This is a genomic window from Streptomyces sp. NPDC055025 (genome assembly GCF_053608565.1).
The window spans coordinates 1-115,343 of record NZ_JBSGVS010000015.1; the positions used below are offsets into that span (position 1 = coordinate 1).

Below are 115,343 nucleotides of genomic sequence, written 5' to 3' on the forward strand. Positions count from 1 at the left end.
ACCGCAGCCAGCTCCCCACCCATCACAACAGGTCAACGGAGCAAGCAATCAAACGGACACGCCACCGGCGAGTGAACCTGACCAGGCACTACTAGGCGCTACCAGCCCGAGACGGACCGCGCAAGCCGGACGCCGCAAGATCGCCCCGCGCAGTAACAAGAGTTTTTAAGTGACTCCATGGCCACTATCCCCGACCTTGCTCCCCCGTCCGCCCAGTCTCCGTCTCCCTCCACGGAGGCACCATCGCGGCGCTCAAGGCACGCACTGGCAAGCGCGGCATGTCCGCCTACGTCGAAGCCCTCATCCGGCGCCAACTGGAGCGCGACCGGCTGCGCGAACTCATCGAGGACGCCGAAGCCGAGCACGGCCCGGTCGACCGGGCTGCGGTCGACGCCAAGCGAGCGCTCCTGCGCGAAGACACGGCCAACTCGGCGGACGCCGCGTGAGCGGCACCCTCGTCCTGGACTGCGAAGGCCGGTTCAAGCTCGTACGACGCACACCCGAACTCACCGAGTGGCTCGCCGCGGCCAAGGCCGAGGACATTCGCGTCATCACCAGTTCCGTTACCCTCGTCCAAGCCCGCGAGCCCGTAACCAACCAGGCCCGCTTCGACTACGCCGTCTCGCGCGTCAAAATCGTCCCGCCCACCGAAGCCATCGCCCGCCATGCATGCGAGCAAGCCGCTCGCATGCATGGCTATAAATACGCCCTCGACACCGTCGTGGCCGCCACCGCACTCGCCTCACCCGTCCCCGTAACTGTCCTGACGTCAGCCCCTCAAAACCTCCACATGCCGCGCGGCCCCCGCATCGGTGTGATCAAAGTCTGATTGTCTCCACCCCACTTCCGCAAAAAAAGGGGGGGTCTGCGACACGACTTACGACTGCTTGTCTCAGAGTCCACGTACCTCTTGAGGGATCAATCCAGATGATCCGTTTCATCCCGGAGGGTCGCGATCATGTAGTAGGTTCCTTCTCCTGGTTCGGGTGCTGCTGACGGGCAAGAAGGTACTCGTCGGCCTCAATGGCTGAGGGGGAGCCGGTGGCATTATCCGTTACTGCGCTGGCGGGATGTTGTCCGACGCTCGGCGTGGCGGCTGTGCGGTGACCTTCTACGGTGACGACGAGCAGCATGCGGCGACGCTGCCCGATGACGGATTGGTGCGCCGGGTCAAAGCACTCGCGTGCACAGCACCGTTGCAGGCGCTCGATGTCTACAAGCACAAGGTGGAGTGGGCTGATGTCCGCGGCTACCAGATGGCTGAGATAGCACTGCACGTCATCGACCAGGTGACGATCGCCATGGACTTCGATTCCGGAGCGGATCCGGTGAGCGTGGTGAGTCAGGTCGCCGGGTTCGCCGCGGTCCAGCAGCCGCAGCGAAGTGCGGACGAACATCTGGCGGTGGCCGAGTGGGTTCTCCACAAGCTGATCAACGTCGGAACGGTGGATCGCGGCTTCAGCTGGACATACGGCCGAATTGACGACGACGGAGCCTACGGGCGCCATGAGTTCGACTTCAAACTGATCGTCGAGCGTGCGACCGAGGGCAAGATCCGCTTGCGGACCACGGACGAGGCCATCAACGTACTCGTCGGCGCGCTCGACACCGACGTGGAGTCGGCTCAGGTGGCTGCGGAACACAAGCTGCGGAACCTGATCGAGCGAGGGCGCCTGGATGATGCCAAGGTCGCCGCAGAGCAGGCCCGGCACCGGACGGTGCAGTACGGGGAGTCGCTGCGCCAGCAGTTGGACGCCACGCGCCGCGATGTGCGGACGGTGGACTGGGAGCACGAAGTGCCCAATCTTCTGAACGCCGCGCTCTCCCACATCGAGAACCGGTACGAGATGGAGAACCAGATCCTCTCGCACATCACCGAAAAGCGTGACGAAGCAGATAACCCGCGCCACAAGCAACGTGCGGCGGAGCTGGTCTTCATTGTCCGGGACTGCATCAGCCGCCACATGCAGTTGCAGCAGCGACTTCAAACCGCGGGTGACCTCTTCCGGAGCGAGCAGGACCGCCAAGAGTTCTCCGGACCGCCACAGCGCGCGGCTCTGGATCTCTTCGGCCAACTGCTCCTTCCAGCACTCGGTTTGACGGTCGCCGAAGCACTGCCCACTCTCATGGACTACTTCCGTGCGGCCGTGGCCCCCGCTGCACCGGACGCCGTGTGGATGCCGTCGATCGTCTCGCGGCTCTTCGAGTCTGGGCCGCAACCGGAAGCGTACGGCGCGGAGGTACCCGATCTGGAACTGGGCGCCCCGACTGACGTGCTCGTTTTCACCGAGGAGCACCAGCGGATAGCTGACGGGCTCCTCGATATCCGTGACCGGCCCGAGTTGTTGAGCCTGCTGCTGGCGCGGGCGCGCCGATCCGCAGGCCCAGAAGTCGCTCGGCTCGTCCTGCACAGGGCCGGCCACGCATTCAGTCCTCCGGTTGGTGACGCCGTACGCGCCTTTGCACAGCGCGTACTTGTCGCCGTACCCACCGGTGAGGAACTGGACGACGAGGATTTCGGCGGCGACGACCTTCTACTGGCATCGCTGCCCATCGACCACGCCCACGAACCGGGCGGACAACGGAACTCGGACCGCCCCCTTTCCTCGTCGCGGACGCCAGAGCAGGAGCTTTTCGCATGACCCACGGATACACCTCTGACGACGCCGAGGCCGCCGCACGGCTCGTTGCCTTCGCCCTACGTCCACGAGTGCTCCCCTCACGCGACGGCGACTACCTTGACTTGGCCCAGCGATATCGTCGGGACGACGCTTTCCGGACGCTGACCGACCGCATCGGCCGGGGGCTGGGGCTGAAGGCTCTGGGCAGCGACAGGGACACCGAGGCCGTGGTGCTCGCCGCACTCGACGGTTCCGTCTTCGAGACCAAGATGGATGACTACGCGAAGCGCGCGAAGTACCGGGGGGAGCGAGGCGACACCGAGAAGGTCCTGCATGGGATCATCCACCTCGCCATCGCCGCCCTGGCGTTCCCACGCCCCGACGACCTTGCACAGGACGGATACATTGGCCGAATTAGCGTCAACCTCGTCGACGCCACAGTCCGGGACACCTGCCGCAAGTTACAGAAGAGCGCTTTCGAGGGTGGAGAGGAGACGGACACCCCCACCGAGACGCCCGAGCTGGAGAAGGTATGGCACGCGTACTCCCGCCGTCCTGAGGCGTCTCGAACGAAGGACGAGCGCGCGGCTCCGAATTCCACCAAGGCGATGGTTGGCCGAGCCCTCAACTTCCTCACCGACAGTGGGTTCCTCACCGTTGTCGGCGATCCGCGAGAAGGTAACTACCGTACGACCCCCCGCTACCAACTCCAGGTACGGGAACTGGCAGCGACCAACGCCTTCAACGAACTGCTCAAGCTCAATGTGGTGCCCTTGACGGATTCATCCGGCACCCTGCGGGTCGTGGTCCCAACGCTGCGGGATACGCAGGAGGAACAGGGTGTATGAGCTCGCCCGCGTACTGTTGCGTGCGGTGGGGCCGGAGGCCGCCCGCTATGAAGACGTACTGCTGGACTTCAGCGGTGCGGGGGCCACAGTATCCGCGCAGCCCACTCTGTTGTTCGGCGAAGAGGAGCGAGTGCAGCGACCGTCTCCAGCCAGCGTGCTGCATCTGGAGAACGGCGGTGGGAAATCCGTTCTCATCAAGCTGATCTTCTCCGTCATCCTGCCGGGACGGCGGGAGGTCGTCGGCACGACCAGCACGCACGCACTGGACAGCTTCGTTCTCGAAAACGACGTGTCCCACGTCGTATTGGAGTGGGTCCACGCGAAGAGTGGCCGGCACCTGGTGACCGGCAAGGTGTCCGCTTGGCGCAACGGCCGGCCGTCCCGCGACCGGCAGCAGCTGGTGGAGCGCTGGTATCACTTCCGGCCGACGGAGACCGTCGGATTGCGGAACCTGCCGTTCGTCAGCGAGGGCCGGTACCGCCCACTGCCGGAGTTCTGCGATGCGATGCTCGCCACCGCGGAAGCGGATCCAGCGATGGAGTACGCCTGCCTGCGGGTTCACAGGCAGTGGACCGACCGGCTGACCGACCTCGGCCTCGATCCCGAACTCTTCCGGTACCAGCGGGCCATGAACGCAGACGAGGGAGAGGCCGCCGATGTGTTCTCCTTCGCCAGCGACAGCGCGTTCGTCAACTTCCTGCTCGGTGTGGTGCTGCCTCCCGAGCCGCCGAAGGATCTTGCGGATGTCCTCAATACATACGCCGACAAACTCTCGGTGCGCGGCGATCTCGAACTGGAGAAGGAATTTGTCCAAGGCGCCCTGAAATCTCTGGGGCCCCTTGTGCAGGCTCGTCACATCGGATTGGCAGCGATCGCGCGCAGGAACGAGGCGCACGAACGGCTCGACGAGATCCTGCGACTGATCCGCATCCGGTCCCTACGCGAAAACGAACGCGCCGATCGCAATCAGACAGAGAGCCAGCGACTGAGAGACGACCTACGTCGGGAAGAGGACCGGTACCAGCACATCATCGAGGTCATCACCGAACTGCGGCGACTGGTCGCCCATATGCGGTTCGACGAGGCATTGGCGGAGGAGGAGCATCACCGGCGTCAGTTCCGGCGGGCGCAGCTAGTCGAGAAGGCGTGGGGAGTCGTCCCTACAGTTTTGCGGCATCAGGACGCCGTCACAGAGGAGCTGCGGCTCAGCAAGGTGATCGCGGCCACGCACGAAGCGGCTCGTCCGGCACTCGAAGCCCGTGACTCGGCGGCTGGGGCGTTGCGGCAGTCCCTGATCCAACTGCGTGACCGAGCCAGGCAGGAGGCGACCGACGCCGAAACGGCCGGCTCGGCACAGGACATCGAAGCGGGGCTGGCCCAGGCCGAACACAATGCCGCCATCACCCAGGCCGCCGTCCACTCGGCCGATGCCGGAGTCCACAAGAGCAACGTCGAGGGCGTCAGGAAGGAAATCGAGACTGCGGTCAGGGAAGGCCGCGTCCCCGACGGCATGCGGGTTCACGAAGCCGCCGACACCACCAGGAGGGGTGCCGAAGAGGCGGCAGCCAGGATCGGCGAGCTGGAAGCCGCGTTGACCCGGTTGGACGAGGAACACGAACTGGCCCAAGGCGCCTGCCGCCGCGCCCAACAGGCGCTGGCTACCGTCGGCGAATCTCACAGCCTGGCCGAACGCGACTACCGCGAGGCGCGTGCTCGTACCGACGCGCTGGCCGCCGAACCCGGGTTCGTCGGGCTGATCGGTACCGATCCGGTGGACCTGGAGGCGGACTCCACCGCTCTGCTGAGCCGGCTGGCCGAGGCCCGTCGGGACGCGGAAAGCGCCGTCGCGACGTTGCAGGTGAAGATCGCCGGCGATGAACGTGCCAGGACAGCACTGGAAACCACCGAACTTTTGCCGCCGTCAGTAGAAGCGGTCCAGGTGTGCCAGGCGCTGGAGAAGGCCGGAATCAAGGCTTGGACCGGTTGGGAGTACGTGGCCGCCATCAGCAGCGCGGACCGCCGCCGACAGATCGTGCATCAGGCGCCGAGTCTGGTCACCGGCATCGTGGTGAACGAGGCCGAACGCTTCGACGCGGCGTGCGAAGTACTGACCGCGAGCCAGCTGTGGCCCACCGAACACCTTGCCCTCGGCACCAAAAATCATCTGCTCTCAGCACCGCCTGAACGGGACAACGCAGAATACGTGGTGCCCATGCATCCCGCGCTGTACGACGAGCGGGCAGCGGCCGACGAACTGGCCCGGCTCAACCATCGCCACAGCCTTCATGGGCACGAACTCGCTTCCTTGCAAGAGCGGTTGAATCTCTACATCACGTTGTCCGCCCGCCTTTCGGACTGGCGCCGGGAGTTCCCTGCGGGACGACTCGACGCCCTACTCGGCAAAGTGAATCAGAAGAGCACGGAACTAGAAGCCGCGAGGGAACTGGTCGAAGCGCAGGATGCCGTACGCGAACGGCTTGCCTCTGAACGGCTGACCGTCAAGGACGCCATTCCCCCCGAGCGAGACATCCACCGCAAGCTCGAACGAGCCGCGGACGCACTCGCTGAGCTGGCCACTCGGGAAGCCCGCATGCCCGGCTGGCTGGAGGCGGAGCGCACCGCTCATGAGGCCGCCACCGAGCAACGGGAGACGGCCAGGAATGCAGCGGTACGCAGCGAACAGTGCCGTTCCCAGGCAGCTGAGCATCGACGAGCCGCAGACGCGCTGAAAGGGACCGCGCAGCGCCTGATCGACGAGCTGGCGCAGCTACCCGCAACCGATGCCGTACCGGATCAAGACACCGGCCCCGGACAGCCGCTGGAGATCCTCCGCCGCGCCTACGTCTCCGCCTCCGACGAGTACCAACGAGTCAAGGTCGGCGACGACCTACAGGCGAAGGCCACGCTGGCTCGTGACCGGGTCGACGCGGCCGAGAAAGAGATCAAAGATATCGACGAGCCGGTGCGGCAACGCGCCGTGGAACTACTGGGCGGGCCGGACGCTGCTGACCACGCCTCCCGGGCGCTGGCGCGTGAGATGGCCGAGCGTGCCGTCGTCGCCATGGAGGACAGACTCGCGGAACTGACCGCTGTAACCACTGCCCGGAAGGCGGATGCGCATGCATTCGTCGAGCCGGAGGAGGACATCGACCTGGCGCCGTACGCCCGTCCCAGGCATCTCGGCGAGGGGTTGAAGTCCATCGCAGAGGCCGAGCGGAGCCGTGAGATGACCGACCGCATTCGGCAGGAGTTGCGCTTCCACAGCGAACGTGCCGACCGGGAAGCCACCGAGGCCAAACGCCAGGCGGACATCTTTCGGGATCTGACAGACGTTCTCGGACCGGGATCGGGCTCCGAGCCCCACCCTGACGACAAGGGGTTCGAGGGTGACATCACGACGGCACGACACCGGCACGACAGTCTCAAGTCCGTATACGACGAGACCAGTAAGGCCGCGGATACCGCCCAGCGAGACGAGCGCAAGCAGGCCGACCGGCTGGCGGGCCACGCGGCCGACAACCGCTTCGCCGCTCTGAACCTTCCTAGCCGCAGCATCATCCTGAGCACGGAACGTGCGGAGCTGCCCCTCATGGCCGAGCAGTGGGAGAAGGCGCTGCGCCAGAGATTGCGCTCGCTCGACGTCGACTTGGACTCGATCGACCGGCATCGCAAACAGATCGTCCGGCAGATGAAGCAGCAAGTGGAGGAAGCGCTGCGCACCCTTCAACGAGCCGAGCGTTTCTCCCGGTTGCCCGAGGGGCTGGCGGACTGGTCGGGAGAGCCCTTCCTTCGTATCGGATTCACCGCGGCGAAGGATGACGCCTTGACCGACCGGCTCGCCGCCGTGGTCGATGAGGCATCCGCGGATGTGGTGACCGGCCGGGCGATCAAGCGGGACGGGATGTCGCTGCTGCTGCGGGGTGTGGCGTCAGCAGTGGGGAGCAAGGGCTTCAGAGTCAGGATCCTGAAGCCGGATGCCGTGCTGCGCAAACACCGGGTGCCGGTGTCCGAACTCAAGGACGTGTTCTCCGGCGGACAGGTGCTGACCGCGGCGATCATTCTCTACTGCACCATGGCCGCACTGCGTTCGAACGAGCGGGGCCGAACAGGGCGCCGTCACTCCGGTGTCCTCTTTCTGGACAACCCGATTGGCCGGGCATCGGCCACCTACCTGCTGCGTCTCCAGCAAGCAGTGGCGGCTGCCCTGGGGGTGCAGCTCATCTACACCACCGGCATCTTCGACCTCACTGTCCTGGACAACTTCCCCTTGGTTATCCGTATGCGCAATGACGCCGACCTTCGGACTCACCGCAAATATCTGAGCGTACAAGGGGAAATGGGAACCCTGCTGGACGGTTCACTGCCCGGAAGCCGAAACTCGGAGATCTCCACGGCTCGCTATTACAAGCGCCACACGGAAAACGATAATGAAGACTGAAGCACCGGCACTCAACCGCCTGGAACAGGAAATGCTGGAAGCCCTAAGAGCCAGAGCGTCGGCAGGCAAGAGGAGTTCCTCTCAGAGACACAAGCTGGCCATGTCAGACTTTAAGGAGATCTATAGGGAGGTGTATCGAACATCCCCAGTCGACGCATTCGAACCTAGGGGAATCATTAATTGTCTTGAAAAACTTGAAAATCAAGGCGGAATCCAACAGATGGGGAGAACCGACAAAGAGCGACTCGAACTCCCCATCAATATCTGGGTGTACTCACCTCCACCTCCGAAGGAACCCGAGGTAATCATGCCGCCACTCCACCAGAAGATGAGTCGGGTGGCGAACGAGTGGAACCGGAAAGCCAAACAACTAACCGCTTATGTAGCAGTCAATGAATGGTTGATGAGCGACCCGAACCGAACTCCCGTACCCCTGTGCGAGCGCGCACTGGAGATCTTCGGAAAACGAAAATTCCTTACCTACTTTCCAGAACCAGAGAAGGCTTTCCGGGACGTTTCCTTCGGGTGGCTTTTCTCCGATCGGCAATATATGCGCGATTTCTTGGACGTCTTGAAATCCGAGCCGCCATTGCTAACCGAGGTGTACCTCGCCAAGGCAGGTAAACGTGGATACGCCTCGATGGACCGCGGCGACATCCTTTTCGTAGTAGAGAACTACACCACGTGCTGGTCCATGGCTGAGGCCCTGAAGACATTGGATCACGGCCTCGGCCACTTGGCCTGGGGGATTGGCAAGTCGTTCGTCTCCTCGGTTCGCAGTATCCGCCCCGACCACGGGGTGGAGGCCATTCGCTATTTCGGCGACCTCGACGCCAGCGGACTTGCAATTCCCATACGCGCCGACGCTGAGGCACGGGCAGCAGGCCTGCCACCGGTCGTCCCCGCGGCGAACTTGTACGACGCCCTGTTCGAACTCGGCACCCCCCTTCCTGGCAAGGAGAAACCCGTAACCCGGGCCCGGGCGGAGGAACTGGCTGCCTGGCTTTGCGAACGACACCGCGAGCAAGCTGTCGAACTGCTGATCAAGGGCGAGCGCTTGGCTCAGGAATGGGTCGGCCTGCGTCACCTCCGCACAGCCGACGCCTGGCACGCGGACGTGCGGTGAGAACCCCGGGCCGGCTCGTTCGTTGCTCAGTTTCAAGGCGTCTGTACGGCGCGCCAAACCGCGACACATGTCTACGGACAGGGTCATGAGGGGGCTGTTCAGATGCACGGCGCGGCACTACCTAGTCGTCCTCAGGACTTCGTCGGCCGGGACTGTCTGTTGGATGAGGACATCCCTCGTGCATTGAACGCACTCGGCGGCCGCCCAGTTGTACTGCGCAGCATCCTCGGCTCAGGAGCAACAGCAACTGCCGTCGAGTACCTGCATCGGGTGCAACGGCGCTACGCGGACATCGAATGGATCGAATTCACCGACCCCGACACCGCCTCTCGTCTGATCGCCCGCGCCCTACACCGGTTCAGGAGCGTCGGAGGCCGCGCCCTTCTGGCAATTGATGGAGTGAGCCATCCGCCCGATGTCGCCGGACTCCTGCCCGTCGACGGCCCGGACACCCTACTGACGTCGGCTGCCGCCCCGCATCTCTGGCTCGGTGTGGCCGAGGTACTGGAAGTTGCCGCACTGAGCCAGGATGATGCGGTTCGACTTCTACGCCGATACCAGCCGGGGCTGTCGCGGGATTCCGCCGGCCGTCTGGCCGACCGGTTGGACTACTGGCCCCCGGTGTTGGCATACGTGGGGTCGCAACTGACCGAGGGGATGTCAGCTGAAAGCGTCTTGGCGATGCCTCACAGCACTCTGCTCCACCTGCTTGCCGAGAAAGGTGGCAGTTCTCCAGCAGGACGGATCAGCGTGGCATTCCAGAGCCTGGCGCCAACGTTCCGGTTCGCTCAGGATCTGTTGAGTGCCTTCGCGGTCATCGGGGCAAGTGTCTTCCCAACTCGGTGCCTGGGCCACTCCCTCTGGTACTCCGTCGACGATGTCCCCGGCCGCGGGGACGAGGTGCCTCACCGGGCCGTGTACGAGGCATTGGAGGAACTGGTCTTACGGGGCTTGGTCACTCTCGATGCCAATGGCGGTGTCGCGACGAAGAGCCTCGTACGCCTCGTCGCCATGCATTCACTGGACGACCAGGACCGACAGCGGGTCGATCGCCTCGTGGAGGCACTGCTGGTCTCCTTCGAAGCAGGACTTCGGGACACCAATGGGCGGACGCTGAGTGCGCCATCTCAAGAAGCAGCTGAGTGCTTCCGGAACCTTGATCCCGCGCTGATCCGGACTGCACAGGGGCGCTGCGCGATGCTTGGCCTCGTGGACGTCATACTGCTTCGTCGACAGTTCGATGATGCCCACCACAATCTCACCAGATTCCGGGATGCATGGGAACGACAGCTGGACGACACAGACCCGAGTCTGGTCCAAGCGGACCGGTTACTGGCACGCGCTCACCATGGGAACGGTAACCACTGGGCGGCATTGCGAAGCAGTATCAGGGCATTGGGAACACCGAGCCAGCGAGGTCTTCGCGAGCGACAAGTGCTGGCCGACTGCTTCGCGGTGGCTCGGTATCTCAAAAAATGTGACGCAAAGGCCGCGTATCTCGTGGCAGCGAATGTCGCGGAACACCAAGAGAGATGGCTTGGCGAGGCAGATCCCGATACCCTGCGTACCACCTCATTCATTGCATGGATACTGCTCTCACTCGGCTACTGCGTCGAGAGCGCTAAGCTTGGGAAGAAGACTTGGCAGATCCAGATCGAGGTGCTAGGAGAGGAACACAGAGAAACCCTCGTGACGCTGCATCACCTGGTGTTGGCACTAGCTGAAAGCGGTGTAGCAGCGCAACGAACGCTGGAGTACTCCGAAACAGCGATGACGCTCCGGCGCAAGACTCTTGGGAACGACCACTTCGAGACTGTGTCGTCGGTGCAGGCATACATCGCTCAATGGCGCAGGCTACACGACGAACCACCAGGCGTGTAACCCCGGCAGACATTGCATTGACCTTACCCAAGCAGGCGACGCCTTCCCCTGGAGCATCTCCTTTGCTAGGACTACTCTGCACTTCCGCCCAGTTGGCCGGAATGCACACGCAGAAGAATGACATGGCAGTACCGCTCAGGTTATAGAAGGGTGCAAGCGATGAGCCGGACGGTCACGATCTCCACTGTTGACTACGGCGAGGTCACCATCCCCGAACCGTCATGGTGCGCAGGAGAGCACCCCAGCGACGGCTACCGGATCGACATCTGCCACTACGGGCCCGATGTGCCGCTAACCATCGAGACGAGCCGCGGACGCGTCACAGCCATGACCACGGCTCTCGAGCAGCGTCCCTTCACCGAACGGCATCCGGGACGAGGCCTATTCAGCAATGTCGAGATCGATGGTGACCACTACCCGCACGATCCTGACGAACTGCACCGACTCGCAACTGCCCTCAACCACCACGCACAGCAACTCCGCATCCTAGGCAATGAGCTTGCCACGCTCGCCCAGGAGCGCCAGGAGTGAAGGTCAGGGGGCGCCTTACGCATCCTGGCCAAGCCTGCGCACGGTACGCGGCGGCGCTCACTAGGTAAGGCAACCGGCTCTCCAGACGCCCCGCGCTCGAGGCTAGAACCACAATCGTGGCCAAAGCTCCACAAGGAACCACCCGTTCAGGAGCGTTCGAAAGTCCTCAATTTGCATCGCCTCGCGGATAACGGTCTCGTAGAACTCGCGGAGGTCGGCATCATATGTCAATTCATACGCCCTTCGAACGACCTGTTCGAGTAGCCATAAGCACGGAGTCACCAATCGCGCACAAGCCCTGCTTCCTCCAGACCAACTCTGCACCGATGCGCTCTCGTTGCGCACCCCGACCCGCTCGAAGCAGATCCGGGCGCTCGCCCGCCTCAAGGAAACTCCAGTTCAAAGGCTGCTCGTGGGCTAGAGTTCCGCCAGTCATTCCGGGAGGGGAATCACCGACCTACGCATTCCGATACGCAGGTCGGCAGTCGTATTCTCAACGGACTAAGCGTCACGAACAGCAAGAAGCTGCAGGTCAGAGGTCCGACTTGCAGCCTCCCTCGGAGCCGCCTTCTGGATTCGAACCAAGACCTACGCATTCCGAGTACGAGGGCTCGCCGACACCATCGGATGCCACCCGAGGATCGGCGACCCCACCTCGCAGCCGTCTCACGCAGCAACGGATACGTTGCAATCAGCTCTCACCAAGAAGTCCCCGAAAAGTCCCTGGCCTGAATCAAAGCGAGCCCGGACATGCCAAAACGGCAGGTCAACATCACGATCAACAGCCGCTCACGTGTCCGTCAAGTACAAGGAGACGGCAGGCGGCGGCCTCGCGGTGAACATCATCGAGTGCTGAGGAAGCCCACTCCGCCCAGCGGTTTCCCGACCTTCAGCTCTGTCACGGACTTTCGCGTACGCACAGCGACTCCTCCCTGGAAAGTCCCTCCGCCAGAGCTGAAAGTCCCTGAAAGTCCCTGGGAGAACGATCACCAGCAGGGTCTGCCGCTTGGAACCCATCTGATGGGGCATCGGGAAGAGCGGCAGTGTGGCCGACGGGCCACTGGAGGTAGGCGAGCCATGGCAGATGTGCGGTCAGGGACGGTGAAGAAGATTCACCCCGACGCCTACGGTGCATTGATGAAAATCTACGCCGACGCCTGCGTTAACACTCCGAGTTGCTGGTGGTTCTCGGAGTTGCTGGTGGTTCTCGATTTTCACCACGACGAAGCGGCAGACCTCCGCTCAGCTTGTCAAAGCGGTAGCCGACTTGAGCAAGTGGGTGGGCCGCCGCGCCGCCCCGACCGAGGAGCGGGAACAATCTCCATCGTTCAGGCCAAGCGGCTGGGTGGGCACAGTCGAGGCGGAGCAGAACCGCCCCGCTTACGCCATCAACCCCCAACAGGACACCACGAGAGAATCATTGCAGTTCCTTCTTGCGCAGACTATTCAGCCAAATTTTGACCACGCATCCATTCAATGTCACTCATATATTTTGAGAAATTCCTGGAAGCCTTCGGGGCAATTCCCACCAAGGTGTCAAATGGAGTTTCATCAAATCTACTTACCCAAATTCCGGCATATGCAGGGAAATCTTCACGTGGCACGTTCTTGACCTTTTCGCGGCTCAAGAGAACTTGCGTCTCAGGGTCACGGTGAATCAAATGACCCGGCACGTAATAGAAGTCAGCATCTGAGAATATGGCCTCCGAGATATCGAGGGCCCATTCCACGTCGCGATACTTTTCAATCATCCCTGCGATATAACGCTCGCGCCCCGCAAGACCAGCATGTGGCCCCATCGCCATGATCGGTCCAATTTTCCCTCGAAGAACCACCCGACGGAAGACGCATCCGTAGAGACGATGCAACTGCTTTACCGCAAGCCCGTCAATCGTCACGCCATCAAAGAGGACCCCTTGGACCGAACAACGGTCGACTCGACACCCTTGCAGGGATGAGTCCCTGACAACAAGGCTGAACTCGGGATCATCAAACTGCGCCAAACTACAAGCACTCAGGGTGCACTTGACCAGTCGAACACCTTCGTATGTCCTGTCCGACCCGATGAGCTTGGCACCTCGAACTGCCTGGCCTTCAACGTGTACCACCACGGTTGGCCACCTCCTTACCCCGAGGCGCCCTACCGGATTCCTGTAGGTGTTGTGGACGAGGACCGGCGTGGCGCCAGCGAGCACATAGTACGTGTGGAGTTTGGCGACGCTGAAGTTGTAGGTGCGGACGTGGTCCGTGTAGGCGCGGTTGGCGGCGATCTTGGCTGTGGTGCCGTCGGGGGTGCTGAGGGTTGTGCCGGGTTTGAGGTCGGCCCTCCACCGTCCGCCTCCTCCTCGGCACCCCCGACGCCAACGGCGACACCATCCCCGACATCTGGGCCGTACGCGCCGACGGAGCCGTACGCTTCCACCCCGGCAGCAGAACCGCCCTCACCGGCACCGGAACCGAAATCATCGGAGCATCCACCTGGTGGCGAACCCGACAGACCATCGGCTGACCCGGCTTGCCTCGCGAGAGGCAAGGACCATCTGCCACACGCGGTCGCCCCGACACGGCCCGGCGCACCATGCGCCGGGCCGCCGAACACACCGCTCACGCGAACGGCCCCGACGCACAACGCCCCCCGGTCAGGTCGACGGGCAGAGCGTCGTCGGCTACGCCGCCCGGCGCCCCGCCGAGGTGAAGAGCCATCCCACCGGCGGTCTGGTGAGCGGCTGGACCAGACGTCGTACGGGCCGGGAACCCAGGACGGCGGTCAGGGTCAGGGCGCACAGCACGAGCCCGGCCAGTTCGACGGGGGTGTTCGCACGGGCGATCCAGCCCGTCTCGCGTACCGGGAGAATGACCAGGGGGTGCAGCAGATAGATGGTGAACCCTCCCGCGCCCAGCGCCGAGACGAAGGGAATCCGGCGCCGGGGCACCACCCGCAGCAGGCACAGCACGAGAGCGACCGCGCCGGCGAGCACGAACAGCCGGATCACCCAGGCCCCGTACAGGCCCAGTGTGTCGGCCGAGGTGTACGGGTGCCGCATGGACGTCCAGGTGCCCTTGACGTGGTCGTGCCAGAGCCACCCGACCAGGATCCCCCCCGCCAGAGCGGCGACGGCCACCGGCAGGGTCCAGCGGGCCGTGAACCAGCCCCGCAGGGAACCCTGTCCGATCCGCCACCCGATGAGGAAGAGCGGCAGGTAGACGACCGTACGGCTGGCGGAGAAGGCCAACCCCAGCTCGTCGACATAGCCGGCGGCCAGGGCGACCACCGAGGTGACCGCCAGCGGGTGGCGCAGCAGGACGACGACCGGGAGCAGCAGACGCCAGCAGATCAGCGACATCAAGAACCAGAGAGTCCACGGCAGTTGCGTCACATGGAGCTTGAATTCGCTCCCCAGCGCCACCATTTCGAGCGAGTACAGCAGGCTGAACAGGGCCGCCGGCAGTGCGATGCTCCGTACGATCCCGCGCAACCGGTGTGCGTCCAGCGGGGCGGCGGCGCTGAACACCCCGGCCAGCACGACGAAGAGAGGTACCCGCAGCGCCCAGGTCGCCACATGGAACGCCTGTAGCGACTCGTGCCGCTCCATGACACTGCCTATGGTGTGCAGGACGACGATCAGCGTCGCGGAGACGTAACGCGCGTTGTCCCACCAGGGATCCCTGGTGGGACCGGCGCCTCCGGTGCGGGCGGACGGCTCCCCCGGCGGCTCGGCGGACGCGGGTGGTTCCGTCCGCGACGGCGCCAACGGCGCATCCGGGAAGGGGTGTTCGGCGCGTTGTGGCGGTGCCGTGGTACGCGCCGTGGAGATGGTGGGCGGTGTCTGCTGCATCGTTGTATCGGAACTTCCGTACGGAGTGGGAGACATGGGCTCGGCGGGCGCGGTGGACCGGGCGCCCGTCCGGCGGTGTCACGGGCCCGCCCGCGCGGGCGCCCGTGCCGTACCGGCGAACGGGGCCGCGCGCGGGCGCGGGTGAGGCGGGTGGGGCGGTCCTCGGCGGAGCGGTTCAGGACATGGGCGGGCGGAGCATGGCGAGGACCGTGGCACCGGAGGTCATGTCGTGCGGCGGAATCACGCGGAGGGCCAGGAGCGCGCGGTGGCGCGGTTGAACGAAGCGGACACGGAGAGCCCCCCAGCTGGTGATCACGCAGACACTCGGGAATCGAGACCCGGCGCCTGTGCTCTCACACCCCCCGCCGGGCTCACCCCATAGTGGTGTTTACGATAAGCCCATAGTTTGTACAAATTATCCACCGATGCGGGATCGTGACCGCACACCCCCCGGCCCACGAGAAAGGTCCGTGGGCGGTGTGCTGGGTCCTCGGTCGAGTGTCCGGACGATGGCCGTCCCGGGGACAAAACACGGTCTTACGGGGTGTGCGGGGCAGGCCCTGGCTCCGCGACGGGACGCGCCGGCCGGAACCGCCCGTCCTGCTGGTTTGCCGTCGGCGTGCCTCGGGGAGCGTTCTCCCGCCGCGGGACACCGCGAGCGTCATGACCCCGGCCGTCGCCTATGCTGCCCGCTGGAACGGGGCCGAGTGGTCGGTACCGCCGGTGAGGGGGAAGCATGGCCGACTTGCCCGTCAGTACCTCGTCGCGTCCCGCGCGAAGTGATGACCACGCCGGTACCGCGTCCCCGCTCGCACCACTGGGGGAGGTGCCGCCCCAGAATGCCGCGGCGGTTTCCCGTGGCTCCCTGTGGTCCGTCGACGGGGTGATCGACGGGGTGATCCTGCTGGTCGAGGACGACGCGGGGGACGCGCTGCTCGTGGAGGAGATGCTCGCCGACAGCGATCTGGACTCCTCGCTCACCCGGTGCCGGTCGTTGGCCGAGGGACAGCGATTCCTCGCCGGCCGCACCACCCCGGTCTGTGTGCTCCTCGATCTCCACCTCCCGGATGCCCGGGGCGTCGACGCGGTCACCCGGATCCTCGCGACAGCGCCGGACGCCGCCATCGTCGTCCTCACCGGTCTGGCCGAGGGCGAGGCGGGGCTCGCGGCCGTGGCGACCGGTGCGCAGGACTATCTGGTCAAGGGACGGATCGACCCGGAGTCGCTCGGCAGAGCGGTCCGCTACGCCCTCCAGCGCAAGCAGGTCGAGCGGACGGCGGCGGCGCTCCGCGCGAACGAGCTGATGGCCAAGGAGAACGCCCGGCTCGAACGCGGTCTGCTGCCGGTCCCGCTGCTGCGCGGCGACGATTTCGAGGCGACCGCGCGATACGAACCGGGCCGCGCCCACGGTCTGCTGAGCGGCGACTTCTACGATGTCGTCCAGACCACGGACGGCACGGTCCACGCGGTCATAGGGGATGTCTCGGGCCACGGGGCGGCGGAGGCCGCTCTCGGCGTCTGCCTGCGGGTCGCCTGGCGCACGGCCGTGCTCTGCGGGACGGCGCCGGTGGACCTGGTCCCCCTCCTGGAGGAGATCCTGGTCGCGGAACGCTTCGACCAGCATGTCTTCGCCACGGTCAGTTCCCTGGCCTTCCCGCCCGGGGGCCAGGAGGTCCGGGTCGTACGCGCGGGCCACCCGGGACTGCTCATACGCGACCAGGCCGAAGTCCGCTGGGAGGAGCCGGAGGCGGGCATGGCCCTGGGGCTGCTGCCGGACACGGGCCGGTGGACCGAGACGACGCTGCCGCTGCCGCCGGGAGGGCATGTGGTGGTCTTCACCGACGGCCTCTTCGAAGGGCGCACGGGCCCGTCGGCCCGGCTCGGTGAAGAGGGACTGCTCGAACTGGCCGGTGAGCACAGCGCGCTCGCGCCGCAGGCCTTCGTCGACGCGCTGGTCGACGGGGCGGCGGAGGGAGCGGCTCCGTACGGCGGACTCGCGGACGATGTCGCGGTGCTGCACCTCGGCTGGGCCGCTCCGTGAAGCGGCACGCAGAAAACGGGACGCCGGCGTACGGACCGGTGAGCGGGACACCGCGCCCTCCCACGGCCTGGCACACCACGGCGGCCCGGCTCTCGGTGCAGGGCTGGGTTCAGCTGATCCTCGGGGCCCTGGTACTGGTGGTGTGCGGCTGCACCGTCGTCGGCGGTGTGCTGCTGTCGCGGACCAACGACCGGACCAATGAGCTGGTCGATCACATCCAGCCCGCCCGTTCCACGGTGTTCCAGTTCCAGAAGTCCCTGCTCGACCAGGAGACCGGTGTGCGGGGCTTCGCGCTGACCGCGGACGACTCGTTCCTCACGCCGTACACCCGTGGCCGCGAGGACGAGCGCAGACTCGCCGCCCGCGTGGGCGCCATCGTGGCATCCAGCCCTCAGTTCACCAGGGACCTCGACCGCATCACCCGCGCGGCACGGACATGGCGGAGCGAGGAGGCGGAGCCGCTGATCGCGTCCGTACGCACCGGAGCCCCCGAGGCGGCCTCCGCGGCGCGGATGGCGGGCAGCAAGGAGAGCTTCGACGAGCTGCGCCGTCTCTTCGCCGTACAGCAGGAGCACCTCGACACGGCCAGGGACCGGGCACGGGGGGAGCTGAACGACGCGCGGTCGCTCCGCGACACCGTGCTCATCCTGATCCTGGTCGTCTTCGTCCTCGCCGTGGCGGGCCTGGCCCTGCTGCTGCGGCAGATGGTGGGCCGTCCGCTCAACGCGCTGCGGGCCGCGTCCGACGGCGTACGCGCCGGGGCGTTCGACCGGCGCATCGAGGTCGGCGGGCCCGCCGACCTCCGGGCCGTGGCCGCGGCGGTCGAGGACATGCGCGGACGCCTCGCCGACGAGATCGCCGCGGGACGCTCACGAGAGGCCGTGCTCGCGGAACAGACCGAGGAACTGCGGCGTTCGAACTCGGAACTGGAGCAGTTCGCCTATGTCGCCTCGCACGACCTCCAGGAACCGCTGCGCAAGATCGCCTCGTTCTGCCAGCTTCTGGAGAAGCGGTACGGCACGGTGCTGGACGAACGCGGCAAGCAGTACATCGACTTCGCGGTCGACGGCGCCAAGCGCATGCAGACCCTGATCAACGACCTGCTCACCTTCTCCCGGGTGGGGCGGGTGCACGACACCCGGCAGACCGTACGGCTGGACAAGGTCCTGGACCGGGCGCTGGGCAATCTGGGTCTGGTGATCCAGGAAGCGGGGGCCACGGTCGTACGGGCGGACCCGCTCCCCGGGGTGAACGGTGATCCGACCACGCTGACCATGCTCTGGCAGAACCTCATCGGCAACGCCGTCAAGTTCCGCAGGCCCGACGTCCCCAGCCGGATCACCGTCGGCTGCTCGCGCCAGGGCGACGAGTGGCGGCTGACCGTCGTGGACAACGGCATCGGCGTCGCGCCCGAGTTCGCCGAGAAGGTCTTCGTCATCTTCCAGCGGCTGCATGGCAGGGACGAGTACGAGGGAACCGGGATCGGTCTCGCGCTGTCGCGGAAGATCGTGGAGTTCCACGGTGGCCGGATCCGGCTGGAGCCGGGCCCGGAGGGCGGCACCAGCATTGTCTTCACCCTGCCCGTCGCCGCCGGCGGACCGGAAGCCCCCGAAGCGGCCCGGCCGTCCGGAGCGGCCCGGCCCCCCGCGTCCGAAACGCCCGAACCGCCTCGTACACCGGCCCCACCCGGAGACCACGCGCCGCCGTACGCGGCCGGGGGGACCGGCGAGGGCGACGCGCCGTCCACCACCCCACCGGGAGCCCTCTCATGAATTCCTCGACCGCCCCGAACAGCTCCTCCGGCGCCCAGGTCTCCATGCAGCCGATCGAGGTCCTTCTCGTCGAGGACGACGCGGGCGACGAACTGATGACACGCGAGGCATTCGAGGACAACAAGATCCGCAACACCCTCCGTGTGGTGCGCGACGGCGAGGAAGCCCTCGACTACCTGTACCGGCGGGGCGCCCACCAGGAGGCGCCCCGGCCGGATCTCATCCTGCTGGATCTCAATCTGCCGAAGTACGACGGACGCCAGGTGCTCGAACGGATCAAGACCGATCCCGATCTCGCGCCGATCCCCGTCGTCGTACTGACCACGTCCTCGGCGGAGGAGGACATTCTGCGCAGCTACAAGCTGCACGCCAACGCGTATGTGACCAAGCCCGTCGACCTGGAGCAGTTCATCTCGGCGGTCCGCCAGATCGACGAGTTCTTCGTCACCGTCGTCCGGCTTCCCGGGCGGGTGTGACCGTCTCGCCAGCGTGGTGACCGGCCGGCTCGGCAGGCCCTGACGGCCGAACACACCACGGACCTGTGGCGGACGCGGAGTTGGCGTGGTGGCGTCGAAGGTGCTGACCGTGCCCCCGCAGGCCGCTCCGAACGGCCCTGCCGGAAAGGGCCGGTTGACCGTGTGCGGAGCGCGATGCCCACCCGCGAGGCCGAGTGGGTGAGCGCGGGGAGTACGGGCGCGGGGAGTACGGGCGCGGGGAGTACGGGCGCGGGGAGTACGGGCGCGGGGAGTACGGGCGCGGGGAGTACGGGCGCGGTCGCCGAATCGACCACGGCACGGCCCCCGCCTCTTGCCCCGGCCCGTGTGACGACCGGCCCGTGCGTGTCATGGCGGGACTGGGCGGCGGGGCGTTGTCTGATAGCTGGTGTGGCGCGTACCGGGAAGAAACGACGGCTGTCCGTGACTGTTCTTCGCATCCTCGGCGTCGCCGTCGCCTACTACGCGGGCACGCGCGTCGGCACGCTGAAGGGGGTGACCAGGCTCGACGGCGTGAATGTCTCCCCCCTCTGGCCCGCCACGGGCATCGCCTTGGCGGCCCTGTTGCTCCTCGGGACCGGGGTCTGGCCGGGAATCACCCTGGGCACCTTCGGCAGTGTGGCCACGCTCGGCCCGTTCGGCGCGTCCAACGTCGCGATCCTGGCGGGCAACACCGTCGCTCCCCTCTGTTCCTGGCTGCTGCTGCGCCACGTGGGCTTCCGCGTACAGCTTGACCGGCTGCGGGACGGGATGGCCCTGGTCTTCCTGGGCGCCCTGACGGGGATACTGATCAGCGCCACGGTGGGCACGGGGGCGCTGGCGCTCAGCGGAACGCTGCCGCTGGGTTTCTGGCCGACCTGGCTGGCGTGGTGGACGGGCGATGCCATGGGTGTCCTGCTCGTCACGCCCTTCCTGCTGGTCCTCTGCCGTATCCGGCTGCCCCTGCCGACCCACCGATGGGCCGAGTCGGCCGCCATTGTCGTCGCCGCCGTCGTCATCACACCGCTCGCCGTCACGAGGTCCCTCACCCTGGTCTTCCTCTTCTTCCCCGTACTCATCTGGGCGGCCCTGCGCTTCGAACTCGCCGCGAGCGCCCCGTACGCGCTGTTCGTCTCGGTCGTGGCGATCCTCGAAGCGGCCAAGGACATCGGCGCCTTCGCCCACTACAGCCTCATGGAACGGCTGTTCAGTCTCCAGGTGCTCAATGGATCCGTGGCACTGACCTCGCTTCTCCTGGCCGCGACCATCACCGAGCAGAACAAGCTCAGGCAGGGCATCGAGGAGGCGTGCGAGGCACTGGCGAAGGTGGTGAAGGAGATCGCACCGGAGAAGACGCGGCTGTGGCCCCCGGACCGGACACAACAGCCCTGACGAGTGATCGGGCGACCGGGTGGGTGATCGGGTGGGTGATCGGGTGATCACCGGCTCCGAGAAGCAGGGCACCACCGCGACAGGGAAGAGGATCGGCGCCGGCGGAGCCGAGACTTTGGTCGCGGCTCGGTATCCCCTCGGCCAGTACCGGCTCCGACCGGCGTTTTCTACGCTCGGGGGATGAAGGCCTTCCTCGGATTCGTCAGCTTCATGTTCATCTCCTTCGGCGTCAGCGGTCTGCTGCACCAGTGGATCGACTGGTTCCCGACGTTCTTCGGCTTCTTCCGCTTTCTCGTCCCCGACGGCTACGAGATCTACGGCTACCTCGTGCTGACCGTGCTGGGTGTCGGCGTGGCCGCCGCGAGCGACGCCGTGGGGAAGAGGAAGAGCTGACGCGCCGCGGGCGGCGCGGCCGGGGGGAATCGGCGTCACCGTCGCCGTCGCCGTCGCCGTACCTTCGCCCGTCCATGACGGCCGGCAGACGGGCGACTACGCACTGTTCGTGGTCTCCCCGTCCCCTGACCGATGACGGGCCATGCCCTCGGCCGCTTCTGGTGCGGTGACCGGCTCGACCCGACCCGGTGACCGGCTCGACCCGACCCCACTGGGGACCTTTGGCCCCTGCCTGTCGGCACCCCGGGCGTCCGACAGTGGTGTTGTGGGCCGCTCGAACGCGGCGGCCCTCCGAGGAATGAGGCAGGCCATGTCGAAGACAACGGAGTGGACCGTACGTCTCTACCTCTTCGAGGAGGACGGGAGAACCACGGCGCGCGTGGTGCTGGACACCGGGACCACGTCACTCGCCGGACACGGCAAGGCCCGGTGCAGCCCCGATGACGTGGACGTACCGGAGATCGGTGACGAGCTCGCGGCCGGCCGCGCGCTGGCCGATCTCGGCGGGCTGCTGATCCATGTCGCCAACCGTGACATGGAGGGCGTCGGCGCGGCACCGTCCGGACGGAGCCGCCGCCGCGGGTGGCTCTGACGAGCGTCCGGGCGACCCCACGGCCGCCCCGCCGCCCCCGCCGCCCACCCGGTTGAGCCGGTTGGACCCGGCGCGGAGCTGGCCAGGGGACCCGTTCGGCCCTGGTTCGCCCCGGGGGCCCGGTCCAGGATGGAGGGGCGGCGGCCCCACGGCCGCCCCACGGCAGTGAAAGCTCCGACAGCAGTGACGGGACGACAGCCCACAGTGCGGAGGAACAACATGGACGAGGCACGGGACTTCTCCCCGGAGAGGCCGATCCGGGTGTTCCTGCTCGACGACCACGAGGTCGTGCGGCGCGGTGTGCAGGATCTGCTCGACGCGGAGCCGGACATCGAGGTGGCCGGTGACGCGGGATCGATCGACCAGGCCCTGGCACGCGGCCCGGCCCTGCGGCCGGACGTCGCCATTCTCGATGTACGGCTGCCCGACGGCGACGGGATCACGGTCTGCCGGGAACTGCGCTCGCGGATGCCCGGCCTGGCCTGTCTGATGCTCACCTCGTTCGACGACGACGATGCCCTGCTCGACGCGATCATGGCGGGTGCGGCCGGATATGTGCTGAAGGAGATCAAGGGAGCGGATCTGGTGGCCGCCGTGCGCACCGTGGCATCCGGTCAGTCCATGCTCGATCCGGCGACGACGACCCGGTTGATGAGCAGTCTGCGCGGCGACGAGACCGCGGTGGAGCCGGAGCCCGACGCGCTGTCCGAACTCTCGCCCCGCGAACGGGAGATCCTCGCCCTGATCGGTGAGGGCCTGACGAACCGTCAGATCGGCAAGCGGCTCTATCTGTCCGAGAAGACGGTCAAGAACCATATCTCGCGTCTGCTGGCCAAGCTCGGCGTCGAACGGCGTATCCAGGCCGCCGTCCTCGCCACCCAGGCCGGTCCCCACCCCGGCCCCGGTCCCGGCGACGCGCCGTACTGACCACCCGCCGTACTGACCACCGGCGGTACCGGCCACCACGCGCCGTGACCACCACGCGCCCGGGGTAACCGCCACGCGGGCGCCCACGCGGGCGGCCGCAGGCGCCCACGGGGTCAGTCCTGGTTGATCGGTACCGTCCATACGACACGCGTGCCCCCCTGATCAGGGGTTTCCAGCGTCAACGTACCTCCCAGGCCCTCCGCTCTCCCGGCCAGATTGTCCAGACCGCTTCTGTGGCAGTCCGCCGGGACACCGGTCCCGTTGTCCGTGACGGTCACCGTCAGCCGGCCCTTGCGTACGACGAGGGACACCTCCGCCGCGCTCGCACGCGCGTGCCGTGCGACATTGCTCAGCGTCTCGGCCAGGACCGCGACGACATGTTCGGCGACCGCGGGCGGCACATCCGTGTCGATGAGTCCCTCCATACGCACCGACGGGGTGAAGCCGAGGGAGCGTACGGCCTGCTCCACCACCATGGTGGCCCGGACCCGCAGCCCCTGGCGGGCACGGCCCGTGTCATGGGCGCGGAGCCCGAAGATCGTCGAGCGGATGATCTTGATGGTCTCGTCGAGATCGTCCACGGCCCGCAGCAGCCTCTCCCGCGCGGCCGGATGCTCGACGAACCGTACGGTGCTCTGGAGGGTCATCCCGGTGGCGAAGAGGCGCTGGATGGCGAGGTCGTGCAGATCGCGCGCGATCCGGTCGCGGTCCGCCAGAAGCGTGAGCTGTTCGGCCGAGCGCCGCCGTCCGGCGAGTTCCATGGCGAGGGCCGCCTGTCCCGCGAAAGCCAGCAGAGGGGCCGTGTCGGCCGGGGTGTACGGGGTGCTCCCACGGGTCCGGGCCAGCAGCAGCACACCGCGCACACAGTCGTCGGTGATCATCGGCACCGCGACGGCGGGCCCCAGTCCGCGCCACCGCGGGGGCCCGGCGGTGATCCTCGGATCGGTCCCGACGTCAAGGCTCGTGAGCGGCTCTCCGGCCTGGAGCGCCGCCCCGACGAACGAGCCCTCCCGGGGAAGCACCAGACCCCGGTGGGCCTCCGCGTCGACTCCCTCGGCGAGCGCGACCCGCAGCACGTCCTTCTCCGCGTCGGGAAGCGCCAGCGCCCCCAGGTCCGCGCGGACGATACCGCGCGCGTGTTCGACGATCAGCGGGAGCACCTGGGTCTCGTCCGCTCCGGACAGCAGACTGGCGACGATCTCCGCGTTGGCCTCCAGCCAGCGCTGGCGGTCCCGGGCCTCCTCGTACAGCCGCGCGTTGTCGATGGCGACGCCGGCCGCCACGGCGAGGGTGGACAGGACGGCCTCGTCCTCGTCGTCGAAGTCCTTGCCGCCGTGTTTCTCGGTGAGGTAGAGGTTGCCGAACACCTCGTCCCGGATCCGGATCGGCACCCCGAGGAACGAGTGCATGGGCGGATGACCGGCCGGAAAGCCGTACGACGCCGGGTGGTCCGACAGTTCGGAGAGCCGCAGGGACTCGGGATTGCGGATGAGTTCGCCCAGGATTCCATGGCCCTCGGGCAGATGGCCGATGGCGTCGGCCTGTTCCTCGGTGACACCGACAGGCAGGAACTGCGAGAGCCGCGGCTTCTCCCCGATGACACCCAGGGCGCCGTACTCCGCGTCCACGAGCACCACCGCCGCCTCGACGATATGCCGCAGCACCTGGGGCAGGTCCAGTTCCCGGCCCACCGAGAGCACGGCTTCGAGCAGGCTCCGTACGGACTCCGGAGCGCCGTGCTGGACCGCGTCCAGATGGGCCTGCACCTCCTCCGGCAGGACATCCAGCCGTCTCGGGGTGTCCGCCGTCCGCCTGTTCCCGTCGTCGCCCACGGTTCCTCCGGCGCGGCCGGCACGTCGTACCCCGTCACGGCCGCACTTCCACCGTAGCCGCAGACGGACCAGGGCACACCGGGCCCGGGAGAGTCACGCTGGAGGGGGGACACGACCCGCGGGGACGGCCGGCGGACGGTCGCGGGAGGAAGGTCACGGGGGAGAGATGGTCCGGAAGGGTGAGAAAAGGGAGGTGGGAGCGATGGAGCTTCCCCTGGTCGTGGGGGTGGACGGATCGGACGGCAGTGTGTGGGCGGTCGACTGGGCCGCGGCCGAGGCCGAGCGCTCCGGCCTGCCGCTGCGGCTGGTCCATGCCTCCCTCTGGGAGCACTACGAAGGGGTACGGCCGGGGCCCGGCACCGACCGCCCCTCCGAGCAGATACGGGCGGAGAACCTCGTCGCCTCGGCCGAGGAGCGGGTGGGCCGCCTCGCCCCCGATGTGAAGGTGTCCACCGACATCCAGCCGGAGGACCCGGTGACGGTACTGCTGAGGGAAGCCCGGGAGGCGGCGCTCCTGGTGCTGGGACCGCGCGGGCACGGTCCGCTCGCGGCGATGCTCCTGGGGTCCGTGAGCCTGGCCGTCGCGGCCAGGGCCCGCTGTCCCGTGGCCGTGGTCCGTGGCGGGGACCCGAACCGGCGGGCGGTCCACCGGCGCGTGGTCGTCGGTGTCGGGGACCATGCCGACAGCGCCGAAGCCACCCGCTTCGCCGTCCGCGAGGCGCACTGGAGGGGCTGCGAGCTGGTGGCCGTACGGGCCTGGCACGGCCAGGACCGCCGGCCGGCGCAGGCGCGCGTGGACGAGGTCCTGGCCGTCGTCGACGGCGAATACCCCGATGTCGTCCCCCGGCCCACACTCGTGGAGGGCCCGGTACGCCGGACGCTCCTCGACGAGACGGCGGGCGCCGATCTGCTGGTCGTCGGCGCGAAGCGGCGCCACCCGCCCCTCGGTCCGCACCTCGGCCGTGTCCAGCACGCGGTACTGCGTCACGCGGCCTGCCCGGTCGCGGTGGTCCCCGCCACGGACTGAGCCGGACCCCCGTCGAACCGCGTGAACCGCGTGAACCGCGCGGGAACCACCCGGGGCCGAGCAGGCGGGCCGGACCACCCGCACACCCCGCGTGGCCCCCGGGTCAGGACTGGTCGTCCCCGCTCCCATGGGCCGGTCGGCACTCTCGCCGGCCCAGGACAACACCCTTGTATGGGCCGTGTCGCGAAAAGACCCGGTCGGAGGCTCAGGTGATGGTCATGTCGGACGAGTGGCGCGATCGCCCGCGCACGCGGGTCGTGGGCAGAACGGTCGTGGTGGAGCTGCGCGGAGAGATCGACCTGCTGACCGCGCCGGGTATAAGCGACCACCTCGACTCGCTGACCGCCGCGCCGGAGCCCGATCTGGTGGTCGACCTCCAGCAGGTGGAATTCATCGACTGCAGCGGGCTTTCCGTTCTGTGCCGGGCACGTCGCCGCATACAGGAGAACGGTGGCAGGCTGGCGCTGGTCATCACCGATCCGTCCATCAGCAGAACACTGCGGTGCGCCGGACTGCTGGGCGCCTTCGACGTGGTCGACAGCGACCCGACCGCGCCCCGTGAACGACCGTGAGAACCATGGGTGCGCGCGGGACCACGCGGGCCCCCGTCCCGGCCCGTCCGCTCAGAGGCCCAGGTCGCTCAGCCCCGGATGGCCGTCCGGACGCCGCCCCAGTGGCCAGTGGTACTTGCGCTCGGATTCCTCGATGGGAAGGTCGTTGATACACGCGTAGCGATGGTGCATCAGTCCGTTCCCGTCGAATTCCCAGTTCTCGTTCCCGTAGGAGCGATACCAGTTCTCGGAGTCGTCGTGCCATTCATAGGCGAAGCGCACGGCGATGCGATCACCGTCGTAGGCCCAGAGTTCCTTGATGAGCCGGTAGTCCAGCTCCTTCTGCCACTTGCGGGTGAGAAAGGCGATGATCTCGTCACGGCCGGTGGCGAACTCGGCCCGGTTGCGCCACACGGAACCGACCGTATACGCCAGCGCGACCTTTCCGGGGTCGCGGGTGTTCCAGCCGTCCTCCGCTCCCCTGACTTTCTCGATGGCGGTCTCCTTGGTGAAAGGAGGGAGGGGAGGGTGCTGCGCGGAAGTCATTTCGTCTCCAGCCCATCGATCCACGACAAAAGGGAAATCCCCCACTGGGTACCAGGATCGCGCGTCAGCGCGTACACGCGCCCCCGAAGAGGGCGGAACGGGTGAAGGAACATCGCCGTGGCACCGATTCACCCAACTGAGGTGCGCTGATGGCAACTCGACCGACATCACGCCGATATGCGCCGGACAAAGATCGCCGTTTCCATGCTGAGGCCGAAGGTTCGCCCCGTCTCGCAAGGAGCATACGATCGAACTCAACTTCCCGGCGCGCACGGCGTTCCGCCGCCGTCACGCCGTAGCCCTCGCCGCAGCCATGCTGATGGTCGCCGGTACCGCCTCCCTGACCATGTCCAGGGCCGACGCGACCGCGCACCGCCCCGAGAGACCGCTGTCCGTCGATCTCGAAACCGCGACCGTGGCCGAGCTGAACGGTCTCCTCGACTCCGGCAGGCTCTCCAGCACCAGGCTCACCGAGGCCTATCTGGAGCGCATCCGGGCCCTCAACTCCCAGGGGCCCTCGCTCAACGCCGTACGGTCCGTCAACCCCGACGCCATGAAGGAGGCCGCCGCCGCCGACAGGAAACGGCGCGGCAAGGGCCCGCACAGTCCCCTGCTCGGCATACCCGTCCTCGTCAAGGACAACATCGATGTCGCGGGGATGCCGACCACCGCCGGGTCCGTGGCGCTCGCCGACTCGTATCCCGCGAAGGACGCGCCGATCGTCGCGCGGTTCCGCGAGGCGGGCGCGGTCATCCTCGGCAAGGCCAACCTCACCGAGTTCGCCAACTATCTGACCTCCGGGATGCCCGGCGGCTACAGCTCGCTGGGCGGGCAGGTGCTCAACGCCTACGACGGGAGCCAGTCCCCGAGCGGCTCCAGCGCCGGTTCGGGCGTCGCGGCCTCGGCCGGCCTCGGCGCCGTCACCGTCGGTACCGAGACCTCCGGCTCCATACTCAGCCCCGCGTACTCCAACTCCGTGGTCGGCATCAAGCCGACGGTGGGGCTGGCCAGCCGTACGGGCATCGTGCCGATCGCCGCCAGCCAGGACACCGCCGGCCCGCTCACCCGTACGGTCGCCGACGCGGCGGTCACGCTCACCGTGCTCGACGGCAGGGACCGGGAGGACCCGGCGACCGCCGCCAATCCGCTCGTCGGGCACGACTTCACCAAGGACCTGTCCACGACCGCGCTGCGAGGGGCCCGGATCGGCGTCGTCGCCAGTCAGGTGCCGACGGCGGGATCGGACAACCGCGCCCTGTGGGACGCGGCCGTCACCGCGCTCAGGGCCAGGGGCGCGACGCTCGTCGATGTCACCCTGGACACCTCGGGCCGCGGCTCGACCGTCCTGTCCTACGAGTTCAAGCGCGATCTGAACGCGTATCTGGCCAGGCTGCCGAGGAAGGCGCCGATGAAGAGCCTCGCCGACATCATCGCCTTCAACAGCGCGCACGCCTCCGAGGCACTGAAGTTCGGACAGGTCAACGCGCTCAACTCGCAGGCCAAGGACCTCTCCCCGGACAGCGAGGACACCGCGCTCCACCGCGCGAGCCGCGCACAGGACCTCGCCGACAGCAAGGACCGTATCGACGCCGTCATGAAGGACAACGGCCTGACGGCGCTGCTCTTCGCCAACAGCGGCAGCGCGGGCATCGGCGCGAAGGCGGGCTACCCCTCCGTCAGCGTCCCGGCCGGCTATCAGGCCGCCAACCGGCGGCCGTTCAGCATCTCGTTCCTCGGCCAGGCGTGGAGCGAGCCCGCTCTCGTCGGTTACGCCTACGACTACGAGCAGGCCACCAAGCTGCGCCGGCCGCCGTCGGTGATCAATCCGGCCGCGTACCGCTGCACCGCGCTCACCGGCTTCAAGGAATCCTGCGCCCCCTGAGTCCGTCGGACGCCCCGGCGGGGGACCGGATGCCCTCCCTCCGGGGCGTCCGGTCCGGGTACGGGGAAGACACCGGCCCGGGTACGGGGAGATATGACCACGAAAATATGACCATGACAGGGGTCAGGAGCTGAGCGACCGCACCAGCAGGGGCGCTCCGAGCTCCTGGTGGCCGCCGCTGGCCAGCATGCGGACCTCTCCCCGGTCGCTGATCTCCGCGCGCACGATTCCCGTCTCGTCCTCGTAGACCGGGAACCCGCCGGCACCGGCGCCGGCGGTGCGCCGGACGATCACCACGTCGTCCTCCACGGCGGACGCCTGGAACACCAGCTCGTAGCTCTCCGGATAGTCGTCCATCGGGGCCTCCCGACAAGGCTCTGGCAGGGGCCTGTGACCTGCGTCCTCCCATGGTTACCCAGACACGCGGCGCGCGCCTCACGAGAGCGCCGGCGAGCGGGCGGATCCGGACACCCGGGGGATCTCAGCGGGTGCTGAGCCAGTGCGGGTCGGGAACGACCGTCAGGATCCCCGAGAGCACGACGACCACGGCGAGCAGTACCAGCTCGGCACGGGCGGGAGGGCCGGCGTCCCGGTCGTGGCGCAGCCGGTGGCGGGCGGCCAGGGCCAGCGCGCTCACGACCGCGACCAGGACGAGTTTGGCGATCAGGACACGGCCGTACGCGGTGGTGAGGACGACATCGGCGGGAAGTCTGCGCAGGGTGGAGACGGTGCCGGTGGCGGCCAGGGCCGCGAAGAGCCAGCCGGCGAGACGGGCGTAGCGGGCCACCACGGCCTTGACGCCGGCCGGGTCGGCGCGCCGCAGCCATGCCGTACGCAGGACGTACAGCAGACCGCCGGTCCACAGCGAGGCGGCGGTGAGATGGACGACGGTCAGCGCGCTGCCGACCAGCGGGGTGTACGGCTCGGGGTGCGCCCGGAGCGCCTCCGCGCCGACGACCACGGCCAGCGGGGCCAGGGCCCACATCGGGCGGTTCATCGCGACACAGCCGGCGGCGAGCAGAAACCCGTTGGCCATGGCGAGCAGGAGCCGGCCCTCCACGGTGCCGTACACCGTGGTGACACCGAGCCCGCTGACGGCGGCCAGCAGACCGATCTGCGCGGCGGAGGCGGCGGCCCCGGTCAGCGCGGCGGGGAACGCCCAGCCGCGCGGGGCGGGTCCGGCGCGCGCGAGCCGGGGGCCGGCCAGCTCACCGAGCTGGAGGGCGAGGGCGGCGAGAACGGCGACCCGCAGCACGGTGGTGGCGCCCGCGCCGGGTATTCGCAGCTCGCCGGTGCCGCGCGCGGCCAGGCCCGCGCCGAGCGCGGCGAGCAGTGCGACAAGTACGGCGAGCACGGCCGCCCCGGCGAGCAGGCCCGTGTTCAGAACGGTCCTGCGCTCCGGAGCGCCGCTGGTGCCATCGGCAGGCGGACCCGGAAGTATCACCGTTTGATCATCGCTTCCGGGCACGCCGCGCGGCAATGTGGCCGGGGCGAATGCGCGACCCCTCCGGGCGGACCCGATCCGTGGGCCCGCCCGTCCGCCCGTCCGTCCCGGTCAGCCGTTCTTGCGGGAGGTCAGGAACTCGTCGAAGGTGAGCAGCCCGTCGCCGTTCGCGTCATGGGCGTTGATGACGGCCTGTGCCACGGTCTCGGTCACATGGAAGTCACCGAGCTGCGCCATGACGCTCTTGTACTCGCTCGCCGTGATCAGTCCGTCGCCGTTCGCGTCGAACCGCTCGAACGCCTTGCGCGCGTCGTCGATGTCTGCCACTGTCCCGCCCCTTCGTGGTGCCGTATTGACGGGGTCAGATTATCTGTACGCATTCCCCCATACGGAGGCAGCCCGCGCTGACGAAACCCAGGGCCTAGCCGCGCCAGGGCTTGTAGTGCGGGTTGTCCAGGCACTCGGTCATGATCTCGGTCTTCTTCTGCTTGTCGACCGGGCAGACACCGACGATCAGCTCACGCGAGATCCCGCCGGGGAAGGCGACCTCTTCCTGGTCGGCCCATTTGTGGGTGGCACCGATCGTCTTGTTGACGTCGATACCGCCGGGCGCGTCGATGTAGTAGTTGTAGCCGCTCTTGTACCACTGCTTGTACAGGTCGTGGTCGTAGGTGGTGGAGACATACGGCGAGGGCTGGTTGACCAGGACGTACTTCTCCACGTCGTACTGCCCGTCCAGCGGCGCCTTGGGGTGGAAGCCCTGCTCGAAGACGGTCTCCGGCGGACGGCTGTCGGCGCGGTAGAGCTGCTTGCAGTTGGTGCGCCAGGACGGCGCCGGGGTGATCCGGTCCACATCGACCCTGCGGTCCGCCGCGGCCGACAGCGGGTCCTTGACGGCGGGACAGCGTTCGGCGGCGGCGAGGGCGGCGGCCGAGGCGGGACGGGAGACCGCGGACCCGGTGAGCTCCGGCCCGGTGAGTGTCGGTCCGGCCAGGGTGGGTCCGCCGGTGGCGGGCGCGGAGACGGCCGGTGTGGAGACGGAGGGCGCGGCCTCGGTGACGGTGACCGGTACGAGAACGGCTGCGACGGAGAGGGCGACGGCTGCGGCCCGCTGCCGCGAGCGAGAGGTGATCATGGGGAGCACCCTCCACGCTGTACGGCGGCGGGCCGTGGACCATCACCCGAATGGGGGCGTGTCGGCTTCGAACGGCTGGGAGCGGAGAGCGAGTTGACGCCGGGCCATATCCCAGGCCACACCCCGGGCCGTACCGAGGACCTGAAGCCGCCGACCGCGGGACAGCGGCTCACACGCCACGGTCGGGCCCCCGGCCCCCGGCACGGTCCCGTCCCTCACCGGAAGACACCCGTATGCCCCAGCGAGTACCGCCCCGGCTGCGGATAGACCGCGAGTCCGTGCGGTCCGCCGTCGACCGGGATCCGCGCGAGCTGCTTGCCGCTGACCGTGTCGATCGCGTAGACCTCGGAGTCGTAACGCCCCGACAGCCACAGGACCTTGCCGTCCGCCGAGACACCGCCCATGTCGGGGCTGCCGCCGTCCGGCAGCCGCCACTTCTTGGTCAGCCGGTTCCGGGTGAAGTCGAAGATCGAGACGGTGCCCTCACCGCGGTTGGACACGTACATCACCTTGGAGTCACGGCTGACATAGAGACCGTGGGTGCCCTTGCCGGTGGCCATCAGCTTCGGGACGGTGAACTTCTCGCCGTCCAGCACCCACATGCCGTGCGCCATCATGTCGGCGATGTAGAAGGTCTTGCCGTCCGGCGAGATCTTCACGTCCTGCGGCATCGCGCCCTGGAAGGGCAGCTTCTGCTGGGCCGTGACCTTCATCCGCTCCGTGTCGACCTTCAGCAGTTCACCGGAGAACTCGCACGAGACGATGAAGTAGCGGCCGTCCGCCGAGAAGTCGGCGTGGTTGACACCCGCGCAGGTGACCGGCTCGGTCTTCTTCACCTTCATGGTGTGCGGATCGCGGAAGACCAGCTGACGGTCGAGCGAGGCCATGACGACCGCGTACTTGCCGTTGGGCGTGAAGTAGAGGTTGTACGGGTCGTGCACGTCGACGGGTTCGCCCACCTTGCCCGTGGCGGGGTCGATCGGGGTGAGCGTGTGACCGCGGTTGTTGTTGACCCAGAGGGTCTTCAGATCCCAGGAGGGCACGACGTGCTGAGGCTGTCTGCCGACCTCGATGGTCTCGATGACCTTGTAGGTCGCCGGGTCGATGACCGAGACCGTGTCGGAGTTGGTGTTGGGGACATAGACCCGGGAGGGGAAGCCCCTCACCACGGGGGAGAGCATTCCGGGCCGGTCGGCGGCGTAGATGTCCTTGGGGTTCTGCACCGGGGGCATGCCGGGCAGCCCCGCGGGCGCGCTCGACAGCGCCACGGCCGGCCGTGCGGAGGCCTTGGTGGCGTTCGTCCGGTCCCGCCGGTCGTCGGGCTCGGCGCAGCTCGCGAGGAGGGCGAGGGCCGCGGCCCCGAGCAGGGCGGTGGTCCGTTTGATGGGAGGAAGCATCAGGTCAGCAGCTCCGTGGTCGTCACCGCGCGCAGGCCGCGGCGTTCCAGTGCGTCGAGGAGGGCGGGCAGCGCGGCGACCGTGTCCGCGTAGCCGAAGTGCAGGCTCACCACGGAGCCGTTGCGGATCTGCCCGGTGACGGTGCGGACGACGGCCGGGGCGCCGGGCGAGGTGAAGTCGAGGGAGTCGACGTCGTAGGAGAGGACATGCGGGTAACCCGCCCGCCGGGCGAGCCGCTCGATCAGCGGGGTGGCGTGCTGGGTGCGGGAGGGCCGGAACCAGGTGCCGATGGAGCCGGTGAGCCTGCGCAGCCGCTCCGCGCAGCCGGTGATCTCCGCGTACGCCTCCGCCTCGCCCATCATGGAGATGTCGGTGTGGCGCAGGGTGTGGTTGCCGAGATCGTGGCCGCCGTCGAGGACCCGGCGGGCCAGCCGCGGATTCTCGTCGAGCCAGCCGCCCACGGCGAGGACGGTGACCCGGGCCCCGGCGCGTTCCGCCTCGGTCAGTACCGCGGTGGCGGTGGCGGGGTCGCCCTGGCCGTGGAAGGTGAGCGCGACCCGGGCCCGGTCGCGGGGGCCGTGCGCGATCTCGGCGGGCTGCCCGGGGAAGCGCCGGGGCGGGGGTGCGGCACGGGCCGCGGGCCGCGCCTGTCCCGAGGCGGCGCCGCTGTGTCCCTGCGGCGGTACGGAGGACGGGGGTACGGAGCCGGGCGGGCCCGGGGCGCTGTCCGTACAGCCGATGGCGAGGGCGCCCGTGACGGCCGCGCCGGCTGCTGCGCGCAGTGCTCTGCGACGGTCGATCGGGATCACGCCCTCATTTAAGGGGCGTACCGGGCGAAAGGTGACGATTGACCCGATGAAGGGCCGCTGGGGTCGCTTACCCGGCGGATCCCGCGCCCCCGCCGCCCGGCGGGCCGGGACTCATACCGGCGGGTGCGGAGTCCCGGGATCCGGGGCGTACGGACCCACGGAGCCCGGAACGCACGGACCCACGGGGCCTAGGGCGCACCGACTCACCGGGTCCGGGGCGCACCGACCCATGGGTCCGGGGTACATGGACCCATGGGGTCCGAGGCGCACCGACTCATGGGGTCTGGCGGTCGGCGACCCGCATCTCGAACCAGGTGGTCTTGCCGCGCGGCAGCAGATCCACCCCCCACCGGTCGGAGAGCCGGTCCACCAGGAAGAGCCCGCGCCCGCTGGTGTCCATCTCGCGCACCGGCATCAGACAGGGCAGCCCCCGGGAGGGGTCGCGGACCTCGATCCTGATCCAGCCGCGGCGGCGCAGCATCCGTAATCCGAAGACCCGCGCGCCGGTGTGCCGCACGGCGTTGCCGACGAGCTCCGAGACGAGCAGGACCGCGTACTCGGCGGTCTGCGGCGAGAGCCCCCACTGGCGCAGCACCACACTGTGGGTGATCCTGCGGGCGGCCGAGGCGGACTCCGGGCGGGAGGGCAGACGGACTTCAGCCTCCGTCGGATTGCCGAACAACTCCAGCGCCTTGAGCGCCTGTTCGTCTTCGACGGACGGTATCCACCGCGCTGCGGCCGCACCGCCGCGCTGCCGCGGCTGCTCCACACCCTCCAGGCCCGCCATGCCCCCCATCATGGCCGCCCAGAGCCCGCTCCGGGGCCTTTCCGGGGGAATGGACCCCCCGGAATGAATCATTCCAGGGGGCGCGAACGGCATATGCCAAGGGCAGAACTTGACCACACGAGCCAGTACTGACCTGCGATGACGCCGCGCGATTCAATGATCGCCCGGAGTGATCTCGGCATTTCCCTTAAGGTTCTCTTAAGTCTGTGCTAAGGCGTGCGTGGGGTTGACGTCGTGGCTCTCCGTGTCCAACCGGGCTCCTCTCAGAGGAACTCGGCCTTGCCGGGCCCGTCCTCCACGAAGGACCGCATTCCGCGCTCGCGGTCCTCCGTGGCGAACAGACCCGCGAACCAGTTCCGTTCGATGGCGAGGCCGGTCTCCAGATCCGTCTCCAGACCCGCGTCCACCGACTCCTTCGCCGCCCGCAGCGCGAGCGCGGGCCCCTGGGCGAGCTTCGCGGCCCAGGCCGCCGCCTGCTCGTACACCTCCGCCGCCGGGACCACCCGGTCGACCAGACCGATCGCCAGCGCCTCCCCGGCCTTCACCTGACGGCCCGTGAAGATGAGGTCCTTGGCGCGGGAGGGACCGATCAGCCGGGCCAGCCGCTGGGTGCCGCCGGCGCCCGGGATCAGCCCCAGCAGGATCTCGGGCTGGCCCAGCCGGGCGTCGTCCGCGGCGATCCGGAAGTCGGCGCAGAGGGCCAGCTCACAGCCGCCGCCCAGCGCGTAGCCGGTGACCGCGGCGACGACGGGCTTGGGGATACGGGCCACCGCGGTGAACGACTCCTGGAGCGCCCGGGAGCGTACGACCATCGCCGCGTGGTCCATGTCGCGCATCTCTTTGATGTCGGCGCCGGCCGCGAAGACCTTCTCGCCGCCGTACAGGATCACGGCGCGGACGTCCTCACGCCGGGCCGCCTCCTCGGCCAGCTCGCGCAGCCGGTCCTGGATGGCGGTGTTCAGCGCGTTCATCGGGGGGCGGTCCAGCCGGATGGTACCGACGCCGCCGGAGACTTCGAGGTTCACGAATGCCATACGAGGCAGGTTAACCGCCGCTAACGGCGACGGACCCGGTGCGCCTGGTCACAGCGCGCCGGGTCCGTCGCCGCCGGCGGCCCGGACAGGGCCCCGGCGGGGTTACGCGATCCACTCCGACCAGGACATGTTCCAGCCGTTCAGGCCGTTGTCCGGGGCTATCTGCTTGTCCTTCGAGTTCTTGACGACGACCACGTCGCCGATGATGGAGGAGTCGTAGAACCAGGCGGACGGCGTCCCGTTGTTCCCGCCGCCCCGGATGTCCCGCAGCCCGACGCAGCCGTGGCTGACGTTCGCGGAGCCGAAGGTGCCCGACGACGCCCAGTAGTTGCCGTGGACGAAGGTGCCCGAGGTGGACAGGCGCATCGCGTGCGGCACGTCCTTGATGTCGTACTCACCGCCGAAGCCGACCGTCGCGCCGTTCATCCGGGTCACCTCGTACTTCTCGCTGATGACCATCTGGCCGTTGTACGTGGTGGTCGCCGGGGCGCCCGCGGTGATCGGGATGTTCTTGATCTGCTTGCCGTCCCGTACGACCTTCATCGTCTTGGCGCTCGCGTCGACGGTGGAGACCTGGCTGCGGCCGATCGTGAACGACACGGACTTGGCCTGCTTGCCGTACACGCCCGGACGGCCCTCGACACCGTCCAGATTGAGCTTCACGGTCACCTTCGTGCCCGCCGCCCAGTACTTCTCGGGACGGAAGTCCAGCCGGTCGTTGCCGAACCAGTGGCCCTCGACCGGTACGGCCGGCTCCGCCGTCACCGTGATGGCCTTCTCGACGGCCTCGGGGGCGGTGATGCCCCGGCTGAAGTTGATCGAGACCGGCATACCGACACCGACCGTCGAACCGTCCTCCGGCGTGTAGGTCCCGATGAAGGTGTTCTTCGGGACGAGCGTCGTGAAGGTGGTGTCCTTGGCGGACTCCCGGCCGTCGGCGTCCTCGGCGATCGCGTGCACCTTGTACTTGGTGGCGCCGGCCAGATGCTGGAGCGGCTCCCAGGCGGCGGCGCCCTCGGAGAGCCTGCCCTCGACCGGATTGCCCTTGTCGTCCTGGACGGTGACGGTGGTCAGCTTGCCCTTGGCCGCGGAGATCTTGAGGGCGCCGGTGGTCGCGACCCCCTTCGCGTCGTCCTTCGGCAGGATGGTCACCACCGCCACGGAGGCGGCGTTCTCGACCTTCGCCGCGTCCTTGCCGCGGTTCTTGTCACCGTCGTCCTCGCCGGAGCCCCCGCCCCCGCCCCCGCACGCGGTGACGACCAGGAGGAGCGCTCCCAGCATCAGGGCCAGCGGCCCCGTTCCCCGACGTCCCCGCCGCTGTCCCGATATCGGCAGCCCGTTCACTCTGGTCGTCTCCCCTCGCACGGCCTGGCCCCGCCACGGCCCGCACTACCGCGCGCTGAAGTGCACGCGCACGGCGATAGACAATCACACCGCATGCGTCGCGATGAGTACGCGAATGTCACCGTTCCGTCCCAACAAGTCCGGGACGGCGCAGGTCATACGGGTTGTGCGGGAAGGGGCGGGCGGCGGACACGGGGACGGGCGGACGGGCGGGGCAGGACGGACGGGGACGGGTGGACGGGGACGGGTGGACGGCGGACGCGGGCTCGGCAAGGGCTCAGCCGAACTCAACCAGGGCCGGGGCAGGGGTCAGTGGACGGCCGAACCCTCCTTCCACCGCTGCCAGGACAGGTTCCAGCCGCCGAGGCCGTTGTCCGGAGCGACCGTGCGGTCATGGGAGTTGACCACCTCCACCACATCGCCGATCAGGGTCTGGTAGAAGAACCAGCCCGCCGGGGTGTCGGGGGCACCGCCCTTGACATCCCGCAGCCCCACACAGCCGTGGCTGACGTTCTCGGCGCCGAAAGTCTCCTCGGAGGCCCAGTAGTTGCCGTGCAGAAACGTGCCGGAGGTGGTCAGCCGCAGCGCGTGCGGCACATCCTCGATGTCGTACTCGCCGCCGAACCCGACCGTCTCGCCGTTCATCCGTGTGACGTCGTACAACTCGGTCACCACCATCTTCCCGTTGTACGTGGGGTTCTCGGACGCGCCCGCGGTGATCGGCAGGGTCGAGAGCAGCATTCCGTCACGCCGTACCTCCATGGTGTGCTTCTTGGCGTCGACCCGGGAGACCTGGGACCGCGCGACCCGGAAACCGACTGTCTTGTTCTGGATGCCGAAGACCCCGGGCGCCGCCTGGACGTTCCGCAGCCCGATACGCATCGCGACCTCGGTGCCCGGCTTCCAGTACCGGCGGGGCCTGAAGTCGAGGCGCTGGTCGCCGAACCAGTGGCCGACCACCTCGACCGGCGGGTCCGAGGTGACCTCGATCGCGCGTTCGACGGCGGCGCGGTCGCGGATCTTTTGATTGAAGTCGAAGGAGATGATCATCCCGGTGCCGACGGTGGCCCGGTTCTCGGGCGAGAAGTAACCGGTGAACCGGTCGGTGGGAACGGCCGTGGTGAAGGTGGTGTGCCGGGCCGAGCGCCGGCCGCGGCCGTCGACCGCCACCACGTCGACGCCGTATTTGGCGGCCAGGGCGAGCCGGGCGCGGTTCCCCGGCGACCAGACGCGGCCGTTCTCGGAGATACGTCCCGGCAGTGCGATGGGGCTCGCGTCCTCGATCTGGACGACCTTCACCCGCTCCAGCCGCCCGTCCGCCACCCTCACCTCGATCTTCTCCGCCGCGCCGATGTCCTTCGCACCGTCCTCGGGGGTGATCCGGATGCTCATTCCAGGAGGCCTCGGCTTGGCGTCGGTGAGCGGGCGCTCGCCGACGCATCCCGCCAGCCCCGCGAGCCCCACCAGCAGTCCTGTCCATGCCAGGGCAGCGGCCATACCGCCTCCCGCCCGCTTTGCGCGCTTCAGTACATGTCTCACGATCCGCCCAACGACCACCCCCCTCCGGGGGAAACGTGAGTGCGGGGCCGGTTGCGGGCAGAACAGGTGGGAGGACCACGCGAGGAGGGCCGCGGCGGGGACGCCGCGCGCGCCGATCCGCGGGCCCGGGAGCCGCGGGAGGCCGGACAGGTGGCGAGCGCAGCCGAGCACACACCACGGGCGGCGGACGGGACGGAGCGGGCCGGCGGGCCCGCCGGCACCGGGCAGCCGACCGGGAACGGGCAGCCGGGCGGGAACGGGCGGACCGGCGCCCTCCCCCGGTACGGCGCCAACGGCCGGCGCCGGGGACCCGGCGGCCCGGGGACGGCGGTCTGGCCGGGGGCGCCGACCCCGCTGGGGGCCCGCTTCCGGATCGGTCCCGACGGGGTCGCGGGCACCAATTTCGCCCTCTGGGCGGGCGGCGCGGAAGCGGTCGAGGTCTGCCTGTTCGACGACGGCGGCGCCGAGACCCGGCTTCCGCTGACGGAGCTGACCCATGAGATCTGGCACGGCTTCGTCCCCGGGGTCCGCCCCGGACAGCGGTACGGATTCCGGGTGCACGGCCGCTGGGACCCCTGGACGGGCGCCCGCTGGAATCCGGCGAAGCTGCTGCTCGACCCGTACGCCCGCGCGGTCGATGCCGCCGAGGGGAACGACTACCGCGGGCTGCCGCCCGAGGTCTACGGCCATGTCCGCGACTGGCCGCAGCGCAATGTCGCGGACACCGTGCGTGACGACCGCGACTCCGCCCCCTTCGTCCCCAAGGGGGTCGTCGTCCACGACGACGCGCCCGACGACGAGTGGACCGAGGACCGGCGGCCCAAGACACCCTGGGCCGACTCGGTCATCTACGAGCTCCATGTACGGGGCTTCACCAAACTCCACCCCGGGATCCCGGAGGAGCTGCGCGGCACGTACGCGGGCCTCGCGCATCCGGCGGCGATCGCCCATCTCCGCCGGCTCGGGGTGACGGCGGTCGAGCTGCTGCCCGTACACCAGTACGCCCACGAGGAGCATCTGCTCACCCGCGGACTGCACAACTACTGGGGCTACAACTCCATCGGCTACTTCGCCCCGCACGCCGCCTATGCCTCGGGCGGCACCCGGGGCGAGCAGGTCGGCGAGTTCAAACGGATGGTACGGGCGCTGCACGCGGCGGGGATCGAGGTCATCCTCGACGTGGTCTACAACCACACGGCGGAGGCCGGGGAGCTGGGTCCGACCCTGTCCCTGCGCGGGATCGACAACCGCGGCTACTACCGGCTCCCGTCCGACGCCCGCCGGTATCTGGACTACACGGGCTGCGGCAACACCCTCCATGTGGTCCAGCCCCAGGTGCTGCGGCTGATCACCGACTCGCTGCGGTACTGGGTCACGGAGATGGGCGTCGACGGGTTCCGTTTCGATCTGGCGGCGGCCCTGGCCCGCTCGATGCACGATGTCGACATGCTCTCGCCGTTTCTCGCGGTGATCGCCCAGGACCCCGTACTGCGCCGGGTGAAGCTGATCGCGGAACCGTGGGACGTGGGCAACGGCGGCTATCAGGTGGGCGCGTTCCCTCCCCTGTGGACGGAGTGGAACGACCGGTACCGCGACGCCGTACGGGACTTCTGGCGCGGGGCGCTGCCCGATGTACGCGATCTGGGCTACCGGCTCTCCGGGTCGAGCGATCTCTACGCGTGGGGCGGCCGGCGGCCGTACGCCTCCGTCAACTTCGTCACCGCGCACGACGGCTTCACCCTGCGCGATCTCGTGTCGTACGGGCGCAAGCACAACGAGGCCAACGGCGAGGGCAACCGGGACGGCACGGACGACAACCGCGCCTGGAACTGCGGGGTGGAGGGCGAGACCGACGATCCCTCGGTCAACGCCCTGCGCCGGCGCCAGCTGCGGAATCTGCTCACCACACTGCTGGTGTCGACCGGGGTGCCGATGCTGGTCGCGGGCGACGAGATGGGCCGTACGCAGCGTGGCAACAACAACGCGTACTGCCAGGACGACGAGGTGAGCTGGCTCGACTGGTCGCCGCTCGGACCGCCCGGTGAGCGGGCGGACGATCCGGCGGGCGCGCGGGCGGACGATCCGGCGGGCGCGCGTGAGCTGTACGCGCTGACCGCCCGGCTGCTCGCCCTGCGGCACGCCCATCCGGTCCTGCGCCGCCGCGCCTTCTTCTCCGGCCGGCCCCAGGCACCCGACGGGCTGCGGGACCTGGCGTGGTTCACCCCGCACGGCGAGGAGATGACCGAGGAGGACTGGTACGCGCCGGCGTCCACACTCGGGCTCTTCCTGTCCGGGCGGGACATCCCGGGGCGGGACGCGCACGGCGAGAAGATCACGGACGACAGCTTTCTGACCGTTCTGCACGCGGCGGGCGCCCCGGTCGACGTCACCCTGCCGGGACCGCCCTGGGCGCGGACGTACGAGCTGCTCGTGGACACCGCGCGGGAGGACCAGACGGAGGCACCGGGCACGGTGTACGAGGCCGGGACGACGGTGGCGGTCCCGGCGCGGTGCGTCCTGGTGTTCCGGGTACGCGAGCATCAGCCATCCGGCTGATACGGCGATACGACCACGCCATGGCGACCCCGATAGGACGAAAACCATATGAGCGAGTTGGGTGGCAAACCGTAGGCTCGCCCTGATGCCCGAAAAACATGCCACCACCAAGGACCGGTCCTCCGTACGCTCACTGCTGCGCCTGTGGCCTTACGTACGACCGGTGCGAACGCGTCTCTCCAGTGCGGCGTTCGTCGCGATCGTCGCGTCCTGCCTCGGTCTGGTGTTCCCGCTCATACTGAAGTGGATGGTGGACGGACCGGTCACCGACCGGGACCCGGGGGGTGTCTGGCTGGGGGCCCTGTTCCTGCTGCTCCTCGGGATCGTGGAGGCGGTGCTGTTCGGCTTCCGGCGCTGGCTGGTGGCCCGCCCGCTGGCCGGTGTGGAGGCGGCGATGCGGGCCGATCTCTACCGCCATCTGCAACGGCTGCCCGTGGCCTTCCACGACCGGTGGCCCTCCGGTCAGCTTCTCTCGCGCGGGACGACCGATCTGATGCTGCTGCGGATGTTCCTCGCGTTCCCGCTGACGTTCCTCCTGGTGAACACGACGACGATCCTGGCGGGTTTTGTCATCCTGCTGCTCCAGGACTGGTCGCTCGGGGTGGTGCTGCTGGCCCCGGTGGTGCCGCTGGTCGTTCTCTGCGCGTTCTTCGAGGGGCGGTACTCGCTGGTCGCGCGCCGGGCCCAGGACCAGGTCGGCGATCTGACCACGGTCGTCGAGGAGGGCGTGCTCGGCATCCGGATCGTCAAGGGGTTCGGCCGCCATCACAGCCAGGCGCTCGCCTTCCGGGCGCTCGCGCGGCGGCTGCGCGCCACGGAACTGGACAAGGCACGGCTGCTGGCGGGCCTCTGGGCCCTGATCATGACCATTCCGGAGCTGGCGATCGGCGTGGCGCTGGTGCTGGGCACGGTCCAGGTGGCCGACGGCGGACTCTCGGCGGGCACGCTGGTGGCGTTCCTGTCGACGGCGCTGGCGCTGCGGTGGCCGGTGGAGTCGATGGGGTTCCTGCTGGCGATGAGCCAGGAGTCGGCGACGGCGACCGAGCGCTTCTTCGAGGTGATGGACGTACCGGAGGAGGCGGAGGCGGCGCCGTCGGACGCTCCGGCGGCGCCGGAAGCGCGGGCCACGCGGGCCACGCGGGCCGGAGAAACGATTGCCCTCACCAAAACACCCGACGGCGGCCGGACCGCCGCCCCCGCCCCCGCGCCGGACCCCGGGCAGGCCCCGGACGCCGTGGGCGGGCTGCGCTTCGAGGGCGTCTCGTTCCGCTACCCGGACGCCGACGCGGACTCCACACCCGTGCTGTCCGGGATCGATCTGCACATCAGACCCGGCGAGACCATGGCCCTGGTCGGGTCCACCGGGTCGGGCAAGACGACGCTCACCGCGCTCGTACCGCGCCTGCACGAGGTGACCTCGGGACGGATCACGCTGGACGGCGAGGACATCGCCCTGATACCGCGTCCACGGCTGCGTGAGCTGGTGTCGCTGGCGTTCGAGGAGCCGACGCTCTTCTCCGCGAGCGTCGCGGAGAACGTCCTGATGGGCGCGGCGGACGCCGGCGAGGAGGCGCTGTCCCGGGCACTGGAGGTGGCCCAGGCGGGCTTTGTCGGTGATCTGCCCCAGGGCATGCGTACGGAGGTGGGTGAGCAGGGGCTCAGTCTCTCCGGCGGCCAGCGGCAGAGACTCGCGCTCGCCAGGGCGGTGGTCGGCCGGCCGCGCTTCCTGGTGCTCGACGATCCGCTCTCCGCGCTGGACGTCCATACGGAAGCGCTGGTGGAGGCGGCACTGCGGCAGGTGCTGCGGGAGACGACCGCGCTGGTGGTGGCGCACCGCCCCTCCACCGTGATGCTCGCCGACCGGGTGGCGCTGATCTCGCGGGGGCGGATCGCCGCCGTGGGCACCCATCAGGAACTGCTGCGCACCAGCGAGGAGTACGCGTGGCTGATGTCCGGAACCGAGCCGGGCGTGGAGTCCGAGGCCGTTGAGGAGACCGTCCGATGACCACGTCGACCAGCACCACAGGCACGGGACCGGCCCCTGACGAGGGGCCGGGCACGGATACGGGGAAGGACGCGGGCGCGCGTACGGACCGCCCCCCGCGGGCGCCGCGAACCGACGCCCCCGCCACCGGCTCCGGCCCTGACACGCCCGACGCCCCCGACACCCCCGCCGCCCCGGCGGACGATCCCTTCGGGCAGGACGCGCTGCCCGCGCCCCCGGGCGCCACCGGCGCGCTGCTGCGGTCCCTGCTGAGCGCCCGCCGTACGAGGGTCGCCGTGACCGCGCTGCTCCTGCTGCTCCAGCAGGCCGCCGCGCAGGCGGGCCCGCTGCTCGTCGCGTACGCCATCGACCGCGGGGTGCCCGCCTTCCGGGAGAACGACCACGGTCCTCTGATCGCCGTCGGCGCCGGGTATCTGATCTGCGCCGTCGGTTCGGGCGCCTTCCAGTACGCCTTCATCCGCGCCGCCGCCCGGGTCAACCAGGACGTACTGCTCGATCTGCGCGGCCGTATCTTCCGCCACGCGCAGGCGCTGAGCGTGGACTTCCACGAGCGGTACACCTCGGGGCGGCTGATCTCCCGGTCCACCACCGATGTGGAGTCCCTGCGCGAACTGCTCAGCGAGGGTCTCCAGGAACTCATCGGCGTGGTGCTGGCCTTCGCGTACATCTGCGCGATGCTGCTCTATCTGGACTTCGGGCTCGGCGCGTTGGCGGTGCTCTCCTTCGTACCGCTCTATCTGCTCGTACGGCTCTACCAGCGCCGCGCGGCCGAGGTCTTCGGCCGGCGGTCCACCGCGATCGCCGCCGTCATCGTGAAGTTCGCGGAGACGATGAACGGCATCAGGCCGGTGCAGGCCTTCCGGCGCGAGCGGGCCAACGACGCGCGCTTCCACGAGCTCAACCACCGCCATGAGCGCACCAACGGCGACGCCCTGCTGGAGATGGCCCGCTATGTGGTCGGCTCCCGGCTCGTGGCCAACACCGCCGTCGCCGGGATCGTGCTCTGGGGCGCCTATCGCGTCGCCGAGGGCACGCTGGCCCTCGGTGTGCTGGCCGCGGCCGTGCTGTATCTGCGGCGGCTGTACGACCCGATCGACCGGCTCGGGATATTCCTCAACTCGTACCAGTCCGCCGCCGCCTCCCTGGAGAAGATCGCGGGCCTGCTGGCCCAGACGCCCTCGGTGCCCGAGGCGGAGCACCCCCGGCCGCTGCCCGCGCTCACGGGCGGCTTCCCGGGCCGCGGGGTCGTGTTCGACGGGGTGAGCTTCGCGTACCGCACGGGGGGTGAGGTCCTCCCGCGCTTCGATCTGACGGTCCCGGCGGGCCAGACGGTCGCGGTCGTCGGCTCCACGGGCGCGGGCAAGTCCACACTGGCCAAGCTGCTGGCGCGGTTCTACGACCCGACGGAAGGCCGGGTGCTGCTCGACGGGGTCGATCTGCGCGAGCTGGACACACCGGAGCTGCGGCGCGGTGTGGTGATGGTGACCCAGGAGGCGTTCCTCTTCTCCGGCACGGTCGCCGAGAACATCGCCATCGGCCGGCCCGACGCCTCCCGCGAGGAGATCGTACGGGCGGCCAAGGAGATCGGCGCGCACGACTTCATCAGCGGTCTGCCGGACGGCTACGACACGGACGTACGGAAGCGGGGCGGCCGGATCTCCGCGGGCCAGCGTCAACTGGTCGCCTTCGCGCGCGCGTTGCTCGCGGACCCGGCGGTGCTGATCCTCGACGAGGCGACCAGCTCCCTGGACATCCCGGGCGAACGCGCGGTCCAGCGCGCGATGGACACCGTCCTGCACGGGCGCACGGCGGTGGTGATCGCCCACCGGCTCTCCACCGTCGAGATCGCGGACCGGGTGCTGGTGATGGAGCACGGCCGCGTCGTCGAGGACGGCACACCGGCCGATCTCATCGCGGGCACGGGCCGCTTCGCGGGCCTCCACCGCGCCTGGCGCGAAAGCCTTGCCTGACACGGGAATTCAGCGGAATCCGGCGCGACGGCCGTCGCCTCCCGATAATTAGTCACATAATGACCGCTCTCAAGTTTTTGCCTCTTCGGGGTAAGAACCGGTGTGTCGTTTTACGAAGTCTTGGTTTTCTGTAAATGTTTGCCCGTCACGACAGGGCCTGAACCCGTGCTCGGGCGGCGGGTTCTGAATTGAGGGAGAACCATGAACTACGGCACCACTCTGCGAGAAGCGGTCGCGTCATCGCGTACGACGCCTCTCATCGGTATCTATGACATGTACTCGGCCTCCATCGCGGCCCAGCACTACAACGGTTTCTTCGTCTCCGGCTTCGGATTCGCGGCGTCGCACTACGGACTGCCCGACATCGGCTTCATCGCCTGGCCCGACATGCTGGCCTTCGTGGAGCGGCTGCGGCTGGCCTTCCCGCAGCACCATCTGCTCGTGGACATCGACGACGGCTATGTGGACCCCGAGGTCGCCTGCCATGTGGTGCAGCGGCTGGAGCGCGCCGGGGCGTCCGGGGTGATCCTGGAGGACCAGAAGCGTCCCCGCAGGTGCGGGCACGCGGACGGCAAGCTGATCCTGCCGCTGGAGGAGTATCTGGAGAAGCTCGACCTGGTGCTGCGCAGCAGGCAGGACCTGCTCGTGGTGGCCCGCACGGACGCCACGGAGGAGGGGGAGATCATCCGCCGGGCGGAGGCCCTCGCGGAGACCGACGCGGATGTCGTCCTCGTCGACGGGGTCCGGAGTGTGGAGTGGATCCGCAAGATCCGTTCGATCGTCGGCGACAAGCCGCTGCTGTTCAATCAGATCGCCGGCGGAAAGTCGCCGAGGCTCTCGCTCTCCGAACTGTCGGAGCTGGGCGTCGATCTCGCCATCTACAGCACGCCCTGTCTTTTCGCCGCGCACGGTGCGATCGACGGCGCGCTGGCCGATCTCAAATTGGCCGACGGCCGTCTCCCGGACACCTCGGAAACCGGAGCCATCGGCGTCAAGGGATCCACGGAACTGCTGGAGAAGAACATCAGCAGGCACCATCGGTTCCGCTCGTCGGTGTCGGTCTGACCGCGCGCCGAACCGTCGAATGTCCGTGAAACTCTTCCGGTCCGGCACCGGCCGTCACCGGCAGCGAAAAGCAGGGTCCCTCGTACGGGGGGCGTCCACGGCGGGGGCCGTCGTCGCGGTGGCGGCGAGTGTGCTGTGCGCCGGCGGTACCGCGACGGCCGGGCCGGCGGTCACTCCCGTGGAGGCCCGGGACGACGAGGACGAAGCGCGGCCGGAGCCCACGGGCAACCGGAGCGTCGGACTCATCGTGATCGACAACTCCTACGCGGACTCATGGCTGGAGATCGACCGGACGCTCAATACGCTGCTCCTCGCCAAGGGCACGGCGGGCAGCGATCACGACGGGGGCGGCGGGGCCATCGACGTACAGGCCGGAGACGGCTCGGGCGCGGGCTCGGCAACCGCACCCGCACCGGCAACCGCACCGGCGTCGGCACCCGCACCGGCGCCCGCTCCGGCACCGACGCCCGGGGGGGAACCGGAACCGGATCGTGGGCATACTCCCTCCGGCAACTGGATCTCCGAGGTCGGCCATCCCCCGTGGCAAGGCGAAAGCGGTGAGTGACGTGACGTCAATGACCTGGCTGAGTTCCTGGCCAGGCCGCTTGAGGAGGGCGGTCGACCCCTATGTCGCCGCCCTCCTCGGCACGGTCGTGTTCGCGGCGCTGCTGCCCGCGACCGGCGGGGCGGCGACGGCCGTCGGCCATGCCGCCGACATCGCCATCGGTCTGCTCTTCTTCCTGTACGGCGCGCGGCTCTCCACCCGGGAGGCGCTGGACGGACTGCGGCAGTGGAAGCTCCATCTCGTCGTGGGAGCCAGCACCTTCGCGCTCTTCCCGCTGCTGGGGCTGGCCGTCGGCGGCCTCGTGCCGTATCTGCTCAGCGAACAGCTCTACATGGGGCTGCTCTTCCTCTGCGCCGTCCCCTCGACGGTCCAGTCGTCGATCGCGCTCACCTCCACCGCCCGCGGCAACGTCCCGGCGGCCATCTGCGCCGGCACGTACTCCAGCCTGGCCGGGATGGTCGCCACCCCGCTGCTCGCGGCCTGGCTGATCGGCTCCGCGGTGAGCTTCTCGCCGCACGGTCTGCTCACCATCGTCACGGAACTGCTGCTGCCCTTCCTCGCCGGGCAGTTCTGCCGCCGCTGGATCGGGGAGTTCATCGGCCGCCACAAGAGGTACATCGGGCTCCTGGACCGGTTCTCCATCCTGCTCGTGGTCTACACGGCCTTCAGCAGAGGTATGGCCGAGGGCATCTGGCGGCAGATGACACCGGTACGGCTGCTCGTCCTGCTGGGGCTGGCCGCGGCCCTGCTGGCGGTGGCGCTCGGTACGACCTCGTTCGCCGCGCGGCGTCTGGGGTTCAGCCACGAGGACCGCATCACCATCGTCTTCTGCGGCTCGAACAAGAGCCTCGCGACGGGACTGCCCATGGCCGCCGTGCTCTTCGGGTCCTCGGCGGGGCTGGTGATCCTTCCGCTGATGCTCTTCCACCAGCTCCAGCTGATGGTGTGCGCGGTCATCGCGGGCCGCTGGTCGCGCCGGACCCCGTCGGCCGCCGCCGCTCCCGCACCGCGTGTCTCCCTGCGCGGTACGGCGAGTTGACGCGCGTACCGCCGCGGAGTCGACGCCCGCGACCCCGCGGAACGGACGGTAAGAAACAGGTCACGTTACGAAACGTTCCCGTCAGCGTCAGCGCACCGTCCGCTCAACATCACGTTCACATTCGGCAACTTCGCGTCCGAACTCCGCGCGGTCATCGAATCGCGCTGCGGCAAACCGTTGTTGACACTGTGCGAATCCTCGGCGGCATCTCCGCGATGATCGACGAAACGTCCGCTTAACGAACAAGCCCTTTCGAGCAGCGGACGATTTCCGGCCAACTTCTTGACGCGCTCCTGACAGTGAGCCGTCACGACTGTCACTCTTCCCCCGTTCTCCGCACCACATTGCTCCGCTTGCTCTGTCCGGGCTGCCCACCGAGCGGCCCGGTACCCCCCTCGCAGAAGGAGTTCGCGTGAGATCCACGCCCAGCCGTCGCGCCACCGCGACCGGTGCTCTGATAGCGGCAGCCGCTCTGCTCACCGTCGGTGTGCAGGCCGGTACCGCTTCCGCCCAGCCCGAGAGCGCTCCCGCCGCACCGGTGGCCGGCAAGGCCGACCCCGGTGCGCAGGAGCGCACTCTCTCTCCCGCGCAGCGCACCGCGCTGATCAAGGCGGCCGACGCGTCCAAGGCGACCACCGCCCAGGACCTCGGCCTCGGCGCGCAGGAGAAGCTCGTCGTCCGTGATGTCCTCCAGGATGTGGACGGCACCACGCACACCCGGTACGAGCGCACGTACCAGGGCCTCCCGGTCCTCGGTGGCGACCTCGTCGTGGCGGCGACGAAGGCGGGCGCGACGAAGTCCGTCAACAAGGCGTCCAAGGCCGTCCTCAAGAACGTCGCCACCACGGCCGACATCGCGCCCGCCGTCGCCGAGAAGCAGGCGCTGAGCGCCGCCGCCGCGGAGGGCTCGAAGAAGACCGAGGCCGACCGCGCGCCGCGCAAGGTGGTCTGGGCGGCACAGGGCACGCCGACCCTCGCGTACGAGACGGTCGTCGGCGGACTCCAGCACGACGGCACCCCGAACGAGCTGCACGTCGTGACCGACGCCGCCACCGGCAAGAAGCTGTACGAGTGGCAGGCCGTCAACAACGGTGTGGGCAACACCCAGTACAGCGGCCAGGTCACCCTCGGCACCGCGCCGGCGTACACCCTGACCGACACCGGCCGCGGCAACCACCGGACGTACAACTCGGACACCGGGGCGCTCTACTCGGGTCCCGACGACATCTGGGGCAACGGCCTGCCGTCCAACACGGAGACCGCCGCCGCGGACGCCCACTACGGTGCCGCGCAGACGTGGGACTACTACAAGAACGTGCACAACCGCACCGGTATCCGCAATGACGGTGTCGGCGCGACCTCGAACGTCCACTACGGCACCGGGTACATCAACGCCTTCTGGCAGGACAGCTGCTTCTGCATGACGTACGGCGACGGCCAGAGCGACCAGCGGCCGCTGACGTCCATCGACGTGGCCGCCCACGAGATGTCCCACGGCGTCACCGCCGCCACGGCCCGTCTGGTCTACAGCCAGGAGTCCGGCGGTCTGAACGAGGCCACCTCCGACATCTTCGCCGCGGCGGTCGAGTTCTACGCCAACAGCCCGCAGGACCCGGGTGACTACCTGGTCGGCGAGAAGATCAACATCAACGGCAACGGCACCCCGCTGCGGTACATGGACCAGCCGAGCAAGGACGGCGCGTCCAAGGACTACTGGTACTCCGGTATCGGCGGCGTGGACGTCCACTACTCCTCGGGCCCGGCGAACCACTGGTTCTACCTGCTCTCCGAGGGCAGCGGCGCCAAGGTCGTCAACGGTGTCTCCTACAACTCCCCGACCTCGGACGGTCTGCCGGTGACCGGCATCGGCCGGGCGAAGGCCGAGCTGATCTGGTACCGGGCGCTGGCCACGAAGTTCACGTCCACGACCAACTACTCGGCGGCCCGTACGGGTACCCTCGCGGCCACCGCTGAGCTGTACGGCGCCACCAGCGCCGAGTACACGGCCGTCCAGAACGCCTGGGCCGGTATCGCGGTCGGTCCCCGCCCCGGTGGCGGCGGCACGGGCCAGTCGTTCGAGAGCACCACGCAGGTCGCCATTCCGGACAACGGCGCGGCGGTGACCTCGACGATCAACGTCACGGGTGTCACGGGCAACGCCCCGCCGAGCCTCCAGGTCGACGTGAACATCACGCACACCTGGCGCGGTGACCTGATCGTCGACCTGGTCGCCCCGGACGGCAGCGTGTACAACCTGAAGCCCGCCAGCGGCAGCGACTCGGCGGACAACGTCGTGGAGACGTTCTACGCGGGCGCCTCGTCCGAGGTCGCGAACGGCGCCTGGAAGCTGCGGGTCCAGGACGTCGCGTCGGCGGACGTCGGCCGTATCAACAGCTGGAAGCTCACCTTCTAGGGCTGAGCCGCACGACGGCCCGCTCCGGCCGAGCCGACCGGAGCCGACCGAAGCCGATCCTGGAACCGCCCGGGGTGTCCTCACCGACACCCCGGGCGGTTCTGCCGTCGCCGGAGGGGTCCACGGAAATGAACCACCGGGTTCGGACGGATGGGCCGGGCGCTAGGGTACGAAGGTGACGGAAGCGACAGCACCGGCCGGGCGGACGGCATCACGGGGGCGCATCGACAAGCGGCGGGCGATCCTCGACGCCGCGTTCACGGTCTTCGCCCGCCGGGGTTACGGACAGGTCTGCGTCAAGGAGATCGCCGAGGTGGCGGGTGTCGCCGAGCCGACCGTGTACAACCACCTCAACGACAAGGAAACCCTGTCCTGGTCCGCCGCGACGAGCGCGGACGAGCGCCGCGGCGGCTGACACCGGCGCCAGGCCTGCCCGTACACCGCGTTCTCCCGCCATACCCGGCAGCACAGGAGCTCCCGTGAACCGACTCACCTATGACGACGTCAAGCAGGCGGGCGACCGCGTGGCGGGACGTGTACGCCCGGTGGCCCTGGCGCCGACGGAGCTCGGCGCGGCCGATGCCGGCGATGCCGCCCGCGCCGCCCGTGCCGCGAACGCCCCCGGCGGCTCCCGGAGCTGGCTGGCGCTGGAGTTCATGCAGCACACCGGCAGCTTCAAGGCCCGTGGCGCCCAGAACTTCCTCCAGGCCCACCGCGCGGCCGGCACCCTCCCGGACGCCGGGGTGACCATCGCGTCGGGCGGCAACGCGGGGCTCGCCTGCGCCTGGGCCGCCCGGCAGTTGGGCGTGACCGCCACGGTGTTCCTGCCCGAGACCGCGCCGCCGGTCAAGGTGGCCAGGCTCCGCTCGTACGGCGCGGAGGTACGGCTGGTCGGCGCGCGGTACGCCGAAGCGCTGGCGGCCTGCGAGGAGTTCGCCGCCGGCAGCGGGGCGCTCGCCTCGCACGCGTACGCCCATCCGCTGATCGCCGCCGGGGCGGGCACGCTGTTCGAGGAGATCCACCGGCAGCTCCCGGGCCTCGACACGGTGGTGGTCGCGGTCGGGGGCGGCGGGCTCTTCGCGGGAGTGGCCACGGCGGCCGGGCACCACGGCGTACGGGTCGTGGCGGCCGAACCGGAGAACTGCCGCGCCCTGAACGCCGCGATCGAGGCCGGCGCGGTGGTGGACGTCCCGGTCGACTCGGTCGCCGCGGACTCGCTGGGCGCCTCCCGTGCCACTCCTCTGGCCCTTCACGCGGCGCAGCACGCCGATGTCCGCTCGGTACTGGTCCCCGACCCCGAGATCACCCGCGCGCGCCACACCCTCTGGACCGCCCACCGCGTCGCGGTGGAACACGGCGCCGCCACGGCCCTGGCGGCCCTCACCACCCCTACGGGCGGCTACCGCCCCGCCCCGGGCGAGCGGATCTGCGTCATCCTGTGCGGCGCGAACACGGACACCCGCACCCTGACCGACACCGACACCGGCACCTCCGCGCACTGACACCGGCCGACGCGAAAGACGCGAAAGACAGGTGCCGACCCCGATCCTGCCGGGGCCGGCACCTCTCCGTCATCGCCGGGCTCGATCAACCGGGCGGCCGACGGGCCTAGTTGGGGTTGCCCGCGTTGGTCAGGGTCTCCCAGGCCACGAACAGATTGTTCGTGCCCGAGGGCCGCTGCTGCTCCGTGAGCCGCTGGGTGTTGGTCATCGCGTAGCCCAGCCGGGTGTTGAGCGCGTTGAAGCCCACCTCGGTGATCGGTCCGAGGCCGCGCTGCACACTGCCGCCGCACAGGTTCGACGGTACGGGCTCGGCCTGGACCTCGTACTTGGACTGGAAGCCCAGCGCCTGCCGCAGCCGCTCGCCGACCTGCGGGAAGAGGTCCTGGCCCTGGATACGCGCCGTCTCGTAGACATGCGAGACGGACGAGATGCCGTAGCCGGTGTGGACGAAGTCGCGGCAGGTCTCCTGGGTGAGACCGGTGATGAAGGTGCCCTGGCCCTGCCAGTAACCGACGATCTTGTCGCGGGTGTCGAGGTTCTGGCTGGGCACGGTCTTGGGCAACGCGCCGTCGGAGGCCAGATAGATGTACGCGGGCACCCGGACGAGGTACTTGCCGATCGCCTTGTCCCAGCTCGTCTTGTCGTCGAGGAAGACGGAGATGCTGACCGCCGCCTCCATCATCGTCAGCTCCCAGTTGCCGTTGGAGTTGGAGCCGTTGATGATCTCCGGCAGATAGACATTGCGCAGCATGGTGCTGAAGCGCCCGGCGTTCGGCCAGTTGCCGTAGACATGCTTGATGATCTCCGCGGCCTTGGGCCAGGAGGAGCCGGCCCAGCCCGTCTGGAGCGGGGCGTTGCTGTTGGTGTGGTCCTGGATCGAGTTGGACCAGGCGTCCATGAGCTGGATCGACTTCTGCGCGTACCGGTCGTCGCGGGTGATGTACCAGGCCAGCGCGGTGGTGTACGCGGCGATCGCGTCCTCGCGCTCGTCCGTGCAGCCGTTGTTGGGGTTGGAGTACGAGCCGCACTCGACGACCGCGCGGGGCTTGGCCGTACGCGTGAGTGAGGCGTACCTGCTCCCCATCATCTGGTCGTAGGCGGACTTCCAGGGCTGTGCGCCCGCCTGCACCTTGCTCCGTACGAAGTCGAGCTGGGCGGTGCTGAGGTTCACGCCGGGGTGGGTGAAGTTCGCCGGGGCGGCGGCTACGGCGGGGGCGGCGACGGCGGCGGGGACCGCCTCCGGTGCCTTCTCGGCGGCGGCGGGTGCCGTGAAGGCCGCGGCCAGCACACCGGCCAGGGCGGCGGAGAGTCCGAGGATTCTGGTCATTCCGGGGATGGATCCGGGGCGCATGTGGGGGTGCCTTCCGGTCAGTGGACGATCCTCGACCCGATTCACCCATATGAACCTTGGGTGGAGTCGTGAACCTGTTATGAACCAGGAAGGTAGAACCATCCCATGAACACGTCAAGGTCTGGACCAATGACCCGAGGGCCGGGCACCCGCACCCGGCCCCGCGCCCGCCCCCGAGCCCGGCCCCGACCCGCGGCCCCGGCCCGCCGCCGTCCCCCGGGTCAGCGCAGCAGTACGCCCGCGCCCTCCCCCGTCGCCTCCGTGGGCAGCGCGACCAGCCCCAGATCCGCGCTCGTGGCGAGCAGCGGATGGGCGGGCAGCACCCGGACCGTATAGCCGTAGGGGCCCGTACGGTCCAGCGCGAGCGGCCCTTCGTACACCCAACGGCCCTCCGGATCCGGCCCGTCGGACGGCTTGAGCGGGAACGTGCGCGCGTCCACGAGTGTGTCGTCCGAGCCGACCCGGCCCGCGACGGCCTGTACCTCCACATCGTCCGGGCGCAGTTCGCCGAGGCCGGCCTGGACCCGCAGCGAGAGTGTGGAGCCCAGCTCCGCCGTGCCACCGGCGCCGGTGGCCGAGACCGCCTCCACATGATCGACCGACACATGGGGCCAGAGTGTGCGTGTGCGGTACTTCCAGGACGCCAGCTCCGTCGCGGTCGCGGCGTCCAGAGCGCGGTGGGCGTGGGCGGCGGGCTCGTAGAGCCGCTCCACATACTCGCGCACCATCCGTCCCGCGAGCACCTTCGGCCCCAGCGTGACCAGGGTGCCGCGGACCATCTCGATCCAGCGCTCGGGCAGACCGTCCGGACCCCGGTCGTAGAAGCGGGGCGCCACCCGGTCCTCGATCAGCGCGTAGAGGGCGTTGGCCTCCAGCTCGTCCCGGCGGTTCTCATCGGTGGTCGCGCCGTCCGCGGTGGGGATGGCCCAGCCGAAGTCCGGTTCGAACCACTCGTCCCACCAGCCGTCCAGCACCGACAGATTGAGACAGCCGTTGAGCGCGGCCTTCATCCCGCTGGTGCCGCACGCCTCCAGCGGACGCAGCGGATTGTTCAGCCAGACGTCACAGCCCGGGTAGAGCTTGCGCGCCATGCCCATGCCGTAGTCGGGCAGGAAAACAATGCGGTGGCGCACCCGCGGATCGTCGGCGAACCGCACCAGCTCCCGCACCAGCCGCTTGCCGCCGTCGTCCGCGGGATGCGCCTTGCCCGCGACGACGATCTGGACCGGGCGCTCCGGGTCGAGCAGCAGATCCGTCAGCCGGTCGCGGTCGCGCAGCATCAGTGTCAGACGCTTGTACGAGGGGACCCGGCGGGCGAAGCCGATGGTGAGGACGTCCGGGTCGAGCACACCGTCGATCCAGCCCAGCTCGGCGGCCTGGGCACCGCGCTGGAGCCAGGACGCGCGCAGCCGCTTCCGTACCTCCACGACGAGCTGTTCGCGCAGCAGACGGCGTACGTCCCAGAGATCGGCGTCGGGGACCGCGGGCGACAGGGTGGCGTCCGGGGGCCCCTCGCCCAGCCGGGCGATCTCGGGCGCGACCCAGGTCGGCGCGTGCACGCCGTTGGTCACGGAGGTGATGGGCACCTCCTCCGGGTCGAAGCCCGGCCAGAGTCCCGCGAACATCTCCCGGCTGACGGCGCCGTGCAAGGTGGAGACGCCGTTGGCCCGCTGGGCGAGCCGCAGCCCCATCACGGCCATGTTGAAGAGATTCGGCTCACCGCCCGGATAGCTCTCCAGCCCGAGGCCGAGGACCCGCTCGGCGGCCACCCCGGGCAGCTCCCCGTCCTCCCCGAAATGGCGGGCGACCAGCTCGCGGTCGAAGCGGTCGATCCCGGCCGGCACGGGGGTGTGGGTGGTGAAGACCGTGCCGGCGCGGACGGTCTCCAGCGCGGCCTCGAAGCCGAGCCCGGTGTCGACGAGTTCACGGATGCGCTCCAGGCCGAGGAATCCGGCATGGCCCTCGTTGGTGTGGAACACCTCGGGCGCGGGGTGGCCGGTGAGCCGGCAGTACGCCCGGACCGCGCGCACTCCGCCGATGCCCAGCAGCATCTCCTGGAGCAGCCGGTGCTCGCTGCCGCCGCCGTAGAGCCGGTCGGTGACATCGCGCTCGCCCGGACCGTTCTCCTCGACGTCCGAGTCGAGCATCAGCAGCGGGACCCGCCCGACCCGCGCCAGCCAGACACCGGCGCGCAGCGTGCGCCTGCCCGGCAGCGAGAGGGCGACCTGGGCGGGGGTGCCGTCCTCCTCGCGCAGCGGGGTGAGCGGGAGTTCGTCGGGGTCGAGGACCGGATACTGCTCCTGCTGCCAGCCGTCCCGGGAGAGCGACTGGCGGAAGTAGCCGTGCCGGTAGAGCAGGCCGACGCCGATGAGCGGTACGCCGAGATCGCTGGCGGCCTTGAGATGGTCGCCGGCGAGGATGCCGAGACCGCCCGAATACTGGGGCAGGGCCGCGGTGACACCGAACTCGGGCGAGAAGTAGCCGACGGCGGCGGGCAGCTCGGCGCCCTCGGCCTCACGCTGCTGGTACCAGCGGTCGCCGCGCAGATAGGTGTCGAGATCGGCCGCGGCGGCGGTCAGCCGGTCCAGGAAGGAACTGTCCCCGGCCAGCTCGGCCAGACGGGCGGCGGAGACGGATCCGAGCAGCCCCACGGGGTCGCCGTCGGCGGCCCGCCAGCCGGCGGGGTCGACGGCTTCGAAGAGCTCTCGGGTCTCGGTGTGCCAGGACCAGCGCAGATTGCGGGCGAGGTCGCTGAGCGGTCGGAGTGGTGCGGGCAGGACGGGGCGGACGGTGAACCGACGGATTGCCTTCACGTGTTCCACCTTCGCAGGGACATACGAGCCGGAGCGGACGCACCACGGGTGTGCGGTCCGCCGTCCCTCCGACGGTAGTCCCCAGGCGCCCTCCGCAACCACGGCGCATTCGCGCATTCGCCCCGGGCTCTCTACGCCCCAGTAGTTAACAGATCGCCGGATTGCCCACCCGAAGGGAGGGGGAAGGCTCATCCGGTACGCACCCGGTACGCACAGCCCATACGCCCCGCTCATACGCGGCGTCCGTACGGCAAACGAGCGCGTTCCCACACGATTCCAGCGCTATTCGAGTGAACGCGGACAGGAGCGGCCATGCCCGCAGCCTCCCAGTCGTCTACCGAGCAGCTACAAAGAGCATCCAAAACATCAAGAACCGGCAAAGGTACGCAGCCCGCTCAGCCCGACGCGCCCGGTCCATCCGGTCGAACGGCCGGGCCCGCTCCGTCCACCGCGTCCGGCCGACCCGCCCCACCCGCCCCACCCGCCCTGCCTGTCAAGCCCGCACAGCCCTCAGGTGATCCAGTGAAACCGCTGATTGGTCGCATTCCCGTCCTGGACGTACAACCGCTCGTCGACTGCGGCAGACGCCCCGCGAAGGCGGTGAGCGGTGAGTCCTTCCAGGTCACCGCGACCGTCTTCCGCGAGGGTCATGACGCGGTCGCGGCCAATGTCGTCCTCATGGACCCCGGTGGCCGCCCCGGCCCCTGGACCCCGATGCGTGAACTCGCCCCCGGCACCGACCGCTGGGGCGCCGAGGTCACCCCCACCGAGGAAGGCCGCTGGACCTACACCGTCGAGGCGTGGAGCGACCCCGTCGCCACCTGGCGCCACGCCGCCGGGATCAAGATCCCCGCGGCCACCGACGAGCATGACATCGCCCTGGTCCTCGCCGAGGGCGCGGAGCTGTACGAACGGGCCGCCGCCGGTGTGCCGAAGCGCGACGGCCGGGAAGCCGTGCTGGCCGCCGTCGACGCCCTGCGCGACGAGTCGCTGTCCGCCGGGGACCGGCTGGCCGCCGCGCTCTCCCCGGCGGCCGACGCCGCGCTCGCCCGGCATCCGCTGCGCGATCTGGTCACCGCCTCGCGCCCCGCTCCCCTGCTGGTCGAGCGCAGGCGGGCGCTGTACGGCTCCTGGTACGAGCTGTTCCCGCGCTCCGAGGGCGCGGTCGTCAAGAAGGGCGAGCCGCCCGTCAGCGGTACGTTCAGAACGGCCGCCGAGCGGCTGCCCGCGGTCGCCGCCATGGGGTTCGACGTCGTCTATCTGCCACCGGTCCACCCCATCGGCACCACCCACCGCAAGGGCCGCAACAACTCCCTGGAGCCCGGCCCCGACGATGTCGGTGTGCCCTGGGCGATCGGTTCGCCCGACGGCGGTCATGACGCGATCCACCCCGATCTGGGCACGATCGAGGACTTCGACCACTTCGTGGAGACGGCCCGCACCCTGCGGATGGAGATCGCCCTCGACTTCGCGCTCCAGTGCTCCCCCGACCATCCCTGGGTCACCAGGCACCCCGAGTGGTTCCACCACCGCGCCGACGGCTCGATCGCGTACGCCGAGAACCCGCCGAAGAAGTACCAGGACATCTATCCGATCGCCTTCGACACCGATCTGCGCGGACTGGTCCGGGAGACCACCCGTGTGCTGCGCTACTGGATGGCCCACGGGGTCCGGATCTTCCGGGTCGACAATCCCCACACCAAGCCGGTGGTCTTCTGGGAGAAGGTCATCGGCAACATCAACCGCACCGACCCCGATGTGATCTTCCTGGCCGAGGCGTTCACCCGGCCCGCCATGATGCGTACGCTCGGCGCGGTCGGCTTCCAGCAGTCGTACACGTATTTCACCTGGCGCAACGGCAAGCGGGAGCTGACCGACTACCTGGTCGAGCTGTCCACCGCGACCGCCGCGTACATGCGGCCGAATTTCTTCGTCAACACGCCTGACATCCTGCACGCCTATCTTCAGCAGGGGGGCCGGCCCGCCTTCGAGGTTCGGGCCGTGCTCGCGGCGACGATGGCGCCTTCCTGGGGTGTCTACGCGGGGTACGAACTCTGCGAGAACACCCCCGCGAAGCCGGGCAGCGAGGAGTACCTTGACTCCGAGAAGTACGAGCTGAGACCACGGGACTGGGAAGCGGCCGAGCGCGAGGGCCGCACCATCGCCCCGCTGATCACCCTGCTCAACCGGATCAGACGACGGCATCCCGCGCTCCAGCAACTGCGCGACATCCATTTCCACCACGCCGACAACGACGCGGTCATCGCGTACAGCAAGCGGGCGGGCACGGACATCGTTCTGGTGGTCGTCAACCTCGACCCTCACCACACCCAGGAGGCGACGGTCTCGTTGGACATGGAACGGCTCGGCCTTGAACCGCACGAGACCGTTCCGGTGCGCGACGAGCTCACCGGCGAGACCTATCACTGGGGCAGCTCCAACTATGTGCGTCTGGAGCCGGGCGTCACGCCCGCGCACATCGTGGTGCTGCGACCGTCCCCGCCGATCGGAGGGTCACCCACATCATGATCGTCAATGAGCCCGTCCACGACACGTTCGAGGACACCCCGGCCAAGGACCGCGATCCCGACTGGTTCAAGCGTGCCGTCTTCTACGAGGTCCTGGTGCGTTCGTTCCAGGACAGCAACGGCGACGGCATCGGAGACCTCAAGGGCATCACGGCCAAGCTGGACTATCTCCAGTGGCTCGGGGTCGACTGCCTCTGGCTGCCGCCGTTCTTCAAGTCGCCCCTGCGCGACGGCGGCTACGACGTGTCCGACTACACGGCGGTGCTTCCCGAGTTCGGCGATCTCGCCGACTTCGTGGAGTTCGTCGACGCCGCGCACCAGCGCGGTATGCGCGTGATCATCGACTTCGTCATGAACCACACGAGCGATCAGCACGAATGGTTCCAGGAGTCCCGCAAGGACCCCGAAGGCCCGTACGGCGACTACTACGTCTGGGCCGACGACGACAAGCAGTTCCAGGACGCCCGGGTCATCTTCGTCGACACGGAGACGTCGAACTGGACCTTCGACCCGGTGCGCAAGCAGTACTACTGGCACCGCTTCTTCTCCCACCAGCCCGATCTCAACTACGAGAACCCGGCGGTGCAGGAGGAGATCATCTCCGCGCTGCGCTTCTGGCTGGACCTGGGCATCGACGGCTTCCGGCTGGACGCCGTGCCGTATCTGTACCAGCAGGAGAACACCAACTGCGAGAACCTCCCGGCCACCCATGAGTTCCTCAGGCGGGTCCGCGCGGAGATCGACGCCAACTACCCGGACACGGTGATCCTCGCCGAGGCCAACCAGTGGCCGGAGGATGTCGTCGACTACTTCGGCGACTACGCCAAGGGCGGCGACGAATGCCATATGGCGTTCCACTTCCCCGTGATGCCGCGGATCTTCATGGCCGTACGGCGCGAGTCCCGCTACCCGGTCTCGGAGATCCTGGCGAAGACCCCGGCCATCCCGACCAACTGCCAGTGGGGCATCTTCCTGCGCAACCATGACGAGCTGACCCTCGAAATGGTCACGGACGAAGAGCGCGACTACATGTACGCGGAGTACGCCAAGGATCCGCGGATGCGGGCCAACATCGGCATCCGCCGCCGGCTCGCCCCGCTGCTGGACAACGACCGCAACCAGATCGAGCTGTTCACCGCGCTGCTGCTGTCGCTGCCGGGCTCCCCGATCCTCTACTACGGGGACGAGATCGGGATGGGCGACAACATCTGGCTCGGCGACCGGGACGCCGTGCGCACCCCGATGCAGTGGACCCCCGACCGGAACGCGGGCTTCTCGTCCAGCGACCCCGGGCGGCTCTATCTGCCGACGATCATGGACCCGGTCTACGGCTACCAGGTGACCAATGTGGAGGCGGCGATGGCCTCGCCGTCCTCGCTGCTGCACTGGACCCGGCGGATGATCGAGATCCGCAAGCAGAATCCGGCCTTCGGGCTCGGCTCCTACACCGAGCTGCCGTCCTCCAACCCCGCGGTGCTGGCCTTTCTGCGCGAGGCGCCCTCCCCCCAGGGCAACGGCGACGACCTGGTGCTCTGCGTGCACAACTTCTCACGTTTCGCACAGCCCACCGAGCTGGATCTGCGGCAGTTCAGCGGGCGTCATCCGGTGGAGCTGATCGGCGGGGTGCGCTTTCCCGCCATCGGTGAGTGGCCCTATCTGCTGACGCTCGCGGGCCACGGTTTCTACTGGTTCCGGCTCAGGAAAGACGGCGTGCCCGGCGTCCCCGCGTAACGCGGCGACAGCCCCGGTCCCGTGCGAGGCGGTTTCCGCCGCCCCGCACGGGGCACGCTCCACCACATCCAGCACATTCCGTTTGATCGAATCCGTACAGAGTTCATACGGAAACGATCTCCGCACCGACCCTCTACGGACTCAGTACGGACTTTGCGCGCACCCCGTGCGAACAGAACCGAGCCCGTACGGATCATCCTCACCCGACACGTCCCGCACAGCCGGACAGCCATTGCCGCAATCCGGGACACTCTGCGCATCCTGTGGTGTGCCCGGGGAAAGGACGCGATGCCATGTCGAAGGCTGCATCCACCCGGACTACCCCGTGTCTCGTCACCGCCTCGCCCGCCGCCTCACCAGCCGTGTCGTCCGCTCTGTCGCCCGCCGACGCGAGGGCGCTGGTCGGCTCGCTCGCGCCGTTGCTCCATGACTGGCTGCCCCGCCAGCGCTGGTTCGCGGGCAAGGGCCGGCCGGTCACCGGCTTCGTGCCGGTGGCGGCCACCGAGCTGCTGCCGATGAACGCGGGGGGTCCGGGGCTGCTGCATCTGCTCGTACGGGTCGAACAGCGGAGCGCCTCGGGGCCGTCGCCGTCGATTCCCTCGTCCACCCCCTCCGGGGTCGCCTCCTCGGCCGCCGCCTCCGCCACCGTCTCGGGCGGCGACTGCTACCAGCTGCTGCTCGGGGTACGGAAGGCGCTGCCGCCGGCCCTGGCATCCGCGCTGATCGGCCATGCCGCCCAGGGTCCGCTGGCCGGCCGTACCGTCTACGAGGGACTGCACGATCCGCGCCTGGCCGAGCTGCTGCTGGAGCGGCTGCGCGCGTCGGGCGCGCTGGGACCGCTGCGGTTCGACCACGCGGGCACGGTCCCCACCGGGCTGACCGGCCGGCTGCTCGACGCCGAGCAGTCGAACTCGTCCCTGGTGTACGGGGACGCCTACATCCTCAAGATCCTGCGGCGGGTCTTCCCCGGGCCCCATCCCGATCTGGAGCTGCCGCTCGCGCTGGCCGCCGAGGGGTGCGAGCGGGTGCCCGCGCCCGTCGCCTGGTTCGAGGCGGCCGACCCCTCGGGCAGCGGTGACTCCCTCACCCTCGGGGTGCTCCAGCCCTATCTGCGCGGCTCCCAGGACGGCTGGCAGCTCGCGCTCGCGGCGCTGGCCCGGGGCCGTGACTTCACCGGGGAAGCGCGGGCGCTGGGGCAGGCCACCGCCGAGGTGCACATCGCGCTGGCCGCCGCGCTGCCGACGGTCACCCTGGGACGCCGGCAGACCGCGCAGCTCGCGGGGGGAATGGCCGAGCGCCTGGAGGCGGCGGCGCAGGCGGTGCCGGTGCTGATGCCGTACGTACCGGGGCTGCGCACCGCGTTCGACGCGCTCGCCGGGCTGGACGAGGCGGCGCGTGGCAGACCCGCGCAGCGCGTCCACGGCGATCTGCATCTCGGACAGACCCTGCGGACACCGGACGGCCGGTGGTCGGTCATCGACTTCGAGGGCGAGCCGGCCCGTCCGCTCGCCGAGCGCCGCCGTCCGCAGCCGCCGGTCCGCGATGTCGCGGGCATGCTCCGTTCCTTCGACTACGCGGCCCGCTCCCACGAACCGTGGCGCCCGGACTGGGCGGCGCGCTGCCGGGCGGCGTACTGCGAGGGATACGCGCGGGCGGCGGGCACCGATCCGCGCGCCGAGCCGGAGCTGCTGCGCGCGTACGAGACGGACAAGGCGGTCTACGAGGTGCTGTACGAGGCCAGGCACCGTCCCGACTGGCTCCCGGTGCCCATGGCGGCGATCCGCCGGCTGGCGGAGGACGCCTGACCCGGCGGCCCGGTGCGGCCAGGTCCCGTTCCGGCCGGACAGGACCGAGAAGGAACGTAACGCCACAACGGACCGGACCCCCGCCCGCCCCCGACCCGTCCCCTACTCACCGTCCGCACAGCGCAGTCCCGCCGAGGAGGCAGCCCCCGTGACCGCCCGCACGCCGTCCGACCGTCCTTCGGAGCCCAGGCTCCCCACCACCTCCGTCCCCGCTCCGGCCGGGACGGGGAAGAAGCCCGCGCCGGGGAAGCCGGAACCCACATCGGGGAAGCCGGAGCGCGCGCGGGAGAAGCCGGAGCCCGCGCAGGAGAAGAAGCCCGCGCAGGGGAAGCAGTCCGCGGGGAAGAAGTCCGCGCGGCCCGCCCGCCCGCAGGACTCCGGCGCCGCGTCCGCGCCCCGGCCGCGCGAGGACGCGCCGCGCGAGCACCCGCCGCGCGAGGACGCGGGCGGGCGCGGGGTGCGGGCCGCGCCGGTCCTGGCCGAGGACGACCGGCAGCGGCTGCTCAGCGGTGCGCACCACGATCCGCACGCGCTGCTGGGCGCGCATCCCGTGAAGGACGGTGTGCTCTTCCGGACGCTGCGGCCGTACGCCCGTGCCGTGACCGTCGTCGCCGAGGAGCCGGCCGTACGGGTCCGGCTGAACGACGACGGGGACGGCTTCTTCTCCGGGGTCCTGCCCCTGCGGACCGTCCCGGAGTACCTCCTGCTCGTCCGGTACAGCGAGGAAACGGAGCGGCTCGACGAACTGGAGGTGCGGGACCCGTACCGCTTCCTGCCCGCGCTCGGCGAACTCGATCTGCATCTGATCGGCGAGGGCAGGCACGAGGAGCTGTGGCGGGCGCTCGGCGCCCGGCCCATGGTCCACCAGGGCGTGACCGGCACCCGCTTCACCCTCTGGGCGCCCAATGCCCGGGGCGTACGGGTCTCCGGTGACTTCAACTACTGGGACGGGACGGCTCTCCCGATGCGCTCGCTCGGCTCCAGCGGGGTGTGGGAGCTGTTCGTGCCGGGGATCGGCGAGGGCGCGCTCTACAAGTTCGACATCACGCGTCCCGACGGTTCGCACACGGTGCGCGCCGACCCGATGGCACGGCGTACGGAGGTGCCGCCCGCGACCGCCTCCGTCGTCACCGAGTCGCACCATGTGTGGCGCGACGAGGAGTGGCTCGCGCACCGCGCCGACCGTCCGGTGCACGAGGCGCCGTTCTCCGTCTACGAGGTCCATCTCGCGTCCTGGCGGCCTGGTCTGACGTATCGTCAGCTCGCCGCGCAGCTCCCCGCCTATGTCAAGGACCTCGGCTTCACCCATGTCGAGCTGATGCCCGTCGCCGAGCATCCCTTCGGCGGCTCCTGGGGGTATCAGGTCACCGGCTTCTACGCGCCGACGTCCCGTATGGGCACCCCGGACGACTTCCGGTATCTCGTCGACGCCCTCCACCGCGCGGGCATCGGGGTGATCGTCGACTGGGTGCCGGCCCACTTCCCCAAGGACGACTGGGCGCTGGCCCGGTTCGACGGCCCGCCGCTGTACGAGCACCCGGACCCGCGCCGGGCCGAGCACCCCGACTGGGGAACGCTGGAGTTCGACTACGGCCGTACGGAGGTCCGCAACTTCCTGGTCGCCAACGCCGTGTACTGGTGCGAGGAGTTCCATGTCGACGGACTGCGCGTCGACGCGGTGGCCTCGATGCTCTACCTCGACTACTCGCGCGAGGAGGGCCAGTGGTCCCCGAACGAGCGCGGCGGGCGGGAGAATCTGGACGCCGTGGCCTTCCTCCAGGAGATGAACGCCACCGTCTACCGCCGCTGCCCCGGTGTGGTGACCATCGCCGAGGAGTCCACCGCCTGGAACGGTGTCACCCGCGCCACCCACGAGACGGGCCCCGACGGCTTCGGCGGTCTCGGCTTCGGGCTGAAGTGGAACATGGGCTGGATGCACGACTCGCTGGACTATGTGTCCAAGGAGCCCGTCCACCGCAAGTACCACCACGGCGAGATGACCTTCTCCATGGTGTACGCGTACAGCGAGAACTACGTCCTGCCGATCTCGCACGACGAGGTCGTGCACGGCAAGCGTTCACTGGTCTCCAAGATGCCCGGCGACTGGTGGCGCCAGCGCGCGGACGAACGCGCCTATCTGGGCTTCATGTGGGCCCATCCCGGCAAGCAACTGCTCTTCATGGGGCAGGAGTTCGCCCAGGGCGCGGAGTGGTCGGAGAGCCATGGCCCGGACTGGTGGCTGCTCGACCCGTCGTACGAGGCGGAGGCCGACCACCGGGGCGTGCGCGATCTGGTGCGCGATCTCAACAGGGTGTACGGCGCGACCCCCGCGCTCTGGCAGCGCGACACCGTGCCCGAGGGCTTCTCGTGGGTGGACGGGGGCGCGGCCGACGACAATGTCTTCGCCTTCCTCCGCTTCGACGCGGACGGCTCGCCGCTGCTGGCGGTCTCGCACTTCTCGCCGGTGGTGCGCCATCAGTACCGGCTCGGTGTGCCCGAGGAGTTCACGGCCTGGACCGAGGTCCTCAACACCGACGCGGCGCGTTACGGCGGCAGCGATGTGCTCAACCCGGAGCCGCTGAAGCCGGAGTCGGTGACCGCGCACGGGCGCCCGGCCAGTATCCAGCTCACCCTGCCTCCGCTGGCGACGGTCTGGCTGCGGCCCGTGTGACGGTGACGCGGCGGCATGCCTCCCGGGTGGCGTGCCAGTGGCGTGCCCCCCGCCCCCCGCCGGAGCGGTTCCGGCGGGGGCGACACCGGGCAGTTCCGGCGAGTGCGGCGCCGGGCGGGGCGGCACCGGATGGATCAGGGGGCGGTGGATCAGGGGCGTACGGTCCCGTGTCAGGTGCGTACGATCCCCAGCCGCTGGGTCGCCCGGGTCAGTGCCACGTACAGGTCGTTGGCGCCACGCGGTGAGGCCTTCAGGATGCCGTCCGGGTCGACGACGATCACGGTGTCGAATTCGAGGCCCTTCGCCTGGCGGGCGCTGAGCAGGACCACCGGCCGGGTGAGATCCGGCGCGGTTCCCCAGGAGGCGCCCGGGAGTTCGGCCGCCAGCGCGGGGAGCAGGGTGGCGGGGGCGAGCACCGCGAGACGGCCCTCGTCCGGGTGCGCCAGCTCCGGTGCGGCCGTCAGCGCGGCGGCCGTACGGACCAGGGCCGCCGGTTCCACGGTACGTACGAGCGGGGCGCGGCCGGTCGAACGTACCGACTTCGGGGGCTCGAAGAGCGGGTCCGCCGTCCGCCGTACCTCCGCCGCGACCTCCATGATCTCCACGGGGGTGCGGTAGTTGACGCCGAGCCTGGCCAGTCTCCAGCGGTCGCCGACATACGGCGCGAGGATCTGCCGCCAGGAGTCGCAGCCCGCCGCGTCCCCGGTCTGGGCGGGATCGCCGACCAGGGTCATGGAGCGGGTCGGGCAGCGGCGCATCAGCAACCGCCAGGCCATGGCGGAGAGTTCCTGGGCCTCGTCCACGACGATATGGCCGAAGGCCCACGTGCGGTCGGCGGCGGCCCGTTCCGCAGCGCTGCGGGAGTCGGCCTCCTCCTGGCGGTCCGCGAACCGTTCGGCGTCGATGATGTCGTGCGCGGCGAGCACCTCGGACTCCTGGTCCTCGAACTCGTAGGTCTTCGAGCCCTCCGAGAGATCGAGGACGCCCTGCGCGTACGCGATCCGGTCCTGGCGCTCGGCCTCCGCGGCGGCGCGGGCGGCGCTGTCGTCCTCGCCGAGCAGTTCGGCGGCCTCGTCCAGCAGCGGTACATCGGCCGGGGTCCAGGGGCCGTCGATCCCGCCCCCGGGCCTGCGGATCAGCTCGGCGTCGCCGTCCGGCAGCCGGGTGGGGGCGGCGAGGAAGTCCGCGATCAGCCGCTGCGGGGTGAGGAGCGGCCAGAGTTCCTCGATCGCCGCGTGCACCTCACGGCTGGTGGCGATCTCCTTGCCGAGCTGGGCGATGTCGTCGGCGCCGAGGAGATTGCCGCCGTCGAGGGGATCGGCGCCGATCCGCTCCGCGAGCTGGGCGGTCAGGGCGTCGATGACATGGAACGCGAAGTGCGGACGGGCCAGATTGTGCGGAAGGCCGGTCTCCCGGGCGTGCCAGCGGGCGTCCTCCGCCATCGCGCGGTCGAGGAGGAGCGTCCCGTACCCCTCGTGGGCGATCTCGGTGGCACGGTGGGGCACGGTCTGCCGGTCGCGTACGACACCGGCCAGCGCCTCGGCCAGCGCCGCCCGTCCCTTGATCTCGGCCGCCGCCGGGGTGTCCGTGCCGGTGGCCCGTACACCGGGGAACAGCTCGCCGATGGTGGACAGCAACACCCCGGTCTCACCGAGCGAGGGCAGCACCTCGCCGATATAGCCCAGGAAGGCCGGGTTGGGGCCGACGATCAGCACGGCGCGACGGGCGAGCCGCTCCCGGTGCGCGTAGAGCAGATACGCCGCCCGGTGGAGCGCGACCGCGGTCTTGCCGGTGCCCGGACCGCCCTCGACGACCAGTACGCCGCGGTGCGGTGCGCGGATGATGCGGTCCTGCTCGGCCTGGATGGTCTGGACGATGTCGCTCATCCGGCCCGTACGCGCGGAGTTGAGCGCGGAGAGCAGTACGGCGTCGCCGTCCGGGTCCTCGTATCCGGTGCGGGTGGTGTCGCTGAGATCCATGATCTCGTCGTGCAGCGCGGTGACCAGGCGCCCCTGGGTGGTGATGTGCCGGCGCCGGCGCAGACCCATGGGGGAATAGCCGGTGGCGAGATAGAAGGGGCGTGCCACGGGAGCCCGCCAGTCGATCAGCAGCGGGGTGTGCTCCTCGTCGTCGGCGCGCATTCCGATACGCCCGATGTGATGGGTGGCGCCGGTGCCGGTGCCGGTGTTGGTGCCGTTGTCGGTGTTGGTGTCTTCCCGGAGATCGATCCGCCCGAAACAGAGCCCCGTCTCGACGGCATTCAGCGAGGAGAGCCGGTGGGACTGTTCCGCGACGCTGATGTCCCGCTCCACCCGGCCCTGCCGCACGGTGGTGACCTGGCCGATCGACGTCTCCACGGCGGTCTCGGCCTGCTCCCTGAGGGCGTCGAGACGCTCATAGAGGACAGAGATGAATTGCTGCTCATTCCGCAATTCGTCGCTGGATTCCCTGGTTGACAATTCGACCCCTGTCCGATACGCTGCATTCCAGTGAGTAGTCCGTATCCTCAACGAAATCAGGACACGGAAACACTCAATATACGCAGACGAATACCCCGGCCGTCAATTCGGACCGGGGCATTTTTGTGACAGGGCACGTCAGAGCACGTCGGCCAGTTCCTGCAAGAGCTTGCGCTTCGAACGGGCGCCGACCATCGACGCCACCGGCTCTCCCGCGCGGAACACCATGAGTGTCGGCAGGGCGAGCACGCCGTACCGCGCGGCCGTCCGCGGATCGGTGTCCACATCGAGCTGTACGACCTTGATACGGTCGGCCTCCTCCTCGGCCACGGCGCTCAGGACCGGCGCGAGTTGCCGGCACGGAGGGCACCAGTCGGCGGTGAACTCCACCAGGACCGGCAGGCCGGACTTCAGCACCTCGTCGTCGAAGTCGGCGTCCGTCACGGAATCGACGCCCGCCGCCCTGGCGCCCGAAGCCTTGGCCCCCGGCGCCTTGGCCCCCGGCGCTTGGGCGCCCGATGTCTGGGCGCCCGATGTCCGGATACCCGCCGCGTTGATCATTTCTCGTCCCCTTCGTGAGTGACATGGGTGAGCCCCTGGCCCGTCAGTTCGCACCGCGGCTCGGGACCGCCGGGCATCTCCCCGCCGGCCGCGAGCCCGGCCCGTACGGCCTCCGCCCGGTCGAGCTGCGCCCCGACCTGGGCCCGCACCGACCGGAGCTCGTCGATCAGACCGTCCAGTTCGGTGAGCTTGCGCCGGTACACGGCGAGCGAGGCGGAGCACACGTCCCCGGCCGGGTGCCCGGCACGCAGACACTCGACGAACGGCCGTGTCTCCTCAAGGCCGAACCCGAAGTCCTGAAGGGTCCGGATCTGCCGGAGGAGCCGCAGATCGCTCTCGTCGTACACGCGGTACCCGTTCACCGCGCGCCGTGCGGGCAGGAGCCCGCGGGACTCGTAGTACCGCAGAGTCCGGGCGGTGGTCCCGGCCCGCTCCGCCAGCTCACCGATTCGCATGTCCTCGACGGTAACCCTTGACGCCGACGTCAAGGCAAGAAGCCGATTCCTTCAAGAAATGGACGGGTCGCAGCCATTGACGGCTCCCCCGGCAGGTCATACAAGACGTACTGAGAGCGCTCTCAGATCTCCCTCGGCACCATCCTCACCGGAGGTGTTTCCTTGAGAACGAGCCGCATCAGCGGAACGATCCGTTCCATCCGTTCCACCGGAGGCCGTACCCGGCCCACGGCCGCCGCCCGTCCGCGTATCCCCGGCGGCTCCCGTACCCCCCTGCTCGCCGCGGGCATGGCCCTGGCCGTCGCGCTCGCGGGTTTCGTCGGGCTGACGGGCGCGGGCAGCGCGCAGGGCGCCATTCCGCCCGCTCCCGGCTGGAACCTCCAGTGGAGCGACGACTTCGACGGCGCGGGCGGCACCCTTCCCTCCGCCGCCGACTGGCAGATCGACACGGGCCACGGCTACCCCGGCGGGCCCGGCAACTGGGGCACCGGCGAGATCCAGAACTACACCGCGAACCCCGCCAATCTGAGCCTCGACGGCACCGGCAATCTCCGTATCACCCCGCTCAGGGACGGCGGCGGCAACTGGACCTCGGCCCGGATCGAGACGCGGCGCGCCGACTTCAAGGCTCCGACGGGCGGCACCCTCCGTATCGAGGGACGTATCCAGATGCCGAACGTGACCGGGACCGCGGCGCTCGGCTACTGGCCCGCCTTCTGGGCGCTCGGTTCGCCGTACCGGGGCAACTACTGGAACTGGCCGGGCACCGGTGAGTTCGACATCATGGAGAACGTCAACGGGATCAACTCCGTCTGGGGTGTGCTGCACTGCGGTGTGAGTCCGGGCGGCCCCTGCAACGAGACCACCGGTCTCGGCGCCAACCGCGCCTGCCCCGGGGCCAGTTGCCAGTCCGCCTTCCACACCTACCGCTTCGAGTGGGACCGCTCGACCACACCGAACGAGCTGCGCTGGTACGTGGACGACCAGCTCTTCCACACCGTGCGGCAGAACCAGGTCGACGCGGGCACCTGGGCCAATATGACGGACCACGCGGGGTACTTCCTGCTGCTGAACGTGGCGATCGGCGGCGCGTTCCCGGACGCGCTCGGCGGCCCGACGCCGACGGCGGCGACCGTGCCCGGCCGTCCCATGCTCGTCGACTACGTGGGCGTCTGGACCCGGGGCGGCGGCTCGACCCCGAGCGACCCGCCCACGGACCCGCCCACCGACCCGCCGCCCTCGGGCTCCTCGACGCTGTACGCGCGCACGGGGGCCGGCCTCGGCGACTCCTCCGGCTCCGCCACGACGGCCACCGTCGCCACGGCGGGCGGCGCCAACTACGACGGCACACCGCACAGCCCGCAGGTCTTCACCTCCAGTGGTATCACCCGGACGTACAACGGCGGCTCGACCCAGTTCGACCTCTTCGTCGACTCGGGCGCGACGGTAGGCAACGGCCAGCAGGTGAGGGTGAGTTACGACCGCACCGGCGACGGCACCTGGGACCGCACGGAGACGTATATGTACTTCGCGACCGATCCCGTCCCCGGCTACGAGCACTACACCCAGACCAGCGGCCTCAAGTCGGCCACCGGCACCCACGGCAACCTGGTCAACGGCAAGGTCCGTATCGAGGTCTGGAACGCCATAGGCAACGGCACCAGCACACTCGGCACCGGCAACCAGTCGGTGGTCCGGATCCCCTTCGGCTGACCCGGCCCGGCTCCGTCCCCCAACGGTCCGAGCCGCTCCCGTCGCGCCCCACCGCGACCCCACTGTGGCTCCGAGCCCACCGGCCCGGAGCCACAGCGGGTCATCACCTGCCACCGGGCCACCGGACAACTCCGGCGCCCACCACGGAAGCCGACCGCGCTGCACACGCCGTGTACACGTGCGAACAGCGCGGCATGCCGGGGAGCGACGGTGTTCTCCACGCCTCCCGCGCTCATGAAGCCGCCGACAGCCGACCCGTACCGTTGGCAAGTTCTGGCAAGTCCCTGGCCGCCGGTGGTGAGCACACGGCAACGTGGACCGCACAGGACGTAACCGACGACGGAGGTCCCCCTCATGGCCCTGCACGCGCTCGGCAAGGATCCCGAGAGCCCCAGCGGGGGTTCTCCCACGGTGTATCTGGACGACGTCAAGGACAACTACCTTGTCCAGGGCTGGAAAGTGCTGGACAAGGAGCACCTGGCCCAGATGGACATCCCCGAACACGAGACCGTGGTGGAGATCCCCAGGCGCATGGTGCAGTTCTTCTTGGAGGTGAAGGGTGACGACGGTACCGACGTTCGACGAGCTGTTCCTGAACTGCCGTAGCTCGGCGGTGCATCTTGAGATGCGCGACGGCTACATGAAGTCGGACCCCGCGTTCGTCGACTGGAGCGCCGGACACCGGATCGATCCGGCAGAGCGCTGGACCGACTGGCTCGAACTGGTCTCCCGGGCAACACATCGCGGTATCGAGGTACGCCGTGCCCGTATCGTCTCCGAGCCCGTCAGTGACTACATCCGCTTCGAGTACGAGATCACCGACGGTCTGAATGTCGCGGCCGGAGAGAAGGTCCGCTGGCTCCCGCGCCGCCAGGCGACGGACATCGCCCTTCCGGGGAACGACTTCTGGCTGTTCGACGAGCGCCTGGTCCTCGTCAACCACTTCGACGGAGACGGCGACTCCCTGGAACACGAGGTGACGGGCGACCCCGAGGTGGCCAAGCTGTGCGCATCGGCCTTCGAAGCCGTCTGGGAACGCGGTACACCGCACGAGGATTATGAGCCGACCGCATAACCGTCCGGACCACACTCGCCTCGGGTCATGAGATCTTCACGGCAACCTCGTCCGTCCTGCTCGTCGTCACCGTCATCCAGCGTGGAAGAGGCCACGAAAGCCCTGGGCCGACGTCTGCGTGAGATCCGGAAGGACGCCGGACTGACGGCGCGCGCCTTGGCCCTGCGAGCCGACTGGCATGAATCGAAGTGCTCACGCTTCGAGAGCGGAATCCGACGCCCCTCGGAAGCCGACCTTCGAATGTGGGCACTTCACTGCGGAGTCCCGCAGCTGGCCGAGGAATTGGTGACCACAGCGCGTGGTATCGACGGCTTGTACGTCGAGTGGCGTCGCATGGAACAGACCGGACTCAAACGCGCCCAGGAATCCGTACTTCCGCTGTGGGAACGCACCCGGCGCTTTCGTGTCTACTCACCCTGGCTCATCCCGGGACCCGTACAGACAGCTCCGTACATCGAGGCGCTGCTGAAATCCATCCGCGATCGTCGCCATGTCATCGACGATGTGGAACAGGCGGTCCGAGTCCGTGTTGAGAAACAGCACATCCTCCATGAGGGAGACCATCGCTTCGCGATCATCCTTGAGGAGAGCGCCCTCCGCCACCGTGTCGGCGGCACGGAGGTCATGGCTGGACAACTGGACCACCTGCTGGTGGCGGCGTCCCTTCCCTCGGTGAGTCTCGGCATCATCCCCATGGACACCGATCGCAGCAGCCTATGGCCGGTCGAGGGGTTCTTCGTCTTCGATGAGGAGGAAGTAAACGTCGAGCTCGTCTCAGCTCATCTCAGTGTCAAAAATCCACAGGAGATCGGCATGTACATCCAGACGTTCTCCGTGCTTTCGGAACTCGCCCTCCACGGCTTGGCGGCAAAAGACCTGATCATGAAGGCCGTCGGCTCTCTCCCTTGATTCTTGGCACATTCCGGCACACTCATTGCTGTCGCCTTTCTCCTGTCTCTAACCTCGACGGCAACCGAGCCGACCACCGTCGGCCGAACTCGTCTATTCACAGGAGGGCATATGTCTATCACCACCAAAGGCGCTGTGGAGCTTGTCGAATTGGGAAAGTTCTTCGCCATTGCCGGCCGGCGGTTCGACGCCGGCCGGACCGCGCCTGAGATGTTCTCCAACGCGATCGACGCGGTGTGGCATCGACTTGCCGAGAAGCCGGAGGCGCAGGGTGCGTTCACCGCGGAGCACGCCGGCCGAAAGCTGACACATATCGAGGCCGCGGGAAGCGGGCTCATCGCCTGGGTCGGCGCGTACGAGGAGACATACGGCCCCCTGCCGGAGATCTGGTTCACCCACGCGGACGGCACCGTCGACGAGTACGCCCTGGCCCACTACCGGGACACCGGCACAGTGGTGGCCGAGTGGGACTGTGCGCCCGCGCCCGGCGACGACGAGGACGTTCAGCCCAAGAGGACCACCAGGTGATCACCGCAGGGGTAAACAGAGCGTCCCGGCCCACCGCCGGGGCGCTCCGCCTCATCGAGTCCCGGTCGGTGGATCCCACGAGCGTGGACGTGTCCGGGTACGTCACCGCGATGTACGAGCACTGCCCGTTCCTCAAGGCCTCCACTGCCCGAGGCATGACGTGCTGGACGGTGTACGAGATGGCACCGGAAGTCCATCGGTACTCGCTTGAGGCAGAGTTGTTCCATGCCGCGGTCCGGGCCGCCGAGTGGGTACGTTCGTCGGCGAGGCGAACCCGGTCCCCGCTCGCATGCGAGAACATCGTCGTTCTCCCCGCCGGCGAAGGAGCGGACGCGGACCCCCGGGAGCTGATGGCCTGGCCGCACTGGGCGCTGAAGCATCTTTACGGACCGGTGGGTGTGATGTTCGGCAAATTCACCCGAGGCGTCCAGGAGTGGGACAAACACGGCCGGTCCGTCCCACGGGCTCCGTACTCATTCCTTCCCGTACGGTCGTCGGTGCGTCCGCGTGACCCCGCGTTCTTGACGGACACCCCTGACCTCTCAGCGGCGGTGGCCACGGCCGACGACGACGGCCACGACGTGTTCGCCCATATGCCGTGCGAGTGGAAGGTGGTACGGGAATGGGCCAGTTCACTGCCTGCCCCCAAGAGGCGCTGAAGGCAGCGGAGTACCTCTGTGGTCCGGTTGAGCTGAAGGAGATCACTGACCGGCGCGGGTCCGCCGTATGGAAGGCGGCCGGTGCCACAGCCACCGTGGCGGTCAAGTTCGGCTACGGGGAGGGCGCGGAGACCACCGCGCGGGAAGCGGCAGTCCTCGACCAGCTCCCCCGCTACACCGTCACGGCGGGGCGAGCCGCGGGAGGCGTCTGGTACGTCACACCCTGGCTGAACGGGCCATCCACATTTCAGCTCTTCCAGTCGATCCGGGACGGCCCGGACCGCTGTACCCACGTTCTCGGCCGCGGTCAGGCGCTCGCGGGAGCCGTCGAACTGTGCCGCGCCGTTGCCGGTCTCCACGTCGCCGGGTGGGTTCACGGGGATCTCCAGCCCTCCCACGGCATCCACACCCGGAGTGGTGCCAGACTCATCGACTTCGCATGGACGTGGCATGAAGGCGACGCCCCCTGGCCGAAGTTCTACGGTGGCATCACACATCTGGTGGCTCCGGAGCTCGCGGCGTGGATCACCCACGGCCCACAGCCGGTGAAGCCGGCCGCTTCAGCCGATGTGTACGCCCTCGCCGGTACGCTCTGGACCTGCACGACGGGAAGATGGCCACTGGACTACGCCGCTGTCGGCGTACGCCCGGACGCGGGGCCGGTCGCGCGACGGACGGCCATCGCCACCGGCACGATCCCGTTGGACTCCGCCACCCCGTGGCCAACGCTCCAGAACGTACTCCGCGCGGTTCTTCTGTCCGGCCCGGACGACCGTCCTACGGCCGCCGAGCTCGGCACCGCACTGGCGGAAGCGTGATCGTACTCCGTGAACTGAAGCCGAACGACAGGTCAGCCGTCCAAGCCAGCTACGGCTACGAGTCGGTGCGCTTCCTGGACCGTGACCCGATGGGCGAAGTCGAAGCCATGGAATACATCCACAGGGCCATGGCCTGGTCCACGGACCGACCGCGCCTTCGCTACGTCTTCGGTATCGACGTGAACGGCGACCTGGTGGGTGTCGTCAAGCTCGATGTGGTCAAGGACGACAGCGTCCTGAGTTACATCCTGCGCCGGAACAGCTGGGGGCGGGGGTACGCGACTGCCGCCGTGCTCGACCTGATGAATTTCGCCTTCGACGCGCTGAGGGTCTCCACCGTGCACGCCAAACACCGGGTGGACAACACAGCTTCCGGCAGGGTCCTTGTGAAGGCCGGATTCACCTTCGTCGAGACGGCCCACGGCTTCTCGCGGTATCGCGCGAAGCGCCCGTAGCGAATGCGCGAGGGCTGGTCGGCGCGCTCGCGCTGTGGCGCGGCGCGGCTGCTGACCGCGGTCACGGTCCGGTGAACGGCAGGATGTTTGACGGGGCGTCGAGCCACGGGCGTGCGCTTCCGTCGCGGTCCACGGTGAGTCCGAAGCGGTCGTACTCCGGTCTGCCACGGTCGATCCACCAGGTCAGGGCATGCTCCACCTCGTCCCAGAGGCGGCGGGTCCCGGACTGGTGGACGGTGGCTTCGGCGGCCCCGGGGGTGAAGACCACGGCCGCCCATGAGCGGCTGCGGATGTCCAGGAACCAGGCCCTCGCGTCGCCCGGCTCATCCGAGTCTCCCTGATTGACGACGTGGGCGCAGTCGGGTACGCAGAGGCCCGCGACGAAGTCCGCCGTGTCGTAGCGGCCTCCGACGTCGGCCGCGGTGAGAGCCGTACTGGAGACATCGGCGTCGCCGGGGAACTCCTTGACATGGCCCACGAACTGGTTCCAGTCGAGCCGCTGGTCCCGGAGTTTCATGAATTCCACCATGCGGAGGAAGGGACCGACAGCGCGGCCGTCCTCGCTCACGGTCAGCCGAACCAGTCCGTCCTGGTGGGTGTAGTGGGTGCCCCACGGGGCGAGAATGACGCCACCCGGGCGTGTCTGTTCGAGCCAGCGGGGTGGGATGACCCGTACGCCTGCCGTCACGATCACGCGGTCGTACGGCGCTCCCGGCGCCCAGCCGTCCCGGCCGTCGCCTTCCACCACCAGCGGGGCGACTCCGGCTCGCGCCAAGGCTCCCGACGCGCGCGCCGCGACCGCCGGATCGATCTCTACGCTGACGACGTCGGCGCCGCCCAGACGGTGGGCCAGGAGTCCAGCGTTCCAGCCGGTGCCGGTGCCCACTTCAAGCACCCGCATGCCCTCGCTGACTTCCAGATCCCCCAGCATGGACGCGACGACCGACGGCATACTTGCCGAACTGGTCGGCTTGTCTCCGGGCTGGGTACCGGCGTGCCGCCCGTCGTCCCACTGGGTGATCAACGGAATATTCTCGTACGCCGCCCGCGCCCAGCCCGCGGGATCATCGTCCCTGGCCACAGGCTCGCTGCGGCCGGTGCTCGTGTCGTACGCCCAGAAGAGGTCCGGCAGGAACAGTGACCGGGGCACGGCCCGGAACACCTTCGCCCACTCGGGCGTCAGAACTCCGAGTTCGAGGAGATGCCGCGTCAACTCATCGCCGGCGCGGCCCTCCTGCTCAGACATGAGTGTCACTTGCGGTGTTTCCCATCCCCTTCGGGCGACTCGCCGTCCGGATGCGGTTCCAGGATCGGCTTCCAGGGCCGGCCGGGGAGCTTGTCCTTCTCCTCGTCGTCCCCGCCCTCCGCGGTCCCGCGCGTCGGTAAGACCGTCATCAGACCCTCCTCCCTCGGATTCGCACACAAAGTCGCGTTGATGCGGCGATATGTCACCTCATCGGCAAGTGAAGCATCCGACGGCCGACGGAGTAGGTCCGTGGCACCTTCTCGCCGTAGCGCCGGCGGGAGTGAGGGCGCGCGAGGGGGCGGGCATCGGGGCGGGCACTCCAACGGGTGGCGGGATACCCATTTGCCGCGCCTGGGGTATATACGCGAAATGGGGGAGGTAATCATGCATCGCTGACAACCGCACCGTTCATACCGAACGTGCCCGTCCTGGAGTACGCGATGACCGAGATCGGCGAAACGACCACCTGTCCGTTCGACTTCAGCGAGGGCCTGGAATTCGATCCCCTGCTCGCAGAACTGATGTCCAGGAATCCGGTGACCAAGATCCGGCTGCCCTATGGGGACGCGGACGCGTGGCTGGTCACGGGGTTCGAGGGGGTGCGGCAGGTGACCACCGATCACCGGTTCAGCCGAGCGGCGATCACCGGGCGGAATTATCCGCGGCTGACGCCGGAGCCGATCGTCTCGCCGGAGTCGATCAATGTGATCGACCCGCCCCGGAGCACCCGGCTGCGCAAACTGGCCTCGCAGGCGTTCACCAAGCGGCATGTGGACCGGATGCGGCCCGCCGTCGAGGGCATCGCCGCCGGACTGCTCGACGAGATGGCCGAGCACGGCGCGCCCGCCGATCTGGTGAGCCATCTCTCGGACCGGCTCCCCCAGCACACCATCTGCGAGCTGCTGGGCATCGCGCCCGAGGACCGGCCGGGCATGCAGGAGTACGCGCACCAGTTGCTCTCCACCGGACCGGAGACCCAACAGGCGGCGGCGAACGCGAAGTCGGCGCTGCGCGAGTACTTCGGGAAGCTGGTCACCGAGCGGCGGCGCAGCCCCGGGGACGATCTGATCAGCACGCTGGCCGCCGCGAAGGAGGGCGACGACGCCTTCGACGACCAGGATCTGGCGGTCATGGCGCTGACGCTCATGCTCAGCGGGCACGACACCGCGACATGCGAGATCAGCAACATCGCGTACATCCTGCTCAACCGGCCCGATCTGATGGAGCAGGTGAGGAACCGGCCCGAGGAGCTGACGCGGGTACTGGACGAGCTGCTCCGCTTCATCCCGTTCCGCAAGGGGGTCGGCATCCCGCGGATCGCCACCGAGGACGTGGAGATCGAGGGCGTGACGATCCGGGCGGGCGACTTCGTCCATGTGTCGTATCTGACCGCGAACCGCGATCCGAAGCGGTTCACCGACCCGGACGTCATCGACCCGGACCGTACGCCGACTCCGCATATGACCTTCGGCTGGGGCGGACACCGCTGTATCGCCGCGCCGCTGGCGATGGTGGAGCTGGAGGCCGCGATCGGGGGGCTGGTGGACCGCTTTCCACGGCTGCGGCTGGCGGTGCCGGTCGAGGAGGTGCGCTGGGACACGGCGACGATCCGCCGCTTCCCGATCACGCTGCCGGTGGCCTGGTAACGGCGGAGCCGGCCTTCCTCCGGCCACGGGCTCCGGTCACCGGCTCCGGCCATCTCCGCCGGTCTCGCCCGCACGGGTGAGGTGACGGACACGAACGGGGCCCGGACACCGTCCGGGCCCCGTTCTCACGCTCGTACGCCGGCGGTCACCAGCGCGGGACCGCCGGCGTCGTCCACTCCGGGTGGGCGACGCGCATCGCGGCGGCGTCGTCGCGGTCGCGCAGGGTGCCGTCGTCGTCCAGCCAGCGCCGGTGCAGTACGGCGAGGCGGTCGCGGTCGAGTTCGACGCCGAGCCCGGGGGCGTCCGGGACGTCGAGGCGGCCGTCGGCGAAGGTCAGCCGCTCCTTCGAGGTGTCGGTGATGACGTCCTCGGTCTGCCAGGGGTAGTGACTGTCGCAGGCGTAGTCGAGGTTCGGGACGGTGGCGGCGACATGGGTCATCGCGGCCAGGCTGATCCCGAGATGCGTGTTGGAGTGCATGGACAGCCCGACGCCGAAGACGCGGCAGACGGCGGCGAGTTCACGGGTGTTGCGCAGCCCGCCCCAGTAGTGGTGGTCGCTCAGCACCACCTGGACCGCGCCCGTCGTGAACGCCTCGCGGATCTCGGCGAACGTGGTGACGCACATATTGGTGGCGAGCGGGACCGGTGTGCGGGCGGCGACCTCGGCCATGTTCCGCGTACCGCTGGTGGGGTCCTCCAGATATTCGAGGACATCGCGCAGTTCGCCGGCGACCTTGAGCGACGTCTCCACGGACCAGGCGCCGTTGGGGTCCAGACGCAGTGGCTGCCCCGGGAAGCGCTCGGCCAGGGCCCGGACCGCGGCGATCTCCTCGGCCGGTTCGTACACCCCGCCCTTGAGCTTGAAGGAGGTGAACCCGTAGTCGCGGGCGAAGCGTTCGGCCTGCGCGACCACGCCGGGCGGGTCCACGGCGGCGCCCCAGTCATCGGTCTCCCCGGCGCCGTTCGGGTGTTCGGCCCAGCGGTAGAAGAGATACGCGCTGTACTCGACCCGGTCGCGGACCTTGCCGCCGAGCAGCCCGTGCACGGGCACGCCGACGGTCTTGCCCCACGCGTCCAGACACGCCACCTCGAAACCGGAGACGACCGACAGACGCAGTTTGCCGGCGGTCTGCACCCCCCTGAGCCCGCCCACGTCGACGGAGTCGTCCACCCGGGAGGCGTCGACGGCCACCTGATCAGCCAGCGCGAACAGGCCGTTGAGATCGGTGACCCGGTGTCCGGGCAGCCGCTCGGCCAACGGCCTCGCCAGTTCGAGGTACTTCGTGTCGCCGTAGGTCTCGCCGATCCCCGTCACCCCGTCGGCCGTGACCACTTCCACGATCAGCCGGGGCGTGTACGGCTGGTGCACACCCTGGGTGTTGAGCAGCGGCGGGTCGGTCACCAGGATCGGGGTGAGCCGGACCTCGGCGATGGCCGGACCGGCCCGGTCAGCCATGGAGCACTCCGGCGGTTGCCGTCCGGGCGGTGGGGCGCGCCATGTGATCGTCTCCCTACGCGGATGCCATCTACGTACGGAAATGGAGGCTACGGATGTGAACACCCTGGCGTCAACGGCACGGTGCGCCTCCCGGCGAGGGGCCGTGGTCCGGACCGCGCTTCGGCTGAGACCGCCTCCGCCGTGCGGGATGCGCTTCGGCCGAGACCGCCTCCGGGGTGCGGGGTGCGGTGCGCTCGGCGCGGTGCGGTGCGGTGCGCGCAGATGAAGACCGGCCCGTACGGAAGGTCTCCGTGCGGGCCGGTCTCGGGGGAGCCGGGGCTGGGGGGAGCCCCGGCGGGCAGGCCGGGGTGGGAGGGGGGAAGCCCCGGCCGGGGTCGTCGTGAAGGTCTGGACGTGAAGGTCCGGGTCAGACCGCCGCCGTCTTCTTCTCCGGCTCGGGTTCCGGCGCCGGCGCCGGGGACTCGCCGTGGCCCTCGCCGTGGCCCTCGTCCAGCAGCGTCTTCTCGTCGAACGGGATCCGGCCCGCCAGGACCTCGTCCACCCGCTCCTTGTCGATCTCCTTGGTCCAGGTGCCGACCAGGACCGTCGCCACCGCGTTCCCCGCGAAGTTCGTCAGCGCGCGGGCCTCGCTCATGAAGCGGTCGATACCGACGATCAGGCCCACGCCGTCGAGCAGTTCGGGCCGGTGCGACTGGAGGCCGCCCGCGAGGGTGGCCAGACCCGCGCCGGTGACGCCCGCCGCGCCCTTGGACGCGATGATCATGAACAGCAGCAGCGAGATCTGCTCCCCGATCGAGAGCGGGTCGCCCATGCCCTCGGCGATGAAGAGCGAGGCCATCGTCAGATAGATGGCCGTGCCGTCCAGGTTGAACGAGTAGCCGGTGGGCACGGTGATACCCACGACGGGCTTGCTGACGCCCAGGTGCTCCATCTTCGCGATGAGCCGCGGCAGCGCCGACTCCGAGGAGGACGTCGAGAGGATCAGCAGGAACTCACGGCCGAGGTACTTCAGCAGCGAGAGAATGTTCACACCCGCGATCAGCCTCAGCAGCAGACCCAGGATGACGAAGACGAAGATCGCACAGGTGATGTAGAAGCCGATCATGATGATCGCCAGCGACTTCAGCGCGTCGATGCCCGTCTCACCGACCACCGCCGCGATCGCGCCGAACGCGCCGACCGGCGCGGCCCACATGATCATCGCGAGGATACGGAAGACCAGCCGCTGGATGTGCCCGATGCCCCGCAGCACCGGTTCGCCCGCCGCGCCCATCGCCTGGAGCGCGAAGCCCGCCAGCAGCGCGACCAGCAGCGTCTGGAGCACCTGGCCCTCGGTGAAGGCGGAGACCATCGTCGTCGGGATGATGCCGAGCAGGAAGTCCGCGGTGGACTCGCTCGCCCCTTCCGCCTGGGCCGCGCCCGCGCCGCGGGTGGCCTCGGTGAGGTGCAGACCGGAACCGGGCTCCAGGATGTTGCCGACGACCAGACCGATGGCCAGCGCGACGGTCGACATCACCATGAAGTAACCGAGGGCGAGCCCGCCGACGGCACCGACCTTCGCGGCCTTCCTGACCGATCCGACGCCCAGCACGATCGTGCAGAAGATCACGGGCGAGATCATCATCTTGATGAGATTGACGAAGCCGGTACCGATCGGCTTCAGCTCGACGGCCACACCAGGAGCCGCGAAGCCCACCAGAATGCCGAGTGCGACGGCGGCGATCACCGCTATGTACAGATAATGGGTGCGGTCCCGGCGTGCGGCCACGGGTCCTCCTTGACTCGTTCCGTGCGATTCCCCCGTCCCTGTCCGAGGGGTCCCGGCGACTATCCATCAGCATGTGACCCCGGTCACGGTTACGTTCATTTCGTTCATGTGAATGCGGCGATGCAGACTTGCCCCATGCATCTGCCCCGCCCGCGCAGCCTCGCCACCCAGCTCTTCGCCATGCAGGTGGTGCTGGTCGCGGCGGTCGTGGCGGGGTGCGCGATGTTCGCGTACATCACAGGTCGTGCCCACGCGGCGGAGACCGCACGCAAGCAAGTTCTGGCCACGGCGTACGCGCTGGCCGATTCGCCCTCTGTACGGGACGCGATCCGTACGCCCGATCCGACGGCCCTGCTCCAGCCGTACGCGGAACGGGTGCGGCACGACACCGGGATCGACTTCATCACGATCATGAATCCGGACGGGATCCGCTGGACCCACCCGGATCCGGCGCAGATCGGTATGCCCTTTCTGGGCCGTACGGCTCCCGCCCTGCGCGGCGAGACGTTCACCGAGACCTACACGGGGACGCTCGGCCCCTCGATCCGGGCGGTCACCCCGGTGCGGGACAACGGGCGGATCACCGGGCTGGTGAGCGTGGGCATCACCGTGGACCGGATCTCCTCCGAGGTGACCCAGCAGGTCAAGCTGCTGGCGCTGGCGGCGGGCGCGGCACTGGCGCTCGGCGGTCTGGGTACGTATGTCATCAACGCCCGGCTGCGCAGGCACACCCACGGGATGAACGCGGCGGAGCTGAGCCGGATGCACGACTACCACCAGGCCGCGCTGCACGCCGTACGCGAGGGACTGCTGATGCTCGACGGCAGGCGCAGGATCGCGCTGATGAACGACGCCGGCCGCGAACTGCTCGGTCTCGACGACTCCGCCGTGGGCCGCCCGGTCGCCGGACTGGGCCTCCCCGCGCCCCTCACCGGCGCCCTGCTCGCCTCCGGGCCACGGGTGGACGAGGTGCATATGACCGCCGAGCGGATCGTGGTGGTCAACACCCAGCCGGTGGTGGGCGGGGAGCGGCGCGGCACGGTCATCACCCTGCGCGACCACACCGAACTCCAGGCGCTCTCCGGGGAGTTGGACTCGGAGCGGGGATTCACCCAGGCGTTGCGGTCCCAGGCGCACGAGGCCGCCAACCGGCTCCACACGGTCGTCTCGCTGATCGAGCTGGGACGGGTGGAGCAGGCGGTGGAGTTCGCCACGGCGGAGCTGGAGCTGGCCCAGGCGCTCACCGACCGGGTGGTCGGCGCGGTCGGTGAACCGGTGCTCGCGGCGCTGCTGCTGGGGAAGGCGGCCCAGGCGAACGAACGCGGGGTGGAGCTGGTGCTCGCGGAGGACAGCCGTATCGACGACGGGGTGCTGCCCACGGCGCTCGCGCCACGCGATCTGGTGACCATCCTGGGCAATCTGATCGACAACGCCGTGGACGCGGCGCAGGGCGGCGAGGGCGCGCGGGTGACGGTGACGGCACGGGTCGACGGCACGGCCGGCGGTGAACTGGTCCTCGGCGTACGGGACACGGGGGACGGCGTCGACCCGGCGGACATGGAGGAGGTGTTCCGGCGCGGCTGGTCGACACGCGGCCCGGGGCGCGGGCTCGGTCTGGCACTGGTACGGCAGGCCGTGCACCGGGCGCAGGGAACGGTGGCGCTGGCGCGGGGCGCGGAGGGCGGCGCGGAGTTCACCGTACGGCTGCCGCTGGGGAAGCGCACGGCGGCCTCGACCGACGCGGCCGCGGTGCCGTCGCCCACCGGCGCGGAGGCCGCCCGGTGAGCCCCGAGCGGGACGGTCCCGCGGCGCGGGGGCCGATCCGGGTGCTGGTGGTCGAGGACGATCCGGTCGCGGCCGACGCCCATCAGCTCTATGTCGCCCGGGTGACCGGCTTCACCGTCGCGGGCGTCGCCCACTCCCGCGCCGAGGCCGCCCGGCTGCTGGAGCGCACGGACATCGATCTGATCCTCCTCGACCTCTACCTCCCCGACGGGCACGGGCTCCAGCTTCTGCGCGCGCTGCGGGCCGGCGGACACCACGCGGATGTCATCGCCGTGACCTCGGCGCGCGATCTCGCGGTGGTACGGGAGGGCGTCTCGCTCGGTGTCGTCCAGTACGTCCTGAAGCCCTTCACCTTCGCCACCCTGCGTGACCGGCTCACCCGGTACGCGGAGTTCCGCGCGGCGGCCGGGGAGGCCAGCGGTCAGGAGGAGGTGGACCGGGCGCTGGGCGTGCTGCGGGCGCCGCAGCCGTCCTCGCTCCCCAAGGGGCTGAGCGCGCCGACGCTGGAGTCGGTGACCCGTACGCTCCGTGATTCGCCCACCGGGCTGACCGCCGCCGAGGCCGGCGTCAGGGTGGGGATCTCGCGGATCACCGCGCGCCGTTATCTCGAACATCTCGTCACCCACGGGCGCGCGGTGCGCAGTCCGCAGTACGGGCAGGTCGGGCGCCCGGAGTTGCAGTACCGCTGGATCTCAGCGCCCCACTGAGCCGGGGTGCGCCGGGCCTGATACGTTCATCCAGCTCCGGGGAAACCTTTTCGTACCGTTCACGCTGCTCGGAGGCTCAGAAGACGCTCTCCGCCTCGAACATACGGTTCTCCGGGACCGTCTTGAGCTGGGTCACGGCCTCCGCCAGCGGCACCATCTCCACCGCCGTCCCCCGCAGCGCCGTCATTCCCCCGAACTCGCCCCGGTGCACGGCCTCCACCGCGTGCCAGCCGAACCGGGTCGCGAGCACCCTGTCGTACGCCGTCGGGGTGCCCCCGCGCTGGACATGGCCCAGGATCACCGGCCTGGCCTCCTTGCCCATCCGGCGCTCCAGCTCCGCCGCGAGCCGGTTGCCGATGCCCTGGAAGCGCTCGTGGCCGAACTGGTCGATCTCGCCCTTGCCGTACTCCATCGAGCCCTCGGCCGGATGCGCGCCCTCGGCGACACAGATCACCGCGAACTTCTTCCCGCGCGAGAACCTCGCCTCGACCATCTTCACCAGGCTGTCGACCTCGAAGGGCCGCTCGGGCAGACAGATGCCGTGCGCGCCGCCCGCCATCCCGGACTCCAGCGCGATCCACCCCGCGTGCCGTCCCATGACCTCCACGACCATCACCCGCTGATGGGACTCGGCGGTGGTCTTGAGCCGGTCGATCGCCTCGGTGGCGACCGTGACGGCGGTGTCGAAACCGAAGGTGCGGTCGGTCGAGTGGATGTCGTTGTCGATGGTCTTGGGGACACCGACGACGGGCATTCCGGCGTCCGAGAGCAGCCGGGCCGCGGTCAGTGTGCCCTCGCCGCCGATGGGGATGAGCGCGTCGATCCCGTAGCGCTGGGCCAACTCGGCGCAGTTCTCGGCGGCTTCGCGCAGCCGGCCGCGCTCCAGCCTGGCCGAGCCCAGGATCGTACCGCCGCGGGCCAGGATGCCGCTGACCGCGTTGAGATCGAGCGGACGGAAGTGGCCGTCGAGCAGCCCCTTGAAACCGTCCTCGAATCCGATGACTTCGTCCCCGTATCCGGTCATGGCCCGGTGCACGACCGACCGGATCACTGCGTTCAGGCCGGGACAGTCGCCGCCTGCGGTGAGAACTCCGATACGCATCGTGCTGTGTCTCCTGCTCGCTAGTGCCGTACTTCTCCGGAGGACGGATCCTCGGCCCTCCACGGGTGAGCCTGTTCCGATTCGATCCTCCCACGGGTGACCGGCGTCACGCGCCGGGTGGTACCGCTGTCGGCGGTGCTGTCGACCGCGCCGGGGAATGGTTCGTACACCACGCCGTGTACGCCCGTACACCTACCCGTACACCCCCCTGTGCGCCCGGCGGTGCGACGGCCCCCGAAGGTATTGTCAAGAGGGCATTGCCACCCTAACGGGAACAGGCTGTCCATCTCACGAGCAGGGCCAGGCACGAGCGGGGACGGGAGAGCACGCGTGACACGCAGCGTGTACGTGACCGGGATCGACCGGGGGGACGGCCGTCAGGTCGTCGAGCTGGGGGTCATGGAGCTACTGACCCGCCAGGTGGACCGGGTGGGGGTCTTCCGTCCGCTGGTCCACGACGGTCCCGACCGCCTCTTCGAACTGCTACGGGCCCGCTACCGGCTGTCACAGGACCCCTCGACGGTCTACGGGCTCGACTACCACGAGGCGTCCGCGCTCCAGGCCGAGCGGGGCACCGACGAGCTGGTCTCCCGGCTCGTCGACCGCTTCCACCAGGTGGCGCGGGAGTACGAGGTCGTACTCGTCCTGGGCACGGACTTCGCGGCCACCCAGCTTCCCGACGAACTGTCGCTCAACGCGCGGCTCGCCAACGAGTTCGGCGCGTCCGTGATCCCGGTGGTGGGGGGCAAGGGCCAGAGCGCCGAGTCCGTACGGGCCGAGGCGCGCAACGCCCACCGCGCCTACGAGGTCCTGGGCTGCGATGTCCTGACCATGGTCGTCAACCGGGTCGCCCCCGAGGACCGGGCGGCGATCGCGGAGCGGCTGGCGGCGCGGCTGCCGGTGCCCTGTTACGTACTGCCGGACGAACCGGCGCTCGCCGCCCCGACCGTCGCCCAGATCACCCAGGCCCTGGGCGGCACGGTGCTGCTGGGCGACGACGCGGGCCTGGCCAGGGACGCGCTGGACTTCGTCTTCGGCGGCGCGATGCTGCCGAACTTCCTGCGCGCGCTGACCCCCGGCTGCATGGTGGTCACGCCCGGTGACCGCGCCGATCTGGTGGTGGGCGCCCTGGCCGCGCACTCGGCCGGCACCCCGCCGATAGCGGGGGTGCTGCTCACTCTCGACGAACGGCCGGACGACTCGGTACTGACCCTGGCCGCGCGGCTCGCGCCCGGCACCCCGGTGATCTCGGTGCCGGGCCGTTCCTTTCCCACGGCCGCCGAACTCTTCGGTCTGGAAGGGAAGCTGAACGCCGCGACGCCGCGCAAGGCGGAGACCGCGCTCGGTCTCTTCGAGCGCCATGTGGACACCGCGGCTCTGCTGGGCCGGCTCTCGGTGGCCCGCAGCGGACGGGTGACCCCGATGATGTTCGAGCACGAACTGCTGGAGCAGGCCCGCGCCCACCGCCGGCGTGTGGTCCTGCCGGAGGGCGCGGAGGAACGCGTCCTGCGCGCCGCCGACGTACTGCTGCGCCGCGATGTGTGCGAGCTGACGCTCCTCGGGGACACCGGTCTCATCCGCAAGAAGGCCGCCGACCTCGGTATCGATCTCGGTGCCATCCAGCTCATCGATCCGAACACCTCCGAGCTGCGGGGGCGCTTCGCCGAGCGGTACGCGGAGCTGCGCGCCCACAAGGGCGTGACGGTGGAGCTGGCGCACGACATCGTGGCCGACCCCAACTACTTCGGCACGCTGATGGTGCGGGAGGGGCTGGCCGACGGCATGGTGTCGGGGGCGGTGCACTCCACGGCCGCCACGATCCGGCCCGCCTTCGAGATCATCAAGACCCGCCGGACTCAAGAGGCTCAGGGGGCTCAGGGGGCTCAGGGCAGCCAGGTGGGGCAGGGGGCCCGGGGACAGGCCTCGATCGTCTCGTCCGTCTTCTTCATGTGCCTCGCGGACAAGGTGCTGGTGTACGGCGACTGCGCGGTCAACCCGGACCCGGACGCGGAGCAGCTCGCCGATATCGCGGTCCAGTCGGCGGCCACCGCCGCCCGGTTCGGGGTCGAGCCGCGTATCGCGATGCTCTCGTACTCCACCGGCACCTCGGGCTCCGGCGCGGATGTCGACAAGGTGCGCGAGGCGACGAAACTGGTGCGCGCGGCCCGTCCGGATCTGCTGATCGAGGGGCCGATCCAGTACGACGCGGCGGTCGAGCCGTCCGTCGCGGCGACCAAGCTGCCGGAGTCGGAGGTGGCGGGCCGGGCGACGGTGCTGATCTTCCCCGATCTGAACACGGGCAACAACACCTACAAGGCGGTGCAGCGCTCGGCGGGCGCCGTGGCCGTGGGTCCGGTGCTCCAGGGGCTGCGCAAGCCGGTCAACGACCTGTCGCGCGGCGCGCTGGTACAGGACATCGTCAATACGGTGGCGATCACGGCGATCCAGGCGCAGGGCGCACAGGATGCGCAGGGCGAGCCCGCGTGAGCGCGGCTCCCCCTTCCCTTTTCGCGTCCCCTTCCGCTTCCCCTTCCCCGTCCGCTCTCCCTTCCTCCCCTTCCTCCACATCACTCCCCTTCACTCCACTTCACTTCTACCGAAGGCCGACAGCCCGTGAGTTCGCATGATGCCGCCGATACCGCCACCCGCGTCCTTGTCCTCAACTCCGGTTCCTCGTCGCTGAAGTACCAGCTCCTGGACATGCGGGACGGTTCCCGGCTCGCGGTCGGCATGGTCGAGCGGATCGGCGAGAAGACCTCCAGGCTGGTGCACACCCTGCCGGAATCCGGCGGGGACTCGTCCGGCGGGGACACCTCGGGCGGCGAGGGCGGCCGTGAACGTACGGGCAGGTTCGCGGACCACGCGAAGGCGCTGGAGGCCGTCGCGGACGAGCTGGCACACGACGGCATCGGTCTCGACTCCCCCGAGCTGGCGGCGATCGGCCACCGGGTCGTCCACGGAGGGCTGAAGTTCAGCAAGCCAACCCTCATCGACGAGGGCGTGCTGGCGGAGATCGAGCGGCTGGTGCCGCTGGCGCCGCTGCACAACCCGGCGAATCTCCTGGGGATCCGTACGGCGCGGGCGCTGCGCCCGGACCTTCCGCAGGTCGCGGTCTTCGACACGGCGTTCCATACGACGATGCCGGAGTACGCCGCCCGCTACGCCATCGACACGGCGACGGCCGACGCGCACCGTATCCGCCGCTACGGCTTCCACGGCACCTCGCACGCGTATGTCTCGCGCAGGACCGCCGGGCTTCTCGGCAAGGATCCGTCGGAGGTGAACGTGATCGTGCTGCACCTCGGCAACGGCGCCTCGGCGTCGGCCGTCGCGGGCGGCCGGTGCGTGGACACCTCGATGGGGCTGACCCCCTTGGAGGGGCTGGTGATGGGTACGCGCTCCGGTGACATCGATCCGGCGGTCACGTTCCATCTCCGGCGGGTGGCCGGAATGTCCCTCGATGAGATCGATGAACTTCTCAACAAGAAAAGTGGTCTGGTCGGCCTCTGCGGAGACAACGATATGCGGGAGATCCGCCGGCGTATCGACGAGGGGGACGAGCGGGCCCGGCTCGCGTTCGACATTTACATCCACCGGCTGAAGAAGTACATCGGCGCCTACAGCGCGGTCCTCGGCCGGGTGGACGCGGTGGCCTTCACGGCCGGCGTGGGGGAGAACGCGGCAGAGGTGAGGGAGGCCGCCGTGGCGGGTCTGGAGGCATTGGGCCTGGCCATGGACGCGAAGCGCAATGCCGTACGTTCCGGGGAGCCGCGGATCGTCTCGCCGGACGGGGCGCGGACCGTGGTGGCCGTCGTACCGACCGACGAGGAGCTGGAGATCGCACGGCAGACCTTCGCATTGATCGGTGAGGACCGGACCGCAATCGCCTGAGCGGCGGCCCGCTCAGAATGCCGAACATCGAACGGGCGGCTATCGCCTGAGCGGCCCGCCGCCCATTTGTACTTTCCACCAGCCGGAATATTCCGCAGGGAAACAAACCGATAGGATCCGCCTTATGCGCCGTTCCAAAATCGTCTGCACACTGGGCCCCGCCGTCGACTCGTACGAGCAACTGAGGTCGCTCATCGAGGCCGGCATGAATGTGGCCCGCCTGAATATGAGCCACGGAAGCCACCCGGAGCACGAGGAGCGGTACAACCGCGTCCGGAAGGCGTCGGCGGACACCGGCCGTGCGGTGGGTGTGCTCGTCGACCTCCAGGGCCCCAAGATCCGGCTGGAGACCTTCGCCGAGGGACCGGTCGAGCTGGTCCGCGGTGACGAGTTCACCATCACCACCGAGGATGTCGCGGGCGACAAGTCCATCTGCGGCACCACGTACAAGGGTCTGCCCGGCGATGTCTCCAAGGGCGACCAGATCCTGATCAACGACGGCAACGTCGAACTGCGGGTGGTCGAGGTCGTGGGCCCCGAGGTCAGGTCCATCGTGATCGAGGGCGGGGTGATCTCCGACCACAAGGGCATCAACCTCCCCGGTGCGGCGGTGAACGTGCCCGCGCTCTCCGAGAAGGACATCGACGACCTGCGCTTCGGTCTGCGGATGGGATGCGACATGATCGCGCTCTCGTTCGTCCGGGACGCGCAGGACGTGGTGGACGTCCACAAGATCATGGACGAGGAGGGCCGCCGGGTCCCGATCATCGCCAAGGTCGAGAAGCCGCAGGCGGTCGCCAACATGGACGCCGTCGTCGCGGCGTTCGACGCGATCATGGTGGCCCGTGGTGATCTGGCCGTCGAGTACCCGCTCGAAAAGGTCCCGCTGGTCCAGAAGCGGCTCATCGAGCTCTGCCGCCGCAACGCCAAGCCGGTGATCGTGGCGACCCAGATGATGGAGTCGATGATCACCAACTCCCGCCCCACGCGCGCCGAGGCGTCCGATGTCGCCAACGCGATCCTGGACGGCGCGGACGCGGTCATGCTCTCCGCCGAGTCGTCGGTGGGCGCGTATCCGATCGAGACGGTCAAGACGATGTCGAAGATCGTGGTCGCCGCCGAGCAGGAGCTGCTCTCCAAGGGGCTCCAGCCGCTGGTGCCGGGCAAGAAGCCCCGTACGCAGGGCGGTTCGGTGGCCCGCGCGGCCTGCGAGATCGCCGACTTCCTGGGCGGCAAGGCACTGATCGCCTTCACCCAGTCCGGCGACACGGCCCGCCGTCTCTCCCGCTACCGCGCGGCCCAGCCGATCCTGGCCTTCACGACGGACGAGTCGACCCGTAACCAGCTCGCCCTGAGCTGGGGCGTGGAGTCCTTCATCGTGCCGTGGGTGAGCAGCACGGACGAGATGGTCGACCTGGTCGACGAGGAAGTCCTCAAGCTCCAGCGCTACAACGAGGGCGACGCCATGATCATCACCGCGGGCTCCCCTCCCGGCGTCCCCGGCACCACGAACATGGTCCGGGTCCACCACCTGGGCGGCAACGCCGAAGCCTGACCCGAACGCCCTCCCGCACCCCCACCCCAGGCCCGCCGCCCCCGGCGGGCCTTTCCGTTGCCGTACGGAGGCGTACGGAGTGCGCCCCGGCTGTCCGCCGTACACGTGCACAGGGCTGTGGCCCGCGCCCCTGTTGGGTCGAGGGGGCGGGCCACGGTTCTTCCCGCGGCTGCCGGGAGGCGCCGATCAGTCCGTGATGTAGTTCTGGAGGCCCGGGACGGTGAGCGTGCCGCCGAACTGGCCCGCCTGGGTCACCTTGGCCTCCGTGAAGAAGGCGAACGGTACGTTCAGCGGGGGCGGCGTCCGCGGGCTGAAGGTGATGGGGATGAGGCCGAAGAGATTGCCCTTCAACTCCTCGGTGTACATCGTCACTTCGCCGTTGCGGATCGTGGATGTCGAACCCTCGCGGGCCTCCACATGAGCCGTCTTGCCCTCGGGGAAGACCACGGTCTGGTGCAGATCGCCGATGTCCACCGACGAGGCCGTGAACTTCAGCGCCTTCTTGATCCTGCCGCTGCCGGTCCTCACCTCGACGATGCCGTGGTAGTCGAGCCCGCGCAGCGTCAGCAGTGAGCTGTGCAGCGTCCAGGGGTCGTCCGGCAGCAGCGGGATGCCCCGTTCCTCCTCGGCCGCGGCGAGCGCCTCGGGGTCGGGGGTCGGGCAGGGGTAGGGCTCCTTGCCGCCCGCGCCCGCCGGGATGTCGTCGTCCTCGCGGGCGTCGAGTCCCTTCGCCTCGTCGTCCAGTTCCTCGACCGTGGCCCCCGCCCGCTCGGCCGCCTCCCTGATGGCTTGCTCCGTGCCGTCCGTCACGGCGCCCGCCGCGTCACCCGCCGGGCTGTCCTCGCCGGCCGGGTGTTCCGGGCGCTCCGGGCCGTCCTGCCCCGGCTTCCGCGTGGGTTCGGCGGACGGTTCGCCGGTGCCCGGCTTCTGCGCGGTGGCCGAGGGGCTCGGCGGCCGGGTGCCCGGCGTCTCCTTGTCGGGGACACCGAGGATGTCGCCGAGTACGTCCCCCAGCCCCAGCGGGTCCAGCGGGTGCTTCGACTTCGCCGGAGTCGGAGCCGGAGTCGACGTCGGCTTCGGCGCGGACCCCGCGGGAGCGGCGGCCTCCCCGGACTCCGGTTCCTCCTCCGTACCCTGCCCGCCCACCGCCGGACTGCCGGACGTGCCCGGCCGTGACATTCCCGGCCCGGACGCTCCCGGCTCCGGCCCGTCCGAGGGCGACGGCGACTCCCCCGGCGCCGGCGACTGCGAGGGCGACCCGGACGGCGACCCCGACGGGGACTCCGAGGGCGAGGGCGACGCGGACGGGTCCGGATCGTCCGAGCGCGTCACACACGGTCCTGGCGCGAAGGGTATGTCCTTGCTGTCGTCGGCCAGCGCGAGCCGGGGCGTGAGCCCCATGCCCACGAAGACCGCCGTGGGGACGGCGGCCAGGGCCATGGCCTTGCCGGCGGGTATGTGCAGCTTGGTCAGGAGCGACTTCCTCGGGGCCGCGTGGCGCGGCCCTCTCTTCACCCGGGATTCATCGCCTCCGGCCGCGATCCGCTGCGCGTCTTCACCCCGCACTGTTCCTCCCGCCGTTGGCCTGGGCAGTCGTTTCCGTCACGTTCGGGTCCTCCCCGTCGCGCGGTACGGGGAAGGGGGCGCCGGCCCTGTCGGGTTCCGGTGCCTGGTGGGGGGTGTACTGCTCGGCGTCCGGCCGGGGCGGCCTGCCGGGTGCCCAGGAGATCGAGAGCGCGCCGCCGATCAGGGCGAACAGGAAGCCCAGCAGAAAGCCGCCGATGTTGGAGACCGGAATCGACACCAGCGCCAGCAGAATGGCGGCGACACCGGCGAAGACCCTGACGATGGCCTGGAACCACATGGTCAGGCCCAGGGTCACCAGCAGTACGCCGATGATCAGCGAACCCGCCCCGGCCGTGGTGGACATGGCCAGCGTGAGATTGCCGAGATGAAGCTGGGCGTAGGGGAAGTAGGCGATCGGCAGACCGCCGAGAAGGGTGAACAGGCCCGCCCAGAACGGCCGGGTGCCCCGCCAGGCGCGGAACCGAAGCCGCCAGTAGGTGAATCCGCGGGAACCTGTGGACTCGGCGCTCATGGAAAACAGCTCCCTGGAATGCGGTATTGCGGTAGAAGGCAACAGAAGGCGGGGGCCGGGCGGACCGAACACTCCCAGGACCGTACGGCCCGTCAGGACCGAGCGGCTGACCAGGACCGTGCGGCCCGCCCGGGTCGAATGCCTAGTAGCACTCGTACTGCTTGGGGTCACCGACCTTGAGCCTCAGGCTCAGGTCCGGGAGCCGGAACGTGCCCGCGGTGGTGGCCCAGGCCGTCTGCTCCACATCGGTCAGCGTGGCGGTCCTGGCCTGCTGGGCGAAGCCGAACGGATTCACCTTCGTCCCGGGCTGGGTGCCGGGGACCTTGTTCTGACCTGCCGCGACACCGATGTCGATGTCCTCGAACACCGCGTCGGCGTCGAGCGATTCGACATCGAGGTAGAGGTTCTCCGCCGTGACCTTGGTGCCCTTGTCGCCGGCGGTCAGTACCAGCGTCACGCTCGTGTTGAGCAGCGGCAGCGGGGTGACCACGGACTGGCACATGTTGGTGATCGTGGCCGAGTCGAACCCCGACACGGCCACCGGGTGGGTGGCCGAGTTGCCTTGGAGGTCCGTGCCCTCGGCGACACCTCCGTACTGGACGAAGTCGTGACCGACCAGCGTGTCCGCGGTCACCTTGAAGCTCTGGCCCGACACGCTGAACGAGGCCGCCAGCGCCCCCTGTGCCAGAGCGACACCTATCGCCGCCGTGGCGGCCACGCTCGGCACCATGACGACCGCGAACCGCTTCCATCTGGTCCCGCCACGCACTTGGGACTCCATGAATTTCCTCCTTCTCGGACGTACATCTCCGGACCGGGTTGGAGCCCGTCCTGGGATGGGAGAAGTGCTACGTCCTCGGGAAGGAGAGCGCCTGCCCCGGAGGCGCGAAGCGCGCCCGGAACCACCGGCGATCACCCCCGAGCGACAACCACTGGCCACGCCTTCGCGCAACCTCTGGACAGGCCCTGCCGGGAAGGCAGGAACCCCCCTGTCCGGCCCGGCGGCACCGCCACCGGTCCGCTCGGTGGGGACCCAGTACCGACGGCGCGACTGGTTGCCGTGCTGGTGCGGAATTGGACCGAGCGTCGCCGATCGTGGTCCATTCACGGCCTTGACACAAGGGGGTTCGTTACTGGCTGGTAACGGCCCGATGGCCGGCGTACGACCCGGCGCCGCCGGGCGGCCACACAGGGTGCCACCCGGCGGTACGGCAGAAGCGGCGAATGCCCCCCATAGCCGGGCAGAGCGAGGGGGGCGACTTACTGCCAGTAACAGCGGCTACTTTTACCAAGATTTGGCAAAGCGCGGCGCTGTCGCCGTGGTGCGGCCGCGTCCGCGTGGTGCCGCGGCGGGCACCCTCAGAAGAGAACTCTCGCGAGGGCCGAACGCGCCGCCGTCACCCGGGGGTCGTCCCCGCCGATCACCTCGAAGAGTTGCAGCAGCCGTACCCGCGCCGCCTCCCGGTCGTCACCGAACGTCCGGCGCACGGACTCGACGAGCCGTCCGAAGGCGTCCTCCACATGGCCGCCGACCAGATCGAGATCGGCCGCGGCGATCTGCGCCTGGACATCGTCCGGCCGCTCCGCAGCGTCCTTGCGCACGCGCGTCTGGTCCATCGCCCGTACCCGGCCGAGCAGTTCGGCCTGGGCGAGGCCCAGCTTGGCCTCCGTATTACCGGGATCGTCGGTGAGCACATTGCGGTACGCCTGGGCCGCGCCGGCGAAGTCATTGGCGTCCAGCGCCTGTACGGCCGCCTCCAGCAGCGCGTCGTACGGGCCGACCGGAACGGCCGTCTCCGCCGGTCCCTCCGTCTCCGCGCCCGGATCGACCGCGATACCGGTGAGCCCGAAGCGCTCCTCCCCGACCTGGATCAGCTGATCGAGCGTCTGACGGATCTGGGCTTCCGGGGCCGCGCCCTGGAAGAGCGGCAGCGCCTGCCCGGCCACCACCGCGAAGACCGCGGGGATGCCCTGGATCCCGAACTGCTGCATCAGCATCTGATTGGCGTCGGCATCGATCTTGGCGAGGACGAACCGGCCGGCGTACTCCCGGGCCAGCCGCTCCAGCACCGGGCTGAGCTGCTTGCACGGCTCGCACCACTCGGCCCAGAAGTCGATGACGACCGGGACCTCCGTGGAGCGCTGGAGGACATCGCGCTCGAAGCCGGCCTCGTCGACATCGATCACCAGACTGGACGGGGGTACGGCACCGGTGCCCCCCTGGCGGGCCGCCTCGGCACGGGCCTGTTCCGCCTTCGCCTTGGCCTCGTTGGCCGCCTTCACCGCGGCGAGGTCGACGACGCCGCTCATGGACATGTTCCTAGGCTGCATGAGTACATCCTCCCCCTTCCGCGCGCACTTCGGAAAAGCGGTGCGTACACCGCGGTTCGACGCGGGGTCCCCACCCCGCGTCTCGTGGTTGTCGCCGCGGACCCGCCATCACCCGTCATGACCCGTCACCGCCTCTGGCACAAGGTGTCACGGGCTTTCGCCGCGGGCTCCGACAGGCTTTCGCTACGGGTCGTAGCGTAACTCCCGGTTCCGGCCCGCAGGTGAGATCTTTCCGGTGAACTGGCTCACAACACATTGTCCACCGGCCGATATGGTCGCCGTCATGTGCAGCCACAGCCGCCCCGCCGGTGCGCGTACGTCCCGCGGTACATCGCGTACGGGCCGCCCACGCAGCGCCGAGGCCGACGCGGCGATCCTGGCGGCGACCAGGGCCGCCCTGGTGGAACTGGGCTGGCCCAAGCTGACGATGAGCGATGTGGCGCACCGGGCGGGCGTCGCCAAGACCACGCTCTACCGGCGCTGGCCGGGCAAGAGCGAGCTGGTGGTGGACGCGGTCGCGGCGCTCTTCGACGAGCTCGAACTCCCCGGCTCCGACAGCCTCGTCACCGATATCGAGGACGTGGTGCTCCAGTTCGCCGCGCTGCTGGAGCGGCCGGAGGCCAAGACCGCGCTGATGGCGGTGGTCGCGGAGGCCACCAGGGACGAGGCGCTGCGGCAGCGGATCCGCACCTCGATCGTCGACCGCCAGAAGCGGCTGGTGCTGCTCGGGCGCGAGCGCGCCCAGGCCCGGGGCGAACTCCCCCGTGAACCGGACGCCGCGGCGGCCGCCCGTACCGCGGACCTGATCTTCGACGTGATCGCCGGGACGGTCGTCCACCGGGCGCTGGTCAGCGCGGAACCGGTCGACCGGCAGTGGGCGCGCACCTTCACGACCCTGCTGCTGGGCGGTCTGTCCGCCGTCGCCACGGCGCCCTGACGGCGTCACCGCAGGGCCCTGACGGCCCATGTGCAGCCGCCCGCCCTACCGCGCCAGTCGGCCCAGCAGGGACGAGGCGGCCGTGATGCCCACGACCGCCGCGAACGCCAGCACGGCGTAGTCCAGCAGCAGATGGGACGGCGTACCGAGCAGCAGCCCGCGCAGGGCGTCCACCTGATAGCTCAGTGGATTGATCTTGCTGATCACCTGGAGCCAGCCGGGCATGATCGCCACCGGATAGAGCGCGTTCGACGCGAAGAACAGCGGCATGGTGATGGCCTGGCCGATACCCATCAGCCGGTCGCGGGTCAGCACGATTCCCGCGATCGTCATCGACAGGCACGAGAAGAAGGCCGAGCCGAGGACCACCGCGACCGCGACCCCCAGCAGCTTCAGCGGGTTCCAGGTCAGCCCCACCCCGAGGGCCGCCGCGATGACGATCACCACGACTGCCTGGATCAGCGCCTTCACCCCGGAGGCGAACGCCTTGCCGCTGATCAGGGCCGCTCTCGGGGTCGGGGTGACCAGGAGCTTGGTCAGAATGCCCGCGTCCCGCTCCCAGATGATCATGATCCCGTAGAAGATCGCGATGAACATCGCGGACTGGGCGATGATGCCCGGCGCGAGAAAGTCGATGTACGGGATGCCACCGGTCGGGATGGCCCTGATCCGGGTGAAGGTCTCACCGAAGATCAGCAGCCACAGCGCGGGCTGTACGGCCCGGGTGTACAGCTCGGTACGGTCGTGGCGCAGCTTCTGGAGCTCGACCACGCACATCGCCATGACCCTGGCGGGCAGCACCCGCCAGCCGGTACGGGCGCGTGGCGGCTTGAGCAGCAGATCGAGCCGGCGGGGGTCGAGGGTCTCAGCCGACCCGGGACGCTGTACGGCGTGTGTTCCTGACATCGCGGAAGTCGCCTCCTTCCTCGTCCAGGCCCCGGCCCGCCACCTCGCGGAAGACCTCCTCCAGCGTCGGCATGGCGTCCTGCTCCGCCGAACCGCCGTTCCCCGAACCGCCCTTCGCCGACTCGCCCGTGGCCGAACCGCCCTTCGGCGAACCGCCGGAGACCTTGCGGCTCTCGCGCAGCTCGGTCCTCAGCTCCTCGGGGGTGCCGAGGGCGTGGATACGGCCTCGGTGCATCAGCCCGACGCGGTCGCAGTACTGCTCGGCCTCGTCCATGTAGTGCGTGGTCACCAGCACGGTCATGCCCGTGGCGTGCCGTACGGCGTTGATGTGCTCCCAGACGCTGGTACGGGCGATCGGGTCGAGACCGATCGTCGGCTCGTCCAGCATCAGCAGCCGGGGCGCGCTGACCAGCGCCTGCGCGAGTTCGAGGCGGCGGATCATGCCGCCGGAGTAGGTCTTGGCCAGGCGGTCGGCGGCGCTCGTCAGATCGACGGCCTCCAGCGCCTGCGCGACCCGTTCGGCGCGCTCGCGGCGCGGGACGTCGAAGACCCGGGCGAAGAGCGTCACGTTCTCGCGGCCGGTCAGCGCGGCGTCGGCGGAGAGCTGCTGCGGTACGTAGCCCAGCAGCCGCCGTACGGCCATCTTCTCCTTGGCCGCGTCGTGCCCGAACACCCGCACCATGCCGGCGGGGACGGGCAGCAGCGTGGTGATACAGCGGATCGCGGTCGTCTTGCCCGCGCCGTTGGGCCCGAGCAGTCCGAAGACCTCGCCCGCGCGGACGGAGAGGTCGAGGTCGGAGACCGCCTTGGTGTCACCGAAGGAGTAGTCCAGCCCCCGGCAGCTCACGGCCTCGGTATCGGTGCCGGTGCCCGCCGTACCGGTGGTGCTCGCGGCTCTGTCCGTCATACGCCCTCCACTTCCTCGTGCAGGTTCTGGGCGAGCTTGCGCAGCGCCGGAAGGGCCGCCGCCAGGGCCGCGCGCTCCTCGTCCGTCAGCCGGGCCACCTGCTCGCGCACCAGCTCGGAGCGGCGCGCCTCCCAGTCGGTCACGCGCGAGGTGGCCGCCTGGGTGGGCAGCAGCAGCGCGGACCGGCGGTCCGACGGATCGGTCTCACGACGCAGATATCCGGCCCGGCTGAGCTGATTGACCAGGGTGGAGACCGAGTTCCCGGCGAGAAACAGCTCCTTCGCCGCCGCCGACACCCGGATCCCCGGCCGTGCCGCGACCAGCCGCAGCAGCTCGACCTGCGCGCCGCGCAGCCGCGGGGCCGTCATCCCTTCGCGCAGCCGCCGGCGGACCATGCGCTGGACTCCCGCCAGTACATCGGCGAGCGAGTCAGGGAACTCGGCTGAGGTCATACCATCACTTTAGCTCTCACTGAGAGCTATCTGCCAGACGGTGGACCCGGGAAACGTCGTGAGGAAGACGCCGACGGCCGCCCCCGCACCGGGAACGGCCGTCCGCCGTCGTCGTTCTCTGCCGCCTGTCGTCGTTCTCTGTTCCCTGCCGTCTCCCTGCCGTCCGTTCGAGAGAGCTCGGAATCGAGAGGGCTCAGAAGCCGGGCGGCTCCGTGTACGTCCCCCACTCGTCCCGCAGCACACCGCAGATCTCGCCGAGGGTGGCCTCCGCCCGTACCGCCTCCAGCATCGGGGCGATCATGTTCGAGCCGTCGCGGGCCGCGGCCAGCATCGCCGCCAGGGCCGTACGCACCCGGGCGTCGTCGCGGGCCCCCTTGCGCTCCGCGAGCACCTTCACCTGCTCGCGCTCCACCTCATGGCTGACCCGCAGGATCTCCAGATCGCCGGTGACCGAGCCATGGTGCACATTGACGCCGACGACCCGCTTGTCGCCCTTCTCCAGCGAGCGCTGGTACTGGAACGCCGACTCGGCGATCTCACCCGTGAACCAGCCGTCCTCTATCCCGCGCAGAATGCCGGAGGTGACAGGGCCGATCGGGTGACGCCCGTCCGGGTGGGCCCGCAGTCCGCGCTCCTTGATCCGGTCGAAGATCTTCTCGGCGTCGGCCTCGATACGGTCGGTGAGCTGCTCCACGTACCAGGAGCCGCCGAGCGGGTCGGCCACATTGGCCACACCCGTCTCCTCCATCAGCACCTGCTGGGTGCGCAGCGCGATCTCCGCGGCCTGTTCGCTCGGCAGGGCGAGCGTCTCGTCCAGCGCGTTGGTGTGCAGGGAGTTCGTACCGCCGAGAACGGCCGACAGCGCCTCCACCGCCGTCCGCACGACGTTGTTGTACGGCTGCTGCGCGGTCAGCGAGACCCCCGCCGTCTGGGTGTGGAAGCGGAGCCACTGCGCCTTGTCGGTCCTCGCTCCGTACACCTCCTTCATCCAGCGCGCCCAGATCCGCCGGGCCGCGCGGAACTTCGCGATCTCCTCGAAGAAGTCGAGATGCGCGTCGAAGAAGAAGGAGAGTCCGGGGGCGAAGGTGTCCACGTCCAGCCCCCGGCTGAGCCCCAGCTCCACATAGCCGAAGCCGTCGGCGAGGGTGTACGCCAGCTCCTGCGCGGCCGTCGCGCCCGCCTCACGGATGTGATAGCCGGAGACGGAGAGGGGCTTGTACGCGGGGATGGAGCGGGCGCAGTGCTCCATCAGATCGCCGATCAGCCGCAGATGCGGCTCGGGCTGGAAGAGCCACTCCTTCTGGGCGATGTACTCCTTGAAGATGTCGGTCTGGAGCGTGCCGTTGAGCACGGCCGGGTCGACGCCCTGGCGCTCCGCCGCGACGAGGTACATGCAGAAGACCGGGACCGCCGGCCCGCTGATCGTCATCGACGTGGTGACCTCACCGAGCGGGATGTCACCGAAGAGGATCTCCATGTCGGCGGCCGAGTCGATGGCGACACCGCAGTGGCCGACCTCGCCGAGCGCGCGCGGGTCGTCGGAGTCCCGGCCCATGAGCGTCGGCATGTCGAAGGCGACGGAGAGCCCGCCGCCGCCGGCGGCCAGGATCATCTTGTACCGCTCGTTGGTCTGCAGGGCGTTGCCGAAGCCGGCGAACTGGCGGATGGTCCATGTCCGGCCGCGGTAGCCGGTCGGGTGGAGTCCCCGGGTGAAGGGGTACTCGCCGGGCCAGCCGATCCGCTCGAATCCCGCGTAGGTGTCGCCGGGCCGGGGCCCGTAGACCGGCTCCACCGGGTCACCGGAGAGCGTCGTGAAGTCCGCGTCGCGCTTGCGGGCCTTGTCGTAGCGGGCCTGCCAGCGCTGGCGGCCCTCGTCGATCGCGTCGGCGTCCATGCTCTCAAATTTACTAGGACGTCCAAGTAAATGTCGATGGGAGCCGCCCACGCGATCCTCCGCGCGGGCGGGGAGGCCGGGCGTCAGGCCTTGACGAGGGCGGGATCACTCTCCGCGAGCTGTGCCCTGACCTCGCGGGTGATCCTCGGCTCGACGAAGAAGGACGCCACGGGAATGCAGCCGGCCGCGAGCACCCAGAGCAGCTTGCCGAACGGCCACTTCATCTTGGAGCCCAGATCGAAGGCGAAGACCACGTACACGATGAAGAGCACACCGTGGATCTGGGAGATGAGCATCGTGTCGCCGGTGTCGAACCCGTACTTCAGGACGATCGCGACGGTGAAGACCAGCAGCCATACGGCGGTGACATACGCCATCACCCGGTAGCGGGAGAGCACGCTTTGTTTCATGGCGACGAGCGTAACGGGGCGCGATCGGGGATCTTCGGGCGGCCCGTACGCGTGGGCCCGTGCGCATGGGCCCGTACGCCGAGGCCCTGTCGGGGGTCGGCCTTCGCGGGCCCGTACCGCGCCCGGCCGCCGCTCCCCTACTCCTCGAAGTCCTGCGCCGCCACCCGCAGCGGGCGCAGCATCGCGAAGATCTCCGCGCACTCCTCGGCGTCGTACGCCCCGAGCCCGAACTCCATCTCCATCAGATCGCGGGTGGCGGCCTCCACCACCTCGCGGCCCTTCTCCGTGATGGAGGCGAGCGTGCCGCGGCCGTCGTTGGGATTGGGCCGCTTGTCGACCAGCCCGGAGGTCACCAGCCGGTCCACGGTGTTGGTGACCGAGGTCGGATGGACCATGAGCCGCTCACCGATCTTGGACATCGGCAGCTCGCCCTCCTTGGAGAAGGTGAGCAGCACCAGCGCCTCGTACCGCGCGAAGGTCAGTCCGTACGGCTTGACCACGGCGTCGACCCCGGCGAGCAGGATCTGGTGCGCGCGCATGATCGAGGTGATGGCGCCCATGGCGGGAACGGGACCCCAGCGCCGCTGCCAGTGCTCGTCGGCGCGGGCGATGGGATCGAACGGGAGGTTGAGCGGCTTCGGCACGGCACCGACCTTACCCACTGGTCATATAGCGGTCAGCCCCGTCTCGCCCTTCGGTCGGACCGGTCCGGCCGGGGCTCCGGCCGAGGGGACCCCGCGGTGTCGCAGCCCGGCAGCGATGTGCCGTTATGTCACGATAGGCCATCCTTGTCCCAGCCGGTCATCGCGTCATCACCCGGCAGTCACCACATCGCAGTCACCACATCCCAGCCACCACTCCCCGGTGGTCAGCCGTCGTCCGAGGGGGCTGTATGCCCGGCCGCAGACCGCACCGTTCGTACTCACTCACCGCCGCGTTCAGCGCCGCCGTCACGACCGTTCTGGCACTGACGGCCGCCGCCTGTTCCTCGTCCTCCTCCGAATCCCGGCGGACCTCCGCCGATGAGCGGACCGCCTCGGCCACCGAGAGCGAGGCGGCCAGGGGCGAGGCCGCCGCCACGGCCGGTGCGCCCTTCTGGATCGACCCGGAGAGCGACGCGGCACGCCAGGTCAGGCAGTGGGAGAAGGACGGCCGCACGGACGACGCGAAGGCCCTGAAGCGGATCTCGGAGCGCGCGGTGGCGGAGTGGCCGGCCGGGGACAACCCCGTACCGGAGATCAGCAGGGCCGTACGGGGCGCCGCCGCCGGCGGGCGGACGGCGGTCTTCGTCGCGTACAACATCCCCCACCGCGACTGCGGCATGTACTCGGCGGGCGGCGCCCCCGACGCGGCGTACTACCGGGAGTGGATCAGCGCCTTCGCCGAGGCCATCGGAGACGCCCCCGCCATCGTGATCCTGGAGCCGGACGCCGTGCCGCATCTCGCGGACGGCTGCACCCCGGCCCAGTACCACGACGAGCGGTACGAGCTGCTCGCCCAGGCGATCGGCCGGCTCAAGCGCCAGCCGAAGACCAAGGTCTATCTGGACGCCGGCAACCCGGCCTGGATCTCCGACCCGGCGAGGCTCGCCGAACCGCTCAAACGGGCCGGGGTCGAATCGGCCGACGGCTTCTCGCTCAATGTGTCCAACTTCCAGACGAACGACACGGTCAAGGCGTTCGGCACCCGCCTCTCCGGGCTGCTGGGCGACGCCCACTTCACCGTCGACACCAGCAGGAACGGCGTCGGACCGCTGTCGGGCGACCGGAACGAGGCCTGGTGCAACCCGCCGGGCCGCGCCCTCGGCACCCCGCCGACCACCAACACCGGCAACGAACTCCTCGACGCGTACCTCTGGATCAAGCGCCCCGGCGAATCCGACGGCCCCTGCCGCGGCGGCCCGACCGCCGGCACCTGGTGGCCCGACTACGCCCTGGGCCTGGCCCGCAAGGCCAAGGCCTGAGCCCCCCTTCCTTGGGGCTCGGTTCGCCTCCGGGGCGCTTCATGCCGGTGCCGACGGTCGACCGTGCTCAGCCGCTCGTTCCGCACGGCCTGCGCGCGTTCTCCCTTTCGGCACCGGCGCGCCCCTTCGGCTCACTCGCCGCGTCCGTGCCGGACCGGCGCCTCTCCCGCGCGCACCCCAGGAGTGAGGCCGGGGTCACTCCACCAGGAGCCACTTCGCCTCGGACGGGGTGCCCTCGGTGTCGGTGACGAAGAGCATGTACCAGCCCGGGGGGACCAGGGTGGGGTCCTTGGGGACCTCCACCGTGACCGTGTTCCTGGTCCTGGTCAGGCCCAGTTCGACCGAGCGCTGTTCGACGTCCGTCGTGTGGGTCACCGCGCTGGGGCGCATCAGACGGGCCTTGGCTATACGGTCCGGCTTCGCCGTCCGGAAGGTCGCCCGGCCGTCGCGGTCCGTGTGGCGCGGGCCCTCGCCGAGGGCAGGGCGGTTCGCGGCGGAGGCGCGGTCGCCCTGGAGATAGGGCGGGGTGTAGATCTCCACGCGCTGCTCGAAGGTGCCGAGTTTGGTGTTGTCGGCGTCGTCGAAGAGCGGGTCGGAGCCGAAGGTGACCACCCGGCCGTCCGGCAGCAGCAGCGCCTCCGAGTGGTAGTTGCGGCCCACCGTGGGGTCGGCCGCGCGCCGGAAGGAGTTGGTCGCCGGGTCGTAGAACTGCGCCTTGAGGATGTCGCTGGCGCTGCGCCCGCGGTAGTCCGAGGAACCGCCGGTGGTGAACACCGAGTCGTCGGGCAGCAGCACACTGCTCAGATAGCGCGTGCCCTGCGGCAGCCGGGGCCCCTCCTGGAACGTCGGGCTCTCCTTGTTCAGGTCGATGATCGCCGTACGCGGGGTGGACTTGGCCGACTCGCCCACGCCCCCGCCGCCGAGGAGCATCACCCGCTGGTCCTGGACCGGCGCCAGCATCAGCGACGCCGAGGTCTCGGTCTGGTCGCCGTCGGTGAGTCCGTCGACCGGTGTGAAGGCGTTGTTCCTGGGATCCCACAGGCCCGGCTGCCGGCCCTTGTCGGCGGGCCCGTACCCCGCGTTGGACCCCGAGTAGAAGAGCTTCCCGCCCTTGGTGAGAAAGAGCGCGGGGTAGGTCGGGAAGTACCGCTCGGGGCCCTTGGACCACTTCTTGGTCTTCGGGTCGTACACCTCGTTGTACCCGGTGAGCACCGCGCCGACATCGTCCAGGCCCGAGACGGCGAGCACCCTGCCGTCGTCCAGACCGACCAGCGTGGGGTACCAGCGGGCCTCCTTCATCGGGTCCACGGGGAGGTACTTCTCGGCCGTGGGGTCGAACTCGTACGCCGACCTGATGCCCTGGAAGTCCTGCTTCTCCGTGGTGAGTTTCTGCGCCAGACCGTAGAGGTTGTCCGCGTCCTTGCCCTTGAGACCGACGATCTCGTACTGCGCGGCCTGGGTGGTGAGCGCCTGCGGGCCCTCCTTGACCGCCTCCACGAAGACCCGTGCCTCACCGGCCGTGACCTTGGTCTTCCAGGGCAGCATCCGGTCGCCCTTCCCGTATCCGACCTGGAGCTGCTTCTTCGCCTTCGGCACGGTGACATCGGTCGTGCTGACGTACTCGACGCCCGAGGGCGAGCGGAAGCGGGTGCCCTTCCTGAACGTGTAGGAGCGGTCCGGGTTCTCGTTCTTGACCCGCATACCGCCGCCCGCCCTGCGTGTCTCGCCGTCGAGCACCTCGTAGCGCGCGGTGCCGCCCGCCACCAGGAGCCGTCCGTCGGGGAGCTGGGCGTGGCCCGCGCAGAAGAAGTCCTCCGGGGTGGGGATCTTCTTGAAGCTGTTGTCGGCCGGGTTCCAGAGGATGGTGTCGAACGACCCCTCGTCGAACTTCTTCTGGCTGTTGCCCGAGCCGGCGACGATCAGCACCTTGCCGGTGTGCAGGAGGGCCGCGTGGATCGCGTTCGTACGGAACTCCGCGGGTACGCCGAGACTCGCCCAGGAGCCGTACTGCCGCTTGTAGCCGGGCTGCGCGATCTTGTAGGCGTGGTACTTCTCCTGGGCGAAGGTGAAGGCCGCGGGGGCGTTGAGCCCCACGAGCACGACCAGCGCTCCGCCGCCCAGCAGTGTCTTCCGGAACTTCTTCGACGGTGTGAACCTCTTCGACGGTCCGTACCCGGACGGTCCGTACCCGTAGGAGTCCATGACTCAGTTCCCTCCGGTCGTCGTCGCGAACGCGGGCTCCGGCTCCTCACCCGGCTCAGGGGCGGTTACGGTGACGGCCGTGCCGCCGGCGGCCCGGCGCTCCGCGGCCTCGCGCCAGGTGGTCCAGGCCCAGATGCCGACCGGTGCGAGGGCGATGGCCAGGGCCAGCAGGGCCCAGGTGCGCATCGCCGCGTGGGTGTGGTCCAGGAACACCGACGCGATCAGGGAGACGACCAGGACACCCGCCCAGAAGAGATGGAGCCGGAAGGTCATCAGTCGGTCGGGGCTGGCCCGGCCGCCCTTGGGGGTGACGACGAAGCCGCCCCGGGTGCGCAGTACGGCCGAGCCGAGCGATCGGAGATAGACGGGCGCGGAGAGCGCCGACATCGCCATCCCGGCCAGTCCGCCCGAGCCCTCGGGCTCATGGGGCGAGACATTGTGCCGGCGGTTCCAGAGGTAGAGGCCGATCTGGAGGGCGGCGGCGTCACTGTAGAGCATCAGCAGCACCGAGGAGGAGACCTGGGTGCCGGAGGCGCCGAGCCAGAGGAAGAGAACGCAGCTCAGGATGCCCAGGAGCCAGTTGACCGCGGTCATCGGGTAGTAGACGAGCATCAGCGTGTAGCTGAGCAGCCGGCCCCGGGGCATCTGGAAGGGTGCCTTCCAGTACTGCGTGAAGAGCGTCTCGTACGTGCCCCGGGACCAGCGGAGCTGCTGGGTGAAGAAGTCGGTCCAGGAGGCGGGGCCCTCGCCGACGGCGAGGACGTCGGGGGTGTAGACGGAGCGCCAGAACCGGCCGGTACGGGGGTTGAGCCTGCGGTGCAGTTCGAAGCCGGTGGCCATGTCCTCGGTGATCGAGTCGTACAGCCCGCCGATCTGCTTGACCGCCGCGATCCGGACGACATTGTTGGTGCCGACGAACATCGGGGCGTCGTAGCGGTTGCCGGCCCGCTGGATCAGCGCGTGGAAGAGGAACTGCTGCGACTCGGCGGCCTTGGTGACCGGTGAGGTGTAGTTGCCGTACACCTGGGGACCGACGACGAAGGCGATGTCCGGATCGCGGAAGTAACCCATCATCCGCTCCAGGAAGTTGGGGAGCGGTACGTGGTCGGTGTCGACGGAGGCGAAGAAGTCGTACTCCTCGCCGTGCAGCGCGATCCAGGCGTTGTAGTTGCCGTGCTTGGTGCGTGCCTTGTGGGCGCCCTTCCCCTGATTCCACTCGGGCACCCCGTGCCGGGTGAAGTGACGGACCCCCAGCTCCGCGCAGAGAGCCCTGGCCTCGCTGTCGTCGCCCTCGTCGAGCAGCCAGACGTCGAGCGGGCCGCTGTGGCGCAGCCGTACCGCTCCTTCGAGCGTGGCCCTCGCCATGGAGAGCGGCTCCTTGCCCGGCACGTACGTGGTGAGGAACGCGACCCGGGTGCCCGCCTCGGCGGGCACGGGTATGGGGTCCCTCGCGACCAGTGTGGCATGGGCCACGGAGACCACGTTGACCAGCATGAAGAGGGAGATGAGGCCGATCGCGCCGAGCATCACGTGGTCGAAGACGACCAGCCAGCGCTCACCGCCCTCGCGCTCGGTCCGGTGCGTGGGCCAGACCAGATAGACCAGCAGCACACCCGAGAGCACCGGGGCGAGGGTCATCAGCAGGACCGCGCGTATCCGGTGCGGCTCGCGTGCGAGCAGACTGTGAAACCGCACCCGGTACGCGCCGGGCCCGTCCGGCTCCGTCAAGGGACCGGCCAGGCAGCTGTACGTGTCGTAGTCGTAGCCGTCGGACCGCACGGTGCCTCCAGCAGTTCGCGAGGTCGATATCACCACAGAACGGGACATAGACCTGCGTGTCGACCGGGGGGCGTCCGTGCGAGGGGTTTTCCGGGCGGGAGGTACCGCTTACGGCCGTGGGCGGTGGCGCGGGGGCTCGTGCGGAGCTGACACTGCGACGTTGGGCAGACAACTGCGCGCGGGGGCAAGGGCTTCCGCGAGGGCGGGGCGGGAAGCCGGGCGGAGGGCGGGGCGCGAGGGCCGGGCGGGGGGCCGGACGCGGGGGCCGGGGCTGCCGCCGTGGAGCGGCCCGTACGTGTACGACGCCGCCCGCGTACGACGGACAGCCGGGCACGCCCGGACAGCTCGTGCGGAACGGAGCGGGACGTCCGGCACGGAACCGGCCCCCGTCGTCCGCCGTGCACCCGGCGCTCGGGCCCGGGTTCGGCTCAGGAGGAGAGGTGGCGCTCCACGGTCTCGACCTTCGAGGTGAGTCCGTCCGTGACACCGGGCCTGATGTCGGCCTTGAGGACGAGCGAGACACGCGGCGCGCGCGCCTCGACGGCGGCGACCGCGCGCCTGACCACGTCCATCACCTCGTCCCACTCCCCCTCGATGGAGGTGAACATGGCATCGGTGCGGTTCGGCAGCCCGGATTCACGGACCACCCGGACGGCGTCGGCGACGTACTCACCGACGTCCTCCCCCACACCGAGGGGGGAGACGGAGAAGGCGACGATCATGCCTTCACCGTACCCTCGCGGCCGGCGCGGGAGGCGACGACCTCGTCCTCGGCCGCGCGCTTGAGCTTCCGCTCGGCGAAGAAGCCGCCGGTCGGCAGGACGGAGAGGACGAAGTAGAGGGCCGCCGTCCCGAAGGACCACTTGGTGCGGTTCCAGGCGTCCAGCCAGAAGACCACGTACAGGACGAAGAGCAGCCCGTGGACCGCGCCCATCACGGGCACGGCGTTGAAGTCCGTCGTCCGCTTGAGCACCGAGCAGACCAGCAGCAGGAGGAAGGACACGGCCTCGGGCGCGGAGACCAGACGGAGTCGGTGGAGGGAGGAGGCGGTCTTGATGTCCACGAGGCAGGCACCTTCGTCGTCGGGGGCAACACCGGGGGCGGCGCGATCTTGTGAATGCGCGCACAAGCGCGACCATTGTGGCAGCCCGCTTTTGCCCGACCGTTACCAGGGTGGGACGCGGCCGGGACGGAAAGACCTGTTCGTCCCGGCCTCGGCCCATTACCTTCGATCCGTGGCTCAGTTCCGACTGCAAGGCAGCAAGGTGCTCGCCGTGGACATGTCCGGCGACTCCGTCAAGGCGAAGAACGGCTCGATGGTCGCGTACGACGGCCAGATGGCGTTCAAGAAGATGTCCGGCGGCGGTGAGGGTCTGCGCGGGATGGTGACGCGCCGGCTCACCGGCGAACAGATGACCGTCATGGAGGTGAGGGGCCAGGGCACCTGCTACTTCGCCGACCGTGCGAGCGAGATCAACCTTGTCTCACTGCACGGCGACAAGCTCTACGTCGAGGCCAGCAATCTGCTCTGCACCGACGCCGGGCTGCGGACCGGTACGACCTTCACCGGACTGCGCGGCGGTGCGACCGGCAACGGCCTGTTCACCACCACCGTCGAGGGCATGGGCCAGGCCGCGATCATGTCGGACGGCCCGGCGGTGATCCTGCGGGTGACGCCCCAGTACCCGCTCTCGGTCGACCCCGGCGCCTATATCGCGCACCAGGGAAACCTCCAGCAGCACTTCCAGGCGGGAGTGACCTTCCGCACCCTCATGGGCGAGGGCGGGGGCGAGGCCTTCCAGATCCGCTTCGAGGGCGACGGGCTCGTGTACGTACAGCCCAGCGAGCGCAACACGATCGGGGGTGACGTCTGATGCCGTTCCGTGAGATCAACTCGAAGATGGTCGAGGCCACGGTGGTCCCCGGCCAGAAGATGTTCAGCCAGCGCGGCGCGATGCTGGCGTACCGGGGCGAGGTCAGCTTCACCCCGAACGCGCAGGGCGGCCAGGGCGGTCTGATGTCGATGATCGGCCGGCGGGTGGCCAACGAGGCGACACCGCTGATGACGGTCGAGGGCAGCGGCACGGTGCTGTTCGGTCATGGCGGCCATCACATCCAGGTCATCGGCCTCGCCGGCGACACGCTGTACGTCGAGGCGGACCGGCTGCTCGCCTTCGACGGGACGCTCCAGCAGGGCACGATGTTCATGGGCTCGCAGGGCGGGGTCATGGGCATGGTGCGCGGCCAGGTGACCGGGCAGGGCCTGTTCACCACCACGCTCAAGGGCCATGGCGCGGTCGCCGTCATGGCGCACGGCGGGGTGATCGAGGTGCCCATCACCCCGGGCAGGGCCGTCCATGTGGACCCGCAGGCGTATGTCGCGCACCACGGCGACGTACGGAACAAGCTCTCCACGGCGCTCGGCTGGCGCGACATGGTGGGACGCGGCTCGGGCGAGGCCTTCCAGCTCGAACTGAGCGGCAGCGGTGCGGTGTACGTCCAGGCGTCGGAGGAGAAGCTGTGAGCGCGCCCGTGATCTTCGACCCGATGACACTGCCGAGCGACGACAACGTCAACGCGTACACCTTCTGTGTGGAGCTCAAAGGGGGCCAGTGGTTCCTCCAGAAGGGGAAGATGATCGCCTACTACGGGCGGATCGACTTCAACGGGATCGGCCACGGGCGCTTCGAGCGGCTGCTGCGTACGAGCTTCCACTCGCCGCTGCACGCCAGTGACTGGGTGGTGGCGGAGGGCAGCGGCAAGATGCTGCTGGCGGACCGCGCCTTCGACGTCAACTCGTACGACCTGGAGAACGGCAATCTGACGATCCGCTCCGGGAATCTGCTGGCGTACCAGCCCACGCTGGCGCTCAAGCAGTCGATCGTGCCGGGCTTTCTGACCCTGATCGGTACGGGCAAGTTCGTGGCGGCGTCCAACGGTCCCGTCGTCTTCATGGAACCGCCCATCAGGGTGGATCCGCAGGCACTGGTGGGCTGGGCGGACTGCCCCTCCCCGTGCCACCACTACGACCACGGCTATATGACCGGCGTGCTGGGCGGACTGCGCTCGCTGACGGGCCTCGGGGGCACCTCGGGCGAGGAGCATCAATTCGAGTTCGTCGGAGCGGGTACGGTGCTGCTCCAGTCGACCGAGATGCTGATGCCCGAGCAGGCGACCGGCGCGGTACCGCACGAGCCCGGCGTACCGGGCGGCGGCGCGGGCGCACCCGGGCACACCGGACACTCCGGCCAGCCGGGCGCCTCGCCCCGGCTGCCGGGACAGCTCGGAGATCTCCAACGGCGCTTCGGCCTGTGAGCGGTAGTCTGCGGAGTGTGACGTCGAACGCCTGCGCCCTTCCGGACCTGCGCCGTTCCGGAAGGGCGGGGTGCGAGGCGTCACATCCGGGAGTATCCGTACAGAATTCAACTTCTTAGGTAGAATCCATATATGGAGACCGAGACCGCCACCCGCTGGCTGACCGAAGCGGAGCAGTGCGCCTGGCGCGCCCATCTCGATGTCAACAGGCTTCTCACGCACCAGTTGGAGAAGGACCTCCAGCCGTTCGGACTGACCATGAACGACTACGAGATCCTCGTGAATCTCTCGGAGTCGGCGGACCGGCGTATGCGGATGAGCGACCTCGCGGCCGCCACGCTCCAGTCCAAGAGCCGGCTCTCCCACCAGATCACGCGGATGGAAGCGGCGGAACTGGTACGCAGGGAGCACTGCGAGTCGGACCGGCGCGGCCTCTTCGCCGTACTGACCGACCGCGGCATGGAGACCATGCAGAAGGTCGCGCCGCACCATGTCGCGTCCGTACGCAAGCACTTCATCGACCTGCTGTCACCGGAGGCCCTGGCGGAGCTACGGGCTTCACTCGGCCCGGTCGCGGAACAACTCCGGGGACGGCGCGGCAAACCGTAGTTTTCGAGGGCTCGGTGCCGACGGACGTGCGCGGCCGGCTCGTCTCCTCGACGGAGACGTACAGGAGCCGCCGGGGTGAGCGCTATTCCGTCGGCGCTGGTTCACGGATCGCACGCACCATGGCCGTGAGGATTGGTCCGTCCGCCGAAGGCCGCTGCGTGCTGATCTCCCGGTAGCCCCAGCGCTCGTACAGATCCTTGACCTTGCCGTCCCCGTTCAGCGGGTTCACGAGAAGCGAGACCTGCTCCTCCGGCCGGTGGGCGAGGAGTTCGTCATGGATGCGGCGCGCGAGACCGGTACCGCGCCATGGCACCCGCAGCATGATCTCCTTGAGGGCGACTGTGGACCGCTCGGTGGTGCCTTCGGGCGGAGGCGTGGACATCCGGCGCCACCAGCGGTCATCGGGCGCGATGGCGTTGGCGTAGGCGTACCCTACGGGCTGGTCATCGTGGTAACCGATGACCGCCTCCCAGCCGGGTTCGGTGGCGTGGCGCGCGAGCCGTTCCCCGTACCGCTCCACCGAGTAGTGCGGCCGGTGGAGGCGGTCGGCGTGTACCTCGGCGTAGACCTCGATCAGCGTGTTCCTCACGGCGTCGATGTCGGTCGCGTGGCGCAGCTCAATGCCTTCACTCATCGCTGTGCGTTCCTTTGCCTGTCGTGGGTGTACTCGTCCCAGGTGCGGGTGTGGAGGCTGGACGGAGCGGTCAGGCGGAGGGCGTTGCCGAAGTCGTGCAGCATGCCGGCCACACGAGGATGCTGGCCGGTGGGTTCGGCGGGGATGGACATCGCCGTAACCACTGCGGGTTCCAAGTCCCCCTGACCTAACTGAGCCTGCGCCAGGCGGGTGGTGGTGATGGCACGGGTGCGCTGCATCTCCGGCCGCAGCAGCGCCAGGCTGCGGTGCGCGTGTGCCTCGGCGTTCTCGTAGTCGCCGAGGGACAGATACGCGGCCAGCGCCAGGTTCTCCAATTCGGCTTGGTCGTAGAAGGCCGTCATCCACACTGGCCGCAGCTCGTCGGGGTCGGCCTGCTGAAGCGCGTCCTGGGCATGCCCGAGTGCCTGGCGGACCGCTCGCGCGTCCCCGGTCAGACCGTGGATGGCTCCGTGGCGCGCGTGGCCGAGGGAGGCGAACATCGGGTCACGACGGGAGACGGGCAGGCGGCGGGCGACGTCGTTGGCGGCCAGGGCGTCCGCCGGGCGCCCCATGTGGCGGTAGAGACTTCCGGCGTGGGACCAGATGCGGAACTGGATGGTGGAGTCCCCGGACATGGCAGCCAGGCCGGCCGCCCGCTCGAAGTGGCGTTGCGCCGCGTCGAATCGACGTCCGTCGATGGCGGCCCACATGGCACTGGAGGTGAACGAGGCGGCGCAGCCGTACAGAGCGCCCCGTACCCGCCGGCTCGCGGCGCTGCGCGCCTGAAGCGCGATGGCCTCCCCCGCGAGCGCGGAGGCTTGCGTCTCGATCGTGAGCTTGCCGCCGTAGCGGTGGTCGCTGGCGATGACGAGCGCGAACTTGGAGAGCAGCCGCTGGACGTCGCTCGCGCCGACGCGCCGTTGTTCACCGTAGACCGATGCGGCGGTGGCAGCGAGGGCCGCCCCGGCGGAGGCGCTGACGAATCGGCGGCGGTGCACTGGATCCTCCGGTGGTGCCGTTCGCGAGGAGTCTCCTCGCGGAGCGAAGCCCAGTTCGTTCACCGGGCAGTTGAATACCGCCTCCAAGGCGGCGCGCTGCCGGTGATGAGGCCATCCGGTTTTTCCGGTCAGCCAGTTGCGGACCGTGCGGTCGCTGACGGTCCCTTCATATCCGGCGGCCCGCAGGTCGGCGTTCACCGCTTCGGCCAATTCCGTCTGCGTGAAGCCTGATTCCGCCATACGTGCCTTGAGGACCCGGTTCCCCTTCATCCGCTCACGGTAGCCAGGGCACCGCACTGGAAAGTACTGCTCGCCCCGGAAATTTCCGGTTGCCACCGATGCACGCCCCCGCGCTATTTCCTCATGCCCCGTGGGCGTGGGTCGTTGACTGAATCACGGCCGCGCCCGGCTCTTCACCGAATCCCGCGACAGCCACACCAGGGAGCCACCCATGCACGATTTGATCGCCGCACCCTTCCAGGACCAGTACCTCATCCTGCGGCCGGGCAGCCGGCGCGCGGTCAAGGTCGGCAGCTCCAAGTTCGCCGACCTGCACAATGCGGTGTCCTGTGGGCGGCCCGTACCGGCCTGGCTCGGGGACGTGGCGCGCCGTGCCTGGGGTGTCGACACCTCCGGCCGTCCGGCCGAGGCTGCCGTCCTCGTCCGTGAGCCCGGCCCGTACGACTTCAGCCGCGCCACGTGGGAGATCAACCTGGGCTGCGACTTCGACTGTGAGCACTGTTACCTGGGTGAGAAGCGGTTCGAGGGACTGGACTGGGACGGCAAGGCCCGGCTCCTCAGGGTGATGCGGGACGCCGGGGTGGTGTGGCTCCAGATCACCGGCGGGGAACCGCTGATCGACCCGCAGTTCCCCGCCGCCTATCAACTCGCCCATGAGCTGGGCATGCAGGTGGAGTTGCTGTCCAACGGCTCCCAACTCGCCAGGCCCCGGACGATGGAGCTGCTGACCGCGCTGCCGCCCACGAAGATGTCCCTGAGCGTCTACGGGGCGAGCGCCGAGACGTACGACGGGCTCACCCGTCGGCGGGGTGCCTTCAAGCGGTTCACGCGGGGGCTGGACGCCGCCGTGGCCGCCGGGCTGAACGTCGACCTCAGCCTGATCATCACCAACCGCAACGCCCACGAGGCCGACGCCATGCGCGCCTGGGCGGACCGGCTGGGCGTGCCGCACCGGGAATACGCCAACATCTCCCCGACCATCCACGGCGGCGCGGAGACCCTGCCGTCGCAGTCCCCGGAGCACCTGACGCACAGGGCGCCTTTCACCGGCTGCCCGGCCGGTCACACGTTCTTCCACGCCGACCCGTTCGGCCGGGCGTCCATCTGCAAGGTGGGCCGTGAGCCGAACATCGACCTTCCCACCGAGGGCGTGGCCGGGCTCGCCCGGCTGGGCTCGATCGCCGATTCCCTCATGCTTCGCACCGGAGGATGCGGCGGCTGTCAGCTCTCCGGCACCTGCCGGGTCTGCCGGCCGATGGCCAAGGTCTTCCAGGAGGCGAAGGCACCACTGCACAGCTACTGCCAACACGGAATGAAGGAGAACGCGTCATGACCGTCATGGTCGAACTCGCACCGACCCGCACCGCCGAGGACCCTGAAGAGGTCGCCCTCATCGAGGACGTGGAGACCTACACAGCCACGTCCCAGCCGGGATGCAACGACGACAACCCGTACCGCTGACACCCCTCCGCACGGGGTGACCAGACAGGCCGGGGCCGTGGTGAGCGCCATGGCCCCGCGCCGTTCCGTGGGAGGCTCCCACCATGCCGACCGACCGCCTGACCGAGGTACCCGCCGACGTGCTGGCCGCCATCGCCGATACCACTGGACCCGTGGTGAAGACCGAGCACGTGGGCTCCGGGTTCAACAGCGAGATCGCCGCCCGCGTCCACACCGGGAACGGCACCGTCTTCGTCAAGGGCCTGCGCGCCGACCACCCCCGGGTCTGGACCCAGCAGCGGGAAGCGGAGATCAATCCGCATGTCCACGGCATCGCCCCCCGTCTGCTGTGGCACCTGCGACCGGCCGGCTGGAACCTCCTCGGGTTCGAGGCCGTGGACGGCCGCCCCGCCGACTACGCCCCCGGGTCCCCGGACGTGGTGGCCGTGGTCACTCTGCTGCGCCGCCTCGGGCAAGTGCCCTGCCCGGACGTGCCGCTCAAGTCCATGCCGGACCGGATGGCCGCCTACAGCGACACCCCGGAACTGTTCGCCGGGAACCGGTTGCTGCACACCGACTGGCACAACACCAACGTCCTGGTCCACGAGGGCAGCGTGCTGCTGGTGGACTGGGCCTGGGCATCGCGGGGGGCCGGATGGATCGACCCCGCGCTGTGGGTGCTCTGGCTCATCGCCGGGGGCCACACCGCCAGCCAGGCCGAGCTTCGGGTCGCCTCGCTTCCCGCGTGGAGCGACGCGCCCAGGGAGGCCGTGGACGCGTTCGCGGAGGCCAGTGCCCGCCTGTGGCGGGAGATCGCCGGCGCCGACCCCGACCCGTGGACCGAACGAATGGAAGCGGCGGCCGGGACGTGGGCACGACACCGCGGCGGCTCCGCTCGGTAACGGCGGGCGGACGGGAGCCGAGCCGCGCGGCCACCTGCACGGCCTGCTGCTCTGCGTCGCACACCACCGGCCGTTCCGAGCGGGACGGGACCGGGGCGTTCGTCAGGCCGGGGGCAGGGTGAGTTGGAAGTGGGCGCCGTTTGTGGGGGAGTGGGCGGCCTTGAGGGTGCCGCCGTGGCGTTCGGCCACGTCTCGGGCGATGGCGAGGCCGAGTCCCGCGCCGCCGTCGTCGCGGCCGCGGGCGTCGTCGAGCCGTACGAACCGTTCGAAGATCCGCTCGCGCTCCGCCTCCGGCACCCCTGAGCCGTCGTCGGTGACCGCGAGGACCACCTGACCGTCCGCCGCGCGGTGGACGGACACCCCCACCGAACCGCGCGCGTGGCGCTGGGCGTTGTCGAGCAGATTGCCGAGCACCCGTGCCAGCTGACCGCGCGAGCCCGCCACTTCGAACCCCTGGCCGCGCGCGGACCCGCGGCCTCCCCCGACGTCCACGGTCACCGGTACACGGTCCAGGGTCCGCTGCGAGATCTCCTCGCGGACCAGCGCGCCCAGATCGAACCGGGTCCGGCCCGGCCGCTCCCCCGCGTCCAGCCGGGCCAGCAGCAGCAGATCGGCGGCGAGCCGCTGGAGCCGTACGGTGTCCGCGACCGCGCCCGGCACATCCAGCAACTCCGGGTGCGCGTCCCCCACTTCGAGCTGGGTGCGCAGGGAGGCGATGGGGCTGCGCAGTTCGTGCGAGGCGTCCGCGACAAAGCGGCGCTGCCGGTCGACGGCCGCCTCCAGCGCGGTGAGCGTCTCATTGGTCGTACGGGCCAGCCGGGCCACCTCGTCATGGGCGGCGGGCTCCGGCACCCGTCTGGACAGATCCTCGGACGCGGTGATGGCCGCCATCTCGCGCCGGATGCCCTCCACGGGCCTGAGCGCCCGCCGGGTCACCAGCCAGGTCACTCCCCCGACGACCAGCAGCAGGACGGGCAGTCCCAGCAGCATCGCCGCGGTGGCCGTGCCGACCGCGCTCTGCCGGGCGGCCAGTGACGCGCCCGCGTGCACGGTGACCGTCCGGCCCGAGCCGTCGGTCACCGCGATGGTGGCGAAGCGGTAGTCGCCCGTCCTGCCGTCGACGGTGGCGCTCCCCGAGCTGTGACCGCTGATCCCGCCGATCTCGCCGACGGCGGGATCATCGCCGCCGCGCCCGCGGCCCCCGTGGTCGTCGCCGCTGTCGTCGCCGCCGCTGTCGTCGCCGCCGCTGTCGTCGCCGTCGTCGCCTCCGCCGCCGTCGTCGTCACCCGGCTCGGCGCCCGGCGGCGGGGCAGGGCTCCGTACGACCCGTACGCCGGGCACTCCGGTGCCGCTGATCCGCTCCAGGTCCTCGCCGGCCACGAGCAGCAGGCCCTCCTCGGTGACCACCTGCACCGGATGCTCCTCGGTGTCCGGCAGGTCGAGCTCCGCGTACGAGGTCCGGGCGGGGACCTGGGACGCGATGTCGAGGGCGACATCGCGCGCCGAGGTGTCGGCCTCCTGGTCGGCCTGGTCGGTGAGGTTCGCGTACAGCGAGAGCAGGACCGCGATCCCGGCGGCCACGAGCGCGACCGCCACGACGGCGGTCGCCGCCAGGGAGGTCTTGGCCCGTACGGAGCCGAAGAGGCGTCCTCCGGCGCTCATGACGCCACCAGCCGGTAGCCCGCACCGCGCACGGTCTGGATGGCCGCCGCGCCGATCTTGCGCCGCAGGGCGCTGATGTAGACCTCGATGATGTTGGGATCGCCGTCGTAGGCGAAGTCCCAGACGTGTTCCAGGATCTCCGGTTTGCCGACCACCTCGCCCGCCCGGACCGCGAGTTGCTCCAGTACGGCGAACTCCTTCGCGGTCAGGGCCACTTCGGTCCCGTCACGGAAGACCCGGCGGGCCGCGGTGTCGACGGTGAGGCCCCCGGCCCGCAGGACGGGCGAGGCGCCGGCGGAACCGCGGCGGCGCAGCAGCGCCTTGACCCGCGCGACGAGCACGACGTACGAGAACGGCTTGGTCAGATAGTCGTCGGCGCCCGTGTCGAGCCCCTCCGCCTCGTCGTACTCGCCGTCCTTCGCGGTGAGCATCAGGATCGGTACGTCATTGCCGGCGGCGCGCAGGGCGGCGCACACCCGGTAGCCGTTCATCCCGGGCAGCATGATGTCGAGCACGACCAGGTCGTAGACGCCCTCCCCGGCCCGGTGCAGCCCTTCGAGGCCGTCGTGGACGACATCCACGGCGAAGCCCTCGGCCCGCAGTCCCCCGGCCAGCGACACCGCGAGCCGCTTCTCGTCCTCCACGATCAGCAAACGCATGC

General features: G+C 69.5%; 96 protein-coding genes. 54 read left to right on the forward strand and 42 right to left on the reverse strand.

What is annotated here, in order from left to right:
* Window positions 1-278 precede the first annotated feature (278 nt).
* The 8 genes from ACWGDX_RS11810 (at window position 279) to ACWGDX_RS11845 (ending at window position 11,445) form a co-directional block, all read left to right on the forward strand.
* Window positions 279-446 carry a hypothetical protein gene (locus tag ACWGDX_RS11810; RefSeq protein WP_453624607.1) on the forward strand — a complete coding sequence of 56 codons (168 nt, stop codon included), beginning with the start codon at window positions 279-281 and terminating at the stop codon, window positions 444-446.
* Window positions 443-829, forward strand: coding sequence for a type II toxin-antitoxin system VapC family toxin (locus tag ACWGDX_RS11815; protein WP_453624609.1), 387 nt, complete (start codon window positions 443-445; stop codon window positions 827-829). The genes ACWGDX_RS11810 and ACWGDX_RS11815 overlap by 4 nt, the downstream gene beginning before the upstream one ends.
* 274 nt (window positions 830-1,103) lie before the next feature.
* Window positions 1,104-2,642: a hypothetical protein gene (locus ACWGDX_RS11820; RefSeq protein ID WP_453624611.1), complete on the forward strand. Its 1,539-nt coding sequence runs from the start codon at window positions 1,104-1,106 to the stop codon at window positions 2,640-2,642.
* Window positions 2,639-3,469 carry a hypothetical protein gene (locus ACWGDX_RS11825; RefSeq protein WP_453624613.1) on the forward strand — a complete coding sequence of 277 codons (831 nt, stop codon included), beginning with the start codon at window positions 2,639-2,641 and terminating at the stop codon, window positions 3,467-3,469. The genes ACWGDX_RS11820 and ACWGDX_RS11825 overlap by 4 nt, the downstream gene beginning before the upstream one ends.
* Window positions 3,462-7,907, forward strand: a complete 4,446-nt coding sequence (locus ACWGDX_RS11830) for a hypothetical protein (protein WP_453624615.1) — start codon at window positions 3,462-3,464, stop codon at window positions 7,905-7,907. Before ACWGDX_RS11825 ends, ACWGDX_RS11830 begins: the two co-directional genes overlap by 8 nt.
* Window positions 7,897-9,033, forward strand: coding sequence for a Wadjet anti-phage system protein JetD domain-containing protein (locus ACWGDX_RS11835; RefSeq protein WP_453624617.1), 1,137 nt, complete (start codon window positions 7,897-7,899; stop codon window positions 9,031-9,033). Before ACWGDX_RS11830 ends, ACWGDX_RS11835 begins: the two co-directional genes overlap by 11 nt.
* A gap of 159 nt (window positions 9,034-9,192) precedes the next feature.
* Window positions 9,193-10,914: a hypothetical protein gene (locus ACWGDX_RS11840; RefSeq protein WP_453624618.1), complete on the forward strand. Its 1,722-nt coding sequence runs from the start codon at window positions 9,193-9,195 to the stop codon at window positions 10,912-10,914.
* A gap of 159 nt (window positions 10,915-11,073) precedes the next feature.
* The gene (locus ACWGDX_RS11845) at window positions 11,074-11,445 is read left to right on the forward strand and encodes a DUF6907 domain-containing protein (protein ID WP_453624620.1); all 372 of its coding nucleotides are present in this window, start codon (window positions 11,074-11,076) and stop codon (window positions 11,443-11,445) included.
* Window positions 11,446-12,887: 1,442 nt separating this feature from the next.
* Here ACWGDX_RS11845 and ACWGDX_RS11850 read toward each other — a convergent pair.
* Window positions 12,888-13,556, reverse strand: a complete 669-nt coding sequence (locus ACWGDX_RS11850) for a hypothetical protein (protein WP_453624622.1) — start codon at window positions 13,554-13,556, stop codon at window positions 12,888-12,890.
* 555 nt (window positions 13,557-14,111) lie between these two features.
* Window positions 14,112-15,281, reverse strand: coding sequence for an acyltransferase family protein (locus ACWGDX_RS11855; protein WP_453624624.1), 1,170 nt, complete (start codon window positions 15,279-15,281; stop codon window positions 14,112-14,114).
* Window positions 15,282-16,107: 826 nt separating this feature from the next.
* On the opposite strand from ACWGDX_RS11855, the gene ACWGDX_RS11860 reads away from it, so the two are divergent.
* The 7 genes from ACWGDX_RS11860 (at window position 16,108) to ACWGDX_RS11890 (ending at window position 22,871) form a co-directional block, all read left to right on the forward strand.
* A complete protein-coding gene (locus tag ACWGDX_RS11860; RefSeq protein ID WP_453624788.1) occupies window positions 16,108-17,322 on the forward strand; it encodes a PP2C family protein-serine/threonine phosphatase in 1,215 nt (404 codons plus the stop codon).
* A gap of 38 nt (window positions 17,323-17,360) precedes the next feature.
* Window positions 17,361-19,094 (forward strand): sensor histidine kinase, encoded by a 1,734-nt coding sequence (locus ACWGDX_RS11865; RefSeq protein ID WP_453624626.1) that lies wholly within the window; start codon window positions 17,361-17,363, stop codon window positions 19,092-19,094.
* 44 nt (window positions 19,095-19,138) lie between these two features.
* On the forward strand, window positions 19,139-19,570 hold the full coding sequence (locus tag ACWGDX_RS11870; protein ID WP_453624790.1) for a response regulator: 432 nt from the start codon (window positions 19,139-19,141) through the stop codon (window positions 19,568-19,570).
* Between the two features lie 441 nt (window positions 19,571-20,011).
* Window positions 20,012-20,959 (forward strand): MASE1 domain-containing protein, encoded by a 948-nt coding sequence (locus tag ACWGDX_RS11875; RefSeq protein ID WP_453624628.1) that lies wholly within the window; start codon window positions 20,012-20,014, stop codon window positions 20,957-20,959.
* A 180-nt stretch (window positions 20,960-21,139) separates the two neighbouring features.
* Window positions 21,140-21,352: a hypothetical protein gene (locus tag ACWGDX_RS11880; RefSeq protein WP_453624630.1), complete on the forward strand. Its 213-nt coding sequence runs from the start codon at window positions 21,140-21,142 to the stop codon at window positions 21,350-21,352.
* Between the two features lie 310 nt (window positions 21,353-21,662).
* A complete protein-coding gene (locus tag ACWGDX_RS11885) occupies window positions 21,663-21,944 on the forward strand; it encodes a DUF1876 domain-containing protein (protein WP_365903199.1) in 282 nt (93 codons plus the stop codon).
* 219 nt (window positions 21,945-22,163) lie between these two features.
* Complete coding sequence (locus ACWGDX_RS11890) at window positions 22,164-22,871, forward strand: response regulator (RefSeq protein WP_453624632.1); 708 nt, start codon at window positions 22,164-22,166, stop codon at window positions 22,869-22,871.
* A 113-nt stretch (window positions 22,872-22,984) separates the two neighbouring features.
* On the opposite strand, the gene ACWGDX_RS11895 is transcribed toward ACWGDX_RS11890, so the two are convergent.
* A complete protein-coding gene (locus ACWGDX_RS11895; protein WP_453624634.1) occupies window positions 22,985-24,703 on the reverse strand; it encodes a GAF domain-containing sensor histidine kinase in 1,719 nt (572 codons plus the stop codon).
* Between the two features lie 202 nt (window positions 24,704-24,905).
* On the opposite strand from ACWGDX_RS11895, the gene ACWGDX_RS11900 reads away from it, so the two are divergent.
* Together ACWGDX_RS11900 and ACWGDX_RS11905 are read left to right on the forward strand one after the other, a co-directional pair.
* On the forward strand, window positions 24,906-25,730 hold the full coding sequence (locus ACWGDX_RS11900) for a universal stress protein (RefSeq protein ID WP_453624636.1): 825 nt from the start codon (window positions 24,906-24,908) through the stop codon (window positions 25,728-25,730).
* A gap of 218 nt (window positions 25,731-25,948) precedes the next feature.
* Window positions 25,949-26,302 carry an STAS domain-containing protein gene (locus ACWGDX_RS11905; RefSeq protein ID WP_453624638.1) on the forward strand — a complete coding sequence of 118 codons (354 nt, stop codon included), beginning with the start codon at window positions 25,949-25,951 and terminating at the stop codon, window positions 26,300-26,302.
* Window positions 26,303-26,353: 51 nt separating this feature from the next.
* Here the strand turns inward: ACWGDX_RS11905 and ACWGDX_RS11910 are convergent, their stop codons facing one another.
* Window positions 26,354-26,827: a nuclear transport factor 2 family protein gene (locus ACWGDX_RS11910; protein WP_453624639.1), complete on the reverse strand. Its 474-nt coding sequence runs from the start codon at window positions 26,825-26,827 to the stop codon at window positions 26,354-26,356.
* A gap of 313 nt (window positions 26,828-27,140) precedes the next feature.
* On the opposite strand from ACWGDX_RS11910, the gene ACWGDX_RS11915 reads away from it, so the two are divergent.
* On the forward strand, window positions 27,141-28,709 hold the full coding sequence (locus tag ACWGDX_RS11915) for an amidase family protein (protein ID WP_453624641.1): 1,569 nt from the start codon (window positions 27,141-27,143) through the stop codon (window positions 28,707-28,709).
* A gap of 123 nt (window positions 28,710-28,832) precedes the next feature.
* Here the strand turns inward: ACWGDX_RS11915 and ACWGDX_RS11920 are convergent, their stop codons facing one another.
* The 10 genes from ACWGDX_RS11920 to ACWGDX_RS11965 form a co-directional block, all read right to left on the reverse strand.
* The gene (locus tag ACWGDX_RS11920) at window positions 28,833-29,066 is read right to left on the reverse strand and encodes a DUF6296 family protein (RefSeq protein ID WP_363084027.1); all 234 of its coding nucleotides are present in this window, start codon (window positions 29,064-29,066) and stop codon (window positions 28,833-28,835) included.
* A gap of 124 nt (window positions 29,067-29,190) precedes the next feature.
* Entirely contained in the window at window positions 29,191-30,153 is a 963-nt protein-coding gene (locus ACWGDX_RS11925) for a CopD family protein (protein WP_453624643.1), read from the reverse strand.
* Between the two features lie 111 nt (window positions 30,154-30,264).
* Window positions 30,265-30,480: an EF-hand domain-containing protein gene (locus ACWGDX_RS11930; protein ID WP_453624645.1), complete on the reverse strand. Its 216-nt coding sequence runs from the start codon at window positions 30,478-30,480 to the stop codon at window positions 30,265-30,267.
* Between the two features lie 94 nt (window positions 30,481-30,574).
* Complete coding sequence (locus ACWGDX_RS11935; protein WP_453624647.1) at window positions 30,575-31,288, reverse strand: ADP-ribosyltransferase; 714 nt, start codon at window positions 31,286-31,288, stop codon at window positions 30,575-30,577.
* A 215-nt stretch (window positions 31,289-31,503) separates the two neighbouring features.
* Entirely contained in the window at window positions 31,504-32,685 is a 1,182-nt protein-coding gene (locus ACWGDX_RS11940; protein WP_363084031.1) for a YncE family protein, read from the reverse strand.
* Entirely contained in the window at window positions 32,685-33,494 is an 810-nt protein-coding gene (locus ACWGDX_RS11945; protein ID WP_453624649.1) for a polysaccharide deacetylase family protein, read from the reverse strand. Before ACWGDX_RS11945 ends, ACWGDX_RS11940 begins: the two co-directional genes overlap by 1 nt.
* A gap of 274 nt (window positions 33,495-33,768) precedes the next feature.
* Window positions 33,769-34,293, reverse strand: coding sequence for an ATP-binding protein (locus ACWGDX_RS11950; RefSeq protein WP_453624651.1), 525 nt, complete (start codon window positions 34,291-34,293; stop codon window positions 33,769-33,771).
* A 251-nt stretch (window positions 34,294-34,544) separates the two neighbouring features.
* Complete coding sequence (locus tag ACWGDX_RS11955) at window positions 34,545-35,315, reverse strand: enoyl-CoA hydratase/isomerase family protein (protein ID WP_453624653.1); 771 nt, start codon at window positions 35,313-35,315, stop codon at window positions 34,545-34,547.
* Between the two features lie 102 nt (window positions 35,316-35,417).
* On the reverse strand, window positions 35,418-36,659 hold the full coding sequence (locus ACWGDX_RS11960) for a L,D-transpeptidase (protein WP_453624654.1): 1,242 nt from the start codon (window positions 36,657-36,659) through the stop codon (window positions 35,418-35,420).
* A 309-nt stretch (window positions 36,660-36,968) separates the two neighbouring features.
* Window positions 36,969-38,156 carry an Ig-like domain-containing protein gene (locus tag ACWGDX_RS11965; protein ID WP_453624656.1) on the reverse strand — a complete coding sequence of 396 codons (1,188 nt, stop codon included), beginning with the start codon at window positions 38,154-38,156 and terminating at the stop codon, window positions 36,969-36,971.
* A 192-nt stretch (window positions 38,157-38,348) separates the two neighbouring features.
* On the opposite strand from ACWGDX_RS11965, the gene glgX reads away from it, so the two are divergent.
* The 9 genes from glgX to ACWGDX_RS12010 all read left to right on the forward strand — a co-directional run bounded on the left by glgX (window position 38,349) and on the right by ACWGDX_RS12010 (window position 51,313).
* A complete protein-coding gene (gene glgX, locus ACWGDX_RS11970; RefSeq protein ID WP_453624658.1) occupies window positions 38,349-40,754 on the forward strand; it encodes a glycogen debranching protein GlgX in 2,406 nt (801 codons plus the stop codon).
* 85 nt (window positions 40,755-40,839) lie between these two features.
* Window positions 40,840-42,759, forward strand: a complete 1,920-nt coding sequence (locus tag ACWGDX_RS11975) for an ABC transporter ATP-binding protein (protein WP_453624660.1) — start codon at window positions 40,840-40,842, stop codon at window positions 42,757-42,759.
* Window positions 42,756-44,729 carry an ABC transporter transmembrane domain-containing protein gene (locus tag ACWGDX_RS11980; RefSeq protein ID WP_453624662.1) on the forward strand — a complete coding sequence of 658 codons (1,974 nt, stop codon included), beginning with the start codon at window positions 42,756-42,758 and terminating at the stop codon, window positions 44,727-44,729. Before ACWGDX_RS11975 ends, ACWGDX_RS11980 begins: the two co-directional genes overlap by 4 nt.
* Window positions 44,730-44,930: 201 nt before the next feature.
* Window positions 44,931-45,794, forward strand: coding sequence for an isocitrate lyase/PEP mutase family protein (locus ACWGDX_RS11985; RefSeq protein WP_453624664.1), 864 nt, complete (start codon window positions 44,931-44,933; stop codon window positions 45,792-45,794).
* A 19-nt stretch (window positions 45,795-45,813) separates the two neighbouring features.
* A complete protein-coding gene (locus ACWGDX_RS11990; protein ID WP_453624666.1) occupies window positions 45,814-46,359 on the forward strand; it encodes a hypothetical protein in 546 nt (181 codons plus the stop codon).
* Window positions 46,360-46,369: 10 nt separating this feature from the next.
* Window positions 46,370-47,398, forward strand: a complete 1,029-nt coding sequence (locus ACWGDX_RS11995) for a bile acid:sodium symporter family protein (protein WP_453624792.1) — start codon at window positions 46,370-46,372, stop codon at window positions 47,396-47,398.
* 412 nt (window positions 47,399-47,810) lie between these two features.
* Window positions 47,811-49,811 carry a M4 family metallopeptidase gene (locus ACWGDX_RS12000; RefSeq protein WP_453624668.1) on the forward strand — a complete coding sequence of 667 codons (2,001 nt, stop codon included), beginning with the start codon at window positions 47,811-47,813 and terminating at the stop codon, window positions 49,809-49,811.
* 175 nt (window positions 49,812-49,986) lie between these two features.
* Window positions 49,987-50,226 carry a TetR/AcrR family transcriptional regulator gene (locus ACWGDX_RS12005; RefSeq protein ID WP_453624670.1) on the forward strand — a complete coding sequence of 80 codons (240 nt, stop codon included), beginning with the start codon at window positions 49,987-49,989 and terminating at the stop codon, window positions 50,224-50,226.
* Window positions 50,227-50,290: 64 nt separating this feature from the next.
* Complete coding sequence (locus ACWGDX_RS12010; RefSeq protein ID WP_453624672.1) at window positions 50,291-51,313, forward strand: serine/threonine dehydratase; 1,023 nt, start codon at window positions 50,291-50,293, stop codon at window positions 51,311-51,313.
* 106 nt (window positions 51,314-51,419) lie between these two features.
* Here ACWGDX_RS12010 and ACWGDX_RS12015 read toward each other — a convergent pair whose 3' ends face one another.
* The gene (locus ACWGDX_RS12015; RefSeq protein WP_453624674.1) at window positions 51,420-52,664 is read right to left on the reverse strand and encodes an alginate lyase family protein; all 1,245 of its coding nucleotides are present in this window, start codon (window positions 52,662-52,664) and stop codon (window positions 51,420-51,422) included.
* A gap of 221 nt (window positions 52,665-52,885) precedes the next feature.
* Window positions 52,886-55,477 (reverse strand): alpha-glucan family phosphorylase, encoded by a 2,592-nt coding sequence (glgP, locus tag ACWGDX_RS12020; RefSeq protein ID WP_453624676.1) that lies wholly within the window; start codon window positions 55,475-55,477, stop codon window positions 52,886-52,888.
* 531 nt (window positions 55,478-56,008) lie between these two features.
* Between glgP and ACWGDX_RS12025 the strand changes: the two genes are divergently transcribed.
* From ACWGDX_RS12025 to glgB, 4 genes are all read left to right on the forward strand, one after another.
* Complete coding sequence (locus tag ACWGDX_RS12025; RefSeq protein ID WP_453624794.1) at window positions 56,009-58,006, forward strand: alpha-1,4-glucan--maltose-1-phosphate maltosyltransferase; 1,998 nt, start codon at window positions 56,009-56,011, stop codon at window positions 58,004-58,006.
* Window positions 58,003-59,736, forward strand: coding sequence for a maltose alpha-D-glucosyltransferase (gene treS, locus ACWGDX_RS12030; protein WP_453624678.1), 1,734 nt, complete (start codon window positions 58,003-58,005; stop codon window positions 59,734-59,736). Before ACWGDX_RS12025 ends, treS begins: the two co-directional genes overlap by 4 nt.
* Window positions 59,737-60,029: 293 nt before the next feature.
* Window positions 60,030-61,541: a maltokinase N-terminal cap-like domain-containing protein gene (locus ACWGDX_RS12035; protein WP_453624680.1), complete on the forward strand. Its 1,512-nt coding sequence runs from the start codon at window positions 60,030-60,032 to the stop codon at window positions 61,539-61,541.
* Window positions 61,542-61,689: 148 nt separating this feature from the next.
* Window positions 61,690-64,212 (forward strand): 1,4-alpha-glucan branching enzyme, encoded by a 2,523-nt coding sequence (glgB, locus tag ACWGDX_RS12040; RefSeq protein ID WP_453624682.1) that lies wholly within the window; start codon window positions 61,690-61,692, stop codon window positions 64,210-64,212.
* Between the two features lie 170 nt (window positions 64,213-64,382).
* Here glgB and ACWGDX_RS12045 read toward each other — a convergent pair whose 3' ends face one another.
* The 3 genes from ACWGDX_RS12045 to ACWGDX_RS12055 form a co-directional block, all read right to left on the reverse strand.
* On the reverse strand, window positions 64,383-66,644 hold the full coding sequence (locus ACWGDX_RS12045) for a HelD family protein (protein WP_453624796.1): 2,262 nt from the start codon (window positions 66,642-66,644) through the stop codon (window positions 64,383-64,385).
* A gap of 165 nt (window positions 66,645-66,809) precedes the next feature.
* Window positions 66,810-67,115 carry a thioredoxin gene (trxA, locus tag ACWGDX_RS12050; RefSeq protein ID WP_453624798.1) on the reverse strand — a complete coding sequence of 102 codons (306 nt, stop codon included), beginning with the start codon at window positions 67,113-67,115 and terminating at the stop codon, window positions 66,810-66,812.
* Window positions 67,116-67,228: 113 nt separating this feature from the next.
* Window positions 67,229-67,687 carry a MerR family transcriptional regulator gene (locus ACWGDX_RS12055; RefSeq protein ID WP_453624683.1) on the reverse strand — a complete coding sequence of 153 codons (459 nt, stop codon included), beginning with the start codon at window positions 67,685-67,687 and terminating at the stop codon, window positions 67,229-67,231.
* 288 nt (window positions 67,688-67,975) lie between these two features.
* Here ACWGDX_RS12055 and ACWGDX_RS12060 point away from each other — a divergent pair, with 288 nt between their 5' ends.
* The 8 genes from ACWGDX_RS12060 (at window position 67,976) to ACWGDX_RS12095 (ending at window position 73,844) form a co-directional block, all read left to right on the forward strand.
* Window positions 67,976-69,400, forward strand: coding sequence for a glycoside hydrolase family 16 protein (locus ACWGDX_RS12060; protein ID WP_453624800.1), 1,425 nt, complete (start codon window positions 67,976-67,978; stop codon window positions 69,398-69,400).
* Between the two features lie 354 nt (window positions 69,401-69,754).
* Entirely contained in the window at window positions 69,755-70,006 is a 252-nt protein-coding gene (locus tag ACWGDX_RS12065) for a hypothetical protein (RefSeq protein WP_453624685.1), read from the forward strand.
* Window positions 69,960-70,475 (forward strand): DUF6879 family protein, encoded by a 516-nt coding sequence (locus tag ACWGDX_RS12070; protein WP_453624687.1) that lies wholly within the window; start codon window positions 69,960-69,962, stop codon window positions 70,473-70,475. The genes ACWGDX_RS12065 and ACWGDX_RS12070 overlap by 47 nt, the downstream gene beginning before the upstream one ends.
* Window positions 70,476-70,502: 27 nt before the next feature.
* Window positions 70,503-71,384, forward strand: a complete 882-nt coding sequence (locus ACWGDX_RS12075) for a helix-turn-helix domain-containing protein (RefSeq protein WP_453624689.1) — start codon at window positions 70,503-70,505, stop codon at window positions 71,382-71,384.
* A gap of 111 nt (window positions 71,385-71,495) precedes the next feature.
* On the forward strand, window positions 71,496-71,912 hold the full coding sequence (locus tag ACWGDX_RS12080) for a hypothetical protein (RefSeq protein WP_453624691.1): 417 nt from the start codon (window positions 71,496-71,498) through the stop codon (window positions 71,910-71,912).
* Window positions 71,909-72,571 (forward strand): hypothetical protein, encoded by a 663-nt coding sequence (locus ACWGDX_RS12085; protein WP_453624692.1) that lies wholly within the window; start codon window positions 71,909-71,911, stop codon window positions 72,569-72,571. The genes ACWGDX_RS12080 and ACWGDX_RS12085 overlap by 4 nt, the downstream gene beginning before the upstream one ends.
* A complete protein-coding gene (locus tag ACWGDX_RS12090; RefSeq protein WP_453624694.1) occupies window positions 72,535-73,389 on the forward strand; it encodes a hypothetical protein in 855 nt (284 codons plus the stop codon). Before ACWGDX_RS12085 ends, ACWGDX_RS12090 begins: the two co-directional genes overlap by 37 nt.
* Complete coding sequence (locus ACWGDX_RS12095) at window positions 73,386-73,844, forward strand: GNAT family N-acetyltransferase (protein ID WP_453624696.1); 459 nt, start codon at window positions 73,386-73,388, stop codon at window positions 73,842-73,844. The genes ACWGDX_RS12090 and ACWGDX_RS12095 overlap by 4 nt, the downstream gene beginning before the upstream one ends.
* A 61-nt stretch (window positions 73,845-73,905) precedes the next feature.
* Here ACWGDX_RS12095 and ACWGDX_RS12100 read toward each other — a convergent pair whose 3' ends face one another.
* Complete coding sequence (locus tag ACWGDX_RS12100; RefSeq protein ID WP_453624698.1) at window positions 73,906-75,090, reverse strand: methyltransferase domain-containing protein; 1,185 nt, start codon at window positions 75,088-75,090, stop codon at window positions 73,906-73,908.
* A gap of 5 nt (window positions 75,091-75,095) precedes the next feature.
* The gene (locus tag ACWGDX_RS12105; RefSeq protein WP_453624700.1) at window positions 75,096-75,239 is read right to left on the reverse strand and encodes a hypothetical protein; all 144 of its coding nucleotides are present in this window, start codon (window positions 75,237-75,239) and stop codon (window positions 75,096-75,098) included.
* Window positions 75,240-75,530: 291 nt separating this feature from the next.
* Between ACWGDX_RS12105 and ACWGDX_RS12110 the strand changes: the two genes are divergently transcribed.
* Window positions 75,531-76,736 (forward strand): cytochrome P450, encoded by a 1,206-nt coding sequence (locus tag ACWGDX_RS12110; protein ID WP_453624702.1) that lies wholly within the window; start codon window positions 75,531-75,533, stop codon window positions 76,734-76,736.
* 145 nt (window positions 76,737-76,881) lie between these two features.
* Here ACWGDX_RS12110 and ACWGDX_RS12115 read toward each other — a convergent pair whose 3' ends face one another.
* Complete coding sequence (locus ACWGDX_RS12115) at window positions 76,882-78,192, reverse strand: glucarate dehydratase family protein (protein WP_453624703.1); 1,311 nt, start codon at window positions 78,190-78,192, stop codon at window positions 76,882-76,884.
* A gap of 409 nt (window positions 78,193-78,601) precedes the next feature.
* Complete coding sequence (locus tag ACWGDX_RS12120; protein ID WP_453624705.1) at window positions 78,602-79,963, reverse strand: cation:dicarboxylate symporter family transporter; 1,362 nt, start codon at window positions 79,961-79,963, stop codon at window positions 78,602-78,604.
* 135 nt (window positions 79,964-80,098) lie between these two features.
* On the opposite strand from ACWGDX_RS12120, the gene ACWGDX_RS12125 reads away from it, so the two are divergent.
* Window positions 80,099-81,748, forward strand: coding sequence for a sensor histidine kinase (locus tag ACWGDX_RS12125; RefSeq protein WP_453624707.1), 1,650 nt, complete (start codon window positions 80,099-80,101; stop codon window positions 81,746-81,748).
* On the forward strand, window positions 81,745-82,455 hold the full coding sequence (locus tag ACWGDX_RS12130; protein ID WP_453624709.1) for a response regulator: 711 nt from the start codon (window positions 81,745-81,747) through the stop codon (window positions 82,453-82,455). The genes ACWGDX_RS12125 and ACWGDX_RS12130 overlap by 4 nt, the downstream gene beginning before the upstream one ends.
* A 76-nt stretch (window positions 82,456-82,531) precedes the next feature.
* On the opposite strand, the gene ACWGDX_RS12135 is transcribed toward ACWGDX_RS12130, so the two are convergent.
* Window positions 82,532-83,557: an ATP-dependent 6-phosphofructokinase gene (locus tag ACWGDX_RS12135; protein ID WP_383032992.1), complete on the reverse strand. Its 1,026-nt coding sequence runs from the start codon at window positions 83,555-83,557 to the stop codon at window positions 82,532-82,534.
* A gap of 330 nt (window positions 83,558-83,887) precedes the next feature.
* On the opposite strand from ACWGDX_RS12135, the gene pta reads away from it, so the two are divergent.
* From pta to pyk, 3 genes are all read left to right on the forward strand, one after another.
* Window positions 83,888-86,044: a phosphate acetyltransferase gene (gene pta, locus ACWGDX_RS12140; protein WP_453624711.1), complete on the forward strand. Its 2,157-nt coding sequence runs from the start codon at window positions 83,888-83,890 to the stop codon at window positions 86,042-86,044.
* A 126-nt stretch (window positions 86,045-86,170) separates the two neighbouring features.
* Window positions 86,171-87,448: an acetate kinase gene (locus tag ACWGDX_RS12145; protein ID WP_453624713.1), complete on the forward strand. Its 1,278-nt coding sequence runs from the start codon at window positions 86,171-86,173 to the stop codon at window positions 87,446-87,448.
* Between the two features lie 124 nt (window positions 87,449-87,572).
* Window positions 87,573-89,003 (forward strand): pyruvate kinase, encoded by a 1,431-nt coding sequence (gene pyk, locus ACWGDX_RS12150; RefSeq protein WP_453624715.1) that lies wholly within the window; start codon window positions 87,573-87,575, stop codon window positions 89,001-89,003.
* A 186-nt stretch (window positions 89,004-89,189) separates the two neighbouring features.
* Here pyk and ACWGDX_RS12155 read toward each other — a convergent pair whose 3' ends face one another.
* The 4 genes from ACWGDX_RS12155 to ACWGDX_RS12170 all read right to left on the reverse strand — a co-directional run bounded on the left by ACWGDX_RS12155 (window position 89,190) and on the right by ACWGDX_RS12170 (window position 93,432).
* Window positions 89,190-90,569 (reverse strand): hypothetical protein, encoded by a 1,380-nt coding sequence (locus ACWGDX_RS12155; RefSeq protein WP_453624717.1) that lies wholly within the window; start codon window positions 90,567-90,569, stop codon window positions 89,190-89,192.
* Window positions 90,559-91,101 carry a DUF6114 domain-containing protein gene (locus ACWGDX_RS12160; protein WP_453624719.1) on the reverse strand — a complete coding sequence of 181 codons (543 nt, stop codon included), beginning with the start codon at window positions 91,099-91,101 and terminating at the stop codon, window positions 90,559-90,561. Before ACWGDX_RS12160 ends, ACWGDX_RS12155 begins: the two co-directional genes overlap by 11 nt.
* Window positions 91,102-91,243: 142 nt before the next feature.
* Window positions 91,244-91,882 carry a DUF6230 family protein gene (locus ACWGDX_RS12165; protein WP_453624721.1) on the reverse strand — a complete coding sequence of 213 codons (639 nt, stop codon included), beginning with the start codon at window positions 91,880-91,882 and terminating at the stop codon, window positions 91,244-91,246.
* 578 nt (window positions 91,883-92,460) lie between these two features.
* Complete coding sequence (locus ACWGDX_RS12170; protein WP_453624723.1) at window positions 92,461-93,432, reverse strand: tetratricopeptide repeat protein; 972 nt, start codon at window positions 93,430-93,432, stop codon at window positions 92,461-92,463.
* A 283-nt stretch (window positions 93,433-93,715) separates the two neighbouring features.
* Between ACWGDX_RS12170 and ACWGDX_RS12175 the strand changes: the two genes are divergently transcribed.
* Window positions 93,716-94,369, forward strand: a complete 654-nt coding sequence (locus tag ACWGDX_RS12175) for a TetR/AcrR family transcriptional regulator (protein WP_453624725.1) — start codon at window positions 93,716-93,718, stop codon at window positions 94,367-94,369.
* 45 nt (window positions 94,370-94,414) lie between these two features.
* On the opposite strand, the gene ACWGDX_RS12180 is transcribed toward ACWGDX_RS12175, so the two are convergent.
* From ACWGDX_RS12180 to ACWGDX_RS12205, 6 genes are all read right to left on the reverse strand, one after another.
* The gene (locus ACWGDX_RS12180) at window positions 94,415-95,275 is read right to left on the reverse strand and encodes an ABC transporter permease (protein WP_453624726.1); all 861 of its coding nucleotides are present in this window, start codon (window positions 95,273-95,275) and stop codon (window positions 94,415-94,417) included.
* The gene (locus ACWGDX_RS12185; RefSeq protein ID WP_453624728.1) at window positions 95,235-96,182 is read right to left on the reverse strand and encodes an ABC transporter ATP-binding protein; all 948 of its coding nucleotides are present in this window, start codon (window positions 96,180-96,182) and stop codon (window positions 95,235-95,237) included. Before ACWGDX_RS12185 ends, ACWGDX_RS12180 begins: the two co-directional genes overlap by 41 nt.
* Complete coding sequence (locus ACWGDX_RS12190; protein WP_453624730.1) at window positions 96,179-96,634, reverse strand: MarR family winged helix-turn-helix transcriptional regulator; 456 nt, start codon at window positions 96,632-96,634, stop codon at window positions 96,179-96,181. The genes ACWGDX_RS12185 and ACWGDX_RS12190 overlap by 4 nt, the downstream gene beginning before the upstream one ends.
* A gap of 193 nt (window positions 96,635-96,827) precedes the next feature.
* Window positions 96,828-98,528 (reverse strand): acyl-CoA mutase large subunit family protein, encoded by a 1,701-nt coding sequence (locus ACWGDX_RS12195; RefSeq protein ID WP_453624732.1) that lies wholly within the window; start codon window positions 98,526-98,528, stop codon window positions 96,828-96,830.
* Between the two features lie 83 nt (window positions 98,529-98,611).
* A complete protein-coding gene (locus tag ACWGDX_RS12200; protein WP_453624734.1) occupies window positions 98,612-98,938 on the reverse strand; it encodes a DUF3817 domain-containing protein in 327 nt (108 codons plus the stop codon).
* Between the two features lie 137 nt (window positions 98,939-99,075).
* Window positions 99,076-99,582 carry a MarR family winged helix-turn-helix transcriptional regulator gene (locus ACWGDX_RS12205; protein ID WP_363082253.1) on the reverse strand — a complete coding sequence of 169 codons (507 nt, stop codon included), beginning with the start codon at window positions 99,580-99,582 and terminating at the stop codon, window positions 99,076-99,078.
* A gap of 248 nt (window positions 99,583-99,830) precedes the next feature.
* Here ACWGDX_RS12205 and ACWGDX_RS12210 point away from each other — a divergent pair, with 248 nt between their 5' ends.
* The gene (locus tag ACWGDX_RS12210; protein WP_453624736.1) at window positions 99,831-100,901 is read left to right on the forward strand and encodes a glycoside hydrolase family 6 protein; all 1,071 of its coding nucleotides are present in this window, start codon (window positions 99,831-99,833) and stop codon (window positions 100,899-100,901) included.
* 195 nt (window positions 100,902-101,096) lie between these two features.
* Here the strand turns inward: ACWGDX_RS12210 and ACWGDX_RS12215 are convergent, their stop codons facing one another.
* From ACWGDX_RS12215 to ACWGDX_RS12230, 4 genes are all read right to left on the reverse strand, one after another.
* Entirely contained in the window at window positions 101,097-103,103 is a 2,007-nt protein-coding gene (locus ACWGDX_RS12215) for a galactose oxidase-like domain-containing protein (protein ID WP_453624738.1), read from the reverse strand.
* A 3-nt stretch (window positions 103,104-103,106) separates the two neighbouring features.
* Window positions 103,107-104,930: a glycosyltransferase family 2 protein gene (locus tag ACWGDX_RS12220; RefSeq protein WP_453624740.1), complete on the reverse strand. Its 1,824-nt coding sequence runs from the start codon at window positions 104,928-104,930 to the stop codon at window positions 103,107-103,109.
* 380 nt (window positions 104,931-105,310) lie between these two features.
* Window positions 105,311-105,604 carry an MTH1187 family thiamine-binding protein gene (locus tag ACWGDX_RS12225; protein WP_363082257.1) on the reverse strand — a complete coding sequence of 98 codons (294 nt, stop codon included), beginning with the start codon at window positions 105,602-105,604 and terminating at the stop codon, window positions 105,311-105,313.
* On the reverse strand, window positions 105,601-105,945 hold the full coding sequence (locus ACWGDX_RS12230) for a DUF3817 domain-containing protein (protein WP_363082258.1): 345 nt from the start codon (window positions 105,943-105,945) through the stop codon (window positions 105,601-105,603). Before ACWGDX_RS12230 ends, ACWGDX_RS12225 begins: the two co-directional genes overlap by 4 nt.
* Before the next feature lie 172 nt (window positions 105,946-106,117).
* Between ACWGDX_RS12230 and ACWGDX_RS12235 the strand changes: the two genes are divergently transcribed.
* The 4 genes from ACWGDX_RS12235 (at window position 106,118) to ACWGDX_RS12250 (ending at window position 108,806) form a co-directional block, all read left to right on the forward strand.
* Complete coding sequence (locus ACWGDX_RS12235; protein WP_093599889.1) at window positions 106,118-106,756, forward strand: AIM24 family protein; 639 nt, start codon at window positions 106,118-106,120, stop codon at window positions 106,754-106,756.
* Window positions 106,756-107,406, forward strand: coding sequence for an AIM24 family protein (locus ACWGDX_RS12240; RefSeq protein ID WP_453624743.1), 651 nt, complete (start codon window positions 106,756-106,758; stop codon window positions 107,404-107,406). Before ACWGDX_RS12235 ends, ACWGDX_RS12240 begins: the two co-directional genes overlap by 1 nt.
* Window positions 107,403-108,197, forward strand: a complete 795-nt coding sequence (locus tag ACWGDX_RS12245) for an AIM24 family protein (RefSeq protein ID WP_453624745.1) — start codon at window positions 107,403-107,405, stop codon at window positions 108,195-108,197. Before ACWGDX_RS12240 ends, ACWGDX_RS12245 begins: the two co-directional genes overlap by 4 nt.
* 132 nt (window positions 108,198-108,329) lie before the next feature.
* Complete coding sequence (locus ACWGDX_RS12250) at window positions 108,330-108,806, forward strand: MarR family winged helix-turn-helix transcriptional regulator (protein ID WP_453624747.1); 477 nt, start codon at window positions 108,330-108,332, stop codon at window positions 108,804-108,806.
* 82 nt (window positions 108,807-108,888) lie between these two features.
* Here ACWGDX_RS12250 and ACWGDX_RS12255 read toward each other — a convergent pair whose 3' ends face one another.
* Together ACWGDX_RS12255 and ACWGDX_RS12260 are read right to left on the reverse strand one after the other, a co-directional pair.
* Complete coding sequence (locus ACWGDX_RS12255; RefSeq protein WP_453624749.1) at window positions 108,889-109,440, reverse strand: GNAT family N-acetyltransferase; 552 nt, start codon at window positions 109,438-109,440, stop codon at window positions 108,889-108,891.
* Window positions 109,437-110,708, reverse strand: a complete 1,272-nt coding sequence (locus ACWGDX_RS12260) for an XRE family transcriptional regulator (protein WP_453624751.1) — start codon at window positions 110,706-110,708, stop codon at window positions 109,437-109,439. Before ACWGDX_RS12260 ends, ACWGDX_RS12255 begins: the two co-directional genes overlap by 4 nt.
* Before the next feature lie 181 nt (window positions 110,709-110,889).
* Between ACWGDX_RS12260 and ACWGDX_RS12265 the strand changes: the two genes are divergently transcribed.
* From ACWGDX_RS12265 to ACWGDX_RS12275, 3 genes are all read left to right on the forward strand, one after another.
* On the forward strand, window positions 110,890-112,011 hold the full coding sequence (locus ACWGDX_RS12265; protein ID WP_453624753.1) for a radical SAM protein: 1,122 nt from the start codon (window positions 110,890-110,892) through the stop codon (window positions 112,009-112,011).
* The gene (locus ACWGDX_RS12270; protein ID WP_365905674.1) at window positions 112,008-112,139 is read left to right on the forward strand and encodes a hypothetical protein; all 132 of its coding nucleotides are present in this window, start codon (window positions 112,008-112,010) and stop codon (window positions 112,137-112,139) included. The genes ACWGDX_RS12265 and ACWGDX_RS12270 overlap by 4 nt, the downstream gene beginning before the upstream one ends.
* Before the next feature lie 83 nt (window positions 112,140-112,222).
* A complete protein-coding gene (locus tag ACWGDX_RS12275; RefSeq protein ID WP_453624755.1) occupies window positions 112,223-113,020 on the forward strand; it encodes an aminoglycoside phosphotransferase in 798 nt (265 codons plus the stop codon).
* A gap of 102 nt (window positions 113,021-113,122) precedes the next feature.
* Here ACWGDX_RS12275 and ACWGDX_RS12280 read toward each other — a convergent pair whose 3' ends face one another.
* Together ACWGDX_RS12280 and ACWGDX_RS12285 are read right to left on the reverse strand one after the other, a co-directional pair.
* On the reverse strand, window positions 113,123-114,682 hold the full coding sequence (locus ACWGDX_RS12280; protein WP_453624757.1) for an ATP-binding protein: 1,560 nt from the start codon (window positions 114,680-114,682) through the stop codon (window positions 113,123-113,125).
* Complete coding sequence (locus ACWGDX_RS12285) at window positions 114,679-115,341, reverse strand: response regulator transcription factor (protein WP_453624759.1); 663 nt, start codon at window positions 115,339-115,341, stop codon at window positions 114,679-114,681. The genes ACWGDX_RS12280 and ACWGDX_RS12285 overlap by 4 nt, the downstream gene beginning before the upstream one ends.
* Window positions 115,342-115,343: the final 2 nt, after the last annotated feature.

Excerpts from the sequence above, each read along its gene's own strand:
- ACWGDX_RS12080 (WP_453624691.1), top strand. The coding sequence starts at position 71,496 with ATGTCTATCACCACCAAAGGCGCTGTGGAGCTTGTCGAATTGGGAAAG.
- ACWGDX_RS12100 (WP_453624698.1), bottom strand. The coding sequence starts at position 75,090 with ATGTCTGAGCAGGAGGGCCGCGCCGGCGATGAGTTGACGCGGCATCTC.
- ACWGDX_RS12015 (WP_453624674.1), bottom strand. The coding sequence starts at position 52,664 with ATGCGCCCCGGATCCATCCCCGGAATGACCAGAATCCTCGGACTCTCC.
- ACWGDX_RS11845 (WP_453624620.1), top strand. The coding sequence starts at position 11,074 with ATGAGCCGGACGGTCACGATCTCCACTGTTGACTACGGCGAGGTCACC.
- ACWGDX_RS11855 (WP_453624624.1), bottom strand. The coding sequence starts at position 15,281 with ATGCAGCAGACACCGCCCACCATCTCCACGGCGCGTACCACGGCACCG.
- ACWGDX_RS12160 (WP_453624719.1), bottom strand. The coding sequence starts at position 91,101 with ATGAGCGCCGAGTCCACAGGTTCCCGCGGATTCACCTACTGGCGGCTT.
- ACWGDX_RS12060 (WP_453624800.1), top strand. The coding sequence starts at position 67,976 with ATGGCCCTGGCCGTCGCGCTCGCGGGTTTCGTCGGGCTGACGGGCGCG.
- ACWGDX_RS12225 (WP_363082257.1), bottom strand. The coding sequence starts at position 105,604 with ATGATCGTCGCCTTCTCCGTCTCCCCCCTCGGTGTGGGGGAGGACGTC.
- treS (WP_453624678.1), top strand. The coding sequence starts at position 58,003 with ATGATCGTCAATGAGCCCGTCCACGACACGTTCGAGGACACCCCGGCC.
- pyk (WP_453624715.1), top strand. The coding sequence starts at position 87,573 with ATGCGCCGTTCCAAAATCGTCTGCACACTGGGCCCCGCCGTCGACTCG.
- ACWGDX_RS12105 (WP_453624700.1), bottom strand. The coding sequence starts at position 75,239 with ATGACGGTCTTACCGACGCGCGGGACCGCGGAGGGCGGGGACGACGAG.
- ACWGDX_RS11885 (WP_365903199.1), top strand. The coding sequence starts at position 21,663 with ATGTCGAAGACAACGGAGTGGACCGTACGTCTCTACCTCTTCGAGGAG.
- ACWGDX_RS11980 (WP_453624662.1), top strand. The coding sequence starts at position 42,756 with ATGACCACGTCGACCAGCACCACAGGCACGGGACCGGCCCCTGACGAG.
- ACWGDX_RS12180 (WP_453624726.1), bottom strand. The coding sequence starts at position 95,275 with ATGTCAGGAACACACGCCGTACAGCGTCCCGGGTCGGCTGAGACCCTC.
- ACWGDX_RS12090 (WP_453624694.1), top strand. The coding sequence starts at position 72,535 with ATGGGCCAGTTCACTGCCTGCCCCCAAGAGGCGCTGAAGGCAGCGGAG.
- ACWGDX_RS12170 (WP_453624723.1), bottom strand. The coding sequence starts at position 93,432 with ATGCAGCCTAGGAACATGTCCATGAGCGGCGTCGTCGACCTCGCCGCG.
- ACWGDX_RS12065 (WP_453624685.1), top strand. The coding sequence starts at position 69,755 with ATGGCCCTGCACGCGCTCGGCAAGGATCCCGAGAGCCCCAGCGGGGGT.
- ACWGDX_RS12270 (WP_365905674.1), top strand. The coding sequence starts at position 112,008 with ATGACCGTCATGGTCGAACTCGCACCGACCCGCACCGCCGAGGACCCT.
- ACWGDX_RS11920 (WP_363084027.1), bottom strand. The coding sequence starts at position 29,066 with ATGGACGACTATCCGGAGAGCTACGAGCTGGTGTTCCAGGCGTCCGCC.
- ACWGDX_RS12240 (WP_453624743.1), top strand. The coding sequence starts at position 106,756 with ATGCCGTTCCGTGAGATCAACTCGAAGATGGTCGAGGCCACGGTGGTC.
- ACWGDX_RS12115 (WP_453624703.1), bottom strand. The coding sequence starts at position 78,192 with ATGGCTGACCGGGCCGGTCCGGCCATCGCCGAGGTCCGGCTCACCCCG.
- ACWGDX_RS11950 (WP_453624651.1), bottom strand. The coding sequence starts at position 34,293 with ATGATGGGGGGCATGGCGGGCCTGGAGGGTGTGGAGCAGCCGCGGCAG.
- ACWGDX_RS11870 (WP_453624790.1), top strand. The coding sequence starts at position 19,139 with ATGCAGCCGATCGAGGTCCTTCTCGTCGAGGACGACGCGGGCGACGAA.
- ACWGDX_RS11910 (WP_453624639.1), bottom strand. The coding sequence starts at position 26,827 with ATGACTTCCGCGCAGCACCCTCCCCTCCCTCCTTTCACCAAGGAGACC.
- ACWGDX_RS12125 (WP_453624707.1), top strand. The coding sequence starts at position 80,099 with ATGCATCTGCCCCGCCCGCGCAGCCTCGCCACCCAGCTCTTCGCCATG.
- ACWGDX_RS11990 (WP_453624666.1), top strand. The coding sequence starts at position 45,814 with ATGTCCGTGAAACTCTTCCGGTCCGGCACCGGCCGTCACCGGCAGCGA.
- ACWGDX_RS12200 (WP_453624734.1), bottom strand. The coding sequence starts at position 98,938 with ATGAAACAAAGCGTGCTCTCCCGCTACCGGGTGATGGCGTATGTCACC.
- ACWGDX_RS12220 (WP_453624740.1), bottom strand. The coding sequence starts at position 104,930 with ATGTCCCGTTCTGTGGTGATATCGACCTCGCGAACTGCTGGAGGCACC.
- ACWGDX_RS12075 (WP_453624689.1), top strand. The coding sequence starts at position 70,503 with ATGAGATCTTCACGGCAACCTCGTCCGTCCTGCTCGTCGTCACCGTCA.
- ACWGDX_RS12190 (WP_453624730.1), bottom strand. The coding sequence starts at position 96,634 with ATGACCTCAGCCGAGTTCCCTGACTCGCTCGCCGATGTACTGGCGGGA.
- ACWGDX_RS12250 (WP_453624747.1), top strand. The coding sequence starts at position 108,330 with ATGGAGACCGAGACCGCCACCCGCTGGCTGACCGAAGCGGAGCAGTGC.
- ACWGDX_RS12215 (WP_453624738.1), bottom strand. The coding sequence starts at position 103,103 with ATGGACTCCTACGGGTACGGACCGTCCGGGTACGGACCGTCGAAGAGG.
- ACWGDX_RS12055 (WP_453624683.1), bottom strand. The coding sequence starts at position 67,687 with ATGCGAATCGGTGAGCTGGCGGAGCGGGCCGGGACCACCGCCCGGACT.
- ACWGDX_RS11940 (WP_363084031.1), bottom strand. The coding sequence starts at position 32,685 with ATGCTTCCTCCCATCAAACGGACCACCGCCCTGCTCGGGGCCGCGGCC.
- ACWGDX_RS11975 (WP_453624660.1), top strand. The coding sequence starts at position 40,840 with ATGCCCGAAAAACATGCCACCACCAAGGACCGGTCCTCCGTACGCTCA.
- ACWGDX_RS11880 (WP_453624630.1), top strand. The coding sequence starts at position 21,140 with ATGAAGGCCTTCCTCGGATTCGTCAGCTTCATGTTCATCTCCTTCGGC.
- ACWGDX_RS11935 (WP_453624647.1), bottom strand. The coding sequence starts at position 31,288 with ATGATCACCTCTCGCTCGCGGCAGCGGGCCGCAGCCGTCGCCCTCTCC.
- ACWGDX_RS11905 (WP_453624638.1), top strand. The coding sequence starts at position 25,949 with ATGTCGGACGAGTGGCGCGATCGCCCGCGCACGCGGGTCGTGGGCAGA.
- ACWGDX_RS11890 (WP_453624632.1), top strand. The coding sequence starts at position 22,164 with ATGGACGAGGCACGGGACTTCTCCCCGGAGAGGCCGATCCGGGTGTTC.
- ACWGDX_RS11825 (WP_453624613.1), top strand. The coding sequence starts at position 2,639 with ATGACCCACGGATACACCTCTGACGACGCCGAGGCCGCCGCACGGCTC.
- ACWGDX_RS12210 (WP_453624736.1), top strand. The coding sequence starts at position 99,831 with ATGCCCGGCCGCAGACCGCACCGTTCGTACTCACTCACCGCCGCGTTC.
- ACWGDX_RS12260 (WP_453624751.1), bottom strand. The coding sequence starts at position 110,708 with ATGAAGGGGAACCGGGTCCTCAAGGCACGTATGGCGGAATCAGGCTTC.
- ACWGDX_RS11955 (WP_453624653.1), bottom strand. The coding sequence starts at position 35,315 with ATGGCATTCGTGAACCTCGAAGTCTCCGGCGGCGTCGGTACCATCCGG.
- ACWGDX_RS12165 (WP_453624721.1), bottom strand. The coding sequence starts at position 91,882 with ATGGAGTCCCAAGTGCGTGGCGGGACCAGATGGAAGCGGTTCGCGGTC.
- ACWGDX_RS12265 (WP_453624753.1), top strand. The coding sequence starts at position 110,890 with ATGCACGATTTGATCGCCGCACCCTTCCAGGACCAGTACCTCATCCTG.
- ACWGDX_RS12275 (WP_453624755.1), top strand. The coding sequence starts at position 112,223 with ATGCCGACCGACCGCCTGACCGAGGTACCCGCCGACGTGCTGGCCGCC.
- ACWGDX_RS12285 (WP_453624759.1), bottom strand. The coding sequence starts at position 115,341 with ATGCGTTTGCTGATCGTGGAGGACGAGAAGCGGCTCGCGGTGTCGCTG.
- ACWGDX_RS12175 (WP_453624725.1), top strand. The coding sequence starts at position 93,716 with ATGTGCAGCCACAGCCGCCCCGCCGGTGCGCGTACGTCCCGCGGTACA.
- ACWGDX_RS12035 (WP_453624680.1), top strand. The coding sequence starts at position 60,030 with ATGTCGAAGGCTGCATCCACCCGGACTACCCCGTGTCTCGTCACCGCC.
- ACWGDX_RS11995 (WP_453624792.1), top strand. The coding sequence starts at position 46,370 with ATGACCTGGCTGAGTTCCTGGCCAGGCCGCTTGAGGAGGGCGGTCGAC.
- ACWGDX_RS12280 (WP_453624757.1), bottom strand. The coding sequence starts at position 114,682 with ATGAGCGCCGGAGGACGCCTCTTCGGCTCCGTACGGGCCAAGACCTCC.
- ACWGDX_RS12135 (WP_383032992.1), bottom strand. The coding sequence starts at position 83,557 with ATGCGTATCGGAGTTCTCACCGCAGGCGGCGACTGTCCCGGCCTGAAC.
- ACWGDX_RS12255 (WP_453624749.1), bottom strand. The coding sequence starts at position 109,440 with ATGAGTGAAGGCATTGAGCTGCGCCACGCGACCGACATCGACGCCGTG.
- ACWGDX_RS12185 (WP_453624728.1), bottom strand. The coding sequence starts at position 96,182 with ATGACGGACAGAGCCGCGAGCACCACCGGTACGGCGGGCACCGGCACC.
- ACWGDX_RS11985 (WP_453624664.1), top strand. The coding sequence starts at position 44,931 with ATGAACTACGGCACCACTCTGCGAGAAGCGGTCGCGTCATCGCGTACG.
- ACWGDX_RS11835 (WP_453624617.1), top strand. The coding sequence starts at position 7,897 with ATGAAGACTGAAGCACCGGCACTCAACCGCCTGGAACAGGAAATGCTG.
- ACWGDX_RS11965 (WP_453624656.1), bottom strand. The coding sequence starts at position 38,156 with ATGGCCGCTGCCCTGGCATGGACAGGACTGCTGGTGGGGCTCGCGGGG.
- ACWGDX_RS12110 (WP_453624702.1), top strand. The coding sequence starts at position 75,531 with ATGACCGAGATCGGCGAAACGACCACCTGTCCGTTCGACTTCAGCGAG.
- ACWGDX_RS11900 (WP_453624636.1), top strand. The coding sequence starts at position 24,906 with ATGGAGCTTCCCCTGGTCGTGGGGGTGGACGGATCGGACGGCAGTGTG.
- ACWGDX_RS11915 (WP_453624641.1), top strand. The coding sequence starts at position 27,141 with ATGCTGATGGTCGCCGGTACCGCCTCCCTGACCATGTCCAGGGCCGAC.
- ACWGDX_RS11810 (WP_453624607.1), top strand. The coding sequence starts at position 279 with ATGTCCGCCTACGTCGAAGCCCTCATCCGGCGCCAACTGGAGCGCGAC.
- ACWGDX_RS12195 (WP_453624732.1), bottom strand. The coding sequence starts at position 98,528 with ATGGACGCCGACGCGATCGACGAGGGCCGCCAGCGCTGGCAGGCCCGC.